This window comes from Vibrio sp. 10N.222.55.C6 (genome assembly GCF_041473395.1).
Classification (GTDB): Bacteria; Pseudomonadota; Gammaproteobacteria; order Enterobacterales; family Vibrionaceae; genus Vibrio; species Vibrio crassostreae_C.
Window position 1 is genome coordinate 57,672 of record NZ_JBFRSD010000002.1, and the last position, 115,343, is coordinate 173,014.

Below are 115,343 nucleotides of genomic sequence, written 5' to 3' on the forward strand. Positions count from 1 at the left end.
AAATTGCTTCAAGAGTCGATTGCTCAAGATGAATGGTCCGCCACGATTCAAAAGCTAGAGACAGCCAAGCTTGTTGAACAGTTAGCATTGAACTCAGTGTTTGCTAAAAACGACACATCAATCACTTTAACGTTAAGAGCGAGCCAAGCTCACTTGAATACGGACCGTGCACAGAGTGAATTATTGCAGTCTCTCAATACTGTGCTTGGAGAAGAGTGTCATTTGAGTGTTGAAATCGGTGATGGTGGAGAAACGCCGCTAGAATTACGAGAAAGGTTGTACCAAGGTAAGTTGAAAGACGCGTTTACCGCTTTAGAAAACGATGCCAACGTACAGTTCATTGAAAGACGTTTTGCCGCTGAACTCGACAGAGACAGCGTTCGTCCTATCTAGAACGTTTTCTTGTTTAGTGACCGGTATATCATCCCAGATAAGCAAATCTGAGAACTGAACATCGAGGGGTTGAATCACACTGTTTTAACCCCCATTTAAGCTCGTATAGCTTAATTAATTTTAATAAACCAATTAGACCAGAGAGTATTAACATGTTTGGTAAAGGCGGTATGGGCAACATGATGAAGCAAGCCCAGCAAATGCAAGAGCGCATGCAAAAGCTTCAAGAAGAAATCGCAAATATGGAAGTTACAGGTGAGTCAGGTGCTGGCCTTGTAAAAGTAACGATCACTGGTAGCCACAGCGTTCGCCGTGTTGATATCGATGAAAGCCTAATGGAAGACGATAAAGAGATGCTTGAAGATCTTATCGCTGCTGCTTTCAACGATGCGGCTCGTCGCGTTGAAGAAACTCAAAAAGAGAAAATGGCTAGCGTAACTGGCGGAATGCAACTTCCACCAGGTATGAAGATGCCTTTCTAAGTAACTTATTCTTAAAGGTTAATTCAGGTGGTGGTTTGTGTTGAACAGGCTATTACTTGAACATTAGAACGGTTAAATATGCGTACCAGTCATATGCTGGAGCATTTGATGGAGGCCTTACGTTGTCTACCTGGGGTTGGCCCCAAGTCGGCGCAGCGTATGGCCTTTCATTTGTTACAGCGCGATAGAAAAGGCGGCCTACAATTGGCTGAAGCTCTTAGCCAAGCAATGACCGAAATTGGTCACTGTAATGAGTGCCGTACTTTTACTGAAGAAGATACTTGCCACATTTGTACCAATCCTAAACGTCAGGAAAATGGTCAAATCTGTGTAGTAGAAAGCCCTGCAGACATTGCAGCAATAGAAGCGACTGGCCAATATTCAGGCCGTTACTTTGTATTGATGGGCCACCTTTCACCACTTGATGGTATTGGTCCAAGTGACATCGGTCTCGATGTTTTGGACTACCGCCTGCGTCGTGGTGATATCTCTGAAGTAATCCTAGCGACTAACCCAACAGTTGAAGGGGAAGCGACAGCGCACTACATTGCTGAGCTATGTAATGCCCATGAAGTGAACGCTAGCCGTATCGCTCATGGTGTTCCCGTTGGTGGTGAGCTAGAGCTGGTGGATGGCACCACGCTTTCGCACTCCTTACTCGGTCGTCATAAGATCTAAAAAAGCCGCTTGGTGAAGTATCACTAAGCGGCTTTTTCTTTTATTGCTTTAGACGTTTTTCAGCGCTTAATCTGAACCTCTTACCGCTTTGTATATCATCGCGCCAATTACAGCACCAATAATCGGTGCAACCCAGAATAGCCACAATTGCGAAACGGCCCAATCACCGACAAATACAGCCACGCCGGTACTTCGAGCAGGGTTCACAGAAGTATTGGTTACGGGAATACTGATAAGGTGAATCAAGGTCAAACAGAGACCAATTGCGATCGGTGCAAACCCAGCAGGGGCTTTTGAATCGGTTGCGCCCATGATCACGAATAGAAACACCATGGTCATGACCACTTCACAGACCAGTGCAGCAGTTAGTGAGTAGCCGCCCGGTGAGTGTTCACCGTAACCATTTGAAGCAAAGCCAGATGCCGCAGCGTCAAAACCTGCTTGGCCTGAAGCAATCACAAATAACACTCCACCCGCGATAATACCGCCAATGACCTGGGCAATAATGTAAGGTGCGACGTCTTTGGCATCAAAGCGGCCACCGCTCCAAAGACCAATTGTAACAGCAGGGTTGAGATGACAGCCGGATATATGGCCAATAGCAAAAGCCATGGTGAGTACGGTTAAACCAAACGCGAGGGAAACCCCGAGTAAGCCGATACCTACATCGGGAAAAGCAGCGGCTAAGACGGCACTACCACAACCACCTAACACCAACCAAAATGTACCGAACATTTCTGCGATATACTTATTCATAACTATCCTTATTAATCTTTACCAGTATCAATAAGATAGTTTAGTTCTATCAAAGTTGTGAAATCTTGGGCATATATAAGAAGAAAAGTATTGTTAAGTTATTGCTTCGAGCTCAATAAGGTTATCAAGCGCTTCTTGGTCGGTTTTACCACAAATGACAGGGCAAGCTTTGAATTGGTGACATACCTTCGGGCGTGAAGGTTGACCAAATAATTTGCAGAGATCTTGCTCATTTAATTGGATGCAGCGTACCCCAGCAGGCTTACCATTAGGCATTCCAGGAATAGCAGATGTAATACTTGGAGCGATACAGCATGCTCCACAACCTAGGCGACATTCCATCAAATTAAACTCACTAAATAACAGGGTGCGCGATAGTAGCAAAAAATGATGAGAGTGACAGCTGTTGATTGAATCAAAGAATGAACAATTATTATCCTTGAACTTTTTATGGGCTAGCGGTATAACACGCACCCCAGTAAAAGAGTAAGAAGTAATCCTATGACGAATCCATTTTGGCAAGAAAAGACACTAGAACAGATGACCGAGAATGAGTGGGAATCACTTTGCGACGGTTGTGGTAAGTGCTGCCTACATAAACTAATGGATGAAGATAGCGATGAAGTTTACTACACCAATGTGGCGTGTAGCTGGTTAAACGACAAAACATGTTCGTGTAAAGATTACCCGAACCGCTTCACTTCAGGTGAAGAGTGTTTGAAGCTGACTCGTGACAAGATCGATGAGTTTCACTGGCTACCAGACACTTGTGCTTACCGCCTTTTATCAGAATCTAAGCCGATTCCTGAATGGCACCCGTTGATCACCGGATCAAAAACAGAGATGCATGCAGCAGGTGAAAGCGTTCGTAACAAAGTGGTATACGAAATCGATGTTGTCGATTGGGAAGAACACATCTTGAACCACCCGAACCGCTAGTTAACGAAGACTAGTCAATCACCCGAATAAAAAAAGGCTCACATTTCTGTGAGCCTTTGTCGTATTTAGGAGGGTCCAAATCAATGGACTGTGTCATGGCTAATGTCAAGCAAGCGGTAAGTCTGCAACCACCTGATTGAACGTGATACGAGCATTCTGAGCTTGCTCAGATAACTCGATCTTTTTCGCTTGTGCGGCACTAAGATTACTCTCGGCCTGCTCAAGTGCTTGTTGTAGGTTCTCTGGTAACTCGTGAGTTTCCATTTGTGAACCTTGTTCTAACACATAAGCGCGAATTTCTTTCTTCACTGCGGCAAGTTCTGTGTAAGCAACACGCTCAAGTTCTGCGGCTTCTTGTGCTGCATCTCTTTCTTTCTCAAACTGAGCCAACGCCATACCTTCAGCAGACCAAGGGTCCATGTCTGGCAGTTCTTCGATGTTGATCGTTGGCTCGATATACGCATCTTGATGGCGTAGGTCGAGGTTAGTCGCACGAACCGCTGAAATCATCAGCATCACAGAGATAGCAAGCAGTGGTAAGCCACCAACAATCGCCGCCGTTTGTAGCGTACTTAGACCGCCTAAGAACATTAGAATCGTTGGTAAGAACGACAGAGTAAATGCCCAGAACATACGGTTCCAGCGCATTGGCTCTTCGGTCACGTTATTTTGTACAACAGACGCTAGGATGTATGAGATAGAGTCAAATGTTGTTGCCGTGAAAATGATACACAGCATTGTAAATACAGCGATAACCAGCGTGCTCATTGGCAATTGTGCAAGCATCGAGAAGATAGCTTTGGTTGCGCCTTCCGCATTCAAAATGGCAACGACATCTAGCTCACCAGAAAGCTGCAGTGATAGGCCGTAGTTACCTAAGATCATGAAGAACAGGAAACAACCTAGAGAACCAAAGAAGATCGACCCTGACACCATTTGTTTGATGGTTCTGCCGCGAGAGATACGCGCAACAAACAGACCCATACTCGGTGCAAATACTAGCCACCATGCCCAGTAGAAAATCGTCCAGTCTTGTGGGAAGTGAGTGTTTTCGAATGTACCGTAACCACCAAATGGTTCAGCCCACGTTGCCATCACGAAGAAGTTAGACAGTAGACGACCAATTGAGTCTAAGCCTGTTTCTAACATGAAGATTGTTGGACCCGCGATCAGAACGAAAGCCAGTAGACCCATCGCACCCCAGAAGTTGATGTTACTTAGGATCTTGATGCCTTTTTCCAATCCAGCATAAGATGAGTAAGCAAAAATCGCAGTACACACTAAAAGCACCATCACTTGCGTTAGGTTATTTTTAGGTAGACCAAATAGGTGATTTAGACCTTCAGTGATCAGAGGAGCGGCTAAACCTAATGTTGTTGCAGCGCCGCCTAATAGACCGAAAATGAATAGGATATCAACGATCTTTCCTGGTACGCCTTTACTACGGTGTTCACCAAGAACAGGCATTAATGCGCTTGAAATCTTTAGAACAGGTTGTTTACGTACGTAGAAGAAGTAAGCGATAGGAATTGCCGGGATTAGGTAGATAGACCATGCGATTGGTCCCCAGTGGAATAGGCCGTAGGTCGCAGCCCAGCGTACTGCTTCTTCACTGCCAGGTTCTAGTTGGAAAGGCGGTGATTGGTAGTAGTAAGCCCACTCAATACAGCCCCAATACAAGATACTTGCACCGATACCGCCACAAAATAGCATGGCAGCCCATGATGCAGTTTTAAACTCAGGCTCTTCATCAGCTTCGCCCAGTTTAATTTGTCCCATATCACTGAATACTACGTACACCATAAATGCACAGGCTGCGAGACCTAGAGCAAGATACAGGAATCCGAGTTGATCAGTCATGAATGTTTTCGCAACCGCAATCCAGTCTGCGCCCTGTGCAGGGAACAAAATGAGCGGGAAAACTATCGTGAGTAGGAGTGCTATAGCACCAAAAAAGGTTGGCTTATCGATAAGCTCAAAAGTGTTTTTCACGAGTATTATTCCATTAAAATGAGAGCGGAATTATGGAATGAACTCGTTTTTTAGACCTAATCGGGTCTATTGTCGTAACGATAAATCGCTTTTATTCTAGAGAATGCGATAGGTTGGCAAGGCTAAATGAGTGCGAGAAGAATACCGCCTACGGTTGCCGCTGCGGACAGGTATTGCCCCGCTGAATAAGAACCATCATCTTCTTCTTCAATCTTATCTGGGTGATCCATACCCAAGGCACCATGAGCGAATGACTCAACTTTATCGGTAACTGTCGCGTTTTCTGCTTCGACTTTCTTCGCTTCTTTATCAATTTCTTTTAGGGCAGATAAGAGTGCTTTGCCTTCATCAGAAAGCTTAACCGTATTTTGCTCAACCTTAAGCGGTGTAGGCTTTTCAGCTTCGTTAGCTGAACTCTTAGCGTTCATCTGCGAAGGCGAATACAGCTGAGTATTACTCGTTCCTACTGGCGTCATATAGCTCTCCTTACCTATCCTTAAATATAGTATCGGCAGAGGTGTGAAAAACTTGTGCAATTAATCATCGATAGTGATGTTTTTTTATTCGCATATTACATTTTCGTCTGCTTGGTTAAATCGTCTATTTACTAAGCAAGTCTTGTGCCGATAAGAATGTTTGATTTTAGATAGAGTTAGGATGAATGACGGGAACGTGATCAAGTTGTGACGATGGGCTAATTATCTAGGATTAGCCCATCGACTCTTTAGCTTAGAAGAGTGGATCAACAGATCCTACTCACACTCTAGGCTAGCGCTACGTTTTGACAGATGCTTGTATGCCTTCATTCGGTTCTCTTTCTTTACAAAGCGAGCCGGCGGCGAAAGCACTTCAAGCTGATAATCACCGCTATCCGATGAGATCGCTTCAACCGGGCTGATGATGGCGATTTTTAAATCAGGGTTACGACGTAGAATTGATGCCGCCGTCCCTAAACCACCCTCGGTGTGGAACTTGCCAGCCACGTGAATCACTTGTTTATCAGGGTTTGATGCTAGGTAATCCACAATCGACTCAGCCATGGTTTCGTCCCAGGTAACCTGAGCGGCAAACTGCTTTTCTGTTTGCTCTGGCGTACCGTGATGCATAGAAGCCATGAACTTTTCTTTGTAAGGGCTATCGCCAGTATCCACTTCGGCAGCAATCCATTGGCGTTGCTCGGTCGATAATTGGTCTAGGTAAGGCAATCCTTTACGGCCAATACACTGCACGAATGGCTTTGGTGCATTTGCCGCAATAACATCGACGTCGTTGGCTTTTGCGAACTCAACTAACGCGCGGTAATCACTTTCGTAATTTGGCCAAGCTGCCGCTTGAGACATGAGAATTTGTTCGCCAATTTCGCCGTTTAAGTATTGGTCAAGTGTGGCTTGGTGCTCTCGAGTGAACTGTTCCATTGAAAGCGCAATGTTTGATGTTGCGTTGCGGCGCGCTTTTAAGAAGTCGGTTTGGAAGCGGTGAATGGCAGAATGCGTGTGCCATTCGCCAATTAGAACCACATCAGCGTCAATCAGCTGCTCGGGTAATGCATCGAGAGAAAGTGTTTCGCCTTGTGGAGAAGCGAACTGGTAGTCATAGAATGTGGAAACGGATTCCGTTTGAGCCACTTTTTGAGAAGTGTCTTTTGCAGGTTGACTAGCACAAGCCGTGAGAAGAGTAGCTAATCCGATAAGAATAATACGTTGCATGAAATGCCTCCTTGAAGAACACGCATACTAAAGGAGGCAAGATAAGATTTCAATGTAAACGATAATCAATATCAATTAAATTTGTTTGCGGTACACTCGCAGCATAAAGTCAGCTTCACAGTTGAATTGCTCTGCCTCGGTGAGTTGTAGTTTAAACTCTTCACTCGCCTTCCAAGCAAACGGCGTCATCTGTAGCAGGTCGAATGCATCTGACCCCGATAGTTCCATCATATAGTTTAGTTGCTCTTGATGCTCAAGCGTAAAACCTTCGATCACTTCTGGATCTTCGTCGTGCAAGCGAACGCCATCATAAATTGCATCACGCAGTTGATACAGGTGTCGGCTAGCTGGTGTCACGGTGATCACCACACCATTATCTTTGATGGTGCGTTGTAACTCTTCAGCCTTGCAAGGCGCGTAAATGCGTAGAATTCCGTCTAAGCTGTTTTCAGAAAAGGGTAGGCGATGGCTTGATGCAACTGAGAAGTCGACAGCAGGGTAGCGTTTAGCGGCGTATTTGATAGCAATCTTAGAAATGTCTAGGCCAAAAGTAGCCCCTTTCTTTTCTTGAAGATTCACAGCAATTTCGTTGGTGTAATAACCTTCGCCACAACCAATATCCAATAGGCTAGGCGTCTCTTCTGGTAGATAGCGAGAACACAACGTCACCACCGCTTGGCGCATTGGGTCATAGTGGTTACCTTCAAGGAAGCGACGACGTGCCTGCATCATCTCTTTGTTGTCACCTGGATCTTTTGAGCGTTTGTGGTGCGCAGGCATCAAATTGACGTAGCCTTCTTTCGCTAGGTCGAACTGATGGTTCTTTTCACACTTAAACGTACGATCGTTTTGAGATAAAGGTTGGTGACACAAAGGGCATTGGTAAGTCATGGAGACCTCTAAAGGAGAATAGACAGCGCAAGTGTAACGAGCTAAAACCAAAAAGTAAAAGAGCGACATAAAGCCGCTCAAAAATCGTTTTTTATAACTGTATTTATACGGTTATTGGGCACTAATCACAGTGATCAGTTGGTGGTTTTCACCCGGCCGGAGTGTTTTACCGGCTTCTAGGCTTGGTGCGTGCAGTGTTGATTCAACACACAACATGGTTAGGTAACCGTCGTCTTGCATGTCACCCATACCCGCAGCCCCTTCAGCCCAAGGGTTCCACAGTACTGCTGAATTGTGACCGTGATTTTCAACGGTCAGTGTGCGATCAAATTTTTTGTCAGCAACACAGATTTGCGCTTCTGGCTGAGTGTAAACGCGATCAATCGTGTCGGTCAGTACCAGTTCAGATCCACCTTGGCAGATCTTGCCACCTTGCAGGCTATCAATGTACTCAGCACCCATACCAGTGGTGGTTGTGTTGTGGATATCGCCAACGTTTAGGTAAGTGTGTAGTGCACCAGAGAAAGTCCATGGCTGAGAATCAGTGTTCTTCACGTCCAGCGTTACTTTTAGTTGTTCGCCGATCTCAACATTCAAGCGAGCATCAAACTGATGAGGCCATACTGCTAGCGTCTCTTCGCTTGGCTTCAGACCTAAGCTAACAATCACGCCAGCTTCGCTTTCACGGTGTTCAACCAATTGCCATTCACTTGAACGGGCAAAACCATGTGCTGGTGCTGCAATGCGACCAAACCAAGGCCAACATACTGGAATACCACCACGCAGAGCCGTTTTACCATCGAACTTAGCTTGTTGGCTCATCCAAATTAGGTCTTCTTGACCTTGCGGTTGGAATGACACCACATGGCCGCCAAACAGTGAAATCGCTGCGTTTGCTTTATCGTGGATAACGCGAACCAGTTTTACACCTTCGTGTTCAACGATAGTGACGTTGTCAGAAAGTACCGCCAGTGCAGGTAGAGTAGATAAATCCATTACATGATCCTTCTAAGGAAATTGAATTCAAATGCTGACTAGAGTGATGCTTGTGTTTTCATGAGTAACAAGCAGAGTCAGTATTAGAATTGAATTTTGCGTTTGGGCTATCTTGATGAGCTTAGACAGACGCGGTTTAAAAGATAGCAGGCATTAAAAAGGCGACACTAAGGTCGCCTTTTTCAAAGTCTGCTCAAAACAGCCTTCGCTAATGCTTATCTAAAGCGATTTCTAAAAAGAAATTACTTAGAGATGTGAGCGATTAGGTCTAGAACTTTGTTTGAGTAACCGATTTCGTTGTCGTACCAAGATACAACTTTAACGAATTTGTCAGTTAGAGCAACACCAGCTTTAGCATCGAATACTGAAGTTTGAACTTCACCGATGAAATCTTGTGATACTACTTGGTCTTCAGTGTAACCAAGAACGCCAGCCATTTCGCCTTCAGAAGCTTCTTTCATTGCAGCACAAATTTCTTCGTAAGATGCAGCTTCTTTTAGGTTAACTGTTAGGTCAACTACAGATACGTTAGCAGTTGGTACACGGAAAGCCATACCAGTTAGAAGGCCGTTTAGTTCTGGAAGAACAACGCCTACAGCTTTAGCAGCACCAGTTGAAGATGGGATGATGTTTTGAGAAGCACCACGGCCACCGCGCCAGTCTTTAGCAGAAGGGCCATCTACAGTTTTTTGAGTTGCTGTAGTAGCGTGAACTGTAGTCATAAGACCAGACTCAATGCCCCACTTATCGTTAAGTACTTTAGCGATAGGTGCAAGACAGTTAGTAGTACAAGAAGCGTTAGAAACGATGTCTTGACCAGCGTAAGATGCTTGGTTAACGCCCATTACGAACATTGGAGTTGCATCTTTAGAAGGACCAGTAAGAACTACTTTCTTAGCGCCAGCAGTGATGTGCTTACGTGCAGTCTCGTCAGTTAGGAAAAGACCAGTTGCTTCAGCAACTACGTCTACGTCGATAGCATCCCACTTAAGGTCTTCTGGGTTACGCTCAGCTGTAACACGTACAGTTTTACCGTTAACGATTAGGTTACCGCCTTCAACTTCAACAGTACCGTTGAAACGGCCGTGAGTTGAGTCGTACTTAAGCATGTATGCCATGTACTCTACGTCGATTAGATCGTTAATACCTACTACTTCGATGTCTGCACGCTCTTGAGCTGCGCGGAATACGAAACGGCCGATACGGCCAAAACCGTTAATACCTACTTTGATAGTCATTGTAGTTGCTCCACAACTTAATTTCTGATTAAAGATAACTGGTAGTAAAATTACAGAATCCAGTATACATCTGCAATAGATAATCCGACTTAACTTGTTTAATGTCAAAAAAAAGCGACGCTTTTCTTAACAATTGGGTGTAAGTGATTGAAAATTGACCATTGCAAGTGGCTCTGTACCCTTCCAGTTGGGTAAAATACCCCTAAATGATGATTCACTTATGAGTGTATATGTACAATGTTTCCTGGTGAGAAAGTATGTGCTACAAAACGACTCATATGCAAGCCTTTATAGAAAAAAGTAAATATAATAACTGAGAATGTGGAGAGATATTAACGTGATTCAAAAGGGAGGAAATATGATAAAGCCTGATGAATACTGGCGTGAGCGCCTAACGGACGACGAATTTTCAGTGTGTCGTGAGCGTGGTACTGAAGCCCCATATAGCGGCAAGTTACTGCACAACCATAAGACTGGCGTCTATAGCTGCACATGCTGTGAAAGCCCTTTGTTTCTGTCGGATAACAAATATGACTCTGGGTGTGGTTGGCCAAGCTTTGATGCCCCAGTGAATGATGAAGCAGTACGCTATATAGAAGATCTAAGTCACGGAATGAAGCGTGTAGAGATCCGTTGTACCGCCTGTGATAGCCATTTAGGTCACGTTTTTCCAGATGGCCCGAAGACCACAGGTGAACGGTTCTGTGTTAATTCAGTGTCGTTAATTTTCAACAAAAATGACGAAAGTACGAAATAACTTGTAACTATTGTCTAATCCTTACAGGTCGCATTTGTCGATTTAGGAATGCTGAAACGCCCAAGATTTCAGATTTAACTCTAGTACAAATAAAAACAGCTACCAAAAAGGTAGCTGTTTTTATTTGAAAGCAGGTGAATAAGAAGCTTAAGTAAGAACACTATAAATGAAGCGATCAGTAACTCGGGACGATTGAAGGGCTGTAAATTCCATCCTCAATCGCTTCGACGATGTTATCTGCGTCTTTATTTAGCTTCTTATAGGTTGCCTTGTCGAAATGGTACAACACCGTGAGCTCGGCTTCAGAAGCAATCGGCACGTCAAAGTCTTTGGCAACCATTGCCCAAACGTACGCTTTTTCCATATGTCCCAGGCTGTGGTTGATACTGGCCATCGACTTGAAGATTTCAGTGTTGGCTACCGAGCCATTAGAAAGCGTTAGCGCATTATTGAGTAGCTTAAGTGTCTTTATATGATTGCGGGTGGTATAGAAGGTTGCCAAGGCATATTGCATCTCAGCTGTGTTTAACGCTTCAGAGCCTTCTAGTTGTAGGAAACTGCGTCTGGCATTGGTGTCCCCAGTTTGCGACCACAAGAAGTAAAGCGTTTCCGGTGTATCAGATTTCGATAGCTCATCAACAATGCGCTCAGACTCTTCGATACTGTGCATTAAAGAGGTAAAGCGACGCTCTTGCAGCTTAGATTGATCGATCGTTTCGATCTGTGCCGCGAGCTCTAGGCACTTTTTGTAGGCAGTGACTAATTCGAATTCTTTAATTTTGTTGATTTCGGTGGGTTGCTTCTGAACTTCAAATCGATGCCAGATGAGGTCGGTACGTGCGACACGACATTGCCCATCGTTCATGTTCAATTGTTCACACTGAAGACCCGGATTGCTTTGGCACAGTTGATCGGTATTTTTGTTCCCTTCAAGACACCCAACCAGAGTGAAAGGCAATAGGCTAATCGCCAACCATTTCATAATTTTCATATTCCTTCACTTGTGATCAGATGCACTTATTATCGGTCAGGTTCTTGACTCAATTCTGTTACGGGTTATTTTCTGGTGAAAATTGTTAAAACTAAGGCTTTACCATGGATGCAGAACAACTTCTTAGCGCAATGACACCCGAGGTCTACGAACGTTTAACCTACGCAGTTGAAACGGGTAAATGGCCAGAAGGTACGGCGCTCTCAAAAGAACAGCGCGACTCGTGTATGCAAGCGGTTATGTTATACCAATCTAAACATAACTCTGAAGCTCAACATATGACAATTGCAGCTGGTGGTGAGATTAGCTTTAAATCTAAGTCTGAACTAAAGAAACAGTTTAAGTCAGATCAAGAAGACATTGTTAGGGTTAACCCGAATCATTAAGCTTAAATTACAACAAAGGGGTGGCAATGTGCCACCCCTTTTAGTTTAACTCGTTTATTTATAAGCAATAAAACGATTTAGTTCACGTTAAGCCGCCGTTACTTTCATAGAATAATTGGGTTTAACGTGAATCCTTGAACCGGTTATAAGCTCATCTCACCGCGCAACACTTGTTGCATCTGAGTCTTCACTTCTTCGTAGCCTAGGTTTTGGCTTAATAGATAATGCAATTTCGCCAGTGCCGCTTCTGGTGTCATATCGTAACCACTGACAACGCCCGCTTCTGCTAGTGCACAACCTGTCGCGTAACCACCCATGTTGACTTTACCAGCCAAACATTGAGTTAGGTTCACAACAATCACACCGCGCTCTGAGGCATCTTTCAGGTGCTGAAGCAGTTCTGGGTTTTGTGGTGCGTTACCCACACCAAAAGTAAGCAGAATCATCGCGTTAACAGGTTGTAATAGCGTGTTACGGATAACTTCGTGTGAGATGCCTGGGTACATTGTGATTACGCCGATAGGTTGCGGAGTAATGTTATGAACCTTGAAAGCACCTTCAGGTTGTTCGTTTACCTTTACGTTATTGCTAAGTTGGATATTGATACCCGCTTCTAGCAAAGGATTCAGGTTTGGAGACGTAAACGCATTGAAGCCATCTGCGTGTGATTTTGTGCTGCGGTTACCACGCATCAACTTGTTGTTGAAGAACAGTGTCACTTCGTTGATTGGGTAGTTTGCTGCAATGTGTAGCGCATTCAGCAGATTTGCTTGTCCGTCTGAACGAAGCTCTGCTAATGGGATCTGAGAGCCCGTAACAATCACAGGTTTGCCGAGGTTTTCAAGCATGAAAGACAGTGCAGAAGCAGTGTAAGCCATAGTGTCTGTACCATGCAGGATAACGAAACCATCGTACTTATCGTAATTCGCGCGAATGTCATCAGCGATAGTCTGCCAATCAAGTGGCGTCATATCTGAAGAGTCCATTAATGGAGAGTATTCGTGAATGGTGTACTCAGGCATCTCTGGGCGATGGAATTCAGGCATGCCAGCTAGCTGCTTATCCATGAAACCTGCGACTGGAACATAGCCGTGGTCAATAGACTTCTGCATGCCAATTGTGCCGCCGGTGTACGCGATATAGATGTGTTTTCTTTCCATGGCGATTAATACTTAGTGTGATGTAGGGAACAGGGGGGCGATTATAGCGAATTATCATGCAATAAAAAGAGGCACCTCACACAGAGGTACCCCTTAGTCATTGAGTTATTGGCTCAACTTATTGAACTTGGCAATTTAAGCAGAAAGCGTATCGGCCTTGTGGGTCGTTAAAGCTGCCTAACAGCTGGCTATCTTGAGCTAACTGCTGAGTAACAGGCTGTAAACTGCTTGGTATCATCGATTGAATATCTAGGCCTATCGACATCTGAACTTGGTTCATAAATTCTTGAATAAATTGTTCAGTGGCCGAAAGTGGCTCTTCTACCCAGTAGATGTTGTAGCTTTCAAGCTCTGCAAGTGAAGCCGCAGCTGCAACCGCATCATCGAAATCACCAATCTCATCGACTAAGCCTTTCTGAATCGCATCTTGACCTGTCCAAACTCGACCTTGAGCAATCTTGTCGACAGCATCGACTTCCAGACCGCGATTTTCTCCAACTAGGCTGATGAATCGGCGGTATCCGTTTTCAATGCCCATTTGGAACGCGTCTTTCGCGCCATCGCTAAGTCCAGTTGTAATACCAAGACCTGAGAAAGGTGAGGTGCCAACGCCATCAGTGTAAACACCAATATCGTTCAACCCTTTTTCGAAGGTGGTGATAACACTGAAGATACCAATTGAACCCGTTAGTGTGGTTGGCTGAGCTAGGATCTTATCCGCACCCATCGAGATCCAGTAACCACCAGAAGCGGCAAGGCTAGACATTGACACAACTACAGGCTTACCCGCTTGCTTAATCGCTTCTATTTCATTGCGAATAACTTCTGAAGCAAAGGCGCTGCCGCCAGGGCTATCCACTCTAAGAACAACGGCTTTAACTTTGTCATCGTTACGAGCTTGGCGAAGTAGAGCCGCGGTTGTATCGCCACCCACGGTGCCACGTGGCTGTTTGCCATCCATAATAGCGCCGCTAGCAACAATCACAGCTACATCGTGTGATTCACTGCTCATGTCTGGAAGCATGGTTGCACGGTACTCGTAGTAGCCAAGTGCGTTGTAACTGTCTTGACCATCACTGCCGAAAGCATCGGCAAGCTCTAGTCGAACTTGCTGGCGTGTCGCTAGCTCATCCACTAAGCCAAGTTTCTCAGCCAGTTTTGCAATGTCACCGTCCACCGACTCCAGTTCTTTCAAGAAGGTGTCCATGCTTGGATTCAGTGTTTTAGCATCGATCTGGCGGTTGTTACTGACGTCATCAACGTACGCACCCCATAGTTGGCTTAACCAACGAGAAGCGGACTCTTTCGCTGCGTCTGACATGTCATCACGAATGAAAGGCTCAATAGCTGACTTATAAGTGCCCACACGGAACACGTGCGTGTTTACGTCTAGTTTCTCTAACAACGTTTTGTAGTAAAGCGAGTAAGCGCTATAGCCTTTAAGAAGAACCCCACCATCTGGTGATAGGAAGACCTTAGTTGCGTAGCTGGCTAGGTAGTATTGGCTTTGGTTGTAAAAGTCACCCACCGCATAAATCGGTTTGCCTGTTGCTTTGAACTCATTCAATGCTTTAGCAATGTAGCGTAGCTTGGTCAGGTTGGTTTCTGGCAGCTCTTTGAGAGCTAAAACGATACCAGTAACCTTGTCATCGTCTTTTGCGTAGCGAATCGTTTCAACGATATCAAACAGGATGTTCTCTTTTGGAAGGTCTTTGCCAAGTAGTGAGCCTGTGACCGAATCCATCGGATTGATATAGCGGCTTTGTTCCACAATAGGGCCAGACAGATTAAGCACTAAAGCCGAATCCTGAGGAACCGTCGGTTGAGCCGTATCTGAATGGAAGTACACAAAGTAGATGATGGCGATACTGAGTAAAAAGACTAGGTTAACCAGCGCAAGACGTACAAACGTAATGAGCTTCCAAATCCCTTTAAAGAACATGCCTATAAATTTGAATATTTTTTTCATTCTGTCTCCGCAGTGAGATTACGTCGCTTTAACAAGCCGTAGTACCATTAATCTCAATAATATGAACTGCTTAGTATCCTACGATAATTCCCAAGCTCAAACTACACCAAGAATTGTTAATCGATATATATTCTCATTAAGTGTAGTCAAATTAAGGGCTTCTGAACGATTAATACGTGCAGCATTATGATCGGTGTTACAAAAATGTAAACGGTTGTTTGAACTTTTGGTAATTGAACTATACTGTGGTCAGACCACAAGGATAAAATAATAGAAGTGATGTCTGCCATGTACCCACATTTACTTGAACCACTCGATCTTGGATTTACCCAGTTACGTAACCGTGTATTGATGGGATCAATGCATACAGGTTTAGAAGAAAATAAAGAAGGTCTCCACAAACTCGCCGCGTTTTATGAAGAGCGAGCAAAAGGAGGCGTTGGCCTTATTGTTACCGGTGGTTTCTCTCCTAATTTACGTGGCAGATTAACCCCATTTAGTGCTGAATTCAGTAAAGTGAAGCATGCAAAAGCTCACCAAGTTGTTACCGAGGCCGTGCACAAGCATGGCGGTAAGATTGCCCTTCAGTTGCTGCATGCTGGCCGCTATGCCATGCACCCATTCGCGCAAAGTGCTTCGGGTATTAAAGCGCCAATCGCTAAGTTCGCACCGAGTGAGATGAGCCCTCGTCAGATCAAAAAGACCATTGGTGCCTTTGCCAACAGTGCCGAACTCGCCCAAGTCGCGGGTTACGACGGCATTGAGATTATGGGATCGGAAGGTTACTTGATTAACCAATTCATCTGTAAACGTACCAATATGCGTTACGACGAATGGGGCGGTTCTTATGAGAAGCGCATGCGTTTCCCGCTGGAGATTGTTAAATCGATTCGCGAAGCAGTGGGTGACGACTTCATTATTATTTTCCGACTGTCGATGCTGGATTTGGTTGAGCAAGGCAGCACCTTTGAAGATGTTGTTCTATTGGCTCAAAAGCTGGAAGAAGCAGGCGTGACTATTATCAATACCGGCATCGGTTGGCATGAAGCGCGTGTTCCGACTATCGCGACACAAGTACCACGTGGTGCATTCTCTTGGGTGACGGAAAAAGTGAAACCATACGTGTCGATCCCAGTGGTGACATGTAACCGAATTAATACGCCAGAAGAGGCCGAACGTATTCTTAGCTCTGGGCAGGCTGATATGGTGTCTATGGCGCGTCCATTCTTGGCAGACCCGGATTTTGTTAATAAAGCAGCTCAAGACCAAGCTCAGTTCATCAATACCTGTATCGGTTGTAACCAAGCTTGCCTTGATAACGTGTTTAAAGGTAAACGTGCGAGCTGTTTGGTGAACCCACGCGCTTGTTACGAGACTGAAATTGTTGTTCAGCCAGCGCAAGCGACTAAGACCATTGCGGTTGTCGGCGCAGGCCCAGCCGGTTTAGCCTGTGCAACGACTTTAGCTCAGCGTGGGCATAAGGTTGACTTGATTGAGAAAAATGACCGTATCGGCGGTCAGTTTAGATTGGCAATGCAGATTCCGGGTAAAGAAGAATTCAGAGAAACGATTCGCTACTTTGCTAACCAAATCGACGCATCAGGCGTGAACCTGAAACTGGATACTGAGGCAACGTTTGAGATGTTGTTGAAGTACGATGAAGTCGTCATGGCGGCTGGCGTAGAGCCAAGAAAGCTCGATATTGAGGGCATTGACCAAGAAAACGTGGTCGATTACCAAACCTTGATTCGTGAAAAGACACCAGTAGGCGAAAAGGTCGCGATTGTTGGTGCTGGTGGTATTGGTGTCGATGTGGCAACCATGCTGACAGAACCGACTTCACACAGCCTAGACGATTGGCTGCATGAGTGGGGCATCGATAAGAATATGGAACACCCAGGCGGACTTTACCCTTACCCTGATTCATTCAGCGATAAAACGGTGTGGGTGATGCAGCGTAAAGCGGGTCGTGTTGGTAAAGGTCCGGGCAAAACTACAGGCTGGATTCACAAACGCACACTAGAAAAACGCGGTGTTAATCTACTGGGTGGCGTGAGCTACAACAAGATTGATGACCAAGGTCTGCATATCAGCGTTGGTAAGAAAGAGCAGGTGCTGGATGCTGACTCGGTTATCGTATGTGCAGGTCAGGTGTCAGTTCGTCCATTCGAAGACATGTGGCAAGAGTTTGGTGGCAAACTGCATGTGATAGGCGGCGCCGATTATGCCGGTGAGTTAGATGCGGTACGCGCTATCCGTCAAGGTGTTGAGCTAGCGATTAAGTTATAGAATCAGCTATCAAACTGTAATCTTATCAGTAGATATTGTTACTTAATTTGCTGAGTTAGATTTTGAACAAGGCTCCTAAGTCATAGATTTAGGAGCCTTTATTGTTTCTAATCTAGCCTAAATGGACAGCCGTTGAGATTTATTATCGTTTGTATTCTGTGCTAAAGTTCAAGTATACAAATAATAAAGAAATAGTAAGGACTTCAAATGGATGCTTTGGATCTATTGCTCAACAGACGCTCAATCGCAAAACTCTCTGATCCGGCACCTGAAGGTGTGGCGTTAGAAAACATCATCAAAGCAGGGCTGCGTGCTCCAGACCACGGTGCACTAACACCATGGCGCTTTGTTATCGCGCAAGGTTCAGGCCTACAAAAGCTTTCAGACATCTTGGTGCGCGCCGCTGAAGCGGATGACAGCGAAGAAGCGGTTATCGAGAAAGTAAAAAAAGCGCCGTTCCGAGCTCCGATGGTGATTACTGTGATTGCCAAAGTAACTGAGCACGAGAAAGTGCCTGCTATCGAACAACATCTGTCTGCGGGTTGTGCTGCACAGGCGATGCAAATGGCCGCAGTCGCACAAGGTTTCCAAGGCTTTTGGCGCTCAGGTAAATGGATGTTCCACCCAGAAGTACACCAAGCATTTGGCCTAGAAGGCGACGATGAAATTGTTGGCTTCCTATACCTAGGCACTCCAGGCTGTACACCAATGAAAGTGCCAGAGCGCGACTTCTCTAAGTTCGTTGAGTTTTTATAAAGAAAGCTGAAGCTTGAATAGTGGAATGCTAACTGTATAAACAACCAGTTTTTCTTGATTTATTAGAGCCACATTAGATAATGTGGCTCTAATTGTTTGTAGCATCTGGAAAAACATGTCTCGCCTTATTATTGCTGAAAAACCAAGCCTCGGCCGCGCGATCGCCGCTGCACTACCTAATCCACAAAAGAAAGACCAAGGGTTTATCAAATGTGGCAATGGGGATGTGGTGACTTGGTGTATTGGACACTTATTGGAGCAGGTTGAGCCGGATGCTTATGACGACCGTTATAAGAAGTGGAATTTAGCCGATCTTCCTATCGTGCCGGAGCAATGGCAGCTAAGACCGCGTAAGACTTCAAGCAAACAGCTCACGGTGATCCGAAAGCTATTGAAGGACGCCACTCAAATTGTTCACGCCGGAGACCCGGATAGAGAAGGGCAGTTGCTGGTTGATGAAGTGATTGATTACTGCAAAGTCTCTAAGGCTAAGAAAGAGTCGATGGACAGGCTACTGATCAGCGACTTGAACTTACCTGCCGTAAAACGTGCACTTTCTCAAATGCGCAGCAACCGTGACTTTATTCCGCTTTCTATTTCCGCATTAGCGCGCTCTAGAGCCGATTGGCTGTATGGCATGAACATGACTCGTGCTTATACCTTACTCGGTCAAAAGGCTGGCTACCAAGGTGTGTTGTCGGTCGGGCGAGTACAAACGCCTGTACTTGGTTTGGTGGTAAGGCGCGATGAAGAGATCGAAAACTTTATTCCGAAAGATTACTTCACTTTGCACGCTTTGATCCCTTATCAAAATCACGGCCAGAGCTTTGATATTCGTGCGCGTTGGAAGCCAAGCGAAGCATGTAAACCATGGCAAGATGAAGAAGGGCGCGTGCTCAATCGAAAGCTGGTTGAGAATGTGGCTAACCGAATTGCGAATCAACCCGCGACGGTGACGGAATCAGAGCAAAAGCAAAGTAAACAAGCTGCGCCACTGCCTTACTCGCTGTCAGCCTTGCAGATTGATGCGTCTAAGCGTTTTGGTATGAGTGCTCAACAGGTGTTAGATACGTGTCAGTCATTGTACGAGAAACACAAACTCATCACTTACCCACGTTCTGATAGCCGCTATCTACCTATAGAGCACTACTCGCAGCGAGAATCGATCGTTGATGCTATCGCTAACAATGCGAAAGAGCTGCAAAGTGGCGCTCAAGGTGCGGACCTTTCTCTTAAATCAAAAGCATGGAACGACAGTAAGGTCGATGCTCACCACGCGATTATTCCTACTCCGAAGAAGTCATCGGTGAACGGCCTGTCTGCCAACGAGATGAAAATCTATCAGCAAATCGCTCGTCAGTATCTAATGCAGTTTTACCCACCTGCGGTTTTTGCTGATGCTAAGCTGGTCTTTGATATCGCTGGTGGCGTGTTCATCGCAAAAGGGCGTCAGCTTATCAACCCGGGTTGGAAGGTGTTGATGGGCAAAACGGATACCGAAGAAAAAGGGGATGGCACGGATACGGTTCCTCCATTGGATAAAGGTACGGTGTTGACGTGCCGTGAAGGCGTGATTGGTGATAAGAAAACTGAGCCACCAAAACACTTCACGGAAGCGACATTGCTTCAAGCGATGACAGGTATCGCGCGTTTTGTTGCGAACAAAGATCTCAAAGCCATTTTGAAAGAAACCGATGGCCTTGGCACAGAAGCAACCCGTGCGGGTATTCTAGATACTCTATTCAAAAGGCAGCTGCTAACGCGCCAAGGTAAGAGTATTCACAGTAGCCCTGCGGGCAGAGGCTTGATTCATGCCTTACCTGAGGATTCTACCTTCCCAGACATGACGGCACATTGGGAGCACCAGCTGCAAGGCATGGCAGAACGAAATCAAGCGTATCAGCCTTTCATGCAAGCGTTAGAAAGCAAGATTGATGGTTTAATGGGTAAAGTAAAAACGGGAGAAGTTCCTGAATCACTCCGCCACCTTCCTAAAGTCGAGAGACCTGCCTTCAAACGCCGTAAAGGCGGTGGGGCGAAGAAGTCTTACGCCAAGACAGGTACGTATGCTAAGAAAGGTACTTCCGCTAAAAAGAGCACTAAAAGCTAAGACTTATTGAGGTTAGGATTAGCGACCGACTTTACGGCCACAACGTTTAAACAGTTGCTGCCAATAGTCAACATGGCGACGAGTGGATGATCGAAAGGCTTGATGTGCATCTTGGATGGGAAAGTAATAACTGTGCAGTTCAGGTTGCGCGTCAAACATTCCTAGTTGCGGGGCTATGTGCTGATAGTAGCCATCCAGTTGCGCCATGTAAGGCTGAACCTTACCTATGTATTGTTGCTCGAACACATTGTTGAGATAGCGGAACTTAGTGGTGTCTCGTTGTTTACCACAGATGATCTTGTCATCAAAAGTTGTCAGCTGTTTGGTGATGGTATCAAGCTCAACTGACGCCCGAGCGAGCGAGTAGTATAAATCCCCAAGGGTCGAACTCTTCTCTAATACTTCTTGAACCTCAGTGGTTTTGCCGGAAACGAGCGGAACGTTTAACGCTTGATTGATATGTTGTAAGGCATCAACGGTTTGTCTTACCTGATCGCCTATATCAGCGCGTAACCACTGACTACCCCGCATTTGTGACTGCATAGCATCGCTGGCATAGATGAGGTTCCATTGATGCAGTGGAAACTGTGCGAGTTTCTGTTGCTCAATTTCTCTTAGTAATTCTACGATCTCTGGGTCTAATTCATTACTGGATAAACATTTGCCCACGCCTTCAAGTAGCGCGACTTGATAATCGTAATTACGAAACTCATCCGCGACCTTGCCCAGAACCGAATTTCTTTCTGCAATCAGATTGAACAATCCACACTGACGAAGCTGGTAGCTGTCGATGAGGCCGATAGAGAGTGAGGGCACGTCAAGCAGCAGTTCTCGTTTTCTCGGTAGGCTTTCAAATTCCCATTCCTCTATTATCTCGTCAGCATCTTGTACTCTGGCTATCTTTGTTTGATAGTCGTCGAACAAGTCGCCGGGGCCATCACTGAAACAGCCAGCTAGCATCACTGTTAGACAAAACAGCGTTGAGTGCTTAACTAGGTTTGAGAGATGCCCTGCATTCATCTGTGGATTACCAGTCAATTTCGCTGCCATCGAAATTGAAGAAGTGACCACTCACTTCGGTATTCGCTGACTCGATGACTTCAATCAGGCCGGAAGCTGAAGTGTCGGTGTCGATCAGAGCATTAGGGCCACCCATTTCAGTCTGCACCCAACCTGGATGCAGTGCTAACACCGTAAAGCCATCATCGGTTAAGTCGTTGCTTAGGCTCTTCACCACGGAGTTTAGAGCGGCTTTAGAGGAGCGATAGATGTAACCGCCGCCTGAGGTGTTCTCTGACATACTGCCGACTCTAGAGGATAAACAAGCGACCTTTTTGATATCGCTGTCTTTGAGTAAAGGCAATAGCGTTTCGACAAGCTTTAGTGGAGCGATGGTGTTGACTTCGAATACACGACGCCACTCTTCAACATCGGTATTACCCAGCCCGTAGCCTTTAGGGCCATAGTAGCCAGCGTTGTTGATCAAGATATCAATCGACTCTATTTGCGAAGGGAGTTGGCTTACTGCTTGGTAATCGGTTATCTCTAATTGAATACAGGTAAGGTTGGTGTTGTGGTCTGCGAGTGAGAGCAGTTCTTTTGCTGAATTGTCATCACGATAAGTCGCGTACACCTTGTGATTACTTTCCAAGTATTGTCGAGTCAGGCTTAAGCCAATGCCGCGGTTCGCTCCAGTAATAAAAATAACGCTCATGGTGATTCCTTTTCAGTTCAATTAGTTAAGTTTGATGGCTTAACACGAGAAAATCAACGCTCCACCAACTGGCCATTAGCATTCCTACAAAAATCATTACTGCTGCCGCTGAGCCGCAGATCACCCCAAAGATGAGTATTACGTTTTTCATTATGGTCTCTACTTTATAATTAATAACAATGATAACCATTATCATTAATTAAGGTTGTCGCCAAGTTTGAGGCTGTTATGATTTTGAGAAAGATACGCAATTAGCCTGATTATGATTCCTTTAATTTACCACCCAATCTATTCACAGTTACCTTTACCAGAAGGTCATCGCTACCCAATCAACAAATATCAGTTGTTGCATAGTGCTGTTGAGGCGCTGATGAATAGCGAACCTCGATGGAAGTGCAAGTTTGAAGTGTGCCAACCAACGCCGGTTTCGGTTGAGCAAGTAAAACAGGTACATGATAGCGAATATGTTGATTTGCTCGTGTCTGGTAAGTTACCTGCAGCAAAGATGAGACGTATCGGTTTCCCGTGGAGCGAGCAACTTATCGAAAGAACACTCTACTCAAGTGGTGGAACCTGCTTGGCCGCTGAAATGGCAATAGAGACTGGTTTAGCGATTCATTTGAGTGGTGGTTATCATCATGCGCATCATGATTTTGGCAGTGGCTTTTGTTTGTTGAACGATTTGGTTTTAGCGGCAAAACACGCGCTGACCTTTGAACATATCGATAAAGTGCTGATCGTTGATAGCGACGTTCATCATGGTGATGGCACAGCAACTCTTTGCCAAGACAACGACGACATCATTACTCTGTCGTTCCACTGCGATAAAAACTTCCCTGCACGAAAGCCGCTATCCGATTTAGATGTGCCATTAAGTCGTGAAACAAAAGATGAAGAGTTCCTACGTTGTTTTGAACAAGTCACTAAGTTAGCGATTGCTCACCATCAACCTGATCTGATTATTTATGATGCGGGGATAGATATTCATCAAGACGATGAACTGGGTTATTTGAATGTCTCGACACAAGGGATATTTGAGCGCGACTGTTTCATGATTGAATTAGCGAAATCAGAGTCTATTCCGATGGCTTGCGTAGTCGGTGGCGGGTACCGCACTAAACACCAAGATCTGGTGCCGATTCACATGCAGCTGTTAAAAGCGGCCTATCATGTTCACGGTTAACCTCTCAAATTAGCGGCTGATAGTTCATTGAAATGATGGTGTGAAATAAGCGCCTTTTGCACCATAAAAGACACGCTTGCACCATTGTGACTCATATAAAGTACTTTTTTATTAATTAGTTACGTATTTGTGTGGTTAATTGTGGTCTGTAAATTGCTTGACCCATGTGTCTATAAAAACACAAGGGATAAAATGAACCTGACGGACAAGGAACGTAGTTGGCTTAATTGGTTTGGCGCAACAGGAAAACTGGCTATGCGCAGAGCTTGTTTCCTCAATCGAAGTAGGACGGAGGAGCTTGAACAAGCTTTTGAAAGTATTGCTCACACGCGAGTTCAACTTCTGCATAACTGGGTCAAGAATCAATGGGACTTTTTAGAAGACTCTGCTGTTTATTTGGCAAGTCGAACGGAAGAGCAAGCACAGGGGACGTTATCTAGCCTTCTTAAACGCAGTACGGATTTTTCTGAGTTGGCGATCGTCGATGCTAAGGGGATAGCACAAGCATCGAGTTATCATGAGCATGTAGGGGTTAACCTTGGAGACAAGAAGGCTTTAGTTGAAGGGGCTTCAAAGCGTTATCTGCATGGGCCGTATATGGATCAGCGCACGTTGAACGTAGGGGCTTCGAGTTCATCGTTTCATGACCAAGTAACGCTGATGTTTTATGTCCCCTTTTCTCGGGATGAAGGGGCGCCGCAATTCCTATGTGGTCGTGTTCCAAATGATGTTATTGGTGACATTATTCAAAGAGAAGCGGGGCATATTTATAGCGAGTCGGGTGATAACTATATCTTTATGGTCGACTCCATTCATGATCCTCATACTCAGCCGGGTGTTGCGCTCTCTCGTTCTCGCTTTGAAGATAATACCTTTTCACACGGCGAGAACTTAAAGCAAGGGATTCATACTGATTGGGGAACGGTTAAGATCCAGCACCACACCGAATTTGAGATTCGCTTTACAGACCCAGCCACTAATCAGCTTCACCCAGGCGTAAGAGAAACCATTAAAAATGGCAATAACTTGTTTATTGGTTATCCGGGGTATTCTGACTATCGCCACATACCCGTTATTGGCAAAGGTATCACTTTTCAATTGGATGGTTCACCAGATACCTTTGGCATGATGTGTGAGTCCGATTTAGAAGAGGTCTACAGAGACCGAAGTCTAAGTTATACCTTATCTAAGCACTTTATCAGCTGCATGCTACTGCCTCTATTTGTTCCATTACTGTTTGCCAACCTTTATACACTCACACCTTTTATGCAGAGTGGCATTATGTTCGCTTGCGCGTTGCTTTCATTGGGCTTATTCCGTTTAGTTAGCGCCAAACCACTAGCGAAGAAGATTCATGAAATGACCGGGGTAATGCAGACCTTAGCTGAAGGTGATGGCAACTTAAGTCGGAGACTTGATCCCACCACATTCAGTCATAATGAACTTGGCAACTTAGGGCGCTGGACTAACAGTTTTATCGACAATTTAGATAACACGGTGAGTGAGTTGATCCATGCGAGTCACGAAGTTAGAGAGGTTTCGGAATCGATGTTTCGTCGCAGTGTCGTGATGAAGCAAACCAGTGATGATGCATCACAAGCGTTAAGCAATATGCTTCAGTTGAGTCAGTATCAACAGAGCGAAATTACTCATGCGAGTGTCTCAGCAACGCAAATGGACACGGTGATGAAACAAGCCGTCCTGAGCGCAGAGAAGGAGTACAATCAGTCCGTCGAAGGCATGGAGATTGTTCGCAATATCGTAGAAAGCTCGGCGCATAGCGTGAATGAGGTGAATAATGAAATGACTAAGGTGTCTGACATTATAGATATCATTACTGACATTACCGCGCAGACTAACCTTTTGGCCTTGAATGCGGCCATTGAGTCGGCAAGAGCAGGTGAACACGGGAGAGGGTTCTCTGTCGTCGCTTCTGAAGTAAGAACTCTGGCTGACCGAACTTCACAAGCTGCTAACCATATTAGTGACCTAATGAAAGAGCTGCATAGTAAGTCTCGCAGTGCTGTTGAGTCCATGGAGCGAGGTGTCGAGAATGTGAGTAAAGGAAACTTAACAGTCGACTCAAATGCTCGCAGTGAGCAAATTCAATCAGCGGTGAGTGACCTCTTTACCACGATGTCTAACTTAGATGAAAACAGTCAGAAAAATGGACAAACGGCAGATAAAGCCCAACGTTCAATATCTGACTTACAACTGTCTACTAAGCAACTCGCACGTCGAGTGTCCTTGATGGGCAATGCATTGAGCCGTTTAGACCAATTGATTGGGCGTTTTGAAGTGAGCCGAAAGGTGGCGTAGTGGAAAATACGTAAGTTCTTTACGCAAACGCCAGATACAAAAAAGCCGCTGATTTCTCAGCGGCTTTCTTTAATGTGGTGGAGGGATAGGGATTTGAACCCTAGAACCGCTATTAACGGTTGCCGGTTTTCAAGACCGGTGCTTTCGACCACTCAGCCATCCCTCCAATGGCACGTATAATATAAGGGTGGCTTTCGCTTGTAAATACCCTTATTAACTGACTGCTTTTTTTATGAACGCTTTTTGGTATTTTTGTTCTGAATGATTATTTATTGTTCGGTTTATTAAGAAGCCGACAAAATCTAATATTCAATAAGCCAAGTATTCCCAACTTTTGTTATACGTGAAGTGTTTCTGTGCTATTAAAAAAGAAAGTATCTAATTGGCTTGCAGGTAAAGTTATGAGGGGAGTGGCTTAGGCGCATGAACTTTTAGTTTAGAACGGTGAGATCGGAATTTGAAACTAGGTATAAAGTGAATGGGTTTGAAACTGGGACTGTAGAGAGTTTTGTTAGATGAGCTTTATATTTTAAAAAGCTTCAGATGCAAAAAAGCCGCTGATTTCTCAGCGGCTTTCTTTAAAGTGGTGGAGGGATAGGGATTTGAACCCTAGAACCGCTATTAACGGTTGCCGGTTTTCAAGACCGGTGCTTTCGACCACTCAGCCATCCCTCCAGTGGCGTGAATAATATAAGGGGTGGAGGATCTTGTAAACCCTTAATTTTCATAATTTTGTTTTGTTGCTTGTTTTCTAATCATTCACGGCAATAAAAAAGGGAAGCCATTGGCTTCCCTTTGCTGTTTGCTGATTATTTAGTCATTTTTTGTGTAGAAACGCTGTAGCTCTGTCAGGCCTTGCATCAACACAGGTAAGCGAGGGCTTACGTTTTTCAGGCGCTTGTAATTTTGGTCGTACAATTTGTAGTTACCAAATTTATCCAACACCGTTGTTTGCTGGTCAGTAACAAGAGCAAGTTCACGAGAGTCGCCCGCGAGAATCCACTTTCTGTTACGTTCATTAAACAGGCTGCGACCACTACTGAAATCTGTTGGGTTCGAAGATACACCCAATAGCTCTTGCATCAGTGTTACTGACACGTCTAGATGACTAGAACGGTGGGTGTATTCAGAAGCAGACTTGCCAGGCCAGCTGATAAACAGTGGTACTTGTAACTGATAACGACTGTAGTTGGAGTTTGCACCCCAGCTGTTGGTTTTGGTTTCGTTAAACTCAGTACCGTGGTTAGAGGTAATGATAACCACCGTGTTATCGGCAAGCTCTAAGCGTTCCAGTTCAGCGTAGATAGTTGCTAGCTGAGCATCGGCCGCTGTCGCCGACTTTTGATAGTCTGCTGCAAAACGCTCTGCTGTCGTTAGCGTAGAGTCCGACTCTGAACTTGAATCGTAGCTGGCGAAGTTATCCAGTGTGGTTAATTCAATAAAGTTAAACCAAGGGCGTTTAGCTTGCGGTGATTGAATCCAGTTAGACCAAGCTTTTATGGCACTCTGGTCATCATAAGTTGCTTGCTCTGGCATCACATCACGGCCTCGGAAGATAATATCCGAGTAAAGTGCATCGCTAAAGTTGTCGCCACTGAAAGCAGCGAACTTGTAATCGTGATTCTCTAAAACATCGAGCAATACTGCGCTTGACCCCTGAGCTTCAATGCTGCTTGCGTAGCTGCTCGGTAGGCCGTAGAACAAGCCAAAAATACCGAACATATCGTTACTTGAACTGTAGTGGTTGGTGAAGTTGATCGACTGTTGCGCGTAGGCATAGCTGTTTGGCATCGCCGTCGCATTAAGTGCGTCAGAGCGAAGGTTGTTCACACTCACCATCAGGATATTAAGATCATCACTGCGGCGGTTGTATTGAATTTTTTCTAGCGGGTAGCTAACTAGGTTTACGTTCTCTTTGTTCGCTTCTAAACGCTCAAGGTACTCTTCACGGTCTAATAGGCCATGTTTTTCCATAAAGCTTTTCGCTGTCATTGGATAAGACAGTGGGAAGTTCGCTTTCTGGCTAGTAATTGGGTTATAGAAGTACGCATCAGCCCACATGTAGGTCAAGTGGCTGCTGATGAAACACAAGAAGAAGACGGCAGTAATCGGACGGCCAATGTGTTTATGAGACAGTTTACGCTGCTTACGCCAAACCCACTCAGACAGACCAAGCTGTAGTAAGAAGATAAATGGCATAACAATGAAGAGGTGCTGCAAATCAGACGTGAATGCAGATTCCTCTCCACTGAATAAAACCTCCCACACGACAGGCGTCAGGTGGAGGTTTATATTTTGATACGTTTGGGTATCAATCAGTAGGACAGTTAAACCTATGGTCGCGAAGATAACGGCAACCAAACGTAATAACTTCCTCGACGGAAGAATAAAAGTGAGCGGGAACAGCACTAATAGATAGAGCGCGAACACTAAAAAACCAAAATGACCAACCCACGATGCAGCCAAATAGAATTGGCCTAGCAAGGTTTCTGGCCAAGCAGATTGAGTAATATAACGAGTACCAATCAACATCGCAGCAATGATGTTGAAAAATGCAAACCAGTGACCCCAACCAACCAGTCGAGATACACGATCGCTATATGAGTTTGCGCTGTCTACCATTTATAATTCTTTTATCCGTCAATCAAATTTAGTGAGACTTTTTATCTTCAAGAGAAGAAATTAAAGCCTCGGCAAATTTTTCAGCAATTCCTTTGCGTTGTGAAGCAGCAACATTCTGATTTAAGACATTGGTTGCGATATTTCCAGCGATCATCAGTGAAAGTTCTGGCGAAGCTTTGTGCTTAGTTAGTACAGCACCTACTTCAGCTAGGATTTTTTCAACTTGATCATCTGTGTATTTAGATATAATCGGCATAAGGACTCTAATAATGATAGTAAAAGCGGCTTATGATAACCTACTATGCACGACAACTGAAACCTGAACGGTAATATTTTCACTATGAGCCTTCACCTTTCCAACGTAATTTTACACCAGCTGAGCAAGAACGATCAGGATGAGCTGATTGTTAACTATCGTGCTGAATCTCTAGAAAACGATGCTTCATCTGAAAGCCTAGTTGCTGAACTTCACCGTGTTTTTAATTCAAAAGCAGGCAAAGGGTTTGGTTCTTTCAAATCTGACAGCGAATTCCAGCAGTGGTTGCATCAACTTCGTGCTGGTGAGACAAACTTTTACGATTTTTCTCAAAAGAGTGCGCAACGTCTAAAAGACGAACTATCAAAGTACCCATTCGCTGACGAAGGTATCTTGGTAATGGCTGAATATCAGTCACTTGCAACAGATTACCTTTTCATTGGTTTATTGCCTTCAAACCAAAGCCTAAAGGTAACTGAAGGGCTTGATATTAGTGCGACTGACTACCTTGATATCTCAAAAATGGATATCGCGGCTCGTCTAGACCTTTCAACTTATGAGACTGATAAAGAGTCAAACCGTTACTTAACTTACATTAAAGGACGTGTTGGCCGTAAAGTCGCGGATTTCTTCTTAGATTTCTTACAAGCTGAAGTCGGTTTGGATGCGAAACAGCAGAACCAAGTACTGATGCAAGCGGTAGAAGACTTCGTTTCTGACTCTAAATTAGAGAAAGAAGAAGCGATCAGCTACAAAAAGCAGGTTGCGGATTACTGTAACGAGCAGCTTAAAGCGGGCGATGAAGTACAAGTTCGTGAACTTTCTGGTGAGTTGCCAGCAAGCACAGATGGCACAAGCTTCTTTGACTATACTAGTGAGCAAGGCTACGAGTTAGAAGACAGCTTCCCAGCCGATCGCGCAACTATGCGTAAACTAACAAAATTTGTTGGTGCTGGTGGCGGTTTGAATGTTAGTTTTGATAGTCTGCTTCTAGGCGAACGTATCTTTTACGATCCGGAGACAGACACGCTAACGATTAAAGGCACTCCACCGAACTTACGTGACCAACTGACTCGCAATAAGTCATAGTCCGAAGTTAACGGATAAAAGCGGCAGCAGGACGTTGTCGCTTATTTTGTGCTTAATCTTTTAGCTACGGTCATGGCTTCAAGTTAACACGCACAAGGAATATAGATGGAACAATCAGTAGCAAAGCCCAAACGCTTTAAAAAACCAGCCACCTTTTTGGTTGTGCTCTTGGCTCTGTGGTTACTTCCTTCATTGGCTCTTCTTAATCTAAGCCGTTCCTACACCAATTCTCTAGCTCAAATCGAAGAGCTCGGTATTCGAGTCAACGAATTGAGGCAATCGCTTTATTTCTCAGAACCGCTTCGAGTCTCTCGTATCAATGATCTCGCACTCGATGCTCAGTTGGTTTATTCGATCCGACTGCAGATTGAATCTGATTTCCAACACGCCTTGTTTCGTCCTGATGTCAACCAACTGTTGTACGTAGCTGATCAGTTCCTAGAAAAGTTCGATGAGTTCATTCCAATAGAAAGCCAAGTTCAAGACATCGTTGATAACATTAAGATCTTGCGTGCTGATAAAGAGCTTTCCCCTCAGCTAAAACCGCTCCTCAACGAATTCGGTGTTGTGGTATTTGAAGCCATGTATTCTGAAAATCAAAGTTCGTCAGCGACTTATCGCGCCTTTGATTCCATTCTAGAAAAATCTTATTCCTTAGAAAACGAAGAACAAGATGCACTCCAACAACTACTGGCTGATGCGTCAGCATTGTTGAGTGATTACGCTCAGCTTAACTATTTGGTTGATAAGATTAAGAAAAACTCAGTAAATGAACAGATCATAAAACTCGAAGCTGAGTTCCATGATCGTCAATTCAACCTATTGTTGGTGATGCTAGGCTTAAGCTTGGTGGCGATGAGCGGGATAGTGTTTTGGGGCGTTAGGTCCACAAAAACGATGAAAGAAGCAGACCAAGAACTCAGCTCTGAACTAGAAATTAATTCAAGTAAGGAAGACGCTTCTTGTAGCGATGTTGTTTCCTCAGCAGTGAAACAAGCAGATAGTGACGCTTATGTATCCGAGAACAGGCCAACGCGCCAGTCTTCCGCCTCTCAACCTATGCAGAGCGTTAACGTTACAAGCCAACCCGTTGTACAAGACTCTATTCAGCAAGCCTCTGAGCAGGCACCAGTAGTCGAGAAACACGTTGCCAGTGTCACAGATTCAAAGCCTGCGATTGATATTGAAGACATGTTAGAAACGCTCGATGGTGACGCTGAGTCTGTCGAACTCTTGCTTGGTGTGTTTGTACAAGACCACGCAGGTGACTACGAGAAGTTTAAGTCTTTGCTGACCAAAGATGAAACCACCGCTGCTCGCATTGTACATAGCTTAAAAGGTGTGGCTGGCAGTATTAAAGCGTCTCGATTAGCCATCATTGCCGCAAGTATTGAAATGACAATGAAGCAGTCCAGAGCGATCAGTGAACATGATTTAGCTGAATTAGAGAAGGCCATAAAAGCCTCTGTGGATTCTGCTCATGAATATTTAGACAGTCAGCGTTAACTTTTACAGGATTTTTGACAATACTCTGACGAAGCGCTCATACAATCCGCGCCCTTAGTCTTTGTCAGAGGTTTATATGTTACGAGTTTCGAGTCGAAGTTGGATGGTGTTGGTGCTTAGCATTGTGCTAAGTGGTTGTTCTCTCTTAGAAGTTAAGTTAGATAGTCAAACGACGCCTCTCACTCAACAAGAGTTAAATGCTCGGATCATGACGCGTGAATACGCCAAGATGTTCTTTACACGAGTAGAAGACTCAGCCGATCTCATCGCGCAATCTTACCCTGCTGATGACACCTTACATCAATCTTATGTGTTGCTTTGGAAGATCCATGCAGAGCAGGGTTTACAACAAGCGGCTTACCAAACTTCCCCTATGTCTGCGTTAATTGACTCGTGGGTTTTCACTGCTCAAATGAATCAGTTTTATAGCCAAGGCGACGGCGCGGATCTGTTCGTGACGGATAATGCAGTAGAGACAGCTCGTTTTCTTGATCAAGAAGCCGAGAAGCTGGCAAAGGGTGTATTGAGCTCCAGTGATTTCAAAAACAGCAAAGCGTTCGTTGCGCAGTTTGCTGCTAGCCACCCATTTAAAGACCTCACATTCAGAAGCACACCTGCTTACCGTGAATGGCTAAGTTACCTTGGTAAAGACGAATCGCAAATCGTTCAGAGCTTAGGCACCATGCCAGAAGCCATGAGTGACGCATCTGATCGTTTAAGCCTTATGGCTGACCAGACACCGAAACTGATGTCGTGGAAGGCGGAGCTGGTTGCATTAAATAGCTCACTAACGGGTGAAGACCTATCGATGACGCTGGAAAGCCTTCGTCAAACATCAGAAAGCATGCAAGACTTCATTGAGAACAACCCGGAGTACATGCAAACACTGGCTTCTATTATGTCGACAGAAATGCAGCCTCTACTCAACGATCTTAGCGACAAGACAGACCAAAAATTAGCAATGCTCACTGAAGAGCGTGTGGCATTAGAAAAAATGGTGACACGTGAGAGAGAAGCTCTGGTAGAGATGATTGCGAAAGAGCGCATCGAGATTGCCGGCATTGTGACTTCAGAAAGAGAACTGTTCACGCAAGACCTTGATCGTGTCTCTCAAGAGGTGGTGGTACTGGCGATTGATAAACTGATGGAGTTAATCAAAGGTGTGATTATTTACTTCATCTTGTTTATCTTAGTGGTGTTCTTTGCACCGTTAGGCATCGGTTACTGGTTGGGTAAACGAACCGCCAAGAAATAGATAAATAAGTAAATCAGCAGATCAAAAAAAGAGCGCTCTAGGGCGCTCTTTTTGCATTTATCCATTAACGTTTTGAGTTACGTTCGAAAGCGTTAGCTCCTGAACTTAAGCTTGTTGCTTGTTTAACTCGGTCGCTTCTTCAGCTTCAAACGCCGGTGCTGTTGGTTCACATTTATCAACGAACCAACCCATGTAAGACGTCACAATAGTCACGATGATACAAATGAAGCTTAACCACATGAAGGGCGCGTAAGACAGCGTCGCAACACCAAGAATACTCGCCATGTAGATACCGTTATCACTCCACGGAACCATACCCGATGTTAGCGTGCCACCAAACTCAGCATTACGAGATAGGTTCTTACGCTTGTAGCCTAAACGGTCGTAGTTTTTCGCACAGATTTTTGGCGTAAGGATTAACGATACGTACATTGCAGAACCGAACACGTTACCCATGAAAGCCGTACCAATTGTGCTCGTCGCTAGTGAGCCTGCGCTGTTTACGCGGCGCTCAAACACCTTAGCGATTGTCTCTAGTACGCCCACTTTATCCAGTAAGCCACCGAAACCTAGACCAAATACGATAACCGCAACTGAACCTAGCATTGAAGACATGCCGCCACGGTTAAGAATCGAATCAATAAACTCTACGCCAGATGAGATTGAGAACGGTGCCCAAGCAGTGTTGAATGCCGTTAGGAAGTCGATATCTTGGATCATGACTGCCCAGATAATACCCAGCAGAGAACCAAAACTGATGACCGGGAATGAAGGCATACGGAAAGCCAACAGACCAAGCACGATAAGTACCGGAACGAATGAGTAAGGCGTGATGTAGAATTGAACTTCCATTGCTTTGATTACAGAGTCTACTTGGCTCATGTCAACGTTGCCCGCGTAGTGGAAACCAAACGCAGTAAACATGATGCCTGTAATCACGTAGCTGATTAACGCAACTGGAAGCATGCCCTTGATGTGTTCAACCACTTCAACACCAGACATTGAAGAAGCCAGAATCACTGAATCAGAAAGAGGAGACATCTTGTCACCGAAGTAACAGCCTGACAGCACGGCACCTGCAGTAATCGGTGCTGGAACACCTAGGCCTTGGCCGATACCCATCATCGCGATACCTGCTGTACCCGCAGCACCCCAAGAAGTACCGGTCGCCAATGCAGTTAGAGAACAGATGATCATGGTCGCTAAAAGGAAGATAGAAGGGTGGATAGCTTTCAGACCATAGTAAATGATAGTAGGTACGATCCCGCCTGAGATCCAAGTACCAACAAGAGCGCCAACGGCTAAAAGTATTAAAACCGCGCCTAAGCCATTGGATATTCCTTTGAGTGCTGCTTTTTCTAAGTCTTTGTATTGGTGTCCAAGACGAATACCAAGAACCATGATAATGAACCAGCCAATATACAAGGCAAGTTGAATTGGAAGGTCAAGCTTTGCAGTAAAGGAAAAAGCAAGGGATAGAAATAGTCCTAACGCGATGAATACCTGCAATAGGTTCGGTAGGCGAGTTTTACTCTGCTTCATAAAAGCCTCTTGTGATTTCGAGCATTTATAGTGCTTCGTTATAGTGTGTGGTGCAAAACGGACACTACAGTAATTAGTTTATTATATCGAAAAAATACGCCCAAGTTGTGATATTTGACTGTTAACTCAATCAATTGTGGTTTCATAATCTAAATTTTTGTTACATTCATGATTGTTACATGTTGAAATCTGTCGCACGTTGTTTTCGTTTTGTAAAATAAAACTCTGATTAACCTTGGTTTAAAAGAGGGATTTACTGTTTGTGATGAGCGTCGATTGAATCGACTTTGGCGATGTAAATGTTTGAATTTGACGATAATGGACGCTTAATCAATGAGGTGGAGATGGAATGTCGATACAGAGATAACTGCACGATTCATTACGTTCACTTAAAAGAAACGAAAAAGTTACACTTTTTGACAAAAAGCACTTGAGTTCTGTTTCTGAAAAACTTATAGATGGGGGAGAGCAATTTTTAATTTATACATGGAGAGTGAGCGATGAGAGTAGGTCTAGTTGGTTGGCGCGGTATGGTTGGTTCTGTACTGATGCAACGTATGGTTGAAGAGAAAGACTTCGACTTGATTGAGCCTGTTTATTACAGCACATCTCAGATTGGTATTCCTGCCCCTGTTTTAGGTGGTAAAGATGCGGGTCTACTTCAAGACGCTTTTGATATTGATAGCCTAAAACAGCTTGATGCTGTGATTACCTGTCAAGGCGGCGATTACACATCAAAAGTATACCCAGCACTGCGTCAAGCAGGTTGGAAAGGTTACTGGATTGATGCAGCATCTACTCTGCGTATGGATGCTGATTCAATCATCACTCTTGATCCTGTTAACTTGGCTCAAATCCAGCAAGGCATTCACAGCGGCACCAACACGTTCGTTGGCGGTAACTGTACTGTGAGCTTAATGCTTATGGCTCTAGGTGGTCTGTACGAGAAAGGCATGGTTGAGTGGATGAGTGCCATGACTTACCAAGCAGCTTCTGGTGCGGGTGCTAAGAACATGCGTGAGCTGATCTCACAAATGGGTGTGATCAACGACAGCGTAAGTTCTGAGTTAGCAAACCCTTCAAGCTCAATTCTTGATATCGATAAGAAAGTGGCTGATACGATTCGTTCATCTTCATTCCCAACAGACCAATTTGGTGCTCCGCTTGCAGGCTCACTGATTCCTTGGATCGATGTGAAGCGTGAAAACGGTCAGAGTAAAGAAGAGTGGAAAGCCGGTGTTGAAGCGAACAAGATTCTTGGTCTAGATGGTCAGCCAATCCCAATTGATGGTACTTGTGTACGAATCGGTGCAATGCGTTGTCACGCTCAAGCACTAACGATCAAGCTTAAGCAAGACGTGCCAATGGACGAGATCGAAGAGATCATCGCAACGCACAATGATTGGGTTAAAGTGATTCCTAATGACCGCGACATCACGGCACAGGAGCTAACACCAGCGAAAGTAACAGGCACAATGTCTGTACCTGTCGGTCGTCTGCGTAAGATGTCGATGGGTAACGACTTCCTAAACGCCTTCACGGTTGGTGACCAACTACTTTGGGGTGCTGCAGAACCACTACGTCGTACTCTACGCATTATCCTTGCTGAGAAATCGTAATAGGCAAGATTGCTTAAATTCTATTAGCTGATAAACCGAAAGGGTTGACGACAAACGTCAACCCTTTTTAGTTTATTGCTACCTCGTTATTCGGCCCTCGAAACTGCCCTTAAATCTCTTCGCATCTCGCTACTCGAATCTCGTGTCTGCTTTTATTTCTCGTCGGTGACGACACGCTTGTCTGGATCCGCTAATTCGCTAGCACAGTGCTTGCAATACATGGCGTCTGAATCATGACCCGCTCGGTTACAGTTCGGGCACTTAACCAATTCTTTGTGCGAGTTCATCTCATTACTGAGTTCTGCAGTAATGATCCCGGTTGGCACTGCTAAGATAGAGTAACCCAATAGCATGGTCAGTGATGCTATGGCTTTACCAAGCGCGGTCTGCGGCACCATGTCACCATAACCTACCGTAGTGATAGTCACGATGGCCCAATAGATACTGTGAGGAATACTGGTGAAGCCATTGTCAGGACCTTCAATAACAAAGATCAAGGCGCCAAAGATAACCACCAAGATGCCGACGGTGCTAAAGAAGATCAGTATCTTTCGTCGTGCCATTAATAGTGAGCGCAACAGAATATTGGAATCTTGCAGGTAGCGAACCAGCTTTAGAATTCGGAAGATACGCATCACACGCAGCAGTCTCACCACACCCATAAATGAAGCGCCTGGGAAGATGATTGCTAGGTAGGTCGGAAGAATCGCCAATAGGTCAACGACACCATAAAAACTGGTGGCGTAAGATTTTGGCTTTGGGGAGCAATAGAGCCTTAACAAATACTCAAGAGTGAAGAGTGCAGTGAAGGTGTATTCGATATAACGCAGCTGTTGTGACCATTCGGTCATCACATTAGGGATGGATTCTAAGATCAGAACCAACAGCGAAGCCAAGATTGCAACGATCAGAGTTATATCAAATGCACGTCCGGCTGGCGTGTGAGTACCAAAGATAATGACGTACAAATGATGCTTGAGTGGCTTGCGTGACATAAGGAGAGGTTCGTCTTCTGTTAAATGCATTAACAGTCATTATACAAGCTTCATAATAACGAGGCGAGTGAAAGCCCAATTGCTTTACTCGCCTCATCTATATTTCAATATTGTTGCCCTTTATAGAGCAACCGAAATGTTGTTAAACGTTATGCCAAGCCTGGGAACAGATTGCGTAGACCATTGGCGATGAACTCGATGCCCAATGCGCCAAGAATCAGGCCCATGATACGAGTGATCACGTTGATACCCGTTTGACCTAAAAAGCGAACGATAACCGGCGCTGAACGGAACAAAAGCCAAGAGCATGTTGCGAATGCGATGATACTAATGCCGATGCCGACCGTATCAATAGCAGCAGGGTAGCGAGACCCGTAAACAATGGTCGAGCTGATAGCACCTGGGCCTGCCATTAGCGGCATAGCCAGTGGAACAACACCGATTTGCTCTTTGCTGATGTATTCAGATTTTTCTTGTTTGTTCTGCTTATCTTCACCGAGCTTACCGCTCATCATCGAAAATGCGATGCTCAGTAATAGTAAACCACCTGCAACACGGAATGAGTCCAGCGAGATACTAAACATATCAAGCAGCATTTGCCCCGCAACAAGAGAGACAATGAGGATCACGGCAACAGCAATATTTGCTTGTAAGGCTGTCCTGTTCCTCTCTTCTGGCGGCATATGAGCAGTAAGAGAAACAAAAACAGGCATGATGCCGATTGGGTTTACGGCAGCAACAAGCCCAAGGAAGAATTGCATAAAAATTGCGAGTTCTAAGCCTTGCATGAGAGCGATCTCCAGTTAGCGTACTTAAGGTTGAAGGGTTGATCTGTGAATAGTTTAGGCGCGTAATGTAAGGGACAAACTCAATTTACGCGAATGAAAAAAACTAACTTGAAATGGGTGATTCTTTTTAGAAAAACTAATTGAATCTCACTTTTGTTTTAAGCCTGTTGCAAGCTAGTTGGTAGTGTTTCATTTTGTAATTTATTATTGAGTAACTGTTAACCGACGCACGAAATTAATAAAAATTATGTCAGAATCTAGCCCGTACAACGCTATGGATATACTCTCAGTAGCACGAATATAGCTGTATACATGTAATTTAACGGACTAAAAATGAAACTTTTTTACAGTTTATTACGCTATGTAGAAAAAAGTTGTCTGTTTGCTTGTTTTTTGCGCGAACGAAAAGTGTGAGTTTAATCTATATAAATCATGCTCTTAAGTTCATTTTTGCGATTGCCTTACTACTTTCTGGTTAATTCTTTTTGGGTAACTGATCTGGGTCAATTTTTTTCACACAGTGAAATAATATACTCAGCCCTGAAAGCAATTTACTAAGAACGCTGGTGTTTAAGGTTAACGGCAAGCAGCGAATTTAATAAAAAGTTTTTAATATTTATTATTTTAGGAGATCCACCATGCCTGTAACTAACTTAGCGGAACTTGATGCTCTAGTAGCTCGCGTTAAAGCAGCACAAGAAGAGTTTGCAACATTCTCTCAAGAGAAAGTAGACGCAATCTTCCGCGCAGCTTCTCTTGCTGCTAACCACGCTCGTATTCCACTTGCTCAACAAGCAGTTGCTGAATCTGGAATGGGTATTGTTGAAGATAAGGTTATCAAAAACCACTTTGCATCTGAATTTATCTACAACAAATACAAAGACGAAAAAACATGTGGCATCTTAGAAGAAGATGACAACCTAGGCACAATGACTATCGCTGAGCCTGTAGGTATCATCTGTGGTATCGTTCCAACAACGAACCCAACTTCTACAGCAATCTTCAAATCTCTAATTTCTCTTAAGACACGTAACGGCATCATCTTCTCGCCACACCCACGTGCAAAGAACTCAACTAACGACGCAGCGAAACTAGTTCTAGACGCAGCTGTTGCCGCTGGTGCTCCAAGAGACATCATCGGTTGGATCGACCAACCATCTGTAGAGCTTTCTAACGCGCTTATGAAGCACGACGGTATCGCACTTATCCTTGCTACTGGTGGTCCAGGCATGGTTAAAGCAGCATACTCTTCAGGTAAGCCTGCTATCGGTGTTGGTGCTGGTAACGTTCCTGTCGTTATCGATGAAACAGCTGACATCAAACGTGCTGTAGCATCTATCCTTATGTCTAAGACTTTCGATAACGGCGTAGTATGTGCTTCTGAGCAAGCTGCAATCGTAGTTAGCGAAGTATATGACGAAGTTAAAGAGCGTTTCGCTTCTCACAAAGCTCACGTTCTATCTAAAGCTGACGCTGATAAAGTACGTAAAGTTCTGCTTATCGACGGCAACCTAAACGCTAAAATCGTAGGTCAACCTGCTCCAGCAATCGCTGAAATGGCTGGTGTTAAAGTTCCTGCTGATACAAAAGTACTTGTAGGTGAAGGTCTTGGTAAAGTTTCTTACGATGACGAATTCGCTCACGAGAAACTATCTCCAACTCTAGGTCTATTCCGCGCAGATGACTTCGAAGACGCAGTTGCTCAAGCGGTAACTATGGTTGAAATCGGTGGTATCGGTCACACATCTGGTCTTTACACTAACCAAGATACTAACGCAGACCGCATCCGTTACTTCGGTGACAAGATGAAGACTGCTCGTATCCTAATCAACATCCCGACTACTCACGGTGGTATCGGTGACCTGTACAACTTCAACGTTGCACCTTCTCTAACTCTAGGTTGTGGTTCATGGGGTGGTAACTCTATCTCTGAGAACGTAGGTCCTAAGCACCTTATCAACAAGAAAACTGTAGCGAAGCGAGCTGAAAACATGTTGTGGCACAAACTACCTAAGTCTATCTACTTCCGTCGTGGTAGCCTTCCAATCGCAATGAGCGACCTAGAAGGTAAGAAACGCGCATTCCTAGTAACTGACCGTTTCCTATTCAACAACGGTTACGCAGATGACGTAGTTAGCTTGCTTAAAGCACAAGGCATCGAAGTTCAAACTTTCTTCGACGTAGAAGCGGATCCAACGCTATCTGTTGTTGAGAAAGGCGCTGAAGCAATGAAGAGCTTCCAACCTGACGTAATCCTTGCTCTAGGTGGCGGTTCTCCAATGGATGCTGCTAAGATCATGTGGGTTATGTACGAGCACCCAGAAACTCACTTCGAAGAACTAGCAATGCGCTTTATGGACATCCGTAAACGTATCTACAAGTTCCCTAAAATGGGTCAAAAAGCTGAGCTTGTATGTATCACTACAACTTCAGGTACAGGTTCAGAGGTTACTCCATTCGCTGTTGTTACTGACGACAAGACTGGTGCTAAATACCCACTAGCTGATTACGAAATCACGCCAAACATGGCTATCGTTGATGCGAACCTAGTAATGAACATGCCTAAGTCTCTAACAGCGTTCGGTGGTTACGATGCAGTAACTCACGCTCTTGAAGCTTACGTATCTGTTCTAGCGAACGAGTACTCAGACGGTCAAGCTCTTCAAGCTCTTAAGATGCTTAAAGAATACCTACCATCAAGCTACAAAAATGGTGCGGCTGACCCAATAGCTCGTGAGAAAGTACACAACGCAGCAACTATCGCTGGTGTAGCATTTGCGAACGCATTCCTAGGTGTGTGTCACTCAATGGCTCACAAAATTGGTGCTGAGTTCCACCTACCACACGGTCTTGCTAACGCACTACTTATCTCAAACGTTGTACGTTACAACGCGAACGATAACCCAACTAAGCAGACTGCATTCTCTCAGTACGACCGTCCACAAGCACGTCGTCGTTACGCTGAAGTTGCTGACCACCTAGGCCTAAGCCAAGCTGGTGACCGTACAGCTCAGAAGATTGAACGTCTACTGACTTGGTTAGAAGAGCTTAAAGTTGACCTAGACATCCCACTATCTATCCAAGCTGCGGGTGTTAACGAGTCTGACTTCATCGCTAAACTAGACGAGCTAGCTGTTGAAGCGTTCGATGACCAGTGTACAGGTGCTAACCCACGTTACCCTCTAATCACTGAGCTAAAAGAAGTTCTAACAACTTCTTACTTCGGCCAACCATACGTTGAAGGCGAAACTTTCGAAGGTACTACAGTTATCCTTAAGAAAGCAGACCAAAAGCCAGCTGAAGCGAAAGCGCCAAAAGCTAAAAAAGAAAAAGCTAACGCATAATAAGTAAGCATTAGTTTTGAGATAAGTTTTCGCTAGCACGATACTTATCTATCGGGAAAAGATGAAAGCCCCAGTCGAGAGACTGGGGCTTTTTTTATGTTTGGTTCGTTTGTAAAACGGATTGAGAGGCAATAGCTCTGCTACTTAATATGAGCTGAGCCAGTCATGTTCAATTGGAATAGGGAGTTAAACCTCTGCCGCGACAACTCGCCCACTGAAGTAGTCATTCGAGACAATGTATTCGGTTGTTCTGGTCAGCTCGTCTTGCAGCTGCGCCCAGTGACATCGGTTGAGCTTGCCATCGGAGTTATGAACGGCGGGAACAACGCCACCGACTCGAATGCCAAAGGGAGTCAGCTCTTTCGCCCAACTATGGGTAAAGCCAGTGATCATTGAGTTTGCGCTCTCTAAGCCAGACACATCGTGAAAGTCATCATGAGATATCACATTCACAATCACGCCTTCCTTATCTTCCTCTCGCAATCTCTCAGCACTGATTTGCCCAAATGCGAACAGGGTCGATGCCATCGATGAGAGATCATTAATAAAGCTGCTCACAGGCTGATCGCCAATTAGGCTAGGCATTGGGGAGCTTATCCAGTTATTGACCAGCACATCGGGTGTCGTGTTGAAGGTGGTTTGAATAAAATCATATACGCTGAGAATCGCTTGGCTGTCATTGCCTTTGAGCGTGTAGTGGTAAACAGAGTCAGAAAACCGGGCACACTGTAGATACGTCGCTTTAAGTGCTTCCGTGTCTTTATCACAAAGGATGACGGTGGCTCCAAGGTTAACAAAGTGGTTCGCAATCGCCCCCCCCAGTAGCGAGCCGGCAGATGTCACCAATATGATTGAGCTTTTTATTTCCATCCCAGTACCTAAACAAATCGTCCATGTCGGATAAGGATGGGTTAAAATTTATACAACGGGTGTGAATTGGTTCAAACTAAGGTGTGCCAATTAATAAGTTTTTATGAACTTAGTGGCAAGTCACATTTTGTAGTAACTTCAAGCGGTAACCGACATCAGGTGTTTTTAGGTTGCCTAAGGCTAGTGGTTCATATCATTCGTGTGAATACTTTGAAGTGTGCGAGTTAGTCGAAGAAGAGCTATGGATAGACAGCGAAAAAGGGAAAGGTAGGTGATCGCTATACTTGAGCTTGAATTTGATACCGACGTTGCGCGGTGGTTAGCTCATTGTAGAGCGTGGCATGTGGCAAATCAGGTAAATGCTTGTTTGCGAGTTTGCGTCGGTCATGACCAGAAAGGTTTTGGTAAACCTCTTCGGGTAAGTCGGCTGTATCTTCAGGCATGAAGGCAAGCGCTTCAGGTTTCAAGTAATGGCTGAGTTTGGCGCTGGCAAGGCTAGCTTGATGAAAATGATTCGATTGCTGAGCTGAAATCTCATATGAAGACTGGTTTGAACGCAGTTGTTGAGGTTCTGCTACGCCAAATTGTTTGCGCAGGCGATCTTCATTTGTCTCTGTGATTTCAATGGTGTCAATTGGCGTGCAATCACGGACATCATTAGAAAACATAGATAACAGCAACGCGAAATCTGCACGGCGACCTTGCTCAACCGCTTGGCTGATCCCGATGCCGAACTTCAGTTCGTTGATGATTCCTGCTTTGTCTAAAGTATGTATTTGCATGTCGCCTCTCATTGGATACACCTTTAACGGCATGGAGTCGGCAAACTTTAGTGTTTAATTACAGGCAAATAGAGAATTTATGTAGGGTTGGGAAGAAGGCTATCAATAGTTCGAGAAGTAAGCGCTATTGGCGGGTTTATTACGAAATGTTTAGATTTTGTGGAACACGACAGATACAAAAAAGCTCACGCCGAGGCATGAGCTTTCAATAGATAACTCGCTATAAATAGCGCAGCGTAAGCAATAATTACTTAGCTAGGTTCTCTTCTACGAAAGACCAGTTTACTAGGTTCCAGAATGCAGCCATGTAGTCAGGGCGAACATTGCGGAAATCGATGTAGTAAGCGTGTTCCCATAGGTCAACAGTTAGAAGTGGAGTAACACCTTCTTCTGTTAGAGGAGTAGCAGCGTTAGAAGTGTTAACGATGTCTAGAGAACCGTCAGCTTTCTTAACTAACCAAGTCCAAGAAGAACCGAAGTTGTTGATTGCTGAATCAGTGAATTTCGCTTTGAATTCTTCGAAAGAACCGAATGCAGCGTTGATAGCTTCTGCAACAGCGCCAGTTGGTTCGCCGCCCGCTTTAGGAGCAAGACAGTGCCAGTAGAACGTGTGGTTCCAGATTTGAGCAGCGTTATTGAAAACACCACCAGTAGAAGTCTTAACGATCTCTTCTAGTGTTTTGCCTTCAAACTCAGTACCTGGGATAAGGCCGTTTAGCTTAACAACGTAAGTGTTGTGGTGCTTACCGTGGTGGAAATCTAGCGTTTCTGCTGAGATGTGTGGTTCTAGCGCGTCTTTCGCGTAAGGAAGAGCCGGTAGTTCAAATGCCATTGCTCAATTCTCCATTGATATGAAAGAGTTAACTCTTTCGATTGCTTCCAGTGATATTATTATTCATGGCTCGCTATACTGCCAACCATGGTCAATTTGCTGACTTGCGATATAGTTTAGCAAGTTTTTACTTTATTAAAAGCTTATTTCATTACTTTTGTGTGAATTGTTAGCTTAGCTTGTTAACCGCTTTTTTTATATGGTTTTTATTCTTTTAGTTTGGGGTAGAATAAAGGCAATAAAAGCCGTAATCCATTAACGAGGAAGCAATGGAAACTATCGATAAAATCAAACAGCAAATTGAAGAAAACACTATTCTACTGTACATGAAAGGTTCTCCTAAGCTACCTAGCTGTGGTTTCTCTTCTCAAGCGTCTCAAGCTCTAATGGCATGTGGCGAAAAATTTGCTTACGTAGATATCCTACAAAACCCTGATATCCGTGCAGAGCTTCCTGCTTACGCACAGTGGCCAACTTTCCCACAACTTTGGGTTGAAGGTGAGCTAATCGGTGGTTGTGACATCATTCTTGAGATGTTCCAAAAAGGCGAACTTCAGCCAATCATCAAAGAAGCAGCGGCTAAAGTTGCTGGCGATGACGCTGAATAAGTTCTAGCCTTTGCGCTGAATAGTTAAAATGAGGGGCCTTAATCAGGCTCCTTTTTTGTTTGAATTGATCGAATCATTGACTCGATAAGGAATGAACAATGAACGTAAAACTTCATTATGTGCATGATCCAATGTGCAGCTGGTGTTGGGGTTACAAGCCAACACTTGAGTTATTGAAACAACAATTGCCTGCGAGCATTGAGTTTAACTATGTAGTGGGTGGTTTGGCCCCGGATTCTGATGAGCCAATGTCAGAAGAGATGAAAGGCAAGCTGCAAGCGATTTGGAAGCAGATCGAAGCTAAGTTGGGTACTGAGTTTAACCATGATTTTTGGACAGAGTGCCAACCTGTTCGCAGTACTTACCCTGCGTGCCGTGCCGTGATTGCTGCAGGTTTTCAAGACCACTACGAAGCGATGCTTGAAGCGATTCAACATGCTTATTACCTTCGTGCGATGCTGCCTCATAGCCAAGACACGCATTTGCAGTTGGCTGAAGAGCTAGGTATGAATGTTCAACAGTTTGAAAATGACCTTTCTAGCAAGTTATTGGAAAGTGAGTTAGATGACCAGCTAGGCTTTAAAGAAGCGATGGGTGTATTTTCTTACCCGACCTTAATGCTTGAAGTGAACGGCATCTTTAGTGAAGTTGAATTGGATTATCATTCAACGGAAGCGACGCTTAAGTCTATTCGCGAAATTTTAGTGAGTAATGCTCCCGCTGCGTAATTCAGCGAGAGTCATCTGTATTCGCAATGATTTCTAAGGCTTACTCATCAGAGTAAGCCTTTTTTGTTTGGTGTCGCTAGTTCAATGAGAGTGAGCGGAAGGAAGAGTAGAATGAATCTCAGAGACAAAAAAGACCGCACGAGGCGGTCTTTATAAAAGTGAGCGTAGGACTGTTTAACTACAGAACCTAATTACAGAACCATGGCTGCAATCCAACCGAATACGATCAGTGGGATGTTGTAGTGCAGGAACGTCGGTACTACGGTTTCCCATACGTGCTCGTGTTGACCATCAGCATTTAGACCAGACGTTGGACCTAATGTTGAGTCAGAAGCCGGAGAGCCCGCATCACCAAGTGCAGCAGCTGTACCTACTAGAGCGATTGTTGCCATTGGCGAGAAGCCAAATGCTGCTGCTAGTGGAACGTAGATAGTTGCAAGGATTGGAATCGTAGAGAACGAAGAACCAATGCCCATAGTAACCAATAGACCAACAATTAGCATAAGTAGTGCTGCTAGAGGCTTATTGTCGCCGATGCTTGTTGAAAGTGCTTCAACCAGAGATTCAACGCCACCTGTTTGCTTCATAACTGCCGCGAAACCTGCTGCTGCAATCATGATGAAACCGATCATTGCCATCATGTGAACGCCCTTGGTGAAGACATCTTGTGTCTCTTTCCAAGCAATAACGCCACCGAAGGTAAATACCATGAAACCCGCTAGAGCACCGATGATCATAGAGCCAGTCGATAGTTGAACTGTTAGCGCTGCTACGATACCAGCTGCTGCTACTAGGATGTGCTTCTTGTTGATCTCTTTCACTTCTGTTGAAACAACAGTGTGAGAGGTTTCTTTGTATTGGCGAGGCTTACGGTAAGTAAAGAATACTGCAGTAAGGAGACCGAAGATCATGCCTGCTGCTGGTAACAACATTGCCATAGGTACTTGGCTTGCTACAACGTTTTCAAGACCATTGTCGTGAAGGTTTTTAAGCAGGATGTTGTTTAGGAAGATGCCACCAAAACCAATCGGTAACACCATGTAAGGTGTAATCAGACCAAAAGTCAGCACACACGCAACTAGACGACGGTCTAGGTTCATTTTTGCGAATACGCCTAGTAGAGGTGGGATTAAGATTGGGATGAAGGCGATATGTACCGGAATCACGTTTTGCGAAGACATGGTCACTAAGATCAACGACGCAAGCATGCCGTATTTAAGACCAGTCGATGCCGCACTGTTCTCTTTGCCGTGAATGCGTTTGATAACACTTTGAGCAAGGAGATCTGTGATACCAGAACGTGAGATAGCAACAGCGAATGTACCAAGCATAGCGTAGCTAAGTGCAATCGTTGCACCGCCGCCTAACCCACTTTCGAAAGCCGCGACTGCGTCGTTCAAGCTCATACCAGAGGCTACGCCACCGATAATTGCACTGAACGTCAGAGCAACGACTACGTTTACGCGCATCAAAGCTAAAACAAGCATGATGCAAACTGAAATTACAACAGGATTCATATTATTCTCGGGATGTTGTGTTTTTTATGAAGGCAATACGAAAAACGTTTACCGACTCTATTTTTTTATTCTTCGTCAACAAGAGGCCAACCACCAAGGGCTTTCCATTTGTTTACAATGCCGCAAAATAACTCTGTGGTTTTTTGCGTATCATACAAAGCAGAGTGTGCTTCTTTGTTGTCAAATTCCATCCCTGCAGTGCGGCAAGCTTTAGCCAAAACGGTTTGACCGTAGGCAAGACCACTAAGAGCTGCAGTGTCAAAAGTAGCAAATGGATGGAAAGGGACGCGTTTAAGCTTACAGCGCTCACTTGCCGCATTAACGAAGTTCAAATCGAATGTAGCGTTGTGAGCAACCATGATTGCACGACTGCAATCTGAAGCTTTTTGTTCTTTTCTCACTAGCTTGTAGATTTCTTTAAGGGCTTCTTGTTCCGACACAGCACCACGTAATGGGCTAAATGGGTCTTTAATTCCGTTAAAGTCTAATGCTGCCTGCTCTATATTTGCGCCTTCAAAAGGCTCAATGTGAAAATGAAGCGTTGATGCAGGGTGCAGATCTCCGTTCTCATCCATTTTTAATGTAATGGCACAGATTTCTAATAATGCATCGGTTTCAGCGTTAAACCCTGCGGTTTCCACGTCGATGACCACTGGAAAATAGCCGCGAAAGCGTTTTTTTAGGGTCAGAGCTTCGTTTTCTACAGTCATGTTAGCCCAAATAAGTGTGATTAAGGCTGCATTATTGCAGATAATAGCAGTGATAAAAACTAGGGAAGGGCAATAAATCTTAAATTACCTAACCCATTGCGGCTTGATAATTGCATATTTAAACGTGAGAGAAAAATGCGGCAATTGGCTGCATTGTTAAACGAATTGCTTAAGAGATACTCCACTTTATGAAGAAACAACTCATAACAGGTTCAATGCTATTTTCGCTACTTGTGTCGTCATCGGTCATGGCACAAGAAAAGCGTTACGGAGCATCTCCTCAACAGTCGACATGGGAGATGGTAGCCAACACGCCACTTGAATGTCGCTTGGTCCACCCAATTCCAAACTTTGGTGATGCTGAGTTCTCATCTCGCGCGAGTAAAAAAATCATTTTGGACTTTGAGCTTAAAATGCGCCGTCCAATGGGTGCGACGCGCAATGTAAGCTTGATCTCTATGCCGCCACCTTGGCGTCCGGGTGAAAGTGCTGATCGTATGACAACCATTAAGTTCTTCCAGCAATTTGACGGCTATGTCGGCGGTCAAACAGCTTGGGGCATCTTGAGTGAGTTGGAGAAAGGGCGTTATCCGACATTCAGCTACCAAGAGTGGCAGAGCCGAGATCAACGTATCGAAGTGTCGTTGTCGTCGGTGTTGTTCCAAGAAAAATACAATGTGTTCAGTGACTGTGTTGCTAACCTGCTGCCTTACAGCTTTGAAGATATCTCTTTCACTATTTTGCATTACGACCGCAACAGCGACCAGCTGAACAAGTCGTCGCGCAAAAGGCTGAGCCAGATTGCCGATTACGTTCGCTATAACCAAGACATCGACCTTGTGCTGGTGGCAACGTACACCGACTCTGTCGACAGCAAAGGGATTAGCCAAAACCTTTCAGAGCGCAGAGCAGAATCGTTAAGAGAGTACTTCAAATCTCTAGGCCTGCCAGAAGATCGTATCCAAGTGCAAGGCTATGGCAAGCGTCGTCCGATTGCGGACAATAACTCGCCAATTGGTAAAGATAAGAACCGACGTGTTGTGATCTCTTTAGGTCGCACACAGGTTTAAGCTAAACAACAGCTTGTTTTGAAATGACAAAGCCCGTCTTGATGACGGGCTTTTTTATGTTTTAAATTTGGAGTCGTTGTTTTAACGGAACTTGTTTAATTCAAGCGGAAGCGGGCGATCATTTCACAGTTGGTCGCGGTATCGATCTTTTCCACCATAGAGGCAATTTTAGGGTTTGGGTGGCGTTTCATGAAATCGATCAGCGCTTTCTTACAGCAACCAATAGAATCGATAAAGCTTGAACATTGAGTATTAGGGCACTGAGGGATCAGTGTGAGTACCTTTTCGGAAGCCAGTTGAAGATACTTGAGCTCGTATTCAGTGTCGCCAGCCCAACGCCAGAATTGAGCAAGATTGTGGCAAGAAATCACCGAGATCAGTAAGCGTTCATCGGCTTGAATATCGGTGCGTTCTGTAATTTCTTCACTTAAGTTCAAAGCCTGCTGATAATGAAGAATACTTCGTACAGGATCGTCGAGCTGCAATGCAGTATCGGCAAGTAACGTGTGTTTTTCCCATTCGCTAATCATTGTATTACCTCACTAATCAATAGGTGGTTAATTTAAATGATAATCATTATCATGTAAAGTTTCATCAATGAGATTGTTAAGAATAATTGGTAAAGAATATCGATTATGGTGAGAGTGATAAAAAAGAAGCGAGCATAGTGCTCGCTTCTTTTTTATTTCTTCAGGCGTTCAAACCCAACTTCTCAAAGAGGTTAAGGAATTAACCTTCTAGACCTGCGCTTGCTTGTTTGTTCTGAATCAGCTCAATCATGTAGCCGTCAGGGTCTTTTACGAATGCAATGTGAGTAGAACCGCCTTTTACAGGGCCGGCTTCACGAGTCACGTTACCGCCAGCGGCTTTAATCGCGTCACACGTAGTGTAGATATCATCAACACCGATCGCTACGTGACCGAAAGCTGAGCCTAGGTCGTATTCAGTTGTGCCCCAATTGTAAGTTAACTCAATAACAGCACCTTGAGATTCGTCACCAAAGCCAACAAAAGCCAGTGTGTATTCGTACTCTTTATTTTCGTTCTTACGTAATAGCTGCATGCCCATTACATTGGTGTAGAACTCGATAGACTTGTCTAGATCACCCACGCGTAGCATGGTGTGTAAAATACGACCGTTTGACATGATTTGCTCCTAGCTTGTTATTGGTTGTTTCTTTTATAGCACTATATATGAGCAAGCTCATAAGCAACACCAAAGAGATGATGAGTTTGGTCATATTTTCTTATTCTCATCATCTATCTTACTCTCCCCCTCTGCCTTTTTTCTTATTTGTATTACAAGAAATTAAAGAGCGACGGCCTTATTAATTTGTCAGTCACTAGCGCTTAATTCGCAGTTTTGCATAAATAGTAAGTTTGAGTGTTGGTCTTTTTTGTAATGGCCAAGAATGGCCTTGGTTGTTGAATTGTGACTTATATCTCCATCTTGTTGCTGATTTCCTTTCGTTTTTACAATTGGCATCTAACTTTCCATTTTATCAATTTATGATTACGCCAACATCTCCCTGTTTATAGAAAGGTTATTCCGATGTTTTACTTCGTTATTAAGGAATTTTCGATAAAATACGCCGATAACCAATGGTTTTTACGAAAGTGCAAAGGGTGTCTATTTTTTGTGCTTATCTTTTTTAAACAATAGTTTGGGCTTGTATTGTTTGTTTTATGTTTGATGTTTGATGTGGTTGTGTTTTCAAAGTAGTTGTCAAGTGTGTATCAAGTGTATCTTTTGCGATCTTTGCTAAATAGACAATCCTTACTATATAGTTTTTCAAGCGCACCAAATCGACTAAATATTCACTTTTGATTTGTGCGATTTTTCTATCACATAAGAATAAGTATTATTTTATTACATTAGCCTCGGCGTGAGGCATTGATGTGGAGTACTCAAATGACGAGTAAATGGTTTACACAACAAAGTTCAGATGTTTTAAACGAACTGAACGCAGATCAAACGACAGGTTTATCAACTTCTGAAGCGGATGCACGCTTAGAGAAGCACGGCACTAACGAACTGACTGCACAAGAGTCAGCTTCTGCGTGGGAACTGTATATTCATCAATATAAAAACCCACTGATTTTTATTCTAGCTGTTGGTGCAATCGTTTCTTGGTCTACTGGCCACGCGATTGATGCTATTGCTATTGCAGTGATTATCCTTATCAATACTGGTATCGCGTTCTGGCAAGAATTTAAAGCTCAGAAAGGGATGGAAGCGCTAAAAGAAATGGCAGCTCCAGAAGCCGAAGTGATGCGCGATGGTAAATGGATCAGTGTTCCAGCTAAAACCCTCGTTCCTGGTGACATCATCAAAATTAATACTGGCGATATTCTGCCTGCTGATGTTCGTATTCTTGAGTCAAACCGTCTGACGGTAGATGAGGCTGCACTGACCGGTGAATCTGAGCCAGTGAATAAGCAGTCTGAACGCCTTGAAGATGAGACCCTTGGTCTTGGCGATCAGAAAAACATGGGCTTCATGACAACAATCGTGACTACAGGTACAGGCCTTGCTGTGGTAACAAGCACAGGTATGCAAACTGAAGTTGGTCACATCGCTGATATGATGAACCAAACGGAAGAGACGAAAACACCAATGCAAGAGCGTATGGACACCATCGCACTCGCATTATTGGTTGTTGCTCTTGTGGTTGTTGCTATTGTTTGTGCTATCGGTGTTTACCACGGTATGCCATGGTTAGAAATCCTAACAACAGGTATCTCTTTATCGGTTGCCGCTATTCCTGAAGGTTTACCAACGGTGGTTACTATCGTATTAACGATGGGCTCGACTAAGATGGTTAAGAATAATGCTTTGGCTAAACAGCTAGCAGCAATCGAAACGCTTGGTTCTACAACCGTTATCTGTTCAGATAAAACCGGTACGCTAACACAAAACCAAATGCAGGTGATGAAAGCGTACGATGTGTCTGGTCGTTACTGGGATGTGTCAGGTAAAGGTTTTGATCCTAAGGGTGAATTCATTACCAAAGGTCACAATGTCGAAGCGACAAACAGCCCTGCAATGATGAAAGGTCTTGTTGTTGCAACGCTTTGTAACGATGCTGAATATGTAAATGCTGATGGTAAATGGACGGTTCGTGGCAACCCGACAGAAGGTGCACTAATTGTTGCAGCTGCAAAAGCAGGTCTTAAACAAGATGAAATGCTATCAACGGGTGGCTACTCAATCGTTAAGAAGTTCCCGTTCGATTCTGGTCGTAAGATGGCTTCTGTTATCGTTCGTGACCCACAAGGTAAGCACTTCCTAGCATTGAAAGGTGCGCCAGATGTTGTTCTTGGTAAATCAACCAGCTTCATGGTTGACGGTGGTTTCGTACCAACGGTTGGCTGTGAAGTTTCAGGCAACTTGGCTCTCGATACCGCACCGTCTCAAGAGCTTCATTTAAACTTTGAAGCGGCAATCCAAACCTTTGGTGGTGATGCTCTGCGTACACTTGCCGTTGGTTTCCGTGAATTAAAAGAAGAAGAGCTTGAGTTAGATTTCCCTGAGCTTGAAAAAGACGTCAGCATCCTGGGTATCTATGGCATCATGGATCCACCACGCCCAGAAGTACGCGATGCAGTAAATAGCTGTTATAGCGCTGGTGTTCGTACGGTAATGATTACCGGTGACCACGCAGTCACGGCAGCAGCGATTGCTCGTGAAATCGGAATCATCCGTAGCGAAGACGATCTAGTGGTAACGGGTGCTGAGCTTGACCAAATGGATGACGAGAAGCTGTTGTCTATCTGTTCTCAGGTTGCAGTATTTGCCCGTGTTACTCCAGAGCACAAGCTGCGTATCGTAAAAGCGCAGCAAGAGAACAATGAAGTTGCCTCTATGACCGGTGACGGCGTGAACGATGCGCCAGCACTGCGTCGTGCAGACATTGGTGTTGCGATGGGTATTACAGGTACGTCTGTTGCGAAAGACTCAGGTGACCTTATCCTGTTGGATGACAACTTCAGTACTATCGTGAAGGCGGTACGTCAGGGTCGTCAAATTTTCGATAACCTACGTAAGTTTATCCGCCAAGCACTTACAGCGAACGTGGGTGAGGTTTCGGTAATCCTATTTGCATTCCTACTCATGGGACCAGATGTAGTACTTCCGCTAACTCCACTAATGATTTTATGGGTTAACCTCGTTTCTGATGGTCTACCAGCACTCGCACTCGGTGTTGAGCCAGAAGAGAAAGATCTCATGGAGCGTAAGCCAGGCAAACGTGACCAAGGCTTCTTCTCTAATGGTCTAGGCGCTCGTATCCTAACTCGTGGTCTCGCATTAGGTGGTCTAAGCTTTGTGACATTCTCTTACGCACTCGACGGTGGTTACAGTGCTCAATACGCACAAACCGTTGCGTTTTTAACACTGATCTTTGCTCAACTTTGGAGCTTGTTCGATGCACGTACGTTTACAACGATTTATCGTAAGAATCCGTTCACTAACCACTACCTACTTGGTGCGGTGGCAGTATCGGCTATCTTGTCTTTAAGCGTTGTGTACACAAGCTTCGGTCAGTTGGTATTCAGCACAGAAGCGCTAGAGTTTAATCACTTAATATCGTTAATCTTCATTGCAGCAGTACCAACATTTGTTCTATCTGCTATCAAAGAAGTGACTAAAGTGGAGTTTATCTAAGACAGACTTCTTAGCTAAATAATTGAATCCCGCCATAAAAGGCGGGATTTTTTATGCCTGTTGTCTTGGGAACGCAGAATTAGAAGTGAAAACTTATGTAGAGGCGGATTCTAGAGAGTGGCAATAAAAAAGCAGCGCTTTAAGCGCTGCCGTATTGATTAATCGTTGTGAACGGAAAGACTAATCTTCGCTCTTTTCTTTGAATTCACAGAGGTCTTCAATGATACAGCTGCCACAGCGTGGTTTACGTGCGACACAGGTGTAACGTCCATGAAGAATGAGCCAATGGTGGACATCCAGTTTGAATTCTTTTGGGATAACTTTAAGTAGTTTTGCTTCGACATCGTCGACGGTTTTACCCATCGCTAGCTTAGTGCGGTTTGATACACGATAGATGTGAGTATCAACGGCAATGGTTGGCCAACCGAATGCGGTATTTAACACTACGTTTGCTGTTTTACGACCGACACCTGGAAGGGCTTCTAATGCAGCGCGATCTTCCGGTACTTCACCATTATGTAGGTCAAGCAGCATACGACACGTTTTGATGGTGTTTTCTGCTTTTGAGTTAAATAGGCCGATGGTCTTGATATACTCTTTTAAGCCATCAACACCTAGGTCGAAAATTGCTTGCGGAGTGTTGGCTAAAGGGTACAGCTTATCCGTCGCCTTGTTCACGCTGACATCGGTTGCTTGTGCAGACAATAGAACGGCAATCAGCAGCTCGAATGGGCTGTTCCAGTTAAGCTCAGTCTCTGGCTTTGGATTGTTTTCTCTTAAACGCTCAAGTATTTCTACTCGTTTTACATTGTTCATAGCGACATTACTTTCAAATAGTTAGGGCATGAAGCTTGGATTGCTTCTGCTTTATCATCGGTTACGCGCTCTTATGAGCGTCATTATTATATGTACTGTTTAGATCTGATTTCCCCCGCTGAGTGGTTGAGCTAACTCAGCGAGGTTTAAGCTAATTTAACTTATTAGGCATTGGTAACGCGAGCGCGTTCAATGACTGGTTTTTCTTGTTTTGGTTGTCTAGATTTTGCTTGGTTATCGATGATATTTTTCAAAGCAATTAAGAAACCAACACCAATGAAGGCACCCGGTGGAAGCAGGGCTAACAAGAAGCTGTTATCAAATTGGAATATCTGGATTCGTAACACCGAAGCCCAGTCACCAAGCAGCAGGTCTGCGCCATCAAATAGGGTCCCGTTACCAATAATCTCACGCATCGCACCTAACACGACCAATACTGATGTCATGCCTAGACCCATCCAGAAACCATCTTGAGCCGCTGGTAGCACTTCATTTTTTGAAGCGAAGGCTTCCGCACGACCAATGATGATGCAGTTGGTTACGATCAGCGGGATGAAGATACCCAAAGAGAGGTAAAGCCCATAGGCGTAAGCGTTCATCAGCAATTGAACACAGGTTACTAGCGAGGCAATGATCATTACGAATACTGGGATACGTACTTCTTTTGGCACATGATTACGAACCAAAGAAACAGAAACGTTTGAGCCGACCAGTACAAGCAAGGTAGCAATGCCTAGCCCAAGTGCGTTAGTGACTGTTGACGATACAGCCAGCAGCGGACATAACCCAAGAAGTTGCACTAGGGCAGGGTTATTGGCCCACATGCCATTTTTGATCAATGTTTTATGGTCACTCATTATTCACCACCACAATTTAGAGGTTGAGCAAGCAATGCTTGGTTGTTTTGGTTAACGTACTGGACCGCTTGTTTGACTGACTTCACGACTGCTCTTGGCGTGATAGTAGCGCCAGTAAACTGGTCAAAATCACCACCGTCTTTACGAACCTTCCAACGGTCTAGATTAGAATCCGTCACTTGCTTACCTGCAAACGAAAGAATCCAATCACTCACACGCAGATCAATCTTATCACCCAAGCCCGGAGTCTCTTGGTGAGAAAGCACGCGAGTACCTAAAATAGTACCGTCAGTTTTCATTCCAACAATGACTTTAATCGCGCCATTGTAGCCGTCTGGTGCAATCGCTTCGATCGCAATCGCGCTTGGCTCACCATTAAGCTTAGCAATGTAAGCCGGCATCGCTTGCTCAGTACCAAGCTCTTCTGCTTGAACCAAAGTACAAGACGAAAACAGCTCGTTGTCGTGCTGATCGTGTGGGATCACTTGGTTAAGAACAGACAGTAACTGAGCCTGTTCTTGTTGTTTGATCTGATCTTTGGTCAGGTAGTGAGTTACCGCGACCAAACCCGTCGAAGCACACGCAAAAATCGCGAGTACAAGGCCGTTTTTCTTAATTGCATTTAGCATGGTATCCGCTCCCTTAGTGACCGTATGTGCGAGGTTTGGTGTAGTAGTCAATCAGTGGAACACACATGTTGGCTAACAATACAGCAAACGCCACGCCATCAGGGAAACCACCCCAACTGCGGATGATAAAGACTAAACCGCCGATCAGAGCACCAAACACCAAGCGACCTTTGACTGTCGTGGATGCTGAAACTGGGTCGGTCGCAATGAAAAATGCGCCGAGCATAGTCGCACCAGACAATAGATGAATGGTCGGTGATGCGGTCTCGCCAGGAGTGAACATCAAGAACACTAGGCTAAATAGGGTCAAGCTTCCCAGAAACGCTACTGGGATATGCCATTGAATCACGCGTTGCTTGATAAGCACTAAGCCACCAATAAGGTAAGCAAGGTTTACCCATTCCCAACCCACGCCAGCTAACCAGCTAAATTGAGGTTGAGACAGAGCTTCAGAAGCCGTGTTACCTGCCGTTAGTGCGGTTTTGAAGGCATCGAGTGGCGTCGCCATAGTGGTGCCATCAATACCAAGGCGAGCTTGTTGTAAAGACAAGCCTTCATTATTGAAACCAGTAAAGATCATCAAGAATGAGTCAATAAAGCTTGTTGCTTCTGCTGTCAGGCTCGCGGGAGCATTCCAACTGGTCATTTGAACTGGGAATGAAATCAGCAAAACAACGTAAGCGACCATCGCAGGGTTAAATGGGTTCTGCCCTAGGCCGCCGTATAAGTGTTTCGCGATAATAATAGCGAAGAACATACCAATGACGAGGATCCACCACGGAGAGTGTGGGGGAATCGCGACACTCAGTAGCCAAGCGGTTACAACAGCACTGTAATCACGCAGTGCCATTACTGGCGGGCGTTTTCTCAATAGCATGACGGCTGCTTCAAAGGTAACAGCAAGTGCAATAGCAAATACTAACTGGATGAGGGTACCCCATCCAAAGAAGTAGGTTTGAGCTAGTAGACCTGGCAATGCACAAATAGCCACCCATTTCATTAGATCTGGGGTGCTTCTACGGCTATGCGCGTGCGGTGAGCTGGCGATAAAGAAGGCCACTACTCTTTCTCCTCATTATTCTTTTTATCTAGCTCTTGCTGTGCTTTTCTTGCTTTAGCACGAGCAATAGCGGCAGCAACAGCTGCTTTTTTAGGATCGACTGGTTCTTGTTGAGTTTCAGCTTCAACTTCAATCACTGGCTCAGGAGTTTCTGCTGTTTCGTCTTGCTTAGCCTGCTGTGCTTTCTTGGCTTTAGCACGAGCAATCGCGGCGGCAACTGCAGCTTTCTTAGGATCGACTGACTCTTGTTGAGTTTCAGCTTCCACTTCAACCACTGGCTCAGGAGTTTCTGCCGTTTCGTCTTGCTTAGCTTGTTGAGCTTTCTTCGCTTTAGCACGAGCAATCGCAGCAGCGACGGCATCTTTCTTAGCGTCGCCAGAGCTTTCAGCTGGAGCTTCACTTTCGGTTTGAGCAGCTGATTCTGCTTGTTGGGCTTTTTTCGCTTTAGCACGAGCGATAGCTGCAGCAACGGCGTCTTTTTTAGCGTCGCCAGTACTTTCAACTGGAGCCTCGGAAGCTGAACCTGCTTGTTGTGCTTTCTTGGCTTTAGCACGAGCGATAGCGGCAGTAACAGCATCTTTCTTGGCATCGCCGGATTTTTCAGCAGGAGCTTCAGCAGCAGATTCAGCTTGTTGAGCTTTCTTGGCTTTAGCACGAGCAATGGCCGCAGCGACAGCATCTTTCTTAGCATCGCCAGAGCTTTCAACAGGAGCATCCGAAGCAGATTCCGCTTGCTGTGCTTTCTTCGCTTTAGCGCGAGCAATCGCAGCAGCAACGGCGTCTTTCTTCGTATCGCCTGAGCTTTCTGCAGGAGTATCGGCTGCTGCTTGTTGTGCCTTGCGCTCTCTCGCTTGACGCTTGCGCTCTTCACGCAGTTTAGACATTTCAGAGTTGTCTGGTTCAGCGCCTTCCGCTTTTTGAGCTGCAGCTTGTTTCGCTTTTGCCTTCGCAATAGCGGCAGCAACCGCAGGTTTCACTGCTGGTTCTTCATTCGGAGCCTGATCCGCAGCGGCTTTTTGTGCTTTAACACGAGCAATCGCAGCAGCAATAGCATCATCACCGCCGGATGTTTTCATATCTTTACGGCGGTTATCTGCGGCTTTTTTAAAGCGGTTTTCACGTTCGGCTTTATCACGCTCCATACGAGCGTTCTTCTCTTCAAAACGAATCTTGGCGCGTTCTGCAGCAGCGGCTTCATCTTTTCGAGTTTTGATTTCAGCTTTTGCTTGGCGATAGTACTGAACAAGAGGGATTTCGCTTGGGCAGACAAATGCACATGCACCACATTCAATACAGTCTTTAATATTTAGCTCTTCACACTTATCCAACTCGTTGGCTTTGGCGTGCCATTGCAGTTGTTGAGGAAGTAGAGACGCAGGGCAAGCTTCAGCACATGCGCTGCAACGGATACATTCCATCTCGTAAGTGCTTGGTGAGATCTCACGACGCGTTGGCGCCAAAATACAGTTCGACGTTTTGGTGATTGGCACATTGGCATGCGGCAAGGTAAAGCCCATCATCGGGCCGCCCAAAATTAAACGCGGCAGTTTTTTATCTGCTTTGTAGCCAAACTCTTCAAGTAACTCATGTACTGGTGTGCCTAATAGCGCCCAAACGTTACGAGGTTGCTTAAAGGTTTTACCGGTTAATGTCACAACGCGGTTAACCACAGGTTCGCCGTCAATTACCGCTCGCTTAATCGAGTAAAGAGAGCCGACGTTCTGAACCAAAACACCAATGTCTGCAGGAATGCCGCCAGCTGGAACCTCTTTGTTGGTGAGGATCTTGATAAGTTGCTTCTCACCACCAGAAGGGTATTTGGTTGGGATAACGCGAATGACGATATCTTTGTCTTTCGCTGCAATCTCAAGTGCTTTTATCGCATCTGGTTTGTTGTCTTCAATGCCGATAACCGTCAGCTTTGGTTGAAGAATGTGTTCAACCACTTCGATGCCGTTTAATACTTCGTCGGCATGTTCTTGAAGCAACTTGTCATCAGAGGTGATGTAAGGTTCACATTCCGCAGCGTTGACGATCAAAATGTCGGTACGACCTAAGCCTGATTGAAGCTTCTTAGCCGTAGGGAAACCTGCGCCGCCCATGCCTGAAATACCAGCTTGGCGAATCACATCAAGCAGTTCGTCAGAAGTCTTTGTCGAAAAATCTTCAACTGGATTTTTTTCAATCCAAGTGTCTAGGCCATCAGGTTTAATAACCACGCATATTTCGCTCAAGCCTGAAGGGTGAGCGGTAGTTCGCGGTTCGATAGCGGTAATCACACCCGATGTTGGTGCGTGTACTGGCAAAGTAAAACCTGTGTCTAAGGCCGTAAGTTGCTGACCTTTTAACACAGTGTCGCCAGCAGCAACCAATAGGTTCCCCGGCTTACCGATGTGCTGTTTCACAGGAAGAACGATTTCTTCTGGAAGCCTTGCATGGACGATATCAGTAGTATTCGACTGTTTCTTGTTTTCAGCAGGGTGCACGCCACCAGGGAAGTTCCAAATAGAGCCCGTGCGAATTTGTTCAATTAAAGAGATCATACTAACCCTATGCTTTAGGCTCTGACGCAGTCGCATCAGTCGCTTGGTTAGTGATATCAGTAAAAGGGATGATGTTCATCTGCCATTTCCAATTTTCAGTCGTTGTTGCCACTGGAATCATTTCAATACAGTCAGTAGGGCACGGTGCGACACATAGATCACAACCTGTACATTCATCTTTAATTACTGTGTGCAGTGCCTTGGTGCCACCAACAATGGCGTCAACAGGGCAGGCTTGAATACACTTGGTACAGCCGATACACATATCTTCGTGAATGAAGGCAACGGTTTTTACTTTGTTATCTAAGTCATGAGCGGAGTCTTCAACTTCTACGCCCATTAAATCTGCTAGCTTCTCAATGGTTGCTTGGCCGCCCGGAGGACATTTGTTGATCTTGTCTCCGTTAGCGATCGCCTCTGCGTATGGGCGACAGCCAGGGTAGCCACACTGGCCACATTGAGTTTGCGGTAAAATGGTGTCGATTTGATCGACGATAGGATCAGCTTCAACTTTAAAACGGATAGAAGCAAAGCCCAAAATAGCGCCAAAAACAGCGGCTAAAACGGCTAGCGCAATGATCGCAATTAAAATGGTACTCATGTTTATTTCACCAACCCAGTAAAGCCCATGAATGCCAGAGACATTAGGCCTGCTGTGATCATCGCAATCGATGCGCCTTTGAATGGCATTGGAACATCAGCAACCGCAATACGTTCACGCATTGCAGCAAATAAGATCAATACAAGAGAGAAACCCACCGCTGCGCCGAAACCATAGATGATCGACTGAATGAAGTTGTGGTTTTCATTGATGTTCAGAAGTGCCACACCTAATACCGCACAGTTGGTGGTGATAAGAGGCAGAAAGATACCCAGCAGGCGATAAAGAGTCGGGCTGGTTTTGTGAACGACCATTTCCGTAAATTGAACAACCACCGCGATAACCAAGATGAAACTCATGGTACGCAGGTATTCAATACCCAGAGGGGTAAGGATGTAGGTTTCTACTAGGTATGCAGAGACCGACGCTAACGTTAGAACGAAAGTCGTCGCGAGGCCCATGCCAATCGCAGTCTCCAGTTTCTTGGAGACTCCCATAAATGGACATAGTCCTAAAAACTTCACTAGCACAAAGTTATTGACCAGCACTGTGCCAACCAACAACAAAAGGTATTCGGTCATAATGGATTAATTCTTGAGATTCCGATCCCGATATTATCCTGCTTTGCTCACCTAATAACAACCAAGGATCACTAGGGATTTAGACACTTGGTGAAAAAATCAACGGGTAACCGTTTGATTAAGATGGATCAGGTTAAGTATAGGTGGGTATTTGCGGGGAATGAAAAATAAGATTAACTCAATGATAACTCATCGAATCAATCCTATTTTCTTTGTTGTAAAAAGTGTCGAGGAACGAAATGACTTAGTCTTTATGAACCTGAGCTTTCTCAATTAATGTTTCGAACAGAGGCTCTGCGCACCAAAATTGGCATAAATAGCTTATGTTCCGTGTGTTCTTTTGGCTCGTCACTTGCGAGTTGCAGAGAGAGCTTAACCGCTTGATTAGCCATGACTTGAATTGGGTAACGAATGGTGGTCAATCGAGGGTAGATGAAGCGAGCAATGTGGCCGTCATCAAACCCAATAACTGATATATCTTCTGGAATACGAACGCCATTTTCTTGTAATAACGCCAAACAGCCTGCTGCCATGTAGTCGTTATACGTTGCAATGGCTGTGATATCTGTGTTTTTTGCCATTAAGTTAACCATGGCTTGCTCACCGCCTAGCTCGTCAGGTTCACCATATTCGATGTACTCATCGTTCGATTCAATACCGTGATCTTTCAATGCATCCAAATAGCCACCTAAGCGGTCGTGAGCATCTTCAATATCGTGACTCGAGCAGATGTAGCCAATGTGCTTGTGGCCGTTTTTAATCAAATACTCAGTCGCGATGTAAGAGCCGCGGCGGTTGTCGAGAGCAATACAGCGGTGTTCGATATCGGGAACAATTCGGTTGATGAGAACTAAGCCGGGCACTTCATTGGCTAGCTTAACCAATTCTTCGTCGCTAATGCCTTTGCTATGAACCACGAGTGATTCGCAGCGGCTGTTGATCAGCAAGTTAATCGCATTACGCTCTTTGGTCGCGTCATGGTAGCCGCTGCCAATCAGTAGCTGCTTTTCTTGCTCACTTGCCACGGTATCAATGGCTTTGATCATCGAGCCGAAGAACGGGGCAGAAACATCATTAACCAGTACACCAATCGCGTTTGAAGATTTGCTGACCAATGCACGGGCGTTGGCATTTGGGCGATAGCCGAGTTTTTCCATAGCGGCTTTTACCGCCGCAATTGCGGTTTCACTGGTGTGAGGTGCATTGTTGATTACTCGAGAGGTGGTCGCGATTGATACGCCTGCTTCCTTCGCAACATCTTTAATGGTAGCCATTCCGCTCTCTTATTCTGAATATAATGCTGTGTGCTGGTGGTTGGACATTTAACAACGGATAGTTAGGCAATTCAAATATTAAACATCAAATATGACGAGGTTTGATGGTTTATTTTTGATTGGCTGACTAGTTTGAAAATAATAAGCCAAGCTCTAGATTTGAGCTTGGCTTTTGAGTCACATTGGCGTGTGGACTGCTGTCGTGTGAGCTGTTGTCGCGTGAAGTAAGGTAATCACAGGTAACCCAAAGTAATAGGGGAACCAAGTGGCTTAGAGCAAGCCGCTTGGTCAGAATCTACTTACGATGCGCTTGTTAGCGTAACCTGATAACGATATTGATTGTCGGTGAGTTGAAACTCTTGGTGAACACTTGGACTCCAAGAATCATCACCACCAACACCCATATGTTGGTGATCTACGCGTACATAGATTTTCTCTTCACGAGTCAGGTCATTGGTATGCTTAGCATCCGTTAATTGTTGCTGGCTGTACTGACTCACACTGAATGAAAAATCGCCTTCGATCCCGATATTTCCTACTTTCAAGTTTTTGGTTCCGCAACGTAACCCGCTATCGGTTGGGAATATATACGGCGTATGCATCTGATCCAGTGTCTGTTTGTGTAAACCGAATCGAGCAGCAGCCAAACGGTCTGGATAGTTTTCAAAAGGACCTAATCCCAGCCACGATACTGGAGTTTCATTGGCAGTTTCGAGTGGTAAAGGTAGCTCCATCTCAAGACCAATGCGTGGCATCGGTGGTAAGTGATCGGCTAAGTTGACATCAACCGCGATATTCATTTCGCCTAGGTTATTTAAGGTGTATTGCCATTTGGTAATCGCTTGGATTTGGCCATTAAATTGGTAGGCGAATACTGACGCCACTTGTACTGAGTCTGCGAGCGCTTGCACGACACAACTTGTACACTGACGCTCCCATTGACCAATGCCTGCAAGTTCCCAGCGACAAGCCCATGCATTTGGGTCGATGTTGTCTATCTCACTGATACCAATGTCGTTATCAAGTGGCGCGCGATAGAAGTTATCGACAGGTGCCTTGATAACTTGCGGTTGCCCATCAACGATCCAGTGGGTCAACAATCCACTCTCTGTATCCCATTGCCATTGATGTGTTTCATCTAGGCTAGACACGACCACTTTATTGTCTTGCTGATGTAACTGGGGAGCCAAAGCATTTGCCGTGATCGGGAGTTGCAAGCCAGCATGGTTACGTAAAGCAAATTGCTCCGTCGCACAAACATGGCCTTCTTCTGCCCACTTGGTTGAATGAGTCAGAGTAATATCGGTGTTGAGATGATATTCGGCTTGTGCTTTTGGTGTGAAAGCGAGGTCAATTACCAGCTCTTGTTTACTATCTTCAGCAACGGATAAGACTTGTTGCCCTGATTGAATCACGATGCCATTTTCGAGCAATTGCCAGCGTAAGATTTCATTGTCAGTCGCTCGGAACAGGTTTTCATTGGTTACCGTTAGGCGGCATTGATCTTCAGTTTGCTCTGCTAACGTCACATTGATCATTCTCTGGCAGTATTTCGCCTCTTCCAAGGTCGGGTGTACGCTGCGATCTGGGAAGATCAAACCGTTGATGCAGAACTGACGGTCGTTGATGACATCGCCAAAGTCTCCACCGTAGGCCCAGAAGTGTTCACCGTTTTCATCCCATTGGCTTAGTCCTTGGTCAACCCAATCCCAGATGAAACCGCCTTGTAGGCGAGGATATTCTCGGAATGCATCCCAGTAATCATTAAAGCTACCCAAACTGTTACCCATTGCGTGTGCGTATTCACAAAGAATAAGCGGGCGTTGCTCGTTAGGCAGAGAAACCCATTTCTTGATAGACCATTTTGGAACGGCATCGTCTTCGATAGTGCTGTTAACACGTGCGTACATTGGCGCAATGATATCGGTCGCTGTGGTATTTGAACCACCGCCTTCATACTGTACCGGGCGAGAAGGATCGTACTGTTTCGACCAAGCATACATCGCATTGTGGCTGCTACCGTGCCCTGACTCGTTGCCCAAAGACCAGATGATGATAGAAGGGTGGTTCTTATCACGCATGACCATTTGCGTATAGCGACTCATATAAGCGTGTGCCCATTGCGGATCCGCAGACAAGCGATTCATAGGCTGCATGCCATGGGTCTCGATGTTCGCTTCATCACACACATATAAACCGTATTCGTCACACAGCTCGTACCATCGTGGGTGGTTAGGGTAGTGAGCGGTGCGCACAGCATTGAAGTTGTACTGCTTCATTAGACAGATATCGCGGATCATGTCTTCTTCTGTCATCACATGCCCCAACTCTGGGTGATGCTCATGACGGTTGACGCCGCGAATCAATAGCGGTTTGCCGTTTAGCTTTAGCTGACCGTCTGTCATTTCGACTTTACGGAATCCAACTTGATAAGCTTCACTTTCTATGTGGTTACCTTGCCTATCAAGCAATGACACGACAATTCGGTAAAGGTTAGGAACTTCTGCGCTCCATTTCTTCGGATCTCGAACATGAAGAGTTTGGAATACCACATCATCGTAGGTGCCACGCTCGTCAATTCGTCGATTATGAGGGCGATCGATAAGCGGTTCAGTCACCGCGTTTTCACCGTCAAACAGTTGAACCTGAACTTGGTAAGTGTCTGGTGCCGTAATTTTGGTGACAATAGACAGTGAACCATCGCGATAGCATGCGTCTAAGTCCGGCGTAACGAACACATCTTCAATGCACTGCTTTGGTTTAGCTAGTAAGGTCACATCACGGAAAATACCGCTTAGCCACCACATATCTTGGTCTTCTAAATAGCTACCATCACACCAACGTATCACCATAACAGACAGTGTATTATCGCCAACCGTTAGATACTGAGTTAAGTCGAACTCGGCAGGTAAGCGACTATCTTGGCTGTAACCAACCCAATTGCCATTACACCAAAGGTGAAAAGCGGAATTAACGCCATCAAAGATAATACGTTGGGTGTTCTTTAGGTCATTTTTAGTCAACGTAATTTGAGTGCGGTAACAACCGGTTGGGTTTTCTGCCGGTACAAACGGTGGGTTCACTTCAAATGGGTATTTTACGTTGGCGTAGATAGGTTTATCGTAGCCTTGCATTTGCCAGTTTGATGGTACGGTAATCTCGTCCCATTGCGAGTCATTGAAACTTGTTTCGATAAATTCACCGTCAACTTGTTCAGGTGCATCAAAGTATTTGAACTTCCATTGTCCATTAAGAGATTTACGTTGTGACTCAATGCCGTCTCGAGCGTGCTTAAGGTTGCGGTAGCTTGATAATGGGCTGTGCGCATTAAGGCAGTGGATATTCACAGACTGTGGGTTTTCCCAATCGCGTCTTTGGATGATGTTTGAAAATGCCTTCATGGTATTCCTACTCTTAAAGTGTTCAATATGGGTAATAATTCTATTAAGTCATCGGTCTTTTAAGCCGTGATGACCGTTATCAAATCGTTGGTTATGCGTATTGTTCTGTTGGCTTATTCAGCTATTCAGCGAGCTGTTTTAATAAATAATCTTTTGCTTCGGGTATGCCCTGTTCGGCCGCTTGATTAGCAATAAATGCAGCTTGTTTGATGTCATTGTTGTTTAGGGCTTGCTCAATGTCTTTTTGGATATTCAGCCATTGCGCCTTTTGATTGGTTTCAATTGTCTGATTTGATGGTTGAGAAACTTGCTTTGAACCTAAGGTTTCGGGTTCATTGTCGGATGAAACACCAAGCTCAGCCAATAGAGTCAAAACCGCACTGTTTGTTGATTTGCTCGCCGTAACATCAATGACACCTACGTAGCTCAACGTCGCAGTCAACGGCAGTTGCTTATTGCCAATAACCTGCTGAGATTCTGAATACAGATCTTCAGGATGAATTCGATTGATGGCGCTATCTAACTTAGTGCTATCGGCGCTGACCACAATAAATTGCGCGTTGTCTCGTTGAGGTTCGAGTGCAATTGATGCTTCAATTCTTTCTAACCCTTGCATCGTTGTCGGGTAGTAAGTGAAGTCGTTAGTACTGTATTGACCAAGCAGTCGCCATTGTTTGTCAAAGACATAAATAGACGGTGCGAATAGCGCATCATTTTTAATGTATGAACGAATGAGCAAGGACAGCGATTCTGTCGTGTCACTGATTTGGTACGCGATGGTCGGAAAGCGTTGGCTATCCGCTTGTGTATTGTCATTTAACAATGAAGAGGAAAGGGTCGGTAAATCACCGTCCATGATGACTTGCTGGTGGAATGGAATAGATAATTGAGTGATAGGTAGCGCGCTGAGTTGAGAACAACATGCACTGCTATTGAAATCAGTATTGAGTTCTTGTTCTGGTATCCCGCTGCATGCGCTTACAGTTAATGCCGCGACAATGACTACCAATGATTTTAATTTCATCTCATTACTGCCTTTGTAAAGGGGGGAACCATTGGCTTCCCCATTAAATTTGCTATTCCAGTTTCAAGCGCCAACTCAATGGTTGAATTGACGCTTTGTTTCTGTGTTTACCACCAAGTTTCTACGTTGAAACCAAAGGTAATTTCATCGACGGTCTCTGCATTGATGCTCGTCGCCGTGCCATACACTTCGTTACCACGATCCCATTCGTTGTTGGATTCAGAGTACGTCGCAAAAATACGAATAGATGGACGAGCCCATACCCCTTTTCCAGCTTGGAACATTTGAGCCACGGTCACTTTATACATATCGTTGGTGCCCGAGCCGTTTTGAGCTTCTACCGTTTCGTAACCCACCTCTAATGCTGTCGACATGTAATCTGTCCAAGCATATTGAGGACGAGCTCCGACACTGAACCACTTCTCACCATCGTTGTTATCTAGGTTTTTGTCTTGATAAGCGATGGAGTACATCACTTGAACATCTTCACTGATATTCAAGTCACCGTGGTTAAATAGGCGCCAGCTAGAACCATCGTGTTCCACACCCGTGCTGTATTTTCTGTTTGATCCACCTTCAGCACTCATTAATCCACCTGCCAACGCATCGGTACCATATTGGAAGGCCAAGGTGTTTGAACCGTAGTTCCAAGCTTGACGGTAAAGAGCAGAGAGCATTGCGCCAGAAGTAGTAATGTCTTTATCGTCGTAGCTTGAGTTCTGCGTGGTTACGTAGTTTAGGCCGAGTGTTAGGTCTGCTGTTTCACTTAGCTCAATGCCACTTAAGCGGGCATCGATGTTATGAAGGCTGCGTCCATCGTCACTTGAAGAGTTTGGTGCCATCCAAGCTAAGTGAGCATCAGCAAAGCCGAGATCCCAATCTTCAATACCAAGACCGGTGCTGGATGTATCCCAGTACTTCACATCTATCATGTGGACTTCGTGGCGACGGTAAAAACGTTCACCTGCCCAAATTTTTGCGTTGGGTTGGCCGTCGATAAGCCCATGGCCTGCTGACCAAAGCTGAATCGTACTCACGTCTCCCCAGCTATCTCCACTGCCTAGATAAATCGTGGTGTCAAAATAGGCGTCATTGTCACGCCATACATCGGCTTTCACTCCCGCTTCCCACCAATTTAGTTCATTACCTAAACGGTAGTTACCGTAACCTTGGCCCGCTCGAATAACGTCGTTGCGTTCTCCTTTGCCGTCGTTATGTTGGTCATTATCGGTGTAGATGTTGCCCCATTTTGCATAACCAAAATACGTTACGTTCTCCACTGCAGCGAAGCTGATTAATGGGGTGAGGGCCAGAGTGAATCCTAATGCTTTGACTAGCATTTTTTGTTTCATGAAGTGTCTCCATTATTTTTTATTTATGGATATTTTTATGTTTGAGTCCTAACTCGAGCGAGAGTGTAAATAAACTTTGGAAACGTTTTCATGACGAAGTTGGCATTTTTATGCTATTGATGGGTTTGTGATTATTTTGTGTGATTTTGCTCTGATTATTGGGCTTGTATAGGTGTTTTTACGCTAGGTTTTGTGATTTTAAAGTGGAATCGTTTTCTTTACTCAGTGCTATGCGGTGGTTTAGAGGGAGTGATTATGCTGTTGGTTGTCTTGGAATTTGAGGTGAAGCGGGTTTGAGGTACTTTGAGTGTCGGGTTGTTCGAGGGCTTTGAGGAAAAGCAGCCCAGTTAATGATAACTGGGCTCGTGAGACAAGGAAGTAAGTATCAAAGCAAATGCAGCAGCAAGGCTACAAGCATCGTGTTCTGTACCGTCAAGCTGGAATGTAAAAGTTAGGACCCAGAGAGACACTTCATAGATGTACTCGAAGATCTAAGAATACGAGTGTGATGTGATCAGTTCAAGAGGAAATGTATTTTAGCCTATGTGTTAATGGGAACTTTGATTTAATGTACTGAATTTAAAAGATTAAATTGCCATTAATTATCGTTTTATATTGCTTTATTTAGAGTGGAAAGTTCAATTCTACCTAGAGGTAGGCAATATGAGATGGAATGGTGGTCAATCTAAATCTTTGAATTAGGAGCTATTTACCAAAGTTATCAGTCTTGAATATTTACTGGAAACGTTTTCATGATTTCGAGTTTGATCACAGAAACTCTGGGCTTAATAATTATGATACGGGGTAATTAAACGCGTTAAGGTTAAAAAAATGACGAATAAATCCCTAATTGATATTACCGGTCAACACTCGCAACTGATTGTAGAACTTGGCGATTTTGCCGAAATTCTTCATTGGGGAGCTCCCGTTCGTGGTGATTTAGCTAGCTTCCGTGTTTCTCTTGAAAGACCGGTTCCATACGGCCGCCTTGATAATGATGTTGCTATGTCTCTGAGCCCAGAGCTCGGGCGCGGTGTTTTCAGCAGTCCGGCATTAGAAGGGCACCGAGACGGATTGGACTGGGCGCCTGTTTTCTCTATTACGGATGTTCAACAAACACCATCTAGCCTAATCATTGAGAGTGAAGATATACGTGCAGGCTTACGTTTAACAACCGAGTTATGCCTCGATAAACATGATGTTGTGAAATCTCGTCACACCTTAACCAACGTTAAAGCCGGCCTTTATCAGGTGAGTCGTCTCGCCAATACTTTACCATTACCAGCAAGAGCTAAGGAGTTGATGACGTACTACGGCCGCTGGGTACATGAGTTCCAAACGGTGCGTCAACCCTTACAGCAGGGGGGCTATCAACAAGAAAATCGTCGCGGACGAACGTCTCACGAACATTATCCAGCGATGGTTGTCGGTACGGCTAATTTCAATGAAATGGCAGGTGATGTATGGGGGATTCACTTCGCTTGGAGTGGTAACCATAGATTGCGCGCGGATGTAAAAGCAGACGGTCGTCGCTACGTGCAAGCGGAAGTTATTTATCTACCGGGCGAGATTGCATTGGATGAAGGTGAAAGCTTAACGACACCTTGGTTATATGCAAGTTTCAGTTCGGAAGGACTAAATGGAATGAGCCACCAGTTCCACTCACATGTGCGTGGATCCATCTTGCCGGAGTCTTTCGTACAAAAGCCTCGTCCTATCCATCTTAATACATGGGAAGGCATCTATTTTGACCATGATCCTGATTATATTATGTCGATGGCTAGCCAAGCCGCGGATATGGGAGTAGAGCGCTTTATCATTGATGATGGTTGGTTTAAAGGGCGCTGCGGTGACAAGGCAGCACTAGGGGATTGGTTCTTAGATGAAGAAAAGTATCCAAATGGTTTAGAGCCGATAGTTGAACACGTTAATCAGTTGGGTATGGAGTTTGGATTGTGGTTCGAACCTGAGATGATCAATAAGGATTCTGACTTATACCGAGCTCACCCAGAATGGTTGCTCGCCGTAGATGGCTATGAACAACCAACGGGTCGCAATCAATATGTTATCGATCTTCAGAATCAACAAGCATTCGACTTTCTGTTTGAGCGTGTTGATCACTTCTTAAGTAAGTACAACATTGCTTACATTAAGTGGGATATGAACCGAGAAGTTGTACAACCTGCGCATCTAGGCAGGGCTGCGGCCCATCAACAAACCGCTCGTTATTATGAGTTGGTCGATAAAGTCCGAGAGAAGCACCCAATGGTTGATATTGAATCGTGTGCGGCTGGTGGTGGTCGTATCGATTTTGAGGTTCTTAAGCGTACGCAACGTTTTTGGGCGTCTGATAACAATGACGCGCTGGAAAGACAAACGATTCAGCGTGGGATGAGTTACTTCTTCCCCCCTGAGGTAATGGGAAGCCATATTGGTGCGAGCCACTGCCACAGCACTCGTCGTCGTCATAGTATTGAGTTTCGTGGTCTAACAGCACTGTTTGGTCATATGGGGATTGAATTAGATCCTGTGAAAGAAGTGCAAGAAGAGAAGCAGGGCTTTGAACACTACATCAAGCTACATAAGATGCTGCGCCCGTTACTGCATAGCGGGAGAACTTGGCGAGTTCCAACGGACGATAGTGCCCATCAAATCCATGCGGTCGTCTCCGAAGATGTGTCAGTAGCTGTGGTGATGATTGCACAGCTTGCGATGCCAACCAATTCATTGAGTGGTCATTTGCGTATACCTGGGCTAGATCCACAAAGTTTATACAAGGTATCTGTGATTGATAAACCGTCAAATTACGATGATATTGTGAATTATCAACCGCCATGGACAGAGTCTTGCTGTGAATTATCAGGTGCTTGGTGTGCCGAGGTGGGGCTGACGATGCCAATACTTGACGCAGAAACAGCGATGCTGATTAAGTTTGAACGTATCGAGTAAGTTTTAGCATAGGCTTTATATTTGATGAACCGCGTAGGTGAAATTACGCGGTTTTTTATTGCCTTTAATAAGCCGTCATGAACTATCAAATCAATTTGATGTGCCCGTATAGATTGGAGAACTGTAGGTATTCCCAGCGTGATACTGTACTTATGTAATCGTTCTCATGCGTTACTTCACACAATGAACTGTTTTGAGCACTTTAATTAGCGATATTCTCTATCAATTCGAGGGTTTTATTGTTCGATCTCTCACTTTGGATATTTGACTGAAAACGTTTCCATGGAGTGGTTGTTGATCACAGTATCTGTTCGTTGGAATGGTTACATTAGCATCGGACTTGATACTTGAGTGTTTTAAGAAGCGACCACAGAGTGGCTCTAAAACAGAACTTGAGTGGATAAATTATTATAAATAAAAGGTAAGCGTTTCAACGTCTGTTAGGAGATGAAGTTACGCGCCTGAAGGAAATACTATGTCTGATCAAATTACTCTACAAACCAAATTATCGTATGGACTTGGGGCTTTAGGTAAAGACTTTGCCTGTGCTCCAATCTACATCTTCTTAATGTTTTACTTCACCGATGTTGCTGGGCTGTCAGCGGCATTTGTGGGTACTATCTTTTTGGCCGCGCGCATTGTCGACGCGGTGACCGACCCAATGATGGGCGTTATCGTTGATAACACACGCTCTAAGTTTGGTAAATTCCGTCCTTGGATAGTGATTGGAACCCTGTTAAATGCTGTAGTGCTTGTTGGTCTTTTTAGTACGCATATGTTTGAAGGCACTACGTTATACATTTATGCAGCGGCTGCTTATATTCTGTGGGGCCTTACGTACACTATTATGGACATTCCATATTGGTCTTTGATTCCTGCACTATCGAGCTCTCGTCAAGAACGTGAAAAGCTGGTTGTTTGGCCACGATTATTTGCTAGCTTGGCGTGGTTTATTACGGGTACTTACGGGCTACATATTGTCGGTAAACTGGGTGACGGCGACCAAGGACAAGGTTTCTTCAACGTTGCTATGTTGATTGCTGTGCTGTTCGTGATGAGTGCATTCTTGATTGCTCGCAACGTAAAAGAAAAATCGGCACCAGCAAATGCGAAACCAGCTGAGCGTTTCAGCTTTAAAGATGTAATGGTTATCATTGGTAAGAATGACCAACTAAAAGCACTTATTGGTACCGTATTGTCGTTCCAAATAGCAAACTTGTTGGTGGGTGGTTTTGCGATTTACTACTTCTCTTACGCTTTAGGCAACGCTGACTTGTTCCCCGTTTATATGATGGTGGCAGGTATCGCTGAAGTTGCAGGCGTATTCTTGTTCCCTCGTATTGCATCAGTGTTACCACGCAAACACCTATGGGTTATCGCTTGTGGCTTCCCAGTGCTGTCTTGTACCACTCTACTTATCATGGGCTTTATCGCTCCAGGTAACGCGATTCTAATCGGTATCGCAGGTGCTGCTATCAAGTTTGGTGTGGGTATCGCTAACGCACTGCAAACTGTAATGCTTGCCGATGTTGTTGATTACGGTGAACACAAAACGGGTCGTCGCAGTGAGAGTGTTATCTTCTCTGTTCAAACGATGCTTGTTAAGTTTGCAGGCGCGGCTGGTGGTTTTATTGTTGGTATGGGCTTGTCTGTGGTGGGTTATGTACCAAACGTGGAACAGTCTGACAGCACTATCATGGGACTGCAGTTTATGATGGTAGGTTTACCAGCGATTCTAATGACGGTAAGTGCTCTTGTTTATAAGCGCTACTACCACCTGCATGAAGGATTTGATCAAGACCAAGCCGGTAAAGAGACTCAGACAAATGTTGTTACAGCAGAAGCATAACCGCTAAACGACGTCTAATCTAGAATAAAGCTCAGTTTAGTCACTAAGCCCAAACGCCTCCTTGTGAGGCGTTTTTTTATGGATGTGAGTTGATCAAAGCTGTGCCTGTAGGGCTTTTGTTTCGACTAAAACGCAAAAAGCCGCATCGAATGATGCGGCTTCTTTAAATTTGGCTCCCCTTGCAAGACTTGAACTTGCGACATACGGATTAACAGTCCGCCGTTCTACCAACTGAACTAAAGGGGAATTGCTTGTTAGCGACGCGAATTCTAATAATTGTCCGGATTTCTGTCAATAAAAAATATCAGAAAAAAGTAAGATAAAAAACTTTACTTTCTTGAACGCCTTATAGGATTTAGCTTTGCTTTAGTTATCCACCAAAATTGTGGATAAGTGTGTGTGTGAAACTTTAACAACAATAATCGGGATAAATCGAAAAATGTAAAAACCTTATCTAACGTAATGTATTTAAAAGATTTATAGCAAAATGTCGCAATTGTATAACTTTTGTAGATTATAAAACGAACAGTAAAACAAGCGGTATTTTTAGGTTTTTTGGGGAAAAGTAGTGGATTAAAATTCGAGTAATTTAGCTGGGGAAACTTTGCAGGGCACGGATAATACCAAGTTCTAAAAATAAAAGCTATAACTGATCTCTGATCTTAAGATGCATTTCTCTAGATAATTGTTGCAACGACACTCCTCCTAGAGTGACAATGACCTGATTAAAAAAACAGTATGGAAATGGCGACCTATGAGTAAACTCTTTGACTTGGTATCGGACTACAGCCCGTCCGGTGATCAGCCGACAGCGATAACCAAATTACTAGACGGATTAGATTCTGGTTTGGCACATCAAACTCTACTAGGGGTAACGGGCTCAGGTAAAACCTTTACCCTTGCCAACGTCATTTCCCAATCTCAAAGACCTGCGATTCTGTTAGCGCCTAACAAGACATTGGCGGCTCAACTTTACGGTGAGATGAAATCTTTCTTTCCAAACAATGCCGTTGAGTATTTCGTTTCTTACTACGATTACTACCAACCTGAAGCCTACGTTCCAACCACGGACACGTTCATCGAGAAAGATGCGTCTGTGAACGCTCATATCGAACAAATGAGGCTTTCGGCAACCAAAGCCTTATTAGAACGAAAAGACGCCATCATTGTGGCTTCTGTGTCGGCTATCTACGGTCTGGGTGATCCTAAGTCTTATTTGAAGATGATGCTTCATTTGAGTCGTGGCGAGGTGATGGATCAGCGAGACATCCTGCGTCGATTGGCTGAGCTGCAATATTCAAGAAACGATGTCGCCTTTGAACGTGGTCAGTTCCGTGTTCGTGGTGAGGTGATTGATATCTTTCCGGCTGAATCTGACCAAGATGCGGTTCGAATTGAGATGTTCGATGACGAAGTGGACTGCATTAGTATTTTTGATCCTCTGACTGGTGCGGTGAAACAAAGAGACTTGCCGCGCTTTACGGTTTATCCAAAAACTCACTATGTAACGCCAAGAGAAAAAATCCTTGAGGCGATTGAGAACATCAAGGACGAACTGCGCGATCGTGCTCAATACTTAAAAGACAACAATAAGCTTTTGGAAGAGCAGCGTATCTCTCAAAGAACTCAGTTTGATATTGAGATGATGACTGAGCTTGGCTTCTGTTCCGGTATCGAAAACTATTCACGATACTTGAGCGGCCGTGCGGAAGGGGAAGCGCCGCCAACGTTATTTGACTACCTGCCTGATGATGGTTTGCTGATCATCGATGAGTCACACGTGACTGTGCCGCAAATTGGTGCGATGTATAAAGGTGACCGTTCTCGTAAAGAAACTTTGGTTGAGTTTGGCTTTAGGTTACCTTCTGCGTTGGATAACCGTCCGATGAAATTTGAAGAGTTCGAATCGATCGCGCCACAAACCATTTTTGTGTCGGCCACGCCGGGTAATTATGAGATTGAGAAATCAGATGGTGAGATTGCTGATCAAGTGGTGCGTCCTACTGGTCTGTTAGACCCAATCATCGAAGTAAGACCTGTCGCGACTCAGGTGGATGACTTGCTGTCTGAAATCAGAATCCGTTCAGTGAAAGAAGAGCGCGTATTGGTCACTACGTTGACTAAACGAATGGCAGAAGACTTAACCGAATACCTTAGTGAGCATGGTGTTAAGGTTCGTTACTTGCACTCAGATATCGATACCGTTGAGCGTGTAGAGATCATTCGAGACCTACGTTTGGGCGAGTTCGACGTGTTAGTGGGTATTAACTTACTTCGTGAAGGTTTGGATATGCCGGAAGTATCGCTGGTGGCAATTCTTGATGCTGATAAAGAGGGCTTCTTGCGTTCTGAGCGTTCTCTGATTCAAACCATTGGTCGTGCTGCTCGTAACTTGGAAGGTCGAGCAATCCTTTATGGTGATTCGATTACTAAGTCGATGAGAAAAGCGATTGATGAAACCGATCGTCGTCGCGAGAAACAGCAAGCCTACAACGAAGAGCAAGGCATCACTCCGCAAGCGTTGAAACGCAATATCAAAGACATTATGGAACTGGGTGATCTAACCAAGTCGAAGCAGCAGCGCCAATCGAAACAAGTTCCGTTATCTAAGGTTGCTGAACCTTCTGAAAGTTATGCAGTGCTTACACCACAGCAGCTTGATAAAGAGATCAGCAAGCTAGAAGCTGCGATGTATCAGCATGCTCAGAACCTAGAATTTGAATTGGCAGCACAGAAGCGTGATGAAATTGAGCAGCTAAGAAAGCAGTTTATTACCAACAGCTAATCTCACTTTTCATTCGAAGAATTGTTCCCCTCAATACAAGAATTGAGAGTGTTTCAGACAAAAAAACAGCCAGTAGTAAATGTTCTACTGGCTTACGTTTGTGAACACTCGGTCCACTAACAACGTCAGTTGGCTAGGTGACCCGAAGGTCATTTATACCTTTGCATCGTTCGTGCCAGATAGATAAAACATTGATTGTTTGAAGTAAGTAAAAAAACGCACTACAAATATTGTGGCTAATTTGCATAATGCAAAGCGGAATGCGACTATAATAAGAAATGCAAATTATAAATGGCTAGGATATGCAATCAAAAACGCTAGATAACAAATCGAAGTATTTGTTGATGGTAGAGGATACCGCTTCGGTAGCAGCTTTATATCGCTCGTATCTTACACCGCTCGAAATTGATATCAACATTGTCGGCACTGGCCGCGATGCAATCGAGAGTTTGAATCATCGAATCCCAGACCTTATTTTATTAGATCTACGTCTGCCTGATATGACGGGTATGGACGTACTATTTGCTGTAAAACAAAAATACCCTGAAGTTCCAGTTATCTTCATGACGGCTCACGGCTCTATCGATACCGCTGTAGAAGCGATGCGTCATGGCTCTCAAGATTTCCTTATCAAACCGTGTGAAGCCGACCGACTCCGTATTACGGTGAATAATGCGATCCGCAAAGCCACCAAGCTTAAAAATAGCTCGGAACACCCGGGAAACCAGAACTACCAAGGTTTTATCGGCAGCAGCCAAACCATGCAGCAGGTTTACCGAACGATCGATTCTGCTGCATCGAGTAAGGCGAGCATTTTCATTACTGGTGAAAGTGGTACCGGTAAAGAGGTATGTGCAGAAGCCATTCATGCGGCGAGTAAGCGTGGCGATAAGCCGTTCATCGCGATTAACTGTGCCGCTATCCCTAAAGACCTGATTGAAAGTGAGCTGTTTGGCCACGTTAAAGGTGCCTTTACCGGTGCGGCGACCGATCGCCAAGGTGCTGCTGAGCTTGCTGATGGTGGGACACTGTTCCTTGATGAACTGTGCGAAATGGACTTAGAGCTGCAAACCAAGCTGCTGCGCTTTATCCAAACCGGTACTTTCCAAAAAGTCGGCTCTTCGAAGATGAAGAGTGTCGACGTTCGTTTTGTGTGTGCGACCAACCGTGACCCTTGGAAAGAAGTACAAGAAGGTCGCTTTAGAGAAGATTTATACTATCGTTTATACGTGATTCCATTGCACTTGCCGCCATTGCGTGAGCGTGGTGAAGATGTCATCGAGATCGCGTATTCTCTGCTAGGCTATATGTCGGTCGAGGAGGGGAAGGCGTTTGTACGTTTTGCTCAGGAAGTACTTGATCGCTTTAATCAATATGAGTGGCCGGGTAACGTTCGTCAGCTACAAAACGTGTTGCGGAACGTGGTGGTTTTGAATAACGGCAAAGAGATTACTCTCAACATGCTTCCACCACCGTTGAACCAACCGATTGAAAACAGTCTGCGATTGAAAGAGAAGCAGAATGAAGACATCACGGTAAAAGATATTTTCCCATTGTGGATCACTGAGAAAACGGCTATCGAGCAGGCCATTAAAGCGTGTGATGGCAACATCCCTCGTGCGGCAGGTTTCTTAGATGTCAGTCCATCGACGATATACCGTAAGTTGCAAACGTGGAATGCGAAGCAGTAATCAACAAACAATAAGAAAATAATAATGACGAAAGTATTAAATCAGCAAAAAGTTGATGAGCTTGCCGGCGAAATAGGCCAAGAGAATGTCCCGGTTTTACTGGAAATCTTTTTAGGTGAGTTGAAAGGCTACTACGAACACCTAGAGATAAATAAAGAGTCGGATACCTCTAAGTACTTGGCTGATATCAGTCATGCGCTTAAGAGCAGCGCAGCAAGCTTTGGTGCGGATTCTTTGTGTAGTTTTGCGATTAGCTTAGATGCAAAAGTGAAGCAAGCGTTGCCTGTAACCGAGATTGATTTTCAAGATATGCAAGACCTCCTGTTATCGACGTACACTGAATATCAGCAGTTGATGACGGACCTTTAAAACAGCGAGTTATTACTGAGATTAAAAAAGGAGCAGCATGCTCCTTTTTTGTTGTTTGTCGCTTGAACCTATGGCTACGCCAACTGGGCTTCAATGGCTTGTTGAAGCTTCACACGGTCGTGTCGCCAATCTCGGTTTGCCGATGCAAGATCTGTGGTCACACAATTCCATTGCACTTCTAGTTCCGGGTGAGGTTCATTGCCTAACACGATGTCTATTTTCCTTGCCTTACAGGTACGTTCACACCACTCCAATTGCTCTTGAAGCGTCATTTTCCCTGCGGGACCGTGCTCTGGTGAAAGGTTTTCAACGAAGATAACTTTTGCCTTGGTGTTCTCAGAGATTGCTTTGCCAATCTCTGGAAGGAGAAGAGGGGGCATCACACTGGTTAAAAAGCTTCCAGGGCCAAGGACAATGCAGTCTGCTTGCTCAACGGCAGCAACGGCTTCTTTGGTTGCTGGCACTTCTGGAGACAAGTCCATCATGCGCAGCTTTTCCGTCATGTCATCAACGTTGGTTTCGCCGGTAACCCAGCGGCCGTCCATTGATAGAGCCGTGAGGTCTGAAGGATGCTCAGTCATCGGCACGATATTGACATCGACCTTGAGCATATTTCGAATCAGGTTAATTGCTTCCAATGGGCGAACGGAAAGGTTGTCTAACGCCGTCAGCATTAGGTTACCCAAGTTATGACCGTCTAGCTCACCTTGACCACGAAAGCGGTATTCGAACATCATCGAACTGATTGAAGGCTCTGTGATTAATTGGTTGATACAGTTGCGTGTATCTCCCCATGCGATGCCACCTTGGCAATCTCTAATACGTCCGGTGGAACCGCCGTTATCTGTCGTTGCAACAATGCCAGTTGCGTTGTTACCAAAGTCTTTTAATGCAGCTAACATGCGACCTAAGCCATGGCCACCGCCGATTGCTACGACTTTCTTTGAAGAGTAAATATTCATTTATTGTTCTTGTTAGGTTATTACCAACTATAATTTAGGTTAAATGCTTCTCGCTATATACTCAACAAGAGTTATTTTGAGCGTTTGATACGTTTTTTTTGCCGATGTGACCCGTTTTTTACCATCAGAGCTAGATTCACGTACAAATATTAAGTATTTTATTACTCAGCTACTGCGCGTGTGAATATAACGCTCAGTTGCCATAACTCCGAGCTCTCGCATGCTAAGTCGCACAGTGGTATTTGCTGTACCGATACGCATCAAGAGCCAGTGACATGTTGTCACAAGGGCTTAATTGGAAATGATTATGCCTCCCGTGTTTGGAAAGGTGTTCCGTGGCGCAACAATTCGAAGATAGATTCCATCGCAAGTTTTATTACTTGCGCTTGTCGGTTACAGACGTCTGTAACTTTAAATGTACTTACTGCTTGCCAGATGGTTACAAACCGTCAGGGCAAAAAAACTCGTCTTTTTTAAGTGTTCCCGAGATCAAACGCGTTGTTAAAGCGTTTGCAGATTGTGGTACCTCAAAGATCCGCATTACAGGCGGAGAGCCGAGTCTGCGTAAAGACTTTCCTGAAATCATACATACCGTTGCTTCTACTCCAGGCATCGAAAAAGTAGCCACCACAACGAATGGCTACCGCATGGAGAAACAAGTAGGGCAATGGCGTGATGCTGGTTTAACCCATATAAACGTGAGCGTGGATAGTTTAGATTCGCGCATGTTCCATCAGATCACTGGTGAGAATAAGTTTACTGAGGTTATGCGAGGCATTGATAAAGCGTTTGAGGTTGGCTTTGAACAAGTCAAAGTCAACGTCGTATTAATGAAAGACCTCAATAGTCAGGAATTACCAGCCTTCCTTAATTGGATCAAAGACAAACCTATTCAATTACGTTTTATCGAGCTGATGAAAACCGGCGAGATGGACGAGTTGTTCGATAAACATCATGTGTCTGGCGTTGCGATTCGCAACCAGCTTATTGCTAATGGTTGGCTGTTAAAAGTCAAAGCCGTTAACGATGGCCCGGCGCAAGTGTTTGTCCACCCAGACTACAAGGGTGAAATCGGTTTGATCATGCCTTACGAGAAAGACTTTTGTGAGAGTTGTAACCGACTGCGCGTTTCTGCGACCGGTAAACTTCACTTATGTCTGTTTGGCGACCATGGTGTTGAACTGAGAGATCTGATTCAAGAAGATCAACAAGAGCAAGAACTCATTGATCGAATTCAGGCTCAGCTTCAAACCAAGTCCGTTAGCCACTTCTTACACGATGGCAACAGCGGCATGACTCCAAACTTGGCGTCAATCGGCGGTTAACCCGCTACACACTCTAAAGCATTTTATCGCTCAGCTTCTTCAGGCTGGGCGAATCAGTCTAATGAAAAATTTATATAGGTGAACAAATGGGTCACGCAGAAAGCAAATTCCAAGCAGCAAACATCGCAGTACTAACGGTTTCAGATACTCGTACAGAAGAAAACGACACTTCAGGCGGTTACCTAGCAGAGCATGCTAAAGAAGCGGGTCACAACGTGGTTGATAAGCAAATCGTTATTGATGACATGTACAAGATCCGTGCGATCGTATCTAAGTGGATCGCTGATGAAAGCGTACAAGCGATCATGATCACTGGCGGTACGGGCTTCACTTCTCGCGACAGCACGCCTGAAGCGCTTAAGCCACTATTCGACAAAGAAGTAGAAGGCTTTGGTGAGCTATTCCGTCAAGTATCTTACGAAGAGATCGGTACATCGACCATTCAATCTCGTGCGATTGCGGGCTTTGCTAACCACACAGTAATCTTTGCGATGCCAGGCTCTACAGGTGCTTGTCGTACTGGTTGGACTAAGATCATCAAGCAACAGATGGATGCTAGCCACCGTCCTTGCAACTTCATGCCACATCTTTCTGTATAAGGCGGTTTGAGCATGAGCCAATTTACACACATTAACGCGTCTGGCGAAGCAAACATGGTCGATGTATCGGCTAAAGCTGAGACAGTACGCGAAGCGAGAGCGGAAGCATTCGTTCAAATGTCTGCTGAAACGCTAGAGCTGATTGTTTCTGGTAGCCACCATAAAGGTGATGTTTTCGCAACGGCACGTATCGCAGGTATTCAAGCGGCTAAGAAGACGTGGGATCTGATTCCACTGTGTCACCCTCTGCTATTAACTAAAGTAGAAGTGCAGCTTGAAGCTATCGAGTCTGAAAACAAGGTTCGCATCGAATCTGTTTGTAAGCTTGCGGGTAAGACGGGCGTAGAGATGGAAGCGCTAACGGCTGCTTCTGTGGCTGCGTTAACGATTTACGATATGTGTAAAGCTGTTCAGAAAGACATTGTTATCGAAAACGTGCGCCTGCTAGAGAAGACAGGTGGTAAATCTGGTCACTTTAAGGTGGAGTCATGATTACAGTACTTTTCTTTGCTCAAACTCGTGAACTTGTTGGTGTGGACAGCGTTGAAGTTGATGCACAATTTAAGACGATTGAAGCGATTCGTAGTCATCTTGTGACACAAGAAGGCAAATGGGATATCGCTTTGGAAGAGGGCAAGCTTCTGGCTGCGCTTAACCAATCTATCGTGCCTTTGACGACTGAAGTGAAAGACGGTGATGAAGTTGCTTTCTTCCCACCAGTGACTGGAGGCTAAGCATGGATCCAAGAGTATTAGTGACAGCTGAGGACTTCTCGGTAGGCGACGAATACGACTACTTGGCTCAAGGTACAGCTGCCGGAGCGATTGTGACGTTCGTTGGTAAAGTTCGCGACATGAACCTTGGCGACAATGTGATAGGTTTGTCTCTGGAGCACTACCCGGGTATGACAGAGAAATCACTGAGCGAGATCTGTGATCAAGCTGAGGCACGCTGGCCAATCCAAAAGATGCGAGTTATCCATCGTGTTGGTGACCTAGATATCGGTGACCAGATTGTTTACGTTGGTGTATCCAGTGCACACCGCGGTGCGGCCTTTGAAGCCTGTGAGTTTGTGATGGATTTCCTAAAAACCAAAGCGCCGTTTTGGAAGAAGGAACGCACCACTGAAGCAACTCGTTGGGTTGACTCTCGAGACTCAGACGCGAAAGCTGCAGAGCGTTGGGAAAAATAATCACCCAAGGTTACTCACCTTCAGAACGAATATTAAAAGCCGACTATTAAAGTCGGTTTTTTTGTACGTGCTACAAAGCTATTTATAAATAAGTGGTGTATTAATAAATGGTTAATCATTCAAGTTGCATATAAATTCGGTACGTGATTTTGCCTGTCTTGGTGCATTTCTAAATCTGTTTTGGTGCAGTGCATTATGCTGTTTTGTATAAAGTGATAATCCTCACAAATAGTGGAGTCTATTTAGGGGATATGTGATGTGCAATTAGATTTCATGTGGCATTAATGTTAATTTGCTGACCGTGTTCTAGCATAAGATGCTAAAAAAAGTATCAATACAGATACATCAACACTAAAGGCTGTTTTTTAATTAATCCCTATGTGTAACTCACTATTCATTAGGTTTTTATTAGAGATTTACACTGTTACCTTGAGTAATTCGGAGAATTATCCGATTTTTTGCGACTTGTTTATGGCAAATTACTTCAATGGTTGATAGTGTGTGCCTCAATCTTTGTAAGGTTTTAGATTTTTATGCTTAAAATTTGAGCTAAATAAATCTAAATCACTGCCGTTCAGTGAACCAAGCAAAGAAGTCATGGATGCAATACGGAAAACTTGGAGTTTATTAAATGTACAAGAATAAAATCACTCAGGCCCTTCTTCTAGGTGCTGGTTTGGCAGTGGCTGCCACTTCTACTCTTTCTATCGCTGCTGAAGTTCCAGCAGGCACTGAACTAGCAAAAGTTCAGGAACTGGTTCGCGGTAATGGTACTGAAGTAGCAACACTCGACCCTCACAAATCTCAAGGTGTACCAGAATCTCACGTAATTCGTGACCTTCTAGAAGGTTTAGTGAACCAAGATGGCGACGGCAATACTATCCCAGGAGTAGCTGAAAGCTGGGAAACGACAGACAACAAAACATTCACTTTCCACCTACGTAAAGACGCAAAATGGTCTAACGGCGATCCTGTAACGGCAAATGACTTCGTTTACAGCTTCCAACGTGCGGTTGATCCTTTAACTGCTTCTCCATACGCTTGGTACATGGAATATACCAAGATGGCGAATGCGAAAGACATCGTTGCGGGTAAGAAAGACAAGAGTGAACTAGGCGTTAAAGCTTTAGATGACTACACGTTAGAAGTGACTTTAGATACAGCTGTCCCATATTTCGTAATGATGATGGGTCACACAACAGTGAAGCCAGTACATAAAGCAACTGTTGAAAAATTCGGTGACCAGTGGACTAAGCCTGAAAACTTTGTTGGTAATGGTGCATTTGTTCCAAATCAATGGGTAGTTAACGAGCGTCTTGAACTAGTACGCAACGAAAATTATTGGGATAACGAACATACAGTTCTTAACAAAGTAACATTCTTACCAATCGAAAACCAAGTAGCGGAAATGAACCGCTTCCTCTCTGGCGAACTAGATTTCACATACGAAGTTCCTAACGAGCACTTCCGTCGCTTACAGAAAGAATACCCAGAAGATGTAAACATTAAGGGTAACCTGTGTACTTATTACTACCAATTTAATGCACAGAAAGCACCTTTCGACGACGTACGTGTTCGTAAAGCAATGTCTTATGCGATGGATCGTGACATCGTGACGAAAGCGATTCTTGGTCAAGGTCAAAAACCAGCTTACTTCTTGACTCCTGAAATTACTGCTGGTTTTGACCCGGTAACTCCAGAGTATGGTCAACTTTCTCAAAAAGAGCGTATTGCTGAAGCGAAGCGTCTTCTTGAAGAAGCGGGCTACACGAAGAGCAACCCACTTGAATTTAACCTGCTTTACAACACGTCTGAAAACCACAAGAAGCTTGCTGTAGCAATCGCATCAATGTGGAAGAAAGAGCTTGGTATTAACGCGAAACTCGAAAACCAAGAGTGGAAATCATATCTAGACAGTAAAGATACTGGTAACTTTGACGTTGCTCGTGCAGGTTGGTGTGGTGACTACAATGAAGCATCTTCATTCCTAACATTGATGGTTAGTCAAAATACAACTGCTGGTCAGCACTATAAGAGCGCAGACTATGACAAGATTATCGATAAAGCACTAAGCTCTACTTCAGAAGAAGAGCGTACTAAGCTATACATCGAAGCAGAAAAATTGCTAGCTAAAGACATGCCAATTGCTCCAGTCTACCAGTACGTTACAACACGTCTTGTATCACCTCAGCTAGGTGGTTACCCAGAAGGTAACGCCGAAGATAAGATCTATTCAAAAGATCTTTATATCAAAGCAAAATAACCTCCTATAAAAATAAAATATAACTAACTTAGACCTGTGTGCGAGAAATCGCACGCAGTGTCTATTTAATTTTTAATTGTCACAGACTGAAAAGAGTGAGTTTATGCTTAAATTCATTATGAAAAGGATATTCGAAGCGATTCCAACCATGTTGGTGTTGATCACTATATCTTTCTTTCTCATGCGTTTTGCACCGGGTAACCCGTTTTCGAGCGAACGCCCATTACCGCCAGAAGTTATGGCTAACATCGAAGCTAAATACGGCTTAGATAAACCTGTATTTGAACAGTACACCACGTACTTGACTAACATCGTTCAAGGTGACTTTGGTCCATCATTCAAATATCAAGATTACACCGTAAATGAGCTGATCGCAGTCGCACTTCCAGTATCTGCGAAGGTAGGTTTTATTGCCTTTATCTTTACCCTGATTATGGGAGTATCGGTCGGGACGATTGCCGCCTTGAAGCACAACACCTGGATTGACTACACCATAATGTCGACCGCTATGCTCGGGGTAGTAATGCCATCCTTCGTGTTGGCTCCAGCGCTTATTTACCTGTTCTCTCTGCACTGGAACATATTCCCAGCAGGTGGTTGGCACGGCGGTACTTATATGTACATCGTCCTGCCAGTTATCGCGATGTCTCTTCTTTACGTAGCCACATTTGCTCGTATTACTCGCGGTAGCATGATTGAAACGCTAAACAGTAACTTTATCCGAACTGCTCGTGCAAAAGGCCTAAGTTACCGTTACATCGTTCTAAAACATGCACTGAAGCCAGCACTGCTGCCTGTCGTTTCTTATATGGGACCTGCGTTTGTAGGTATCATTACAGGTTCTGTTGTTGTTGAAACCATCTTCGGCCTACCAGGTATCGGCAAGCTGTTTGTTAACGCCGCGTTTAACCGTGACTACTCGCTAGTAATGGGTGTAACCATCTTGATTGGTTTCCTATTCATCTTGTTCAACGCAATCGTTGATATTTTGCTAGCGCTAATTGACCCGAAAATTCGCTACTAACAGGGACGCATGGTTATGTTGAAGAAAAAAGAAAATTTAGAAGCGATCGAAAAGTTCTCTGAGAGTTTAGAGATTGAAGGTCGCAGTTTGTGGCAGGATGCCCGCATTCGTTTTATGCGAAACAAAGCGGCAATGGTAAGCTTGTTTATTCTTACGCTTATGGTATTGGCAGTTATCTTCTTACCGATGCTTGCTCAGTACACTTATGATGATACTGACTGGTACGCAATGCATGCAGCGCCAAGCGCGGACCACTGGTTTGGTACTGATAGCTTAGGCCGTGATTTGTACGTTCGTACTCTTATCGGTGGTCGTATCTCATTGATGGTTGGTGTGATGGGCGCATTCGTAGCGGTACTGATTGGTACGCTTTACGGTGCAGCTTCTGGCTTCATCGGTGGTCGTACTGACCGAGTGATGATGCGTATCCTAGAGATCTTGTACGCAGTGCCATTCATGTTCCTAGTAATCGTACTGGTAACGTTCTTTGGTCGTAACATCGTCCTAATCTTCGTTGCTATTGGTGCGATTGCTTGGCTAGATATGGCGCGTATTGTACGTGGTCAAACGTTGAGCCTACGTAGTAAAGAGTTCATTGAAGCTGCACACGTATGTGGTGTAAGCAAATGGAAGATCATTACACGTCACATCGTACCGAACGTACTGGGTATCGTAGCGGTTTACTCTACGTTGCTTATTCCAAGCATGATCCTTACAGAATCATTCTTATCTTTCCTTGGTCTTGGTGTTCAAGAGCCTATGACAAGCTGGGGCGCATTGCTTCAAGAAGGTTCGCAAACAATGGAAGTTGCAATCTGGCAATTGACATTCCCTGCGGCATTCATGGTAGTTACGCTGTTCTGCTTTAACTACGTAGGTGATGGTCTGCGCGACGCGCTTGATCCAAAAGACAGATAACGAAATAGCAATTAAAAGCTATAAAAGATTAAGGAAGCAATAATGAGCTTATTAGATGTCAAAGATCTGCGCGTCGAATTTACCACACAAGATGGTATCGTAACCGCAGTAAACGACTTGAACTTCTCACTTAACCAAGGCGAAACGCTGGGTATTGTTGGTGAGTCGGGTTCAGGTAAATCACAAACGGTATTTGCACTGATGGGGCTGCTGGCTAAGAACGGCATCATCTCAGGCAGTGCAAAGTTTGAAGGCAATGAAATTCTCAACCTGCCTGAAAAAGCACTGAACAAGGTTCGTGCTGAACAGATCGCGATGATCTTCCAAGATCCAATGACCTCACTGAACCCTTACATGAAAGTAAGTGATCAGCTGATGGAAGTACTTATGCTGCATAAAGGCATGGGTAAAGCAGAAGCGTTTGAAGAATCAGTACGCATGCTTGAAGCGGTGAAAATCCCTGAAGCACGCAAGCGTATCACTATGTACCCGCACGAGTTTTCGGGCGGTATGCGTCAGCGTGTGATGATCGCAATGGCACTGCTGTGTCGTCCTAAATTGCTTATCGCTGATGAACCAACAACGGCACTGGATGTAACCATTCAAGCGCAAATCATGGAATTGCTGAACGAACTAAAAGATGAGTTCAATACAGCAATCATTATGATCACCCATGACTTGGGGGTTGTTGCTGGTTCTTGTGACAAAGTACTTGTGATGTACGCGGGTCGTACAATGGAGTACGGCACGGTTGATGAAATCTTCTACGAGCCAAGCCACCCATACGCGGAAGGCCTGCTTAAAGCGATTCCTCGTTTGGATACCGAAGGTGAAATTCTACCGACGATTCCAGGTAACCCACCTAACTTACTTCGCCTACCAACAGGTTGTCCTTACCAAGACCGTTGTCACCGTGTAATGGACCGTTGTAAGCAAGAAGCACCGATTTTGCAGCCATTTGCTAAAGACCGTCAGCGTGCTTGTTTTTCAGATTGGGAGACTTGGACAAAATGAGTAAAGAATTACTATTAGATATTAAAGACCTGAAAGTTCACTTTAGCATTGCAGCTAAGTCTGCTTGGCCTTGGGCAAAACCATCAAACCTTAAAGCGGTTGATGGTGTTGATGTTCACCTTTACGAAGGAGAGACTCTGGGTGTAGTAGGTGAGTCTGGTTGTGGTAAGTCGACTTTTGCCCGTGCGATTATCGGCTTGGTTGAAGCGACTGAAGGTCAAGTGATGTGGTTAGGTCAAGACCTAACTAAGATGCAGGAAGTGAAGCGTCGTGAGACTCGTAAAGAGATTCAGATGATCTTCCAAGACCCGCTAGCATCGCTTAACCCACGTATGTCAGTAGGCGATATTATTGCTGAGCCTCTAGAGACTTTCTTCCCTGAACTTTCTAAACAAGAAGTGAAGGACAGAGTTAAAGAGATGATGGCAAAGGTTGGTCTACTACCCAACGTAATCAACCGTTACCCTCATGAATTCTCTGGTGGTCAGTGTCAGCGTATTGGTATTGCACGTGCACTTATCTTGAAACCTAAGATGATCATTTGTGACGAACCTGTTTCGGCACTTGACGTATCTATCCAAGCTCAAGTTGTTAACCTTTTGAAAGAACTGCAAAAAGAGCTAGGTCTTTCGCTGGTATTTATCGCGCACGATTTGTCAGTGGTTAAGCACATCTCAGACCGTGTATTGGTAATGTACCTAGGTAATGCGGTTGAGCTGGGTGAGTCAGATGCACTATTCTCTGATCCAAAGCACCCGTACACCAAGGCGTTGATGTCTGCGGTTCCTATTCCAGATCCTCGCTTAGAGCGTAGTAAAACTATCCAGATGCTGGAAGGTGACCTACCATCGCCAATCAACCCACCATCAGGATGTGTTTTCCGTACTCGTTGTCCACAAGCGACAGAAGCGTGTGCGCAAACTAAGCCAACGATTCAAGGCGATGATGTGCACGCAGTATCTTGCTTGCACGTACAAGTCTAGGGCCAATTTAAAACGGTTCAGCCTGTGACAGGCTTAAGCGCGACTAGTTTTTAGAGTCGCGCTTTTTTTGTACTGCAGACCTAGTTTCTATATTTTGCTCAACAGCTTCATCAAATAATTCGAACAACTAAGCCAACTTCTTCTAGTTTTGAAAAAGTTGGCTTTTTTTATACTAGAGAAAAGTTTCGATGACAGAGGTTTGGATATGGGTAAGTTAGTTGAAGGTGTTTGGCACGATGTGTGGTACGACACCAAAGAAAGCGGTGGTAAGTTTGTTCGTGAAGATGCGGGCTTTCGTCACTGGGTGGAGAATAAACCGGGCGCGCAGTTTGAGCCGGAAAGCGGCCGTTACCATCTATACGTATCGTTAGCTTGCCCTTGGGCGCACAGAACCCTTATCTTCCGCGAGCTGAAAGACCTAACCGATCACATTGACGTGACAGTCGTTTGCCCAGACATGATGAGTGAAGGTTGGCAAATGGGGTTACCTGAACCTCTGTTTGGTCATACCCGAATGCACCAAATCTACACTCAAGCCAAACCGGACTATTCAGGTCGAGTAACGGTGCCTGTGTTGTGGGATAAGAAAACCAACACCATTGTGAGTAACGAGTCGTCTGAAATCATTCGCATGTTTAACTCAGAGTTTAATGAGCTAACGGGTAACACCGATGATTACTACCCGTGGGAGTTGTCCAAGAAGATTGATGAGTGGAATGATTATATCTACCCAAACATCAACAACGGCGTTTATCGTACTGGCTTTGCGACAACACAAGAAGCCTACGAAGAAGCTTATGACGCCTTGTTTGAAGCCCTAGACAAAGTAGACGCTCACCTTAGCGAACATCGCTATTTAGCGGGTAACGAGATTACAGAAGCGGATTGGCGCTTGTTCACTACTCTGGTTCGATTTGACGCGGTTTATGTTGGGCACTTTAAGTGTAATAAGCAGCGAATTGCTGACTACCCACATATTCAAGGTTACTTAAAAGAGTTGTACCAAATAAAGGGTATTAAAGAGACGACCGATTTCTATCATATCAAGCGTCACTACTACTACAGCCACACTGGTATCAATCCGACTCAAGTTGTACCCAAAGGACCAGAGCTAGACTTAGAATCACCACATGGTCGAGGCTAGGCTTACCAAGTAGTTCCTTTACTCCAGACATAAAAAAACCCTAGATAAACATCTAGGGTTTTTGCTTTTTACAAAAGAAAAATTAGTTAATTACTTTTTCTTCAGCTTGTGCAGCTTGGTCTGCTTGGATAGCCGTTAGAGCTACTGTGTAAACGATATCGTCTACTAGAGCGCCACGAGACAAGTCATTTACTGGCTTGCGCATACCTTGAAGCATTGGACCGATAGATACTAGATCTGCTGAACGCTGTACAGCTTTGTAAGTCGTGTTACCCGTGTTTAAGTCTGGGAATACGAATACTGTCGCTTTACCTGCAACTGGAGAGTTAGGCGCTTTAGAAGCGGCTACGTTTTCCATGATTGCTGCATCGTACTGTAGAGGACCGTCGATCACTAGATCAGGACGCTTCTCTTGAGCAAGTTTCGTTGCTTCACGTACTTTATCTACGTCTGCACCCTTACCAGATTCACCAGTAGAGTAAGAGATCATAGCAACGCGTGGGTCGATACCGAATGCCGCAGCAGAATCTGCAGATTGGATAGCGATTTCAGCAAGCTGTTCAGCTGTTGGATCTGGGTTGATCGCACAGTCACCGTATACAAGAACTTGATCAGGCAGAAGCATGAAGAAGATCGAAGATACGATAGAAGCATCAGGAGCAGTCTTGATGATCTGGAACGGAGGAACGATAGTGTTCGCCGTTGTGTGAACAGCACCAGAAACTAGGCCGTCAACTTCGCCAGCTTCAAGCATCATAGTACCTAGGAATACTGAATCTTCTAGCTTCTCACGAGCAACAACTTCAGTCATACCTTTAGCGCCACGAAGTTCTACTAGACGAGCTACGTAGTTTTCGCGAACTGATGCAGAATCGATGATCTCAACGCCAGCGCCAAGCTCAACACCTTGCTGCGCTGCAACGCGACGGATTTCTTCAGGGTTACCTAGAAGTACACACGTTGCGATACCGCGCTCAGCACAGATAGCCGCAGCTTTAACTGTACGTGGCTCATCACCTTCAGGAAGAACGATGCGCTTAGCCGCTTTACGAGCAAATTCAGTTAGCTGGTAACGGAATGCTGGTGGGCTTAGACGACGGATGCCTTGAGTACCTTCAGATAGAGAATCAATCCAAGGGCCATCAATGTGGCTTGCAACGTGATCGTTAACGAACTCGATACGCTCTTTATCGTCTGCAGGCACTTCTAGGTTGAAGCTCTGTAGGTTTAGAGACGTCTGCCAAGTGTTACCTTGCGCTTTGAAGATCGGTAGACCTGAAGCGAATGCTGGTGCACAAAGATTAGCAATGCTTTCTGGAATGTCGTAACCGCCAGTAAGCAGGATTGCGCCAATCTCAACACCGTTTTTCGCAGCAAGAGCCGCAGCAACGATAACGTCAGGACGGTCTGCAGAAGTTACTAGCAGTGAGCCTGGTTTGAAGTGCTCAATCATGTGCGGTAGAGAACGTGCACAGAAAGTGATGCTCTTAATACGACGAGTTGAGATTTCACCTTCGTTAACGATTTCAGCGTTAAGGTGCTTAGCCATATCAACCGCACGAGTTGCGATTAGATCGATGCTCCATGGCACGCAGCCAAGAACACGGATAGGGCTAGAGTTGAAGATTTGCATTACTTCAAGGTTCGCTTGCTGAGCGCTGTCTGCATCATCAAAGATTTCAGATAGGTCAGGGCGAGTACGGCCAGCTTCATCAACAGGAGCGTTAAGCTTGTTGATGATTACGCCTTTGATGTTTTTGTTCTTAGTACCGCCGAAGTTAGAACATGCTACTTCGATACGCTCTTTAAGCTGCGTAGGGTTGTCAGTACCAGGAGTCGCAACGAATACGATCTCCGCGCCAAGTGTTTTTGCGATTTCCGCGTTCACTTGGTTAGCAAATGGGTGCTTACGAGTAGGTACTAGACCTTCGATTAGCGTTACTTCTGCGTCTTTGTTGATCTTGTTGTATTGCTCAACAACTGACTCAAGAAGCTCGTCCATTTTTTCACTACCGATCAAAGCTTCAGCTTTAGTCATTGCGATTGGCTCACCAATCTTAATGTCGCTGTTTGCGCTGATGATAGTAGACGTTAGATCTGGTTGGTTACCACCGCTACGAGGCTGAGCGATTGGCTTGTAGAAAGAAACACTTACGCCTTTACGCTCCATAGCGCGAAGAACACCCATGCTAACACTAGTAAGACCAACACCAGCGCTTGTAGGGATAAGCATAATAGTACGGGACATTGACGAACACCTTTAACTATTGGAAATAAAAAAAGCTCAACTGCTATTCCCACCGATATTAAAATTGGGGTAGGAATAGAAGTTGAGCCCCATTTTCTTGATATGAAAAACTGACTAGCTTCGAGTGAAGCTAGTCAGGAAAATCAATTAAAGACCTGCTAGTTTCGCAGTGTCTTCAGCAATTACTAGCTCTTCGTTAGTAGAGATAACCATTGCAGGGATACGGCTGTTAGCTGTAGTGATAGTACCTTCGCCGCCGAAACGAGCTTTAAGGTTAGCTTCACCGTCAACTTCGATGCCGAAGATGCCTAGGCGGTTAAGAACCATTTCACGGATTGGGCCAGAGTTCTCGCCGATACCGCCAGTGAAAGTGATTGCGTCTAGACGACCTTCTAGAGTTGCAGTGTAACCAGCAACGTACTTAGCTAGACGGTGACAGAACACGTCCATTGCACGAGTTGCTTCTTCTTTCTCACCGTAGTTGTCTTCAACGAAACGACAGTCAGAAGTCACTTCAGTTAGACCAGCAAGACCAGACTCTTTAGTTAGCATGTTGTTGATTTCTTCAACAGAGTAACCAAGTGCGTCGTGTAGGTGGAAGATGATTGCAGGGTCTAGGTCACCACAACGAGTACCCATTACAAGACCTTCAAGAGGAGTAAGACCCATAGAAGTGTCTACAGATTTACCGTTCTTGATTGCACATACAGAAGCGCCGTTACCTAGGTGACAGTTGATGATGTTAACTTCTTCAACTGGCTTGTTTAGTAGGCCTGCAACTTCACGAGTGATGAATAGGTGAGAAGTACCGTGCATGCCGTAACGACGGATGCCGTGCTCTTTGTACAGGTTGTACGGTAGAGCGTATAGGTAAGACTCAGAAGGCATTGTTTGGTGGAACGCAGTGTCAAAAACAGCAACGTTTTGTAGACCAGGGAAGTTCTGTTGAGCCGCTTCGATACCGATAAGGTGAGCAGGGTTGTGAAGAGGTGCGAAAGTCGCAGCGTCTTGAATACCCTTAAGAACTTCATCAGTGATAAGTGCAGAAGAAGTGAACTGCTCGCCACCGTGTACGATACGGTGACCGATAGCGCCAAGGTTAGCTTTAAGCTCAGGCTTAGAAGCAAGAATAGTTTCTACCATGAAAGATAGTGCTTCTACGTGAGCTGCGCCCGCGCCTAGTTGTGCTTCATGCTTGCCATCAAGTTTCCACTTCATACGAGCTTCTGGAAGACCTAGACACTCAGCAAGACCAGTTAGGTGCTCTGCACCTGTTTCTGCATCAACAACAGCGAATTTAAGAGAAGAACTACCACAGTTTAAAACTAAAACTAGCTTAGACATTAATGACTACCTGTTTATTTTTCTGATCGAAATCAGTTAAGGATGAAAATTAATCTCAAGAATAGTCGAAGCACATAGGCTTGCGTACTAACCTTGGTCAAAAAAACGTTAATTTCCGTATAAAGTGAAAGCGCTCTTTATCAAAAAGAGGCTTGTGCATTCCTTGCAGAAGTCTTCTCAAAGTTGCTTAAATTGTAAATAAGGGCAACAATGAGATTGAGGTCTGCAAATAATAGCGATATTGTGCAAATATAACAAAAAAATTTGAAAGAATATTATTTTTCGTCAAATTTTTGTGTTTTTAGTTGATGATTTCAACTTTTTTTTAATGGGAGACTCATATGAGCAATAGAGTTGGTTTAGCTAGTAGTTTAAAAGATGGCCAAAAGTACATGGATCTCTGGCCCGTCCGAAAAGAGTTAAACGCGATCTTCCCAGAACAACGCATTATTAAAGCGACCCGTTTTGGCGTGAAAGTGATGCCTGCGATTGCCGCTATCAGTGTTCTTACACAAATGGTCTTTAATAATTACCAAGCGATGCCACAGGCTGTGGTTATGGCTTTGTTTGCGATCAGCTTGCCGCTACAAGGTATGTGGTGGTTGGGCAATCGCTCAAATACACAACTTCCGCCGGCGCTAGTATCGTGGTACCGCGAACTGCATGAAAAGATCACTGAAACGGGTTTTGCGTTAGAGCCTATGAAGCCGCGCCCTCGCTATAAAGAATTGGCAATCATTTTAAATCGTGCCTTTCGTCAGTTAGATAAATCCTCAATGGAGCGTTGGTTCTAAAGAATCCCAGCTCTCCCTCTTGTCTGAGAACAACTATTCATCTTCTATAGCTTGTTCTCAGATTTGCTCCTCTTTTTGTTACCTCGCTTACTTTCCGTTTAGCTTACCTGTCCTTATTCACTTGGTTTCTTACCTTCCTCCGAAGTCAATATAACCTTTCTCACATAACTCGAGCCTTGTTGTATTTTTGTTAAATATCACTTCAAGTTATCAATGGTTACTGGTAATAATGTCAATAGTGATTTTGATGTTGTTCTCTTTGAGCGAGTAATGACGGGTAGAGCTTGATTCAGGGAGCGATAATGAGTTCTGTAAGAAAGGTATTGGCAGCGGTTTCAAGTTGCTTGATGTTGCTATGGACTGGCAATGCAATGGCAAACGTTGCCAAAGTGTCGGTTTCACAAGTTGTTGACCATCCAGATCTGAATGCGACACGTTTAGGGCTTCTTGAAGGATTGAGAGCCAATGGTTATGAACCCGGTAAGAACTTAGAATTCTCCTATGAAATGGCGAATGGTAACCCGGCTCAGGCAGCCAAGATTGCCAGAGAGCTCGTCAGTGAAAATCCACATGTACTTGTTGGTATCGCGACACCGACTTCACAAGCCTTAGTGTCGGCGACTCGCTCGATTCCTATCGTGTTTACCGCGGTTACGGATCCTATCGGCGCTAGGCTCGTTAAACAATTAGAAAAGCCGGGGCGTAATGTCACGGGGCTTTCTGACTTATCTCCGATCACTCAGCATGTGTCATTAATCAAAGAACTGCTCCCTGAAGCTAATTCAATCGGTGTAGTTTACAACCCAGCAGAAGCAAATGCCGTTGCGTTAGTTGGGTTATTGAGAAAGGCAACTCGAGATTTCGGTTATACACTTCACACCGAAAAAGCGCTGACTGTTGACGATGTCGAAGCAAAAGCAGAATCCATTGCTAAGAAGTCCGATGTTATCTATGCCTTGACCGATAATACGGTTGCAAGCGGCATGGAGGGTCTTATCAAAGCGGCTAACCATGCAGATACGCCAGTCGTCGCAGGCGCCACATCTTATGTCGGAAAGGGAGCGATTGCTGGTTTAGGTCTAGATTATTATGATGTTGGGGTTCAGACCGCGGATTATGTCGCAGCCATTCTGGAAGGACAGAAGCCCGGGAAGTTGAGTGTCAAAACTGCGCAGAGTTCTCAGCTGGTGGTCAACCTAGATGCTGCTCGTGAGCTTGGCGTGACAGTGCCTCAATCTGTGATTGAGCGTGCGGTCATTAGCCGGTGAATTGAGTTTGGTGTTAGGTGAGCTAATAGGCCATAAGTCATATTATTAACAGCATTGAAATGGGCTCAGATAACAAACTCACCTGCTCTATATGTTGGCGCTTCTCTATTTTATTCATTTGTAAGCGGTTATTTGACCGTTAGGTGTGTCGTTAATATCAATTTACATTATTTTACGTCGAGCGAATTGCCGATTAATGTAATAATATTAATGGGGAAAATGAAAATAGCTGAACGCTAAGAGCACATTATATGAAAGTAAATAGGCACTTTAGCCTAACCTTTGTTTTCGGGTTTCCCGCTGTGATCGCCGCAATGTTACTTGGCCTAATAGGAAAGAATCATTTTGATTTGGTGAAGAAAGACATTGGCAGTGAATTCCAGCGTATTGAAGAGGTGTTCAAACGAACCACAAAGGTGGTGACAGCCTTAGACTACAGCTTCTCCAACTACTACAAATCAGGAAGCCCTCTCTTTCTTGAGCACAACAAACAAGTTGTGGATGGTCTTTGCCAAATTTGGCCGATCGACGTGTTACTTCTCGCTGATGGTAAAACCTCAGATATTCCTTCTGTCGATATAGATTATATGTTGGTCGGTGAAGAGTCCCTTTGTTCCGAAACCAGTGATAGTTACAAAAGTGCATCTGAGAAAGTTGCTCTTGCGCCAATTCTTTCATTTTTATCCCAACTTGATGAATTCCATAACGGTGTGCACTTTATTGATACGCGTGGTTATGTGATCTCGTCGCCTGAAGGCTTTGCTAAGAAACTGAGCAAGGAATTACTTTCAACCATAAAAAGTCGTCCCTATTGGCAAAAAACAGCCAACAATCCAGAACAATTAACATTAACTGGTCCCGCTTATCGATTTGAGTTTCTAGACCGTATAATCAGTATGACGATCCCTGTATTCCATAAAGGCGTTCACCAAGGGATGCTGTCGGTGGATATTAATGCTGACAAGCTGCTCGCAAACTCGAATGAGCATCTTGCAGGTCGGATCGATATCATTGATACCACTTTAGCGACTCCGGTAGATTCTGCGGCGTTTTATCACGAGATCAAACTGGATGGTGTCTCGTCTCACCATGCGATGTATTACAAATTAGACATCGCGAAAGAGGTTGAGCACTTTTTCGTCTACGAGAAAGACAGCCTTATTGTTGCCATCATTGTGTATCTGTTCTCAGTAACCATCTTCTTCTACGTCAATTCCAATATTGAACGTGGTTACTTCAAAGATCTCGCAGCCAAAGACCCTATGACAGGGTTATTGAATCGTCGTGGCTTAGAAGCGTTCTGGCGCAGTGTAGAGCACGATCAACTGTTTGCATTAACCGTCTTCGATATTGATTATTTTAAGTCAATTAACGACACCTACGGCCACGATAAGGGGGATGATGTGATTCGTTATATGTCGCGTCAGATCAGCAACAGTATTCGAAGCAGTGACGTTGCAGCACGGTTTGGCGGTGAAGAGTTTGTCGTTTATATGAAAGGCGAAGATCGTGAAACTTTGATGAGAACATTAGAGCGAGTGAAGAATGCGATTTGTTCCACTTCAGCCGACATTATTCCAAATGGATTTACGGTGTCTGGCGGTGTCTGCATTGTTGAAACTGAGCAAAGTAAACTTAACTTCGATGAGATATTTAAGTACGCCGATGAAAAGCTGTACGTGGCTAAGACGACGGGCAAAGACCGTCTTAAATTTTAACCACGTTATTGAATCGATGCTTTGTATGAAAATGAAAGAGGGAAGAGCGAACGTGTCTACCAAGCAAAGCTTATTTGCACCGGTAAACACGTTTGTAGCGTTGGGTATTTAACCCTAAACATAATCTTAAACAGGTTGGCGGCGTTCTTCTTGATAACGCTGAAGGCGTTCTACAATCGGTGGTGCCTTTTTGAAAGTACGAATTTCTTTAAACAGTTCGTTCGCTTCAGGGTAGCCTTTACTTAGATAAACAAACCACTGCTTCACTCTATTGGGGTAGTACATGCCTTTGTCCCCTTTAATTTGAAACTCTGAATAGCGCAGCAAAAGTTCAATGACTTTATCCCACGGCATTTTCTGGTGGTTGTGCTTAACGACGTTACCAAGGTTTGGAATATTGAAAGCACCACGGCAGACCATTAATGAATCGACGCCTGTTGCTTCTATGCAATCTTGACCATCTTGATAGTTCCAGATCTCCCCATTAGCAATCAACGGCAGAGATGTTTTTTCTCTTATTTGATTGATGAAGTCCCATTTGATTTCGCTGGCTTTATAGCCGCCAACTTTGGTTCTTGCATGCACGGTGAGTTCGTCAGCTTTGGCTTGTTCGATGGCATCGACGATTTCAAAGCAATCTTCCGGATGCTCCCAACCTAATCGAATCTTTGCGGACACAGGAATGTGTGCCGGTACCGCTTCTCGACAGGCGTTCACCACTTGATAGATGAGCTCTGGCTCTTTTAGCAATGAAGCGCCACCATTACTTTTGTTGACCGCTTTTGCTGGGCAACCAAAATTAAGATCGATCCCTTTCGCGCCTAAGCTAGCAGCTTGAAAAGCATTCTCGGCCATCCAATTTGGGTGTTGCCCTAGAAGTTGGAGATGGATTGGCACACCAGCCATGGTCTGAGAGCCTTGATGTAGCTCAGGGCAAATACGGTGGAACACATGCGGGGGAAGAAGTTGATCTACGACGCGCACAAACTCTGTCACACAGAGATCGTAATCATTAATCTCTGTGAGAATTTCACGCATTAGGTGGTCTAGAACGCCCTCCATAGGGCCAAGTATTACGCGCATGTTGCTTTACCAAAACTGAATGAACCGAAAAATTCGAGGCGTGATTGTACGGTGTGCTTACAGAATTGTCACTATGAGTGTGGTGCATGTCTTAATGATGGTTTCGTTTCTTAATAGCGACATCTTTGGGAGGATGGCGTTATAATATCGAAAATGCCCAATATCCAGAGCTTTCATGACATATCAATTATTAAGCCTACCAGAATCAATCACTGACATTACTCCGCAGTTTATGGAAGGTGCAATCCTTGCCTCTAACTTAGCGACCAAACCACTCGATCCAGAAGAGTGGCTGGTTATCGTTGCGCCTGAAGCGGGTAAAGAGCTGGTAAAAACGGTGACAGAACAGATTAATCGCCAGCACAACCTGATTCAGCGTAATGAATACCTATTAACAGACGTACTGGCTGAAGGTGACTTTAACGAACAGTTCGCTGATTTTTCTGAAGGCTTCATGATGGTTTGGCCAACAGTGGAAGAGCAGTGGCAGAGCGTGACAGTCGCGGATGGTACTCTGCGCATGTTGCAAGCGCTCTTAACCACCTTGATGCTTGCGATTGATGAAGAGCAAACTCAACAACAAATGATCGCTGCAGGGCTTACTAACCCACCATCGCTTGCCGATTTAGTGGGTCAAGTCGATCTGATGATCTCAGAAGTGGCAATGGCAGCGGATGAAGCTATGTTGGGCAATAAGTCCCAGAGCGTGAACCCGTTTAAAGACATTGGTCGAAACGACCTTTGCCCTTGTGAAAGCGGCAAGAAGTTTAAACAATGCTGCGGTAAAAACAGCTAGTCACGGCTTGTTGAGCAACTTAGCTTGAGTGAGTAACAGACTTTCTTAAGTGATAAAAAGTTTAAGTAATAAAAAAGTCGACCTTTGGGTCGACTTTTTCGTTTCTGGACATGATGAGTTAATTGTTAGTCATTCTTTGATTTAACGAATTGAGAAATAACCACAAAACCGAAAGCAACCAAGTTACCTGCAAAGATAATTACTAGCCACTGAGGCATAGAAAGATCGAAGAACTGCCACACAACCTTGCTGCAATCGCCGTAAGCCTCAAACATCCACGGAGCCCATTGGTTTAAAGGCGCCCAGCTAGGGAAGGTTACGAATAAGTCGCAGGTTGCGAAAGGGGACGGATTGAACTGGTAATCGACGTGCTCTAAAGCAAGCATCAAACCTTTGTATGCGCCAAATCCCCAGCTAGCAAGGCCTAACCAGCGTGATATTGGGTTATTCGGGGCAATCGCACCAATCATGGCGGCAACACCGATAGCGAGCATAGCAACGCGCTCATAGATACACATTACGCAAGGGCCAAGCATCATCACGTGTTGGAAGAAGAGAGCGCATGCCTCAAAAAAGACAATAAAAGCCAGCAGTAAAAGCCAAGATAAACGTCCCTTAGAGAAGTCTTTAAGCATTGCAAAAAAGTTCACGAATTTAATCCCGTCTATAAAATAAAAAAGCCCTGATTACTCAGAGCTTTTTATCTTGGATAAGTTTCCTAATCAACTAATATTTTTGATTAGTTAGTTATAGTTATTGTGGTTTGCGACACAGTGTTTAGCTTAGTGACCACCAGAGATAACTGGAGCGACGACTTCACCAGTGCGTTGAATGATCCAACCAGCATCGTAGAACCATGCTGTCATTGGCTCTACGATGAACACAATGCCTGCTAGGCCAACCAGTGCCAATACGATGGTGTATGGCAGCGCCATGATAACCATGCGACCGTAAGACAATCGAATTAACGGAGCAAGTGCTGATGTTAATAGGAATAGGAATGCAGCTTGGCCATTTGGTGTAGCAACAGAAGGTAGGTTAGTACCAGTGTTGATAGCAACAGCAAGTAGGTCAAACTGGTCACGAGTGATAATGCCTTCAACCAGTGCAGTTTTCACTTCGTTGATGTAAACCGTACCTACGAATACGTTATCTGAAACCATCGACAAGATACCGTTGGCAACATAGAAGAGTGCGAGCTGTGCGCCTTTATCTTCAACGTGAAGTACAGCATCGATTACTGGCTTAAATAGAGCTTGGTCGATGATTACAGCAACAACCGCGAAAAAGACGGCAAGAAGTGCGGTAAATGGCAGTGCTTCTTCAAAGGCTTTACCCATTGAGTGCTCTTCGATAACGCCAGTAAATGCCGTTGCCAAGATGATCACTGAAAGGCCAATCAAACCTACTTCAGCGACGTGAAGCGCAAGGCCAACAATCAGCCAAACTGCGATTGCACTCTGAACCCATAGTTTTGCTACGTCTTGCTTTGTGCGGTTTGCACGTTCTTTGTTGTCAAACTCAACTAAGATTTGGCGAACATTCATTGGTAGTTGAGCACCGTAACCAAACACTTTGAATTTCTCGACAAGTGCACAAGTTAAAATACCGCAGAAGAAAACAGGTAGTGTTACTGGCAGCATACGGATGATAAATTCACCGAACTCCCAACCTGCTTGCTTAGCAATTACCAAGTTTTGTGGTTCTCCTACCATGGTCATTACACCACCCAGTGCTGTACCCACACCAGCGTGCATTAGCAGTGAACGTAGGAAAGCACGGTAGTTTTCTAGGTCATCACGAGTTAGCTCTGAGATCTCTTCATCATGAGTATGATCGTGCGAAGACGTTGTGCCCTTGCCTGATGCAACCTTGTGGTAGATAGAGTAGAAGCCGACCGCAACGCTAATAACTACGGCGATTACTGTTAGTGCATCTAGGAATGCTGATAAGAAAGCGGCAGCAACACAGAAGGCAACGGAGAGTAAAATTTTAGATTGGATGCCAAGCAAGATCTTCGTGAAAATGAACAAAAGCAGTTCTTTCATGAAGTAAATGCCAGCAACCATGAATACGAGCAAGAGTAATACAGGAAGGTTTGCTTGCAGCTCGTGATAAACCATTTCTGGTTTGGTCATGCCAATGGCGACTGCTTGAATAGCTAATAGACCACCCGGTTGAAGTGGGTAGCATTTGAGAGCCATAGCTAGAGTGAAAATAAACTCAACCACCAATAGCCAGCCCGCAACAAATGGGTCAACTAGGAAGAAAACAAACGGGTTGATGATTAAAAAGGAAATGATGGCAAGTTTATACCAATCAGGAGCTTTACCAAGGAAGTTCTTGATAAAAGCGTTTCCGAGAGACATCGGCATGTTAATACTCTTTTATGTTGATTATGAATAGACAAGCAATACAACATTTTGAGAATCGAGCTATAGAAATTGTTAAAAACTATGACTAACAGTGACTTAGAAAAACTACATTCCATGTAATGTTCTGTGGTCTTGCCAAGTCACTCCCTTAGAAACTCAAGCACTGCTTATTTTTGAGCGCAACTTTACTCTTAGATAACATTTAGTCAACAGGAAAAGCCCTGTAGCCCTAAAAATACCTCTTTTTTGTTGAGAAACGCGATCAAAGTAGCGCAAGCATACCACTTAAAATGTGATAAAAACCGACTAGAATCAATATTTCAGCGAAATGATTGAAAATCACAGAATAACGACGGCTTATATATGATTATTACAACTTAATATTGCAAATTAATAGCTTTAAAAATATGACCAATCCCATTGATTTTAAAGAAAAATTGTTGTGTTAACGGTTTGTTTAAATGGTGGTTTAGAGTCGCTTGCTTTACAAATCTGAGGTGCAAACGTGTGCTGAACTTTAGAGTTATAACTCTAACGGTGTTTAGGGGGAGTAAAATTTTTGAGGGTGTTTCCGCTAGGTGTGAACTAGTGGTATGATGAGTAAATTAGAACAGAATAATTAAATTGGATTGAAGTGTAGATGGTCATTAAGGCGAAGAGCCCGGCAGGATTTGCAGAGAAGTATATCATTGAAAGTATTTGGAATGGCCGTTTCCCTCCAGGTTCTATCTTGCCCGCAGAGCGTGAGCTTTCTGAGCTGATTGGTGTTACACGTACTACGCTTCGTGAAGTACTACAACGTCTTGCTCGTGATGGTTGGTTGACAATCCAACATGGCAAACCAACTAAAGTTAACCAGTTTATGGAAACCTCAGGTCTTCATATCCTTGATACGCTAATGACGTTGGACGTTGATAACGCAAGCAAAATGGTAGAAGACCTGCTTGCTGCTCGTACTAATATCAGCCCGATCTTTATGCGTTATGCATTCAAAGCAAACAAAGAAGCTTCAGAGCGTACTATCAGTAACGTGATTGAATCTTGTGAAGCGCTACTTGCGGCACCAACTTGGGATGAGTTCCTAGAATCGTCGCCATACGCTGACAAGATCAAACAAGCGGTAAAAGAAGATTCAGAAAAAGATGAAGCGAAACGTCAGACGATCTTAATCGCGAAGACTTTCAACTTCTATGATTACATGCTTTTCCAACGTTTGGCATTCCACTCAGGCAACCAGATTTACGGCCTGATCTTTAACGGTGTGCGTAAACTTTATGACCGTATCGGTAGCTACTACTTCTCTAACCCAGAAGCACGACGTTTAGCGATGGACTTTTATAAAGAGTTGTTCATTATCTGTGAAAGTGGCGAGCGCGAAACTTTGCCATTAGTGATTCGTAACTACGGTATCGCAAGTGCACAAGTTTGGAATGAAATGAAAACGACATTGCCGACGAACTTCACTGAAGACGACAGCTAAGGCATAGGTTTACTATTGTTGTTCCTGTTTAGTCAGTGACGTAAAGAAAACGAAAAAGCGGCGAGATAATTCAATTATCTCGCCGCTTTTTATTTATCTGTCGTTACTAGAAAATTATCAGTGGGTCAGTTACTTACCTATGACGAGTAATTTATCTATGTGTAGCAACTTAAAATTTATCTAGGAGTAGTAACTTAACCCGCAAACTCTTCTGAGTCTGGACGGTTGGTAAATTGCACACCGTTTAGAAAATCGCAAAGTAGTTGGTCTTCACACACTTTGTAGTTTTTGTTTTCTGGCTTGCGGAAGTAAGCGCCGATTTCGTACTTGCTCAAGCTAATGCCAACCACTTCTAGTACGTCCAAAACATCTTCTGCTTTCATGTTTAATGCGATACGAAGCTTCATGAAGATCATGTTGTTCGTCAGTGCAACTTCAGGTTTAGGTTGCTCGCCTTCTTTTTTGCCACGCTTAAGGTTGATGAAACCATTTAGGAATACCGCTAACTCTTTATCTTTCATCTTAGAGCATGACTTGTCGTTGTCATCTTTTAGCCAGTTAATCACTTGGTCATGAGCAACAGTCACATCAGCTTGTTCGATAGCTTTGATGATTTGTGCATTTTTAAGGTTTAGTGCGTGTTGAATACGACGCAAGATTTCGTTGTTAGTCACTGGGGATTCCTAAAAAGGGTTTTAGAGTAAAGAGGTGTTGGTTTAGCCTATTTTTGTCGACGAACCAATTTCTACTCTACATAGCATAGTTGACGGCGACTCTAACAGAGAACGCTAATTTTCGGTAGATATAAAAAATCCCCAATGCTGATTAACTCTTTCAAGTCAAAAATGCATTAGGGATTTAGTGATGGGTGCTTGTTATCTGACTGGAGTCAGAATTACATTACACGCATACCAGGTTGAGCACCTTCGTGTGGCTCAAGGATCCATAGGTCGCTGCCGCCAGGGCCCGCTGCTAGGATCATGCCTTCAGACATACCAAACTTCATCTTACGAGGTTTTAGGTTTGCTACCATTACAGTTAGCTTGCCTTCTAGCTCTTCAGGTTTGTATGCTGATTTGATACCAGAGAATACTTGGCGAGTCTCACCACCGATGTCTAGTTGGAACTTCAGTAGTTTGTTCGCTTTTGGTACTTCTTCACAAGAGATGATACGAGCGATACGCATGTCTACTGCTGCAAAGGCATCGAACTCAATCTCGTCTGCGATTGGCTCTTTGTCTAGCTCAGTTTGGCTTGCTTGCTCTTTTTCAGCTTCTGCTTTTTCTTTCGCTGCTGCTTCAGCGGCTGCATCTTCTTTAGAAGACTCAACCATTGCTTCCACTTTCTTAGGGTCAATGCGGTTGAATAGCGCTTTGAACTTAGTGATCTCGTGATCAGTTAGCGGAGTAGCAATCGCTTCCCACGTTAGCTCTTCGTTTAGGAAAGCTTCAGTGCGAGCTGCAAGCTCTGGCATCACTGGTTTCAGGTAAGCCATCAGTACGCGGAATAGGTTAATACCTACAGAAGAAACTTGTTGAAGCTCAGCTTCTTTGCCTTCTTCTTTTGCAAGAACCCAAGGTGCTTTTTCGTCGATGTACTGGTTAGCTTTATCCGCTAGTGCAGTGATTTCACGGATAGCACGGCTGAATTCACGAGTTTCGTATAGCTCACCGATACGCTCAGCAGCAGCAACGAATTCGTTGTATAGCTCAGGCTCTGCAAATTCAGCAGCTAGCTTGCCTTCAAAACGCTTAGTAATGAAGCCAGCGTTACGAGAAGCTAGGTTAACAATCTTGTTTACTACGTCAGCGTTTACACGTTGAGTGAAGTCTTCAAGGTTAAGATCTAAGTCATCGATGCGGCTGTTTAGTTTCGCAGCGTAGTAGTAACGTAGACACTCAGGGTCTAGGTGGTTTAGGTACGTGCTTGCTTTGATGAATGTGCCTTTCGACTTAGACATCTTCGCACCGTTCACTGTTACGTAGCCGTGTACGAATACGTTGTTTGGCTTACGGAAACCTGCGCCGTCTAGCATTGCTGGCCAGAATAGGCTGTGGAAGTAAACAATGTCTTTACCGATGAAGTGGTAAAGCTCAGTTGTGCTGTCTTTCTTCCAGTATTCATCGAAGTTTAGATCGTCACGTTTGTCACATAGGTTCTTGAAAGAAGCCATGTAGCCAACAGGTGCGTCTAGCCATACGTAGAAGAACTTGTCTTTTTCGCCTGGGATTTCAAAGCCGAAGTAAGGTGCATCACGTGAGATATCCCACTGTTGCAGACCAGACTCAAACCATTCCTGCATTTTGTTTGCAGTTTCATTCTGTAGAGAGCCAGAACGAGTCCACTCTTTAAGCATGCTTTCGAACTGAGGTAGGTCGAAGAAGAAGTGCTCAGAGTCTTTCATTACTGGAGTTGCGCCAGAAACCGCTGATTTAGGGTTAATTAGCTCAGTTGGGCTGTATGTCTCACCACAGTTATCACAGTTATCACCATACTGGTCTTCTGACTTACACTTAGGGCAAGTACCTTTTACGAAGCGGTCTGGTAGGAACATCTCTTTCTCAGGGTCGAAAAGCTGAGAAATAGTGCGGCTAGAAATGAAGCCGTTCTTTTTAAGTTCTAAGTAGATGTGAGAAGCCAGTTCACGGTTCTCTTCGCTGTGTGTGCTGTGGTAGTTATCAAAGCTGATATCAAAGCCAGCGAAGTCTTTTTGGTGCTCTTCACTAACAGCAGCGATCATCTCTTCTGGCGTGATACCCATCTGTTGAGCTTTAAGCATAATTGGCGTGCCGTGAGCATCGTCAGCACAGATGAAGTTTACAGTGTTGCCACGTAGACGCTGGTATCGAACCCAGATATCAGCTTGGATATGCTCAAGCATATGGCCAAGGTGAATAGAGCCGTTAGCGTACGGAAGCGCACAAGTTACCAAAAGTTGTCTTGGATCAGTTGCCATACTTAATAATTCGCTTTTTTGATAGGTATAAATTTGAGAGGTAATACTACTTTATAACGTGTGATACGCCAAGGTATCAGACTAAGGATTCCCCTAGTTTTTTAGGGGTTCAGTCTTCATCTCGTGGGTGATAGCATAAATAAAAAAAGGAGTCCCAATGCGTAACTTTACTTCTAAGCAAGATTTCTGTTCATGGTTGAATGAGTTCGAGTCACCAATCCTCATCCCAGAGTGGGCGCTACACCAAAATATTGTATCGGTTGATCCGCGTGGATCATTTGTTATCACCTTACCTTTTGCCGCTAATCAGCTTGCGGTTGAATTGGAACAGTGGATTCACTCTCAGATTGAACAACAGCTTGTTAGCGCTTTTCAGTTTGAAGTGAAGGTGAAGCCGTCTGCGTTAGAAACCACGGTTGCGACACCATTGAAGGGGGTGAAGAACATCATCGCCGTGACATCTGCAAAGGGTGGGGTGGGTAAATCGACCACTTCAGTCAACCTTGCTTTGGCTTTATCTAAGTCTGGTTCAAAAGTGGGTTTGTTGGATGCGGATATCTATGGTCCTTCTGTACCTATGATGCTTGGCCAATTAGATGCGAAACCAGAAGTCCAGAATAACAAGTGGATGATGCCAATCGAAGCGCACGGTATTTTCACTCACTCTATCGGTTATCTTGTGTCGAAAGATGACGCTGCGATTTGGCGCGGTCCAATGGCGGCCAAGGCTTTAGGTCAGCTTGTTAACGAAACCGTATGGCCAGAGTTGGATTATCTAGTTATTGATATGCCACCGGGCACGGGCGATATTCAGCTGACGTTATCGCAACAGATCCCAGTGACCGGGGCTGTAGTGGTGACCACTCCTCAAGATTTGGCGCTAGCGGATGCACGTAAAGGCGTAGCGATGTTTGATAAGGTGAGTGTGCCAGTCGCAGGCTTAGTTGAAAACATGAGCTATCATATTTGTAGTCACTGTGGTGAGAAAGAGCATATCTTTGGTGTTGGTGGTGCCGAAGCTATGTCAGAAGAGTTTTACCTCGATATTTTGGCACAGATCCCTCTTCATATTGATGTGCGAGAAGATATCGATGCAGGTTGCCCGACGGTGATTCGTCGTCCAGATAGTGAACATACACGTCACTACTTAGAGCTTGCAGAGAATGTGGCTGCGAAGATGTTCTGGACCGGCAAGGCGAGACCAGAAGCGATTAACTTCTCTATGGTTGAATAACGAATCTATGGTTGAATAGCGCAAGTTAATCACAAAGTCGTTTAAATATAGTTTGGATTAGATAAACAGCGGTGGATTTAAGTCAATATCCATTGGGCTTGTGCAAATAGTTGTAGGCAAGTTATTTGAAAGCAAACGATTGCATTCATTAAATGCATTGATATCATCAATTTGACTGCAATTAGCTAAAATGGCGACTAGAATCTATGTGCTTTAGCCCCTATAATCAGGCGGTTTATCTCTTCCCACCACCAAACCATATCGGGTGCAAAATTAATGTCTGATAATAATCAATGTGTCATCGTAGGTATCGCTGGCGCTTCAGCTTCAGGAAAAAGTCTGATTGCTAGTACAATTTATAATGAATTGCGCGAAAAAGTAGGCGACCATCAAATTGGTGTTATCACGGAAGATTGCTATTACAGCGACCAAAGCCACTTGAGTATGGAAGAGCGTGTTAAAACTAACTACGATCACCCAAATGCACTAGATCATGATCTTTTATGTGAACATCTACAGCAGCTAATGAGTGGCAACGCCGTAGAAGTTCCTGAATACAGCTACACAGAGCACACACGTACTTCTGAAACGACTACACTTACTCCAAAGAAAGTGATCATTTTAGAGGGTATTCTGCTTCTAACAGACCCGCGTCTTCGTAAACTAATGCACGCAAGTGTGTTTATGGATACACCATTAGACATCTGTCTATTACGCCGTGTTAAGCGTGATGTAGAAGAGCGTGGTCGTACAATGGACACTGTACTTAAGCAATACCAAGAAACAGTACGTCCAATGTTCATGCAGTTTATCGAGCCTTCAAAACAACATGCAGACATCATCGTTCCTCGTGGTGGTAAAAACCGTATTGCGATTGATGTGCTAAAAGCGCACATTGCGAAGTTGTTGAAGTCTTAATCGAATAAAATTTTGCCTAAGTGACTCACTTAGCTTTATTTTTTACCGAATCAGTGGCACTTTTATAGTGCCACTTTCTTTTGGAATCTAAGCAAGGAATATGCGGATGAAGAAACTACTCATTTTCATAGCTGTACCAGTGTTTGTTGTCGTTGCAGCAATTCTGGCACTAGTGCTGTTAGTGAATCCCAACCAATTTAAGCCATTAATTGTCGAACAAGCCCAAAAACACACAGGCCTAGAGCTAGTGATCGAGGGTGATATCAGCTGGCAATTCTTCCCATCCATTGGCTTTGAACTTGGTCAAACTGAATTACGCAACCCTGAAGGTTTTACGCAACCTAACCTATTTAAGGTTGATACCGTTGGCGTTGACGTTTCGGTTACTCCGCTATTTAGCAACCAACTAGAGATCGGCAACATTACTCTAGATGGTGCAGAATTCTATTTAGAAACGCTTAAAGATGGTCGCAAGAACATTGATGCACTAACGCAAGCGTCAGCGCCTCAAGAATCTGAGCCTGCAGCAGGCACAAGTTCTGAATCAGCGCCTGCCCCTCAAGAGCAAACTACCACAGACGCATCGGGTTGGACGATCAACCTTGCAGGCGTAACTGTATCAAACGCATTGTTTGAAATGGACGACAAGCAAGCGGGTTCATTCACTAAGCTATACGATGTGTCTTTGAATCTTTCTGAGTTTGCCGTTGATACATGGACAACCGCGACATTTGCGGCTTCTGGTGAGAACAATCAACAGAAGTTCTCTGCACAAGGCAGTGCAGAATTCAAATTAGCTGAAGGCTTTGCAAGTTACGCACTTCGTAATATCGACTTAAACGCTAAGTTCAATGATCCAGCGACGTCGATTGAGTCAGCAAAAATTGGCTTGAATACGTTTGAGTTCGATAAGGTAAACCAACTGACTTACGCTGTAATCGGTAATGCAGCTGGCCTTGACCTTGATCTTAAAGGTGGCGGTGAACTTACTGTTGATAGCGCGATTTCAAAAGTAACGCTGAACAAGTTAACGTTAGACTCAACATTCAAAGGCGACACGCTTCCTCAGTCTCCAATGAAAGTCGACATGCTGTCTGACTTAAGCTTCGATCTTAACAAGAGCCACCTGAGCTTTGTGTTAGAGAAGCTACAAGCTAACGCTATTGCATTAGACGGTAAAGCAGACGTAATCCTATCTGAAATACCAAAGGTTCGTTTCTCTCTTCATAGCCCGAATATTGATTTAGATGAATTCTTAGGCTTAGGCAATACAACAGAAACAGCGAGCACAGCGCCTTCTGGTTCTGCTGGTGGTTCAACGTCAAGTTCTGGTAGTTCAGATCCAGCTAAAGAAGTGGAACCTGATCTGTCGGCTCTGAAAACGTTAGACGTGAAAGGTGACATCACGATTGATAAGTTCAAGGCGAATAACGCGAAGATGCAGAATGTTAAAACCGCATTTTCGGTTAACCGTGGTATCGCAGAGCTAACCTCATTCACCTCGAATCTTTACCAAGGTTCTATTTCTGCTACTGCAAAGTTAGACGCTCGTAAAACACCAGCGACTTACACGGCTAAGAAGAAAATCAAAGGCGTGAAAGTACAACCGTTACTGGTTGATGTTGCAGATAACGATATGCTGGAAGGTACCGGTAATATTGATGTCAACGTGAAAGGTAAGAGTCTAACTCCGACGGGTATCAAGAAAAACCTAGTCGGTACTATCGCGATTAACTTTGAAGATGGTGCAGTTAACGGCATCAACGTAGCTCAACTGATTCGAGAAAACTACGCTAAGATCAAGGGCGAGAAAGTTGAAAGCACAAATGAAGCTCAAAAAACGGACTTCAGTGCAATGAAAGCGACGCTGAAAGTGGATAAAGGTTGGGTTTCAACTAACGACTTATCAGCACAGTCGCCACTGTTACGTGTGACAGGTCAAGGTAAAGCAAACTTCATCAATGAAACGGTCGACTTCCTTGTGCGTACATCAATTGTGGGTTCACTTGAAGGTCAGGGCGGTAAGAGCATCGACGACCTGAAAGATGTGACTATCCCAATTAAGGTAACAGGTCAGTGGGCAGCCCCGAAATTTGCACTTGTTTTTGATGATGTATTGAAACAGAAAGCACAGAAAGAAATTGATCGTGGTTTAGAAAAGTTAGACGAAAAGTACGGTGACAAGATCAAAGATGAGAAAACAAGAGACGCAGTAAACGGTCTACTAAAAGGTTTGTTTAACTAGTCTTCATCTCATTTAAAAATGAACAAAGCGCCACTCCTGTTGTAGGAATGGCGCTTTTTATTTTTGGCTCGATAATACTCAAGAGAGATTCCCTATGACACTCGTCCCTCGCTCTAGGGAATGACGATAGGCCGTCGTCCTTTGTTCAAGAGCGTAACGGCCTAGTGGTCGTCATCCTCGAGAGGGAAGAATGACCGAGTCGGGGATCTCTGGTTGAAGGTGATTACCAGTCAACGCCTTGTAGCGCTTTAACACCAGATTCAAAAGCGTGTTTCACATTGCGAACTTCAGATACTGTATCTGCTATCTCAGTAAGAGTACGGTGCGCGCCACGACCTGTAATGATGACAGACTGCATCTTCGGGCGGTTATTCAACGCCTCAACCACTTCATCGAGTTCGATGTAACCGTAGCTAACCATGTAAGTCAGTTCATCAAACAGAATCACATCGATCGACTCATCAGCCAGCATGCGTTGGCACTCTTTCCATACACGCTGCGCAGCTTCAATATCTTGCGCTTTGTTCTGAGTTTCCCAAGTAAAGCCTGTGCCCATGACTTGGAACTCGACATCAAGCTTTTGCAGAACGTTTTTTTCGCCGTTATCCCAGGTACCTTTAACAAACTGAGCAACGGCGCATTTCTTACCATGACCAACTGCACGTGTAATCGTACCAAAACCGGATGTTGATTTACCTTTACCGTTACCCGTGATGACCAGCAATAGGCCTTTTACTTCTTGTGCTGCAGCGACACGTGCATCGACTTGTTCTTTTACTTTCTGTTGTCTTGCTTTGTGGCGTTGTTCTTTGTTGTCTTCAGTCGACATAACAAATCCTTTTAAGTTGTGATTGCGTCTATCATAGCCTAACTTAACGATAGCAAAAACCATCGGAAGAACAGGTGATTAGGGATGAAAAAGATACTCGTAGTTTGTATGGGGAATATTTGCCGCTCGCCAACAGGTGAAGCGGTGCTAAGGAAGAAAGCGCAACAGCTGGATATTGATGTTGTGGTCGACTCTGCGGGGACGATTGGTTTTCATCAAGGCAACCCGCCAGACTCGCGATCCAAATCTGCAGGAGAGAAGCGAGGCTACAGCTTTAAGGGGATTACTTCTCGTAAAGTGGTAGATAATGACTTCGAAGAATTTGACCTGATACTCGCGGCCGATAGGGCGAATTTAGACGACTTAATGAGCCAATGCCCAGTTCACCTCCAATACAAGCTCGCATTATTTTTGAGCTTTGGAGAGTCACAATATCAAGAGATCCCCGATCCGTATTATGGTGAGGGAAATGGTTTTGAATTGGTGTTGGATTTAATCGAAGAGTCTAGCGAAGCGATACTGCGTTCGATGTAGTGTAGGAACAATGTACGTCGTTTTGTTATCAGCGTAAGGGCTGACCGATAGGTATAAAAAAGGCCGACATTGAATGTCGGCCTCTCTAAATCTAACTTAAAGCTACAGCTAAGATTACTTAGACATTACTTTGTAGATTGGGTCTTCTGCAACGTTCGCTTCAACTAAGCTACCTGCTTTGTGCAGCATAGCAACACAGTCTTGGCTTAGGTGGCGAAGGTGAAGTGTTTTACCTAGCGCCGCGTAACGGTCAGCAATCGTGTCGATCGCTTCAATTGCAGAGTGGTCAGTCACGCGTGAGTTTGCGAAATCAACGATTACATCTTGTGGATCGTTGTATGCGTCAAACAACTCTAGGAAGTTAGCCGTTGAACCAAAGAAGATTGGGCCGTTAACTTTGTACTCTTTTGAGCCTTCAGCGTTTACTGATGTATCTGCGTAGATGTGTTTAGCATGTTGCCAAGCAAACATTAGCGCAGAAGCGACAACACCAACACCTACTGCCACAGCAAGATCAGTCAGTACTGTTACTACGGTAACAAGAACGATAACGAAGAAGTCTTGTTTAGGAACGCGACGCGCAAGCTTGAAGGTTGCCCATTCAAATGTGCCGATAACAACCATGAACATTACGCCCACAAGTGCTGCTAGAGGAATCATTTCAATCAGTGCAGAACCGAACAGGATGAACATCAGTAGTGCAACTGCGGCGACGATACCTGAAAGACGACCACGACCACCTGAGTTTACGTTGATCATCGATTGACCGATCATCGCACAACCACCCATCGCACCGAATACAGAACACGTTACGTTAGCCATACCTTGACCAACACATTCACGGTTAGATTGACCACGAGTGTTTGTCATTTCGTCTAGTACTGTCAGTGTCAGCAGAGATTCAATCAGGCCGATAGCCGCAAGGATAATTGCGTACGGTAGGATGATCTGTAGTGTATCTAAAGAAAACGGAACAGCAGGAATTGAGAATGTTGGAAGAGAGCCTGCTAGCGTAGCAGCTTCGTCACCAGACATTGTACGTAGGAAGTCGACAACAGTTCGAGTTTCAAGGTCAAGACCGACAACCAAAGCCGTTACTGTAACAATAGCAACCAGTGAAGATGGTACCGCTGTTGTTAGCTTAGGTAGGAAGTGGATGATAGCCATTGTAAGGGCTACTAAACCCAGCATGAGTGTCATTTGACCGCTTGGTAGCCAAGTTAATGCACCTGTTACGTCTGGCGCTTTAAACTGACCAAGCTGAGCTAGGAAGATAACAATGGCCAAACCGTTCACGAAACCAATCATTACTGGGTGTGGAACGATACGGATAAATTTACCTAGTTTAAATACACCTGCTGCAATTTGCAGAAGGCCAGCCAGCATAACGGCTGCGAATAGGTATTGAACACCATGGGTTGCCACTAGGCTCACCATTACAACGGCCATTGCGCCGGTTGCGCCAGAAATCATACCTGGACGGCCGCCAAAGACAGAAGTGATTAAACCTACGATGAATGCTGCATAAAGACCAACCATTGGGTCAACGCCAGCAACAAAGGCGAATGCTACAGCTTCAGGTACCAGAGCCAGGGCTACTGTAAGACCTGAAAGCACGTCATTCTTTACAGAGTGCTTTGAAAATTGTGGGAATTCGAACATGTTTGCTCAGCTATGCTTAAGATGGATTTACCGACACGGGTGTATTGCGTAGCCAAACAGTGATGGAAAAGAGCGGCAATAGCGAAGTGTCGAAAAGATAAGTGCGCGAATGCTACCCAAAAATGTGATTAAGTTCAAGGTTGAACCTAACTTTGAGTAATATATCTGTTAATTTTTATTCGATTAGTAGATATGAAAAAGGCTGCTTTAATAAGCAGCCTTTGATTCTATTTACTCGCGATTACCTATCAGTAATCACTAGTAGTTTGGCTTAGTCATCGCCGCGCCAGCTTTGTTCGACGCTGCCTGACTGCCTGCACCTTTCGATACAAAACGTTCAGTGCGGAACGGAGCTGCAATCACTTCAATCTCTTTGATCTCTTGAGGACCAGGAGCTTTAGTCATTGGTGAACCGGCTTGCTTCTTAGCAACAGCTGCCTTTGGTGCCGCTTTAGGAGCTTCTGCTTTAACAACAGGTGCTTCTTCAACTTTTGCACTTTCAGCTTTAGGCGCTTCAGCTTCAACAACTGGTGTTGCTTCTGCTTGCACAGCTTCTGCTACAACAGGCGCTTCAACTTTCGTCGCTTCTGCAATCACTGGAGCTTCAACTTTCGCGGTTTCAACAACCACTGGTGCTTCTTCAACGACTGCAGGAGCTTCAACTACAGCAGGAGTCTCAGCTACTTGAGCTTCAACAGCAGCATCTTCACGACGGATGATAACTTTACCCATTGCAAGCTCTGGACATGCGAAGCCGCCAGTCATTGATACGTTGCTTTGTGGTGCCGTCTCTAGAGCAACATTCTGCTCTTGAACAGATGTTTGAGCTTCAGCTGCTACTTGAACTTCAGCCACTTCAGGCTTTGCCTGCTTGTGGTGAGGTTTTGGAATGAAGCGAGGCATCACTTTACCCATAGCCATCTCTGGAGAAGCTACACCACCTTTACGTAGGCGGAATGGGTTAGGGCGACGATCACGACCGCGACGACGACGTTGACCACTTGCACGTAGGTGACGTGGAGAACGACGGTTACGACGTTGTTTCGGCTCTTCCTGTTCAGTTTGCTCTGCATTCGCTTGAGTTGCTTCTACTTGTTCCGCAACTTTTTGCTCTTGAGCTACTGACTGTTCTTTTGAAACAGATAGTTCTTTAGCAGCAACCTGCTCTTTTGAAGCGTTATCTTCAGCTTGAGCTTGTTGGTCTTTAACACGAACTTGCTTGTTCAGTTTACGACGCTGACGACGCTCTTTAATCTTAGCTGCTTTTGCTTCAGGTTTAGCCTTAGGCGCTTCCGGTTTACCAGCTTGTGCTTCTGCTGCTAGCTGTAGACCTTCTTCTGCTAATTTAGATGGTGCTTGCTCTTCGCGTTGCTTCTGCTCATCACGTGGCTTGTTGCGACGGTCTTGCTTAGGCTTGCGAGGCTGACGAGTTTGCTGTGGAGCTGCTTCTTTTTGCTCTTCAGGCTTCTCATCACGAGCTGGCTTACGGCGGCGTTTGTTGTCACGGTTTTCGTTACGATTGTCACCACGTTCACCACGGTCGTTACGCTGTTCGCCACGCTCACCACGTTGGTTACGACGACGGTTATCGTTACGATCACGGCGTTGACGGTTGCCGTTGTTACGATTGTTTTTAGGTTTTTCTTCTTCTTTCTTCTCTTCTTCTTTTTTCTCTTCTTGAGTTGAAGAGCCAAATAAGAAGCTACCGATAGCTTTGAAGAAACGACCAATTAGGCCTGGTTCTTGAGTCGCTGCTGGTTCAGCTTTCTTCTCTTCTACAGCTTTAGGTGCTGGAGCAGGAGTTGGTGCTGATTGAGCAGGAGCTGCGAAGCCTTTCAGAGCAGGTTCTTCGATCTTCTTAGGACGAATAGTCTGTTCAGCAGGCTCTTTGCTTTCCGCTTCTTTTAGAGCTTCTAGCTTGTTAGGCAGCAAGTAAGATAGTAGATCGAACTCTTCACCTTCACGAACACGGATAACCTCAAAATGCGGCGTTTCCATGTCTGAGTTAGGAACAACAGTGATCTTAACTTCTTGGTTCTTCTCGATGTGGTTTACTGAGCGACGTTTTTCGTTCAGAAGGTAAGAAGCGATTGGAACAGGCACAACAGCAAGTACTTGTGCTGTGTTGTCTTTTAGAGCTTCTTCTTCAATCAAACGTAGAACAGAAAGTGCTAGAGATTCGTTATCACGAACAACACCAGTACCTGTACAACGAGGACAAATGTGGTGGCTTGCTTCTGCTAGTGATGGGCTCAAACGTTGACGAGACATCTCTAGAAGACCAAAGCGAGAAATACGACCAATCTGAACACGTGCGCGATCTAAACGAACGGCATCACGTAGACGGCTTTCTACTTCGCGTTGGTGGCGAACCGGGGTCATATCGATAAAGTCGATTACAACAAGACCACCTAGGTCACGTAGACGTAATTGACGTGCAATTTCATCGGCAGCTTCTAGGTTAGTGTTAAGTGCTGTTTCTTCAATATCGCCGCCCTTTGTTGCACGAGCAGAGTTGATATCGATAGAAGTCAGTGCTTCTGTTGGGTCGATTACGATAGAACCACCAGATGGAAGACGAACTTCACGTTGGAAAGCAGATTCGATCTGGCTTTCAATCTGGTAATGGCTGAATAGTGGCACTTCACCATCGTATTTCTTAACGCGATTCATGAAATCTGGGCGTATTAATTGAATGTGCGCTTGAGCACGTTCAAAAATAGTATTGCTGTCGATTAGAATCTCGCCAATATCACGACGTAGGTAGTCACGAATTGCGCGAACAATAACGTTACTCTCTTGGTGAATTAGGAAAGGAGCTGCATTTGAATCAGAAGCTTGCTTGATAGCGCCCCAATGGTTCAATAGAACATTCAGGTCCCACTCTAGCTCTTCTGCGCTTTTGCCAACACCCGCTGTACGCACGATTAAGCCCATACCTTGAGGAAGCTCAAGAGTGCTTAATGCTGCTTTCAGTTGAGTGCGTTCATCACCTTCGATACGACGAGAAATACCGCCAGCACGAGGGTTATTAGGCATAAGAACTAAGTAACTACCAGCCAAAGAGATGAAAGTTGTCAGTGCAGCACCTTTGCTACCACGTTCTTCTTTCTCTACTTGTACGATTACTTCTTGGCCTTCTTTTAGCACTTCTTTAATGCTAGGACGGCCTTGGTATGTATAACCTTCAGGGAAGTATTCGCGGGCAATTTCTTTAAGAGGGAGGAAACCGTGACGTTCTGCGCCGTAATCAACGAATGCCGCTTCTAGGCTTGGTTCAATACGGGTAATACGTCCTTTGTAGATATTCGCTTTCTTTGACTCGTGACCTGGACTTTCGATATCTAGATCGAACAGTCGTTGGCCATCAACCAAAGCGACACGCAACTCTTCTTTTTGAGTTGCGTTAATTAACATTCTTTTCATTTAGAAGTTCTCATTGTCTTTTCTTATTTTCATCATTGTTCTTATCGCTTTATTTCGTTTCTCATGGTGCCAGATCCCATGGCTTTATCGGTGCAGCCTCCCGGCTGGAGAGGGATGCTCTGGGGCACGTCAGTCATCATAGGGAGTTAGCCTATGATCCGCGATGTGGCGGTGAATACTCAACATGAGTGTACGTGAGTAGAGCGATAAGGAACTCAGTTGACCGTGTCTTACGCCGATTGCAGCACTGTCTAATCTGAGTTATCTACTCATTTACTTGCTTATGAATGGTTAGCTGTTTAAATAATAGTCAAACCACTGATAGCAGCTGTGAACTATAGCAGCGGTCGGTAAACACAGCAATCTGCTTTGTCGGAATGCTGTAAAAAAAACAGTTTTTGTTTGGGTTTTGATAGCTCTAACTCACTGTCTATAAATAATTTATCAATTGATATTTTAATTTGCAGGAATCTTGGTGCTTTTTTGTTCGAAGAATCAAAGAAATATAGAACTTCGGCGACCATTTTGGGATAGATCGGTAAGGATTAGGGATAAATAAGTTCGGAATAGGGCTAAGAAAATCTCAATTATCAAAAGTGACAGTGATACAATAGCGCAATGAGCGAAATTAGAACCCAAGTCCAATTTGTCGACATTGACGAAGATATGGCTGGTCAGCGTATTGATAACTTCTTACGCAACCAATTAAAAAACATCCCGAAAAG

General features: G+C 44.6%; 93 protein-coding genes, 3 tRNA genes and 1 riboswitch (2 of these 97 cut by a window edge). Of the genes, 46 read left to right on the forward strand and 50 right to left on the reverse strand.

The window, feature by feature from the left end; all coding sequences use genetic code 11:
- From dnaX to recR, 3 genes are all read left to right on the forward strand, one after another.
- Positions 1–393: the end of a DNA polymerase III subunit gamma/tau gene (gene dnaX / locus AB4486_RS02020; RefSeq protein ID WP_372116373.1), read on the forward strand. Its footprint begins 1,824 nt before the window's first position; only the last 393 of its 2,217 coding nucleotides appear in the window; the start codon falls outside the window, past its left edge; its stop codon occupies positions 391–393.
- 152 nt (positions 394–545) lie between these two features.
- Positions 546–875 carry a YbaB/EbfC family nucleoid-associated protein gene (locus AB4486_RS02025; protein WP_017062338.1) on the forward strand — a complete coding sequence of 110 codons (330 nt, stop codon included), beginning with the start codon at positions 546–548 and terminating at the stop codon, positions 873–875.
- A 78-nt stretch (positions 876–953) separates the two neighbouring features.
- Positions 954–1,553, forward strand: a complete 600-nt coding sequence (gene recR / locus AB4486_RS02030) for a recombination mediator RecR (RefSeq protein ID WP_019823189.1) — start codon at positions 954–956, stop codon at positions 1,551–1,553.
- Between the two features lie 66 nt (positions 1,554–1,619).
- Here recR and aqpZ read toward each other — a convergent pair whose 3' ends face one another.
- The gene (aqpZ, locus tag AB4486_RS02035; protein WP_372055179.1) at positions 1,620–2,309 is read right to left on the reverse strand and encodes an aquaporin Z; all 690 of its coding nucleotides are present in this window, start codon (positions 2,307–2,309) and stop codon (positions 1,620–1,622) included.
- A gap of 93 nt (positions 2,310–2,402) precedes the next feature.
- A complete protein-coding gene (locus AB4486_RS02040; RefSeq protein WP_017059389.1) occupies positions 2,403–2,651 on the reverse strand; it encodes a YkgJ family cysteine cluster protein in 249 nt (82 codons plus the stop codon).
- Between the two features lie 159 nt (positions 2,652–2,810).
- On the opposite strand from AB4486_RS02040, the gene AB4486_RS02045 reads away from it, so the two are divergent.
- Entirely contained in the window at positions 2,811–3,248 is a 438-nt protein-coding gene (locus AB4486_RS02045) for a YcgN family cysteine cluster protein (RefSeq protein WP_229647121.1), read from the forward strand.
- A 105-nt stretch (positions 3,249–3,353) separates the two neighbouring features.
- On the opposite strand, the gene AB4486_RS02050 is transcribed toward AB4486_RS02045, so the two are convergent.
- The 6 genes from AB4486_RS02050 to gap form a co-directional block, all read right to left on the reverse strand.
- Positions 3,354–5,240, reverse strand: coding sequence for a BCCT family transporter (locus AB4486_RS02050; RefSeq protein WP_017063436.1), 1,887 nt, complete (start codon positions 5,238–5,240; stop codon positions 3,354–3,356).
- Positions 5,241–5,362: 122 nt separating this feature from the next.
- A complete protein-coding gene (locus AB4486_RS02055) occupies positions 5,363–5,716 on the reverse strand; it encodes a hypothetical protein (RefSeq protein WP_017070749.1) in 354 nt (117 codons plus the stop codon).
- Positions 5,717–5,992: 276 nt separating this feature from the next.
- Positions 5,993–6,946 carry a ChaN family lipoprotein gene (locus tag AB4486_RS02060; protein ID WP_017059385.1) on the reverse strand — a complete coding sequence of 318 codons (954 nt, stop codon included), beginning with the start codon at positions 6,944–6,946 and terminating at the stop codon, positions 5,993–5,995.
- 75 nt (positions 6,947–7,021) lie between these two features.
- Positions 7,022–7,837 (reverse strand): 23S rRNA (guanine(745)-N(1))-methyltransferase, encoded by an 816-nt coding sequence (gene rlmA / locus AB4486_RS02065; RefSeq protein WP_372116375.1) that lies wholly within the window; start codon positions 7,835–7,837, stop codon positions 7,022–7,024.
- A gap of 111 nt (positions 7,838–7,948) precedes the next feature.
- Positions 7,949–8,833, reverse strand: a complete 885-nt coding sequence (locus AB4486_RS02070; RefSeq protein ID WP_372116377.1) for a D-hexose-6-phosphate mutarotase — start codon at positions 8,831–8,833, stop codon at positions 7,949–7,951.
- 242 nt (positions 8,834–9,075) lie between these two features.
- Positions 9,076–10,071, reverse strand: coding sequence for a type I glyceraldehyde-3-phosphate dehydrogenase (gene gap / locus AB4486_RS02075; protein ID WP_017059382.1), 996 nt, complete (start codon positions 10,069–10,071; stop codon positions 9,076–9,078).
- Positions 10,072–10,390: 319 nt separating this feature from the next.
- On the opposite strand from gap, the gene msrB reads away from it, so the two are divergent.
- Entirely contained in the window at positions 10,391–10,828 is a 438-nt protein-coding gene (msrB, locus tag AB4486_RS02080; protein ID WP_080582205.1) for a peptide-methionine (R)-S-oxide reductase MsrB, read from the forward strand.
- 175 nt (positions 10,829–11,003) lie between these two features.
- Here the strand turns inward: msrB and AB4486_RS02085 are convergent, their stop codons facing one another.
- Positions 11,004–11,810 (reverse strand): DUF2989 domain-containing protein, encoded by an 807-nt coding sequence (locus AB4486_RS02085; protein ID WP_017059380.1) that lies wholly within the window; start codon positions 11,808–11,810, stop codon positions 11,004–11,006.
- 113 nt (positions 11,811–11,923) lie between these two features.
- Here AB4486_RS02085 and AB4486_RS02090 point away from each other — a divergent pair, with 113 nt between their 5' ends.
- Entirely contained in the window at positions 11,924–12,205 is a 282-nt protein-coding gene (locus AB4486_RS02090) for a YeaC family protein (protein WP_010437067.1), read from the forward strand.
- 143 nt (positions 12,206–12,348) lie between these two features.
- Here AB4486_RS02090 and ansA read toward each other — a convergent pair whose 3' ends face one another.
- Both ansA and sppA read right to left on the reverse strand, forming a co-directional pair.
- A complete protein-coding gene (gene ansA, locus AB4486_RS02095) occupies positions 12,349–13,365 on the reverse strand; it encodes an asparaginase (RefSeq protein ID WP_048611533.1) in 1,017 nt (338 codons plus the stop codon).
- 118 nt (positions 13,366–13,483) lie between these two features.
- Positions 13,484–15,334, reverse strand: a complete 1,851-nt coding sequence (gene sppA, locus AB4486_RS02100; protein WP_372116379.1) for a signal peptide peptidase SppA — start codon at positions 15,332–15,334, stop codon at positions 13,484–13,486.
- A 279-nt stretch (positions 15,335–15,613) separates the two neighbouring features.
- Between sppA and AB4486_RS02105 the strand changes: the two genes are divergently transcribed.
- The 3 genes from AB4486_RS02105 to AB4486_RS02115 all read left to right on the forward strand — a co-directional run bounded on the left by AB4486_RS02105 (position 15,614) and on the right by AB4486_RS02115 (position 20,489).
- A complete protein-coding gene (locus AB4486_RS02105; RefSeq protein WP_017070327.1) occupies positions 15,614–17,623 on the forward strand; it encodes an NADPH-dependent 2,4-dienoyl-CoA reductase in 2,010 nt (669 codons plus the stop codon).
- Positions 17,624–17,830: 207 nt separating this feature from the next.
- On the forward strand, positions 17,831–18,379 hold the full coding sequence (locus tag AB4486_RS02110) for an NAD(P)H nitroreductase (protein ID WP_017059376.1): 549 nt from the start codon (positions 17,831–17,833) through the stop codon (positions 18,377–18,379).
- A 115-nt stretch (positions 18,380–18,494) separates the two neighbouring features.
- Entirely contained in the window at positions 18,495–20,489 is a 1,995-nt protein-coding gene (locus AB4486_RS02115; protein WP_372116381.1) for a DNA topoisomerase III, read from the forward strand.
- An 18-nt stretch (positions 20,490–20,507) separates the two neighbouring features.
- On the opposite strand, the gene AB4486_RS02120 is transcribed toward AB4486_RS02115, so the two are convergent.
- Together AB4486_RS02120 and AB4486_RS02125 are read right to left on the reverse strand one after the other, a co-directional pair.
- A complete protein-coding gene (locus tag AB4486_RS02120) occupies positions 20,508–21,539 on the reverse strand; it encodes a DUF3080 domain-containing protein (protein ID WP_372116382.1) in 1,032 nt (343 codons plus the stop codon).
- Entirely contained in the window at positions 21,517–22,203 is a 687-nt protein-coding gene (locus AB4486_RS02125; protein ID WP_017059372.1) for an SDR family oxidoreductase, read from the reverse strand. Before AB4486_RS02125 ends, AB4486_RS02120 begins: the two co-directional genes overlap by 23 nt.
- Before the next feature lie 262 nt (positions 22,204–22,465).
- On the opposite strand from AB4486_RS02125, the gene AB4486_RS02130 reads away from it, so the two are divergent.
- Positions 22,466–23,386 (forward strand): histone deacetylase, encoded by a 921-nt coding sequence (locus tag AB4486_RS02130; RefSeq protein ID WP_372116384.1) that lies wholly within the window; start codon positions 22,466–22,468, stop codon positions 23,384–23,386.
- A gap of 192 nt (positions 23,387–23,578) precedes the next feature.
- On the forward strand, positions 23,579–25,705 hold the full coding sequence (locus AB4486_RS02135) for a methyl-accepting chemotaxis protein (RefSeq protein WP_108111419.1): 2,127 nt from the start codon (positions 23,579–23,581) through the stop codon (positions 25,703–25,705).
- 75 nt (positions 25,706–25,780) lie between these two features.
- On the opposite strand, the gene AB4486_RS02140 is transcribed toward AB4486_RS02135, so the two are convergent.
- From AB4486_RS02140 to AB4486_RS02155, 4 genes are all read right to left on the reverse strand, one after another.
- Positions 25,781–25,871: transfer RNA gene (locus tag AB4486_RS02140), tRNA-Ser, on the reverse strand.
- Between the two features lie 418 nt (positions 25,872–26,289).
- Positions 26,290–26,380 (reverse strand) — tRNA-Ser (locus AB4486_RS02145).
- 138 nt (positions 26,381–26,518) lie between these two features.
- On the reverse strand, positions 26,519–28,327 hold the full coding sequence (locus AB4486_RS02150; protein ID WP_017063450.1) for a DUF3413 domain-containing protein: 1,809 nt from the start codon (positions 28,325–28,327) through the stop codon (positions 26,519–26,521).
- Between the two features lie 28 nt (positions 28,328–28,355).
- Complete coding sequence (locus AB4486_RS02155; RefSeq protein ID WP_004734063.1) at positions 28,356–28,583, reverse strand: YejL family protein; 228 nt, start codon at positions 28,581–28,583, stop codon at positions 28,356–28,358.
- Positions 28,584–28,667: 84 nt separating this feature from the next.
- Between AB4486_RS02155 and yejK the strand changes: the two genes are divergently transcribed.
- The 3 genes from yejK (at position 28,668) to AB4486_RS02170 (ending at position 32,433) form a co-directional block, all read left to right on the forward strand.
- Positions 28,668–29,672, forward strand: coding sequence for a nucleoid-associated protein YejK (gene yejK / locus AB4486_RS02160; protein ID WP_017061190.1), 1,005 nt, complete (start codon positions 28,668–28,670; stop codon positions 29,670–29,672).
- Between the two features lie 105 nt (positions 29,673–29,777).
- The gene (locus AB4486_RS02165; RefSeq protein WP_372116385.1) at positions 29,778–31,178 is read left to right on the forward strand and encodes an Hpt domain-containing protein; all 1,401 of its coding nucleotides are present in this window, start codon (positions 29,778–29,780) and stop codon (positions 31,176–31,178) included.
- A 76-nt stretch (positions 31,179–31,254) separates the two neighbouring features.
- The gene (locus AB4486_RS02170) at positions 31,255–32,433 is read left to right on the forward strand and encodes a chemotaxis protein (protein WP_229647114.1); all 1,179 of its coding nucleotides are present in this window, start codon (positions 31,255–31,257) and stop codon (positions 32,431–32,433) included.
- A gap of 105 nt (positions 32,434–32,538) precedes the next feature.
- Here AB4486_RS02170 and nhaC read toward each other — a convergent pair whose 3' ends face one another.
- Positions 32,539–33,975, reverse strand: a complete 1,437-nt coding sequence (gene nhaC, locus AB4486_RS02175) for a Na+/H+ antiporter NhaC (RefSeq protein WP_050620900.1) — start codon at positions 33,973–33,975, stop codon at positions 32,539–32,541.
- A 500-nt stretch (positions 33,976–34,475) separates the two neighbouring features.
- Between nhaC and asd the strand changes: the two genes are divergently transcribed.
- On the forward strand, positions 34,476–35,594 hold the full coding sequence (gene asd / locus AB4486_RS02180; protein ID WP_017061186.1) for an aspartate-semialdehyde dehydrogenase: 1,119 nt from the start codon (positions 34,476–34,478) through the stop codon (positions 35,592–35,594).
- 152 nt (positions 35,595–35,746) lie between these two features.
- Here asd and AB4486_RS02185 read toward each other — a convergent pair whose 3' ends face one another.
- Complete coding sequence (locus tag AB4486_RS02185) at positions 35,747–36,589, reverse strand: ion transporter (protein ID WP_029235134.1); 843 nt, start codon at positions 36,587–36,589, stop codon at positions 35,747–35,749.
- Positions 36,590–36,738: 149 nt separating this feature from the next.
- The gene (locus tag AB4486_RS02190; RefSeq protein ID WP_004734056.1) at positions 36,739–37,377 is read right to left on the reverse strand and encodes a YchE family NAAT transporter; all 639 of its coding nucleotides are present in this window, start codon (positions 37,375–37,377) and stop codon (positions 36,739–36,741) included.
- Between the two features lie 638 nt (positions 37,378–38,015).
- Here AB4486_RS02190 and adhE point away from each other — a divergent pair.
- Positions 38,016–40,721, forward strand: coding sequence for a bifunctional acetaldehyde-CoA/alcohol dehydrogenase (gene adhE / locus AB4486_RS02195; RefSeq protein ID WP_017061183.1), 2,706 nt, complete (start codon positions 38,016–38,018; stop codon positions 40,719–40,721).
- 186 nt (positions 40,722–40,907) lie between these two features.
- On the opposite strand, the gene AB4486_RS02200 is transcribed toward adhE, so the two are convergent.
- From AB4486_RS02200 to sodB, 3 genes are all read right to left on the reverse strand, one after another.
- Positions 40,908–41,591, reverse strand: coding sequence for an SDR family oxidoreductase (locus tag AB4486_RS02200; protein ID WP_017063454.1), 684 nt, complete (start codon positions 41,589–41,591; stop codon positions 40,908–40,910).
- A gap of 278 nt (positions 41,592–41,869) precedes the next feature.
- On the reverse strand, positions 41,870–42,373 hold the full coding sequence (locus AB4486_RS02205) for a VC2046/SO_2500 family protein (protein WP_276202729.1): 504 nt from the start codon (positions 42,371–42,373) through the stop codon (positions 41,870–41,872).
- 247 nt (positions 42,374–42,620) lie between these two features.
- Complete coding sequence (gene sodB, locus AB4486_RS02210) at positions 42,621–43,205, reverse strand: superoxide dismutase [Fe] (RefSeq protein ID WP_004734050.1); 585 nt, start codon at positions 43,203–43,205, stop codon at positions 42,621–42,623.
- Between the two features lie 269 nt (positions 43,206–43,474).
- Between sodB and AB4486_RS02215 the strand changes: the two genes are divergently transcribed.
- Both AB4486_RS02215 and AB4486_RS02220 read left to right on the forward strand, forming a co-directional pair.
- A complete protein-coding gene (locus AB4486_RS02215) occupies positions 43,475–43,813 on the forward strand; it encodes a Grx4 family monothiol glutaredoxin (protein WP_004741702.1) in 339 nt (112 codons plus the stop codon).
- Positions 43,814–43,911: 98 nt separating this feature from the next.
- Positions 43,912–44,541 carry a DsbA family protein gene (locus AB4486_RS02220; RefSeq protein ID WP_017061180.1) on the forward strand — a complete coding sequence of 210 codons (630 nt, stop codon included), beginning with the start codon at positions 43,912–43,914 and terminating at the stop codon, positions 44,539–44,541.
- A gap of 191 nt (positions 44,542–44,732) precedes the next feature.
- Here the strand turns inward: AB4486_RS02220 and AB4486_RS02225 are convergent, their stop codons facing one another.
- Together AB4486_RS02225 and rnt are read right to left on the reverse strand one after the other, a co-directional pair.
- The gene (locus AB4486_RS02225) at positions 44,733–46,058 is read right to left on the reverse strand and encodes a Na+/H+ antiporter family protein (protein ID WP_029235135.1); all 1,326 of its coding nucleotides are present in this window, start codon (positions 46,056–46,058) and stop codon (positions 44,733–44,735) included.
- Between the two features lie 65 nt (positions 46,059–46,123).
- On the reverse strand, positions 46,124–46,768 hold the full coding sequence (gene rnt / locus AB4486_RS02230; protein WP_017061178.1) for a ribonuclease T: 645 nt from the start codon (positions 46,766–46,768) through the stop codon (positions 46,124–46,126).
- Between the two features lie 188 nt (positions 46,769–46,956).
- Between rnt and motY the strand changes: the two genes are divergently transcribed.
- The gene (gene motY / locus AB4486_RS02235) at positions 46,957–47,838 is read left to right on the forward strand and encodes a flagellar protein MotY (protein ID WP_017063457.1); all 882 of its coding nucleotides are present in this window, start codon (positions 46,957–46,959) and stop codon (positions 47,836–47,838) included.
- 95 nt (positions 47,839–47,933) lie between these two features.
- Here motY and AB4486_RS02240 read toward each other — a convergent pair whose 3' ends face one another.
- The gene (locus AB4486_RS02240; RefSeq protein WP_004734047.1) at positions 47,934–48,368 is read right to left on the reverse strand and encodes a DUF2753 domain-containing protein; all 435 of its coding nucleotides are present in this window, start codon (positions 48,366–48,368) and stop codon (positions 47,934–47,936) included.
- A gap of 199 nt (positions 48,369–48,567) precedes the next feature.
- A complete protein-coding gene (gene gloA / locus AB4486_RS02245; protein ID WP_004734046.1) occupies positions 48,568–48,984 on the reverse strand; it encodes a lactoylglutathione lyase in 417 nt (138 codons plus the stop codon).
- A 765-nt stretch (positions 48,985–49,749) separates the two neighbouring features.
- On the opposite strand from gloA, the gene AB4486_RS02250 reads away from it, so the two are divergent.
- Positions 49,750–52,503, forward strand: a complete 2,754-nt coding sequence (locus tag AB4486_RS02250; RefSeq protein WP_102321073.1) for a cation-transporting P-type ATPase — start codon at positions 49,750–49,752, stop codon at positions 52,501–52,503.
- Between the two features lie 180 nt (positions 52,504–52,683).
- Here the strand turns inward: AB4486_RS02250 and nth are convergent, their stop codons facing one another.
- From nth to AB4486_RS02305, 11 genes are all read right to left on the reverse strand, one after another.
- Complete coding sequence (gene nth, locus AB4486_RS02255) at positions 52,684–53,319, reverse strand: endonuclease III (RefSeq protein ID WP_017061172.1); 636 nt, start codon at positions 53,317–53,319, stop codon at positions 52,684–52,686.
- A gap of 164 nt (positions 53,320–53,483) precedes the next feature.
- A complete protein-coding gene (locus tag AB4486_RS02260) occupies positions 53,484–54,176 on the reverse strand; it encodes an electron transport complex subunit E (protein WP_012603531.1) in 693 nt (230 codons plus the stop codon).
- Complete coding sequence (gene rsxG / locus AB4486_RS02265; RefSeq protein WP_017061171.1) at positions 54,176–54,805, reverse strand: electron transport complex subunit RsxG; 630 nt, start codon at positions 54,803–54,805, stop codon at positions 54,176–54,178. Before rsxG ends, AB4486_RS02260 begins: the two co-directional genes overlap by 1 nt.
- A gap of 13 nt (positions 54,806–54,818) precedes the next feature.
- Complete coding sequence (gene rsxD / locus AB4486_RS02270) at positions 54,819–55,865, reverse strand: electron transport complex subunit RsxD (protein WP_372102485.1); 1,047 nt, start codon at positions 55,863–55,865, stop codon at positions 54,819–54,821.
- Positions 55,865–58,408: an electron transport complex subunit RsxC gene (rsxC, locus tag AB4486_RS02275; RefSeq protein ID WP_372116387.1), complete on the reverse strand. Its 2,544-nt coding sequence runs from the start codon at positions 58,406–58,408 to the stop codon at positions 55,865–55,867. Before rsxC ends, rsxD begins: the two co-directional genes overlap by 1 nt.
- A gap of 7 nt (positions 58,409–58,415) precedes the next feature.
- On the reverse strand, positions 58,416–59,009 hold the full coding sequence (rsxB, locus tag AB4486_RS02280) for an electron transport complex subunit RsxB (protein WP_102398539.1): 594 nt from the start codon (positions 59,007–59,009) through the stop codon (positions 58,416–58,418).
- A 2-nt stretch (positions 59,010–59,011) separates the two neighbouring features.
- A complete protein-coding gene (gene rsxA, locus AB4486_RS02285) occupies positions 59,012–59,590 on the reverse strand; it encodes an electron transport complex subunit RsxA (RefSeq protein WP_004734039.1) in 579 nt (192 codons plus the stop codon).
- 269 nt (positions 59,591–59,859) lie between these two features.
- Positions 59,860–60,864 carry a substrate-binding domain-containing protein gene (locus AB4486_RS02290; protein ID WP_136973536.1) on the reverse strand — a complete coding sequence of 335 codons (1,005 nt, stop codon included), beginning with the start codon at positions 60,862–60,864 and terminating at the stop codon, positions 59,860–59,862.
- A gap of 299 nt (positions 60,865–61,163) precedes the next feature.
- Positions 61,164–64,265, reverse strand: coding sequence for a beta-galactosidase (locus tag AB4486_RS02295; RefSeq protein ID WP_372116389.1), 3,102 nt, complete (start codon positions 64,263–64,265; stop codon positions 61,164–61,166).
- 121 nt (positions 64,266–64,386) lie between these two features.
- Positions 64,387–65,289 carry a MalM family protein gene (locus tag AB4486_RS02300; RefSeq protein ID WP_372116391.1) on the reverse strand — a complete coding sequence of 301 codons (903 nt, stop codon included), beginning with the start codon at positions 65,287–65,289 and terminating at the stop codon, positions 64,387–64,389.
- Positions 65,290–65,396: 107 nt separating this feature from the next.
- Entirely contained in the window at positions 65,397–66,641 is a 1,245-nt protein-coding gene (locus AB4486_RS02305; protein ID WP_372116392.1) for a carbohydrate porin, read from the reverse strand.
- Between the two features lie 831 nt (positions 66,642–67,472).
- Between AB4486_RS02305 and AB4486_RS02310 the strand changes: the two genes are divergently transcribed.
- The gene (locus AB4486_RS02310) at positions 67,473–69,590 is read left to right on the forward strand and encodes an alpha-galactosidase (RefSeq protein ID WP_372116393.1); all 2,118 of its coding nucleotides are present in this window, start codon (positions 67,473–67,475) and stop codon (positions 69,588–69,590) included.
- A 475-nt stretch (positions 69,591–70,065) separates the two neighbouring features.
- Entirely contained in the window at positions 70,066–71,439 is a 1,374-nt protein-coding gene (gene melB / locus AB4486_RS02315; RefSeq protein ID WP_102394332.1) for a melibiose:sodium transporter MelB, read from the forward strand.
- Positions 71,440–71,609: 170 nt separating this feature from the next.
- Here the strand turns inward: melB and AB4486_RS02320 are convergent.
- Positions 71,610–71,685, reverse strand: a tRNA-Asn gene (locus tag AB4486_RS02320).
- 508 nt (positions 71,686–72,193) lie between these two features.
- Here AB4486_RS02320 and uvrB point away from each other — a divergent pair.
- The 3 genes from uvrB (at position 72,194) to luxU (ending at position 76,284) form a co-directional block, all read left to right on the forward strand.
- Complete coding sequence (gene uvrB, locus AB4486_RS02325; RefSeq protein ID WP_017062180.1) at positions 72,194–74,224, forward strand: excinuclease ABC subunit UvrB; 2,031 nt, start codon at positions 72,194–72,196, stop codon at positions 74,222–74,224.
- Positions 74,225–74,526: 302 nt separating this feature from the next.
- Positions 74,527–75,915 (forward strand): quorum-sensing sigma-54 dependent transcriptional regulator LuxO, encoded by a 1,389-nt coding sequence (luxO, locus tag AB4486_RS02330; RefSeq protein WP_004734031.1) that lies wholly within the window; start codon positions 74,527–74,529, stop codon positions 75,913–75,915.
- A 24-nt stretch (positions 75,916–75,939) separates the two neighbouring features.
- Positions 75,940–76,284 carry a quorum-sensing phosphorelay protein LuxU gene (gene luxU, locus AB4486_RS02335; RefSeq protein ID WP_017062179.1) on the forward strand — a complete coding sequence of 115 codons (345 nt, stop codon included), beginning with the start codon at positions 75,940–75,942 and terminating at the stop codon, positions 76,282–76,284.
- Positions 76,285–76,358: 74 nt separating this feature from the next.
- Here the strand turns inward: luxU and AB4486_RS02340 are convergent, their stop codons facing one another.
- Positions 76,359–77,246, reverse strand: a complete 888-nt coding sequence (locus AB4486_RS02340; protein ID WP_017062178.1) for a YvcK family protein — start codon at positions 77,244–77,246, stop codon at positions 76,359–76,361.
- A gap of 194 nt (positions 77,247–77,440) precedes the next feature.
- Positions 77,441–77,593: riboswitch (molybdenum cofactor riboswitch) on the forward strand.
- On the opposite strand from AB4486_RS02340, the gene moaA reads away from it, so the two are divergent.
- From moaA to AB4486_RS02395, 11 genes are all read left to right on the forward strand, one after another.
- A complete protein-coding gene (gene moaA, locus AB4486_RS02345) occupies positions 77,582–78,571 on the forward strand; it encodes a GTP 3',8-cyclase MoaA (protein WP_009848642.1) in 990 nt (329 codons plus the stop codon). It overlaps the preceding riboswitch by 12 nt.
- 86 nt (positions 78,572–78,657) lie before the next feature.
- Entirely contained in the window at positions 78,658–79,170 is a 513-nt protein-coding gene (gene moaB, locus AB4486_RS02350; RefSeq protein WP_004734027.1) for a molybdenum cofactor biosynthesis protein B, read from the forward strand.
- A 12-nt stretch (positions 79,171–79,182) separates the two neighbouring features.
- Positions 79,183–79,662: a cyclic pyranopterin monophosphate synthase MoaC gene (gene moaC, locus AB4486_RS02355; protein WP_004734026.1), complete on the forward strand. Its 480-nt coding sequence runs from the start codon at positions 79,183–79,185 to the stop codon at positions 79,660–79,662.
- A complete protein-coding gene (moaD, locus tag AB4486_RS02360) occupies positions 79,659–79,904 on the forward strand; it encodes a molybdopterin synthase sulfur carrier subunit (protein ID WP_004737346.1) in 246 nt (81 codons plus the stop codon). Before moaC ends, moaD begins: the two co-directional genes overlap by 4 nt.
- Before the next feature lie 2 nt (positions 79,905–79,906).
- Complete coding sequence (gene moaE, locus AB4486_RS02365) at positions 79,907–80,362, forward strand: molybdopterin synthase catalytic subunit MoaE (protein ID WP_102332513.1); 456 nt, start codon at positions 79,907–79,909, stop codon at positions 80,360–80,362.
- A 631-nt stretch (positions 80,363–80,993) separates the two neighbouring features.
- Positions 80,994–82,625: an ABC transporter substrate-binding protein gene (locus AB4486_RS02370; protein ID WP_016767672.1), complete on the forward strand. Its 1,632-nt coding sequence runs from the start codon at positions 80,994–80,996 to the stop codon at positions 82,623–82,625.
- Positions 82,626–82,728: 103 nt separating this feature from the next.
- The gene (gene oppB, locus AB4486_RS02375) at positions 82,729–83,649 is read left to right on the forward strand and encodes an oligopeptide ABC transporter permease OppB (RefSeq protein ID WP_017067676.1); all 921 of its coding nucleotides are present in this window, start codon (positions 82,729–82,731) and stop codon (positions 83,647–83,649) included.
- A gap of 15 nt (positions 83,650–83,664) precedes the next feature.
- The gene (gene oppC / locus AB4486_RS02380; protein WP_017067675.1) at positions 83,665–84,567 is read left to right on the forward strand and encodes an oligopeptide ABC transporter permease OppC; all 903 of its coding nucleotides are present in this window, start codon (positions 83,665–83,667) and stop codon (positions 84,565–84,567) included.
- A gap of 42 nt (positions 84,568–84,609) precedes the next feature.
- Positions 84,610–85,581 carry an ABC transporter ATP-binding protein gene (locus AB4486_RS02385; RefSeq protein WP_012603544.1) on the forward strand — a complete coding sequence of 324 codons (972 nt, stop codon included), beginning with the start codon at positions 84,610–84,612 and terminating at the stop codon, positions 85,579–85,581.
- Complete coding sequence (gene oppF / locus AB4486_RS02390; RefSeq protein ID WP_017062172.1) at positions 85,578–86,564, forward strand: murein tripeptide/oligopeptide ABC transporter ATP binding protein OppF; 987 nt, start codon at positions 85,578–85,580, stop codon at positions 86,562–86,564. The genes AB4486_RS02385 and oppF overlap by 4 nt, the downstream gene beginning before the upstream one ends.
- A gap of 205 nt (positions 86,565–86,769) precedes the next feature.
- A complete protein-coding gene (locus tag AB4486_RS02395) occupies positions 86,770–87,708 on the forward strand; it encodes a glutathione S-transferase family protein (RefSeq protein ID WP_372054655.1) in 939 nt (312 codons plus the stop codon).
- Positions 87,709–87,790: 82 nt separating this feature from the next.
- Here the strand turns inward: AB4486_RS02395 and pta are convergent, their stop codons facing one another.
- Positions 87,791–89,956 carry a phosphate acetyltransferase gene (pta, locus tag AB4486_RS02400; protein WP_017069189.1) on the reverse strand — a complete coding sequence of 722 codons (2,166 nt, stop codon included), beginning with the start codon at positions 89,954–89,956 and terminating at the stop codon, positions 87,791–87,793.
- A 147-nt stretch (positions 89,957–90,103) separates the two neighbouring features.
- On the reverse strand, positions 90,104–91,300 hold the full coding sequence (locus AB4486_RS02405; RefSeq protein ID WP_017062169.1) for an acetate kinase: 1,197 nt from the start codon (positions 91,298–91,300) through the stop codon (positions 90,104–90,106).
- A 341-nt stretch (positions 91,301–91,641) separates the two neighbouring features.
- Here AB4486_RS02405 and yfbV point away from each other — a divergent pair, with 341 nt between their 5' ends.
- The 3 genes from yfbV to AB4486_RS02420 all read left to right on the forward strand — a co-directional run bounded on the left by yfbV (position 91,642) and on the right by AB4486_RS02420 (position 95,080).
- Positions 91,642–92,094 carry a terminus macrodomain insulation protein YfbV gene (gene yfbV / locus AB4486_RS02410; RefSeq protein WP_017062168.1) on the forward strand — a complete coding sequence of 151 codons (453 nt, stop codon included), beginning with the start codon at positions 91,642–91,644 and terminating at the stop codon, positions 92,092–92,094.
- A 302-nt stretch (positions 92,095–92,396) separates the two neighbouring features.
- The gene (locus AB4486_RS02415) at positions 92,397–93,362 is read left to right on the forward strand and encodes an ABC transporter substrate-binding protein (RefSeq protein WP_372116394.1); all 966 of its coding nucleotides are present in this window, start codon (positions 92,397–92,399) and stop codon (positions 93,360–93,362) included.
- Between the two features lie 251 nt (positions 93,363–93,613).
- Entirely contained in the window at positions 93,614–95,080 is a 1,467-nt protein-coding gene (locus AB4486_RS02420; protein WP_372116395.1) for a GGDEF domain-containing protein, read from the forward strand.
- Positions 95,081–95,206: 126 nt separating this feature from the next.
- On the opposite strand, the gene dusC is transcribed toward AB4486_RS02420, so the two are convergent.
- Complete coding sequence (gene dusC / locus AB4486_RS02425; protein ID WP_372116396.1) at positions 95,207–96,163, reverse strand: tRNA dihydrouridine(16) synthase DusC; 957 nt, start codon at positions 96,161–96,163, stop codon at positions 95,207–95,209.
- A gap of 175 nt (positions 96,164–96,338) precedes the next feature.
- Between dusC and AB4486_RS02430 the strand changes: the two genes are divergently transcribed.
- Positions 96,339–96,959 (forward strand): YecA family protein, encoded by a 621-nt coding sequence (locus AB4486_RS02430; RefSeq protein WP_017063471.1) that lies wholly within the window; start codon positions 96,339–96,341, stop codon positions 96,957–96,959.
- Positions 96,960–97,084: 125 nt separating this feature from the next.
- Here AB4486_RS02430 and dsbB read toward each other — a convergent pair whose 3' ends face one another.
- Positions 97,085–97,609 (reverse strand): disulfide bond formation protein DsbB, encoded by a 525-nt coding sequence (dsbB, locus tag AB4486_RS02435; RefSeq protein WP_017063472.1) that lies wholly within the window; start codon positions 97,607–97,609, stop codon positions 97,085–97,087.
- A gap of 132 nt (positions 97,610–97,741) precedes the next feature.
- Positions 97,742–99,334: a Na(+)/H(+) antiporter NhaB gene (gene nhaB / locus AB4486_RS02440; RefSeq protein ID WP_102332510.1), complete on the reverse strand. Its 1,593-nt coding sequence runs from the start codon at positions 99,332–99,334 to the stop codon at positions 97,742–97,744.
- Between the two features lie 640 nt (positions 99,335–99,974).
- On the opposite strand from nhaB, the gene fadR reads away from it, so the two are divergent.
- Positions 99,975–100,814 (forward strand): fatty acid metabolism transcriptional regulator FadR, encoded by an 840-nt coding sequence (fadR, locus tag AB4486_RS02445; protein ID WP_017062161.1) that lies wholly within the window; start codon positions 99,975–99,977, stop codon positions 100,812–100,814.
- Between the two features lie 194 nt (positions 100,815–101,008).
- On the opposite strand, the gene AB4486_RS02450 is transcribed toward fadR, so the two are convergent.
- Both AB4486_RS02450 and metG read right to left on the reverse strand, forming a co-directional pair.
- Positions 101,009–101,488, reverse strand: a complete 480-nt coding sequence (locus AB4486_RS02450) for a DUF1456 family protein (protein WP_010437231.1) — start codon at positions 101,486–101,488, stop codon at positions 101,009–101,011.
- Positions 101,489–101,709: 221 nt separating this feature from the next.
- Positions 101,710–103,770, reverse strand: a complete 2,061-nt coding sequence (metG, locus tag AB4486_RS02455; protein ID WP_017062160.1) for a methionine--tRNA ligase — start codon at positions 103,768–103,770, stop codon at positions 101,710–101,712.
- A gap of 157 nt (positions 103,771–103,927) precedes the next feature.
- Between metG and apbC the strand changes: the two genes are divergently transcribed.
- The 3 genes from apbC (at position 103,928) to AB4486_RS02470 (ending at position 108,167) form a co-directional block, all read left to right on the forward strand.
- The gene (apbC, locus tag AB4486_RS02460) at positions 103,928–105,004 is read left to right on the forward strand and encodes an iron-sulfur cluster carrier protein ApbC (protein WP_017063474.1); all 1,077 of its coding nucleotides are present in this window, start codon (positions 103,928–103,930) and stop codon (positions 105,002–105,004) included.
- A gap of 276 nt (positions 105,005–105,280) precedes the next feature.
- Positions 105,281–105,922 carry a uridine kinase gene (udk, locus tag AB4486_RS02465; protein WP_004734002.1) on the forward strand — a complete coding sequence of 214 codons (642 nt, stop codon included), beginning with the start codon at positions 105,281–105,283 and terminating at the stop codon, positions 105,920–105,922.
- A gap of 106 nt (positions 105,923–106,028) precedes the next feature.
- A complete protein-coding gene (locus AB4486_RS02470) occupies positions 106,029–108,167 on the forward strand; it encodes an AsmA family protein (RefSeq protein WP_102427874.1) in 2,139 nt (712 codons plus the stop codon).
- 223 nt (positions 108,168–108,390) lie between these two features.
- On the opposite strand, the gene cobO is transcribed toward AB4486_RS02470, so the two are convergent.
- Positions 108,391–108,996, reverse strand: a complete 606-nt coding sequence (gene cobO, locus AB4486_RS02475) for a cob(I)yrinic acid a,c-diamide adenosyltransferase (protein ID WP_017062158.1) — start codon at positions 108,994–108,996, stop codon at positions 108,391–108,393.
- A gap of 84 nt (positions 108,997–109,080) precedes the next feature.
- On the opposite strand from cobO, the gene AB4486_RS02480 reads away from it, so the two are divergent.
- Positions 109,081–109,530 carry a low molecular weight protein-tyrosine-phosphatase gene (locus tag AB4486_RS02480; protein WP_017067202.1) on the forward strand — a complete coding sequence of 150 codons (450 nt, stop codon included), beginning with the start codon at positions 109,081–109,083 and terminating at the stop codon, positions 109,528–109,530.
- A gap of 114 nt (positions 109,531–109,644) precedes the next feature.
- On the opposite strand, the gene AB4486_RS02485 is transcribed toward AB4486_RS02480, so the two are convergent.
- Together AB4486_RS02485 and rne are read right to left on the reverse strand one after the other, a co-directional pair.
- Positions 109,645–111,192, reverse strand: a complete 1,548-nt coding sequence (locus AB4486_RS02485; RefSeq protein WP_017062156.1) for a SulP family inorganic anion transporter — start codon at positions 111,190–111,192, stop codon at positions 109,645–109,647.
- A gap of 258 nt (positions 111,193–111,450) precedes the next feature.
- A complete protein-coding gene (gene rne / locus AB4486_RS02490; protein WP_372116399.1) occupies positions 111,451–114,618 on the reverse strand; it encodes a ribonuclease E in 3,168 nt (1,055 codons plus the stop codon).
- A 618-nt stretch (positions 114,619–115,236) separates the two neighbouring features.
- Here rne and rluC point away from each other — a divergent pair.
- Positions 115,237–115,343, forward strand: the beginning of a protein-coding gene (rluC, locus tag AB4486_RS02495) for a 23S rRNA pseudouridine(955/2504/2580) synthase RluC (protein ID WP_017054981.1). The gene runs 838 nt beyond the window's last position; 107 of the gene's 945 nt are visible here — the first part of the coding sequence; the start codon lies at positions 115,237–115,239; the stop codon falls past the right edge of the window.

Bases quoted from the DNA above. Each gene is read 5' to 3' on its own strand.
- aqpZ (WP_372055179.1), bottom strand. From the start codon at position 2,309: ATGAATAAGTATATCGCAGAAATGTTCGGTACATTTTGGTTGGTGTTA.
- fadR (WP_017062161.1), top strand. From the start codon at position 99,975: ATGGTCATTAAGGCGAAGAGCCCGGCAGGATTTGCAGAGAAGTATATC.
- msrB (WP_080582205.1), top strand. From the start codon at position 10,391: ATGTGGAGAGATATTAACGTGATTCAAAAGGGAGGAAATATGATAAAG.
- AB4486_RS02025 (WP_017062338.1), top strand. From the start codon at position 546: ATGTTTGGTAAAGGCGGTATGGGCAACATGATGAAGCAAGCCCAGCAA.
- moaB (WP_004734027.1), top strand. From the start codon at position 78,658: ATGGGTCACGCAGAAAGCAAATTCCAAGCAGCAAACATCGCAGTACTA.
- AB4486_RS02060 (WP_017059385.1), bottom strand. From the start codon at position 6,946: ATGCAACGTATTATTCTTATCGGATTAGCTACTCTTCTCACGGCTTGT.
- AB4486_RS02340 (WP_017062178.1), bottom strand. From the start codon at position 77,246: ATGAATATTTACTCTTCAAAGAAAGTCGTAGCAATCGGCGGTGGCCAT.
- AB4486_RS02420 (WP_372116395.1), top strand. From the start codon at position 93,614: ATGAAAGTAAATAGGCACTTTAGCCTAACCTTTGTTTTCGGGTTTCCC.
- AB4486_RS02190 (WP_004734056.1), bottom strand. From the start codon at position 37,377: ATGCAAGGCTTAGAACTCGCAATTTTTATGCAATTCTTCCTTGGGCTT.
- nhaB (WP_102332510.1), bottom strand. From the start codon at position 99,334: ATGCCGATGTCTCTCGGAAACGCTTTTATCAAGAACTTCCTTGGTAAA.
- gloA (WP_004734046.1), bottom strand. From the start codon at position 48,984: ATGTCAAACGGTCGTATTTTACACACCATGCTACGCGTGGGTGATCTA.
- moaE (WP_102332513.1), top strand. From the start codon at position 79,907: ATGGATCCAAGAGTATTAGTGACAGCTGAGGACTTCTCGGTAGGCGAC.
- AB4486_RS02105 (WP_017070327.1), top strand. From the start codon at position 15,614: ATGTCTGCCATGTACCCACATTTACTTGAACCACTCGATCTTGGATTT.
- AB4486_RS02120 (WP_372116382.1), bottom strand. From the start codon at position 21,539: ATGGCAGCGAAATTGACTGGTAATCCACAGATGAATGCAGGGCATCTC.
- oppF (WP_017062172.1), top strand. From the start codon at position 85,578: ATGAGTAAAGAATTACTATTAGATATTAAAGACCTGAAAGTTCACTTT.
- AB4486_RS02225 (WP_029235135.1), bottom strand. From the start codon at position 46,058: ATGAATCCTGTTGTAATTTCAGTTTGCATCATGCTTGTTTTAGCTTTG.
- AB4486_RS02260 (WP_012603531.1), bottom strand. From the start codon at position 54,176: ATGAGTGACCATAAAACATTGATCAAAAATGGCATGTGGGCCAATAAC.
- luxU (WP_017062179.1), top strand. From the start codon at position 75,940: ATGACGAAAGTATTAAATCAGCAAAAAGTTGATGAGCTTGCCGGCGAA.
- luxO (WP_004734031.1), top strand. From the start codon at position 74,527: ATGCAATCAAAAACGCTAGATAACAAATCGAAGTATTTGTTGATGGTA.
- uvrB (WP_017062180.1), top strand. From the start codon at position 72,194: ATGAGTAAACTCTTTGACTTGGTATCGGACTACAGCCCGTCCGGTGAT.
- recR (WP_019823189.1), top strand. From the start codon at position 954: ATGCGTACCAGTCATATGCTGGAGCATTTGATGGAGGCCTTACGTTGT.
- apbC (WP_017063474.1), top strand. From the start codon at position 103,928: ATGCGTAACTTTACTTCTAAGCAAGATTTCTGTTCATGGTTGAATGAG.
- AB4486_RS02300 (WP_372116391.1), bottom strand. From the start codon at position 65,289: ATGAAATTAAAATCATTGGTAGTCATTGTCGCGGCATTAACTGTAAGC.
- metG (WP_017062160.1), bottom strand. From the start codon at position 103,770: ATGGCAACTGATCCAAGACAACTTTTGGTAACTTGTGCGCTTCCGTAC.
- AB4486_RS02430 (WP_017063471.1), top strand. From the start codon at position 96,339: ATGACATATCAATTATTAAGCCTACCAGAATCAATCACTGACATTACT.
- AB4486_RS02130 (WP_372116384.1), top strand. From the start codon at position 22,466: ATGATTCCTTTAATTTACCACCCAATCTATTCACAGTTACCTTTACCA.
- oppB (WP_017067676.1), top strand. From the start codon at position 82,729: ATGCTTAAATTCATTATGAAAAGGATATTCGAAGCGATTCCAACCATG.
- gap (WP_017059382.1), bottom strand. From the start codon at position 10,071: ATGACTATCAAAGTAGGTATTAACGGTTTTGGCCGTATCGGCCGTTTC.
- AB4486_RS02250 (WP_102321073.1), top strand. From the start codon at position 49,750: ATGACGAGTAAATGGTTTACACAACAAAGTTCAGATGTTTTAAACGAA.
- melB (WP_102394332.1), top strand. From the start codon at position 70,066: ATGTCTGATCAAATTACTCTACAAACCAAATTATCGTATGGACTTGGG.
- AB4486_RS02215 (WP_004741702.1), top strand. From the start codon at position 43,475: ATGGAAACTATCGATAAAATCAAACAGCAAATTGAAGAAAACACTATT.
- moaC (WP_004734026.1), top strand. From the start codon at position 79,183: ATGAGCCAATTTACACACATTAACGCGTCTGGCGAAGCAAACATGGTC.
- rnt (WP_017061178.1), bottom strand. From the start codon at position 46,768: ATGACTGTAGAAAACGAAGCTCTGACCCTAAAAAAACGCTTTCGCGGC.
- rsxB (WP_102398539.1), bottom strand. From the start codon at position 59,009: ATGAGTACCATTTTAATTGCGATCATTGCGCTAGCCGTTTTAGCCGCT.
- AB4486_RS02125 (WP_017059372.1), bottom strand. From the start codon at position 22,203: ATGAGCGTTATTTTTATTACTGGAGCGAACCGCGGCATTGGCTTAAGC.
- motY (WP_017063457.1), top strand. From the start codon at position 46,957: ATGAAGAAACAACTCATAACAGGTTCAATGCTATTTTCGCTACTTGTG.
- AB4486_RS02480 (WP_017067202.1), top strand. From the start codon at position 109,081: ATGAAAAAGATACTCGTAGTTTGTATGGGGAATATTTGCCGCTCGCCA.
- AB4486_RS02220 (WP_017061180.1), top strand. From the start codon at position 43,912: ATGAACGTAAAACTTCATTATGTGCATGATCCAATGTGCAGCTGGTGT.
- rlmA (WP_372116375.1), bottom strand. From the start codon at position 7,837: ATGACTTACCAATGCCCTTTGTGTCACCAACCTTTATCTCAAAACGAT.
- AB4486_RS02165 (WP_372116385.1), top strand. From the start codon at position 29,778: ATGGAACAATCAGTAGCAAAGCCCAAACGCTTTAAAAAACCAGCCACC.
- AB4486_RS02385 (WP_012603544.1), top strand. From the start codon at position 84,610: ATGAGCTTATTAGATGTCAAAGATCTGCGCGTCGAATTTACCACACAA.
- asd (WP_017061186.1), top strand. From the start codon at position 34,476: ATGAGAGTAGGTCTAGTTGGTTGGCGCGGTATGGTTGGTTCTGTACTG.
- sppA (WP_372116379.1), bottom strand. From the start codon at position 15,334: ATGAAAAAAATATTCAAATTTATAGGCATGTTCTTTAAAGGGATTTGG.
- AB4486_RS02040 (WP_017059389.1), bottom strand. From the start codon at position 2,651: ATGGAATGTCGCCTAGGTTGTGGAGCATGCTGTATCGCTCCAAGTATT.
- nth (WP_017061172.1), bottom strand. From the start codon at position 53,319: ATGAACAATGTAAAACGAGTAGAAATACTTGAGCGTTTAAGAGAAAAC.
- sodB (WP_004734050.1), bottom strand. From the start codon at position 43,205: ATGGCATTTGAACTACCGGCTCTTCCTTACGCGAAAGACGCGCTAGAA.
- AB4486_RS02405 (WP_017062169.1), bottom strand. From the start codon at position 91,300: ATGTCTAAGCTAGTTTTAGTTTTAAACTGTGGTAGTTCTTCTCTTAAA.
- pta (WP_017069189.1), bottom strand. From the start codon at position 89,956: ATGTCCCGTACTATTATGCTTATCCCTACAAGCGCTGGTGTTGGTCTT.
- AB4486_RS02370 (WP_016767672.1), top strand. From the start codon at position 80,994: ATGTACAAGAATAAAATCACTCAGGCCCTTCTTCTAGGTGCTGGTTTG.
- yejK (WP_017061190.1), top strand. From the start codon at position 28,668: ATGAGCCTTCACCTTTCCAACGTAATTTTACACCAGCTGAGCAAGAAC.
- moaD (WP_004737346.1), top strand. From the start codon at position 79,659: ATGATTACAGTACTTTTCTTTGCTCAAACTCGTGAACTTGTTGGTGTG.
- AB4486_RS02485 (WP_017062156.1), bottom strand. From the start codon at position 111,192: ATGTTCGAATTCCCACAATTTTCAAAGCACTCTGTAAAGAATGACGTG.
- adhE (WP_017061183.1), top strand. From the start codon at position 38,016: ATGCCTGTAACTAACTTAGCGGAACTTGATGCTCTAGTAGCTCGCGTT.
- AB4486_RS02150 (WP_017063450.1), bottom strand. From the start codon at position 28,327: ATGGTAGACAGCGCAAACTCATATAGCGATCGTGTATCTCGACTGGTT.
- oppC (WP_017067675.1), top strand. From the start codon at position 83,665: ATGTTGAAGAAAAAAGAAAATTTAGAAGCGATCGAAAAGTTCTCTGAG.
- rsxC (WP_372116387.1), bottom strand. From the start codon at position 58,408: ATGATCTCTTTAATTGAACAAATTCGCACGGGCTCTATTTGGAACTTC.
- AB4486_RS02055 (WP_017070749.1), bottom strand. From the start codon at position 5,716: ATGACGCCAGTAGGAACGAGTAATACTCAGCTGTATTCGCCTTCGCAG.
- AB4486_RS02200 (WP_017063454.1), bottom strand. From the start codon at position 41,591: ATGGAAATAAAAAGCTCAATCATATTGGTGACATCTGCCGGCTCGCTA.
- AB4486_RS02395 (WP_372054655.1), top strand. From the start codon at position 86,770: ATGGGTAAGTTAGTTGAAGGTGTTTGGCACGATGTGTGGTACGACACC.
- yfbV (WP_017062168.1), top strand. From the start codon at position 91,642: ATGAGCAATAGAGTTGGTTTAGCTAGTAGTTTAAAAGATGGCCAAAAG.
- dusC (WP_372116396.1), bottom strand. From the start codon at position 96,163: ATGCGCGTAATACTTGGCCCTATGGAGGGCGTTCTAGACCACCTAATG.
- AB4486_RS02305 (WP_372116392.1), bottom strand. From the start codon at position 66,641: ATGAAACAAAAAATGCTAGTCAAAGCATTAGGATTCACTCTGGCCCTC.
- AB4486_RS02045 (WP_229647121.1), top strand. From the start codon at position 2,811: ATGACGAATCCATTTTGGCAAGAAAAGACACTAGAACAGATGACCGAG.
- AB4486_RS02205 (WP_276202729.1), bottom strand. From the start codon at position 42,373: ATGCAAATACATACTTTAGACAAAGCAGGAATCATCAACGAACTGAAG.
- AB4486_RS02295 (WP_372116389.1), bottom strand. From the start codon at position 64,265: ATGAAGGCATTTTCAAACATCATCCAAAGACGCGATTGGGAAAACCCA.
- ansA (WP_048611533.1), bottom strand. From the start codon at position 13,365: ATGGAAAGAAAACACATCTATATCGCGTACACCGGCGGCACAATTGGC.
- rsxA (WP_004734039.1), bottom strand. From the start codon at position 59,590: ATGACCGAATACCTTTTGTTGTTGGTTGGCACAGTGCTGGTCAATAAC.
- AB4486_RS02155 (WP_004734063.1), bottom strand. From the start codon at position 28,583: ATGCCGATTATATCTAAATACACAGATGATCAAGTTGAAAAAATCCTA.
- rsxG (WP_017061171.1), bottom strand. From the start codon at position 54,805: ATGCTAAATGCAATTAAGAAAAACGGCCTTGTACTCGCGATTTTTGCG.
- AB4486_RS02185 (WP_029235134.1), bottom strand. From the start codon at position 36,589: ATGTCACGCAAGCCACTCAAGCATCATTTGTACGTCATTATCTTTGGT.
- AB4486_RS02135 (WP_108111419.1), top strand. From the start codon at position 23,579: ATGAACCTGACGGACAAGGAACGTAGTTGGCTTAATTGGTTTGGCGCA.
- AB4486_RS02310 (WP_372116393.1), top strand. From the start codon at position 67,473: ATGACGAATAAATCCCTAATTGATATTACCGGTCAACACTCGCAACTG.
- rne (WP_372116399.1), bottom strand. From the start codon at position 114,618: ATGAAAAGAATGTTAATTAACGCAACTCAAAAAGAAGAGTTGCGTGTC.
- AB4486_RS02110 (WP_017059376.1), top strand. From the start codon at position 17,831: ATGGATGCTTTGGATCTATTGCTCAACAGACGCTCAATCGCAAAACTC.
- AB4486_RS02085 (WP_017059380.1), bottom strand. From the start codon at position 11,810: ATGAAATGGTTGGCGATTAGCCTATTGCCTTTCACTCTGGTTGGGTGT.
- udk (WP_004734002.1), top strand. From the start codon at position 105,281: ATGTCTGATAATAATCAATGTGTCATCGTAGGTATCGCTGGCGCTTCA.
- nhaC (WP_050620900.1), bottom strand. From the start codon at position 33,975: ATGAAGCAGAGTAAAACTCGCCTACCGAACCTATTGCAGGTATTCATC.
- AB4486_RS02090 (WP_010437067.1), top strand. From the start codon at position 11,924: ATGGATGCAGAACAACTTCTTAGCGCAATGACACCCGAGGTCTACGAA.
- AB4486_RS02070 (WP_372116377.1), bottom strand. From the start codon at position 8,833: ATGGATTTATCTACTCTACCTGCACTGGCGGTACTTTCTGACAACGTC.
- AB4486_RS02290 (WP_136973536.1), bottom strand. From the start codon at position 60,864: ATGGCTACCATTAAAGATGTTGCGAAGGAAGCAGGCGTATCAATCGCG.
- cobO (WP_017062158.1), bottom strand. From the start codon at position 108,996: ATGTCGACTGAAGACAACAAAGAACAACGCCACAAAGCAAGACAACAG.
- AB4486_RS02415 (WP_372116394.1), top strand. From the start codon at position 92,397: ATGAGTTCTGTAAGAAAGGTATTGGCAGCGGTTTCAAGTTGCTTGATG.
- AB4486_RS02470 (WP_102427874.1), top strand. From the start codon at position 106,029: ATGAAGAAACTACTCATTTTCATAGCTGTACCAGTGTTTGTTGTCGTT.
- AB4486_RS02170 (WP_229647114.1), top strand. From the start codon at position 31,255: ATGTTACGAGTTTCGAGTCGAAGTTGGATGGTGTTGGTGCTTAGCATT.
- AB4486_RS02115 (WP_372116381.1), top strand. From the start codon at position 18,495: ATGTCTCGCCTTATTATTGCTGAAAAACCAAGCCTCGGCCGCGCGATC.
- AB4486_RS02240 (WP_004734047.1), bottom strand. From the start codon at position 48,368: ATGATTAGCGAATGGGAAAAACACACGTTACTTGCCGATACTGCATTG.